At 57.8% G+C, this 111,866-nt stretch carries 102 protein-coding genes and 18 pseudogenes (1 of these 120 only partly in view); 59 read left to right on the forward strand and 61 right to left on the reverse strand.

Annotation, left to right across the window (positions count from 1 at the left end):
• Nucleotides 1-162: 162 nt before the first annotated feature.
• From OLZ32_RS20915 to OLZ32_RS20925, 3 genes and pseudogenes are all read right to left on the reverse strand, one after another.
• Nucleotides 163-477 (reverse strand): hypothetical protein, encoded by a 315-nt coding sequence (locus OLZ32_RS20915; protein ID WP_264396530.1) that lies wholly within the window; start codon nucleotides 475-477, stop codon nucleotides 163-165.
• A gap of 40 nt (nucleotides 478-517) precedes the next feature.
• Nucleotides 518-685: pseudogene (locus OLZ32_RS20920) on the reverse strand (transposase); the annotation flags it as partial.
• Nucleotides 684-860, reverse strand: a pseudogene (locus tag OLZ32_RS20925) (IS110 family transposase); the annotation flags it as partial. The pseudogenes OLZ32_RS20925 and OLZ32_RS20920, both read right to left, overlap by 2 nt.
• 105 nt (nucleotides 861-965) lie before the next feature.
• On the opposite strand from OLZ32_RS20925, the gene OLZ32_RS20930 reads away from it, so the two are divergent.
• From OLZ32_RS20930 to tnpB (OLZ32_RS20940), 3 genes and pseudogenes are all read left to right on the forward strand, one after another.
• Nucleotides 966-1,919 carry a LeuA family protein gene (locus tag OLZ32_RS20930; RefSeq protein WP_264396531.1) on the forward strand — a complete coding sequence of 318 codons (954 nt, stop codon included), beginning with the start codon at nucleotides 966-968 and terminating at the stop codon, nucleotides 1,917-1,919.
• 76 nt (nucleotides 1,920-1,995) lie between these two features.
• Entirely contained in the window at nucleotides 1,996-2,466 is a 471-nt protein-coding gene (gene tnpA / locus OLZ32_RS20935; protein ID WP_264396532.1) for an IS66-like element accessory protein TnpA, read from the forward strand.
• Nucleotides 2,463-2,581 (forward strand): annotated as a pseudogene (tnpB, locus tag OLZ32_RS20940) (IS66 family insertion sequence element accessory protein TnpB); the annotation flags it as partial. The gene tnpA (OLZ32_RS20935) and the pseudogene tnpB (OLZ32_RS20940), both read left to right, overlap by 4 nt.
• Before the next feature lie 368 nt (nucleotides 2,582-2,949).
• Here tnpB (OLZ32_RS20940) and OLZ32_RS20945 read toward each other — a convergent pair.
• The 7 genes and pseudogenes from OLZ32_RS20945 to OLZ32_RS20975 all read right to left on the reverse strand — a co-directional run bounded on the left by OLZ32_RS20945 (nucleotide 2,950) and on the right by OLZ32_RS20975 (nucleotide 7,649).
• On the reverse strand, nucleotides 2,950-3,186 hold the full coding sequence (locus OLZ32_RS20945) for a hypothetical protein (RefSeq protein WP_264396533.1): 237 nt from the start codon (nucleotides 3,184-3,186) through the stop codon (nucleotides 2,950-2,952).
• A 19-nt stretch (nucleotides 3,187-3,205) separates the two neighbouring features.
• Complete coding sequence (gene tnpC / locus OLZ32_RS20950) at nucleotides 3,206-4,861, reverse strand: IS66 family transposase (RefSeq protein ID WP_264396534.1); 1,656 nt, start codon at nucleotides 4,859-4,861, stop codon at nucleotides 3,206-3,208.
• A 49-nt stretch (nucleotides 4,862-4,910) separates the two neighbouring features.
• Nucleotides 4,911-5,261 carry an IS66 family insertion sequence element accessory protein TnpB gene (tnpB, locus tag OLZ32_RS20955; protein ID WP_264396535.1) on the reverse strand — a complete coding sequence of 117 codons (351 nt, stop codon included), beginning with the start codon at nucleotides 5,259-5,261 and terminating at the stop codon, nucleotides 4,911-4,913.
• A gap of 2 nt (nucleotides 5,262-5,263) precedes the next feature.
• Nucleotides 5,264-5,701 carry an IS66-like element accessory protein TnpA gene (gene tnpA, locus OLZ32_RS20960; RefSeq protein WP_264396536.1) on the reverse strand — a complete coding sequence of 146 codons (438 nt, stop codon included), beginning with the start codon at nucleotides 5,699-5,701 and terminating at the stop codon, nucleotides 5,264-5,266.
• Between the two features lie 147 nt (nucleotides 5,702-5,848).
• Nucleotides 5,849-6,436 (reverse strand): plasmid pRiA4b ORF-3 family protein, encoded by a 588-nt coding sequence (locus OLZ32_RS20965; protein WP_264396537.1) that lies wholly within the window; start codon nucleotides 6,434-6,436, stop codon nucleotides 5,849-5,851.
• Nucleotides 6,433-6,591 (reverse strand): annotated as a pseudogene (locus OLZ32_RS20970) (transposase domain-containing protein); the annotation flags it as partial. The pseudogene OLZ32_RS20970 and the gene OLZ32_RS20965, both read right to left, overlap by 4 nt.
• A gap of 114 nt (nucleotides 6,592-6,705) precedes the next feature.
• Nucleotides 6,706-7,649, reverse strand: a pseudogene (locus OLZ32_RS20975) (tyrosine-type recombinase/integrase).
• Nucleotides 7,650-8,305: 656 nt separating this feature from the next.
• Between OLZ32_RS20975 and OLZ32_RS20980 the strand changes: the two are divergent.
• Together OLZ32_RS20980 and OLZ32_RS20985 are read left to right on the forward strand one after the other, a co-directional pair.
• Nucleotides 8,306-8,449: pseudogene (locus OLZ32_RS20980) on the forward strand (transposase domain-containing protein); the annotation flags it as partial.
• 14 nt (nucleotides 8,450-8,463) lie between these two features.
• Entirely contained in the window at nucleotides 8,464-8,691 is a 228-nt protein-coding gene (locus tag OLZ32_RS20985) for a hypothetical protein (protein ID WP_264396538.1), read from the forward strand.
• Between the two features lie 50 nt (nucleotides 8,692-8,741).
• Here the strand turns inward: OLZ32_RS20985 and OLZ32_RS20990 are convergent, their stop codons facing one another.
• The 3 genes from OLZ32_RS20990 to OLZ32_RS21000 all read right to left on the reverse strand — a co-directional run bounded on the left by OLZ32_RS20990 (nucleotide 8,742) and on the right by OLZ32_RS21000 (nucleotide 10,279).
• The gene (locus tag OLZ32_RS20990) at nucleotides 8,742-9,380 is read right to left on the reverse strand and encodes a tyrosine-type recombinase/integrase (RefSeq protein ID WP_264396539.1); all 639 of its coding nucleotides are present in this window, start codon (nucleotides 9,378-9,380) and stop codon (nucleotides 8,742-8,744) included.
• Between the two features lie 228 nt (nucleotides 9,381-9,608).
• Nucleotides 9,609-9,935, reverse strand: a complete 327-nt coding sequence (locus OLZ32_RS20995; protein ID WP_264396540.1) for a helix-turn-helix domain-containing protein — start codon at nucleotides 9,933-9,935, stop codon at nucleotides 9,609-9,611.
• A complete protein-coding gene (locus OLZ32_RS21000) occupies nucleotides 9,932-10,279 on the reverse strand; it encodes a type II toxin-antitoxin system RelE/ParE family toxin (RefSeq protein WP_264396541.1) in 348 nt (115 codons plus the stop codon). Before OLZ32_RS21000 ends, OLZ32_RS20995 begins: the two co-directional genes overlap by 4 nt.
• 391 nt (nucleotides 10,280-10,670) lie before the next feature.
• Here OLZ32_RS21000 and OLZ32_RS21005 point away from each other — a divergent pair.
• Nucleotides 10,671-11,486, forward strand: a pseudogene (locus tag OLZ32_RS21005) (Tn3 family transposase); the annotation flags it as partial.
• 55 nt (nucleotides 11,487-11,541) lie between these two features.
• Here OLZ32_RS21005 and OLZ32_RS21010 read toward each other — a convergent pair.
• A pseudogene (locus OLZ32_RS21010) lies at nucleotides 11,542-11,862 on the reverse strand (exodeoxyribonuclease III); the annotation flags it as partial.
• A gap of 4 nt (nucleotides 11,863-11,866) precedes the next feature.
• Nucleotides 11,867-12,043 (reverse strand): hypothetical protein, encoded by a 177-nt coding sequence (locus OLZ32_RS21015; RefSeq protein WP_264396542.1) that lies wholly within the window; start codon nucleotides 12,041-12,043, stop codon nucleotides 11,867-11,869.
• Nucleotides 12,044-12,245: 202 nt separating this feature from the next.
• On the opposite strand from OLZ32_RS21015, the pseudogene ku reads away from it, so the two are divergent.
• Nucleotides 12,246-12,804: pseudogene (gene ku, locus OLZ32_RS21020) on the forward strand (non-homologous end joining protein Ku); the annotation flags it as partial.
• 59 nt (nucleotides 12,805-12,863) lie between these two features.
• Here the strand turns inward: ku and OLZ32_RS21025 are convergent.
• Nucleotides 12,864-13,364 carry a DUF4334 domain-containing protein gene (locus OLZ32_RS21025; protein WP_319641131.1) on the reverse strand — a complete coding sequence of 167 codons (501 nt, stop codon included), beginning with the start codon at nucleotides 13,362-13,364 and terminating at the stop codon, nucleotides 12,864-12,866.
• 52 nt (nucleotides 13,365-13,416) lie between these two features.
• A pseudogene (locus OLZ32_RS21030) lies at nucleotides 13,417-14,309 on the reverse strand (hypothetical protein).
• A gap of 57 nt (nucleotides 14,310-14,366) precedes the next feature.
• Between OLZ32_RS21030 and OLZ32_RS21035 the strand changes: the two are divergent.
• On the forward strand, nucleotides 14,367-14,852 hold the full coding sequence (locus OLZ32_RS21035) for a hypothetical protein (protein WP_264396544.1): 486 nt from the start codon (nucleotides 14,367-14,369) through the stop codon (nucleotides 14,850-14,852).
• Nucleotides 14,853-15,360: 508 nt separating this feature from the next.
• Here the strand turns inward: OLZ32_RS21035 and OLZ32_RS21040 are convergent.
• Nucleotides 15,361-16,929: a C25 family cysteine peptidase gene (locus tag OLZ32_RS21040; protein ID WP_264396545.1), complete on the reverse strand. Its 1,569-nt coding sequence runs from the start codon at nucleotides 16,927-16,929 to the stop codon at nucleotides 15,361-15,363.
• Nucleotides 16,930-17,410: 481 nt separating this feature from the next.
• Between OLZ32_RS21040 and OLZ32_RS21045 the strand changes: the two genes are divergently transcribed.
• From OLZ32_RS21045 to qhpG, 5 genes are read left to right on the forward strand one after another with little or no spacing between them, the layout of a single operon-like run.
• Nucleotides 17,411-18,841, forward strand: coding sequence for a ferritin-like domain-containing protein (locus tag OLZ32_RS21045; protein ID WP_264396546.1), 1,431 nt, complete (start codon nucleotides 17,411-17,413; stop codon nucleotides 18,839-18,841).
• Nucleotides 18,838-20,223 carry a hypothetical protein gene (locus OLZ32_RS21050; protein WP_264396547.1) on the forward strand — a complete coding sequence of 462 codons (1,386 nt, stop codon included), beginning with the start codon at nucleotides 18,838-18,840 and terminating at the stop codon, nucleotides 20,221-20,223. Before OLZ32_RS21045 ends, OLZ32_RS21050 begins: the two co-directional genes overlap by 4 nt.
• Nucleotides 20,220-21,104 (forward strand): hypothetical protein, encoded by an 885-nt coding sequence (locus OLZ32_RS21055; RefSeq protein ID WP_264396548.1) that lies wholly within the window; start codon nucleotides 20,220-20,222, stop codon nucleotides 21,102-21,104. The genes OLZ32_RS21050 and OLZ32_RS21055 overlap by 4 nt, the downstream gene beginning before the upstream one ends.
• A gap of 13 nt (nucleotides 21,105-21,117) precedes the next feature.
• Nucleotides 21,118-22,449: a radical SAM/SPASM domain-containing protein gene (locus OLZ32_RS21060; RefSeq protein ID WP_264396549.1), complete on the forward strand. Its 1,332-nt coding sequence runs from the start codon at nucleotides 21,118-21,120 to the stop codon at nucleotides 22,447-22,449.
• On the forward strand, nucleotides 22,446-23,840 hold the full coding sequence (gene qhpG / locus OLZ32_RS21065; protein ID WP_264396550.1) for a flavin-dependent monooxygenase QhpG: 1,395 nt from the start codon (nucleotides 22,446-22,448) through the stop codon (nucleotides 23,838-23,840). The genes OLZ32_RS21060 and qhpG overlap by 4 nt, the downstream gene beginning before the upstream one ends.
• Before the next feature lie 198 nt (nucleotides 23,841-24,038).
• Here the strand turns inward: qhpG and OLZ32_RS39420 are convergent, their stop codons facing one another.
• The 3 genes and pseudogenes from OLZ32_RS39420 to OLZ32_RS39430 form a co-directional block, all read right to left on the reverse strand.
• A complete protein-coding gene (locus OLZ32_RS39420; RefSeq protein WP_373694652.1) occupies nucleotides 24,039-24,851 on the reverse strand; it encodes a Tn3 family transposase in 813 nt (270 codons plus the stop codon).
• Nucleotides 24,852-24,922: 71 nt separating this feature from the next.
• A pseudogene (locus tag OLZ32_RS39425) lies at nucleotides 24,923-26,097 on the reverse strand (Tn3 family transposase); the annotation flags it as partial.
• A 108-nt stretch (nucleotides 26,098-26,205) separates the two neighbouring features.
• Nucleotides 26,206-26,811: a DUF4158 domain-containing protein gene (locus OLZ32_RS39430; RefSeq protein WP_373694653.1), complete on the reverse strand. Its 606-nt coding sequence runs from the start codon at nucleotides 26,809-26,811 to the stop codon at nucleotides 26,206-26,208.
• Between the two features lie 324 nt (nucleotides 26,812-27,135).
• On the opposite strand from OLZ32_RS39430, the pseudogene OLZ32_RS21075 reads away from it, so the two are divergent.
• Nucleotides 27,136-27,723 (forward strand): annotated as a pseudogene (locus OLZ32_RS21075) (recombinase family protein); the annotation flags it as partial.
• Here the strand turns inward: OLZ32_RS21075 and OLZ32_RS21080 are convergent.
• From OLZ32_RS21080 to OLZ32_RS21100, 5 genes and pseudogenes are all read right to left on the reverse strand, one after another.
• Nucleotides 27,686-28,387, reverse strand: a pseudogene (locus OLZ32_RS21080) (plasmid pRiA4b ORF-3 family protein). The pseudogenes OLZ32_RS21075 and OLZ32_RS21080 sit on opposite strands and share 38 nt — an antisense overlap.
• Nucleotides 28,388-28,459: 72 nt before the next feature.
• Nucleotides 28,460-28,729 (reverse strand): annotated as a pseudogene (locus OLZ32_RS21085) (IS6 family transposase); the annotation flags it as partial.
• A gap of 81 nt (nucleotides 28,730-28,810) precedes the next feature.
• Nucleotides 28,811-29,971, reverse strand: coding sequence for an MFS transporter (locus OLZ32_RS21090; RefSeq protein ID WP_264396551.1), 1,161 nt, complete (start codon nucleotides 29,969-29,971; stop codon nucleotides 28,811-28,813).
• Nucleotides 29,968-31,119, reverse strand: coding sequence for a glycosyltransferase family 4 protein (locus OLZ32_RS21095; RefSeq protein WP_264396552.1), 1,152 nt, complete (start codon nucleotides 31,117-31,119; stop codon nucleotides 29,968-29,970). The genes OLZ32_RS21090 and OLZ32_RS21095 overlap by 4 nt, the downstream gene beginning before the upstream one ends.
• Entirely contained in the window at nucleotides 31,100-33,187 is a 2,088-nt protein-coding gene (locus OLZ32_RS21100) for a chorismate-binding protein (RefSeq protein ID WP_264396553.1), read from the reverse strand. Before OLZ32_RS21100 ends, OLZ32_RS21095 begins: the two co-directional genes overlap by 20 nt.
• A gap of 340 nt (nucleotides 33,188-33,527) precedes the next feature.
• On the opposite strand from OLZ32_RS21100, the gene OLZ32_RS21105 reads away from it, so the two are divergent.
• Together OLZ32_RS21105 and OLZ32_RS21110 are read left to right on the forward strand one after the other, a co-directional pair.
• Nucleotides 33,528-34,013 (forward strand): ISAs1 family transposase, encoded by a 486-nt coding sequence (locus OLZ32_RS21105; protein WP_264396554.1) that lies wholly within the window; start codon nucleotides 33,528-33,530, stop codon nucleotides 34,011-34,013.
• Between the two features lie 450 nt (nucleotides 34,014-34,463).
• Nucleotides 34,464-34,586: pseudogene (locus OLZ32_RS21110) on the forward strand (IS701 family transposase); the annotation flags it as partial.
• A 17-nt stretch (nucleotides 34,587-34,603) separates the two neighbouring features.
• Here the strand turns inward: OLZ32_RS21110 and OLZ32_RS21115 are convergent.
• The 3 genes from OLZ32_RS21115 to OLZ32_RS21125 are packed head-to-tail and all read right to left on the reverse strand — an operon-like array spanning nucleotide 34,604 to nucleotide 37,520.
• Complete coding sequence (locus tag OLZ32_RS21115) at nucleotides 34,604-35,398, reverse strand: shikimate dehydrogenase family protein (protein ID WP_264396555.1); 795 nt, start codon at nucleotides 35,396-35,398, stop codon at nucleotides 34,604-34,606.
• Between the two features lie 26 nt (nucleotides 35,399-35,424).
• On the reverse strand, nucleotides 35,425-36,186 hold the full coding sequence (locus tag OLZ32_RS21120; protein WP_319641128.1) for an amino acid ABC transporter ATP-binding protein: 762 nt from the start codon (nucleotides 36,184-36,186) through the stop codon (nucleotides 35,425-35,427).
• Nucleotides 36,186-37,520 carry a chorismate-binding protein gene (locus OLZ32_RS21125; protein ID WP_264396556.1) on the reverse strand — a complete coding sequence of 445 codons (1,335 nt, stop codon included), beginning with the start codon at nucleotides 37,518-37,520 and terminating at the stop codon, nucleotides 36,186-36,188. The genes OLZ32_RS21120 and OLZ32_RS21125 overlap by 1 nt, the downstream gene beginning before the upstream one ends.
• A 46-nt stretch (nucleotides 37,521-37,566) precedes the next feature.
• Between OLZ32_RS21125 and OLZ32_RS21130 the strand changes: the two genes are divergently transcribed.
• Nucleotides 37,567-38,550, forward strand: a complete 984-nt coding sequence (locus tag OLZ32_RS21130; protein ID WP_264396557.1) for a LysR family transcriptional regulator — start codon at nucleotides 37,567-37,569, stop codon at nucleotides 38,548-38,550.
• Nucleotides 38,551-38,557: 7 nt separating this feature from the next.
• Here the strand turns inward: OLZ32_RS21130 and OLZ32_RS21135 are convergent, their stop codons facing one another.
• Nucleotides 38,558-39,859 (reverse strand): FAD-dependent oxidoreductase, encoded by a 1,302-nt coding sequence (locus OLZ32_RS21135; protein ID WP_264396558.1) that lies wholly within the window; start codon nucleotides 39,857-39,859, stop codon nucleotides 38,558-38,560.
• 372 nt (nucleotides 39,860-40,231) lie between these two features.
• Between OLZ32_RS21135 and OLZ32_RS21140 the strand changes: the two genes are divergently transcribed.
• From OLZ32_RS21140 to OLZ32_RS21150, 3 genes are read left to right on the forward strand one after another with little or no spacing between them, the layout of a single operon-like run.
• Nucleotides 40,232-41,260: an amino acid ABC transporter substrate-binding protein gene (locus OLZ32_RS21140; protein WP_264396559.1), complete on the forward strand. Its 1,029-nt coding sequence runs from the start codon at nucleotides 40,232-40,234 to the stop codon at nucleotides 41,258-41,260.
• 17 nt (nucleotides 41,261-41,277) lie between these two features.
• Nucleotides 41,278-42,453 carry an amino acid ABC transporter permease gene (locus OLZ32_RS21145; RefSeq protein WP_264396560.1) on the forward strand — a complete coding sequence of 392 codons (1,176 nt, stop codon included), beginning with the start codon at nucleotides 41,278-41,280 and terminating at the stop codon, nucleotides 42,451-42,453.
• Nucleotides 42,450-43,565: an amino acid ABC transporter permease gene (locus OLZ32_RS21150; protein ID WP_264396561.1), complete on the forward strand. Its 1,116-nt coding sequence runs from the start codon at nucleotides 42,450-42,452 to the stop codon at nucleotides 43,563-43,565. Before OLZ32_RS21145 ends, OLZ32_RS21150 begins: the two co-directional genes overlap by 4 nt.
• 139 nt (nucleotides 43,566-43,704) lie before the next feature.
• Here OLZ32_RS21150 and OLZ32_RS21155 read toward each other — a convergent pair whose 3' ends face one another.
• The 8 genes from OLZ32_RS21155 to OLZ32_RS21190 form a co-directional block, all read right to left on the reverse strand.
• Nucleotides 43,705-44,658 carry a LysR family transcriptional regulator gene (locus OLZ32_RS21155; RefSeq protein ID WP_264396562.1) on the reverse strand — a complete coding sequence of 318 codons (954 nt, stop codon included), beginning with the start codon at nucleotides 44,656-44,658 and terminating at the stop codon, nucleotides 43,705-43,707.
• A gap of 64 nt (nucleotides 44,659-44,722) precedes the next feature.
• Nucleotides 44,723-45,586, reverse strand: coding sequence for a sugar phosphate isomerase/epimerase family protein (locus OLZ32_RS21160; protein ID WP_264396563.1), 864 nt, complete (start codon nucleotides 45,584-45,586; stop codon nucleotides 44,723-44,725).
• The gene (locus tag OLZ32_RS21165; protein ID WP_264396564.1) at nucleotides 45,567-46,484 is read right to left on the reverse strand and encodes an NAD-dependent epimerase/dehydratase family protein; all 918 of its coding nucleotides are present in this window, start codon (nucleotides 46,482-46,484) and stop codon (nucleotides 45,567-45,569) included. Before OLZ32_RS21165 ends, OLZ32_RS21160 begins: the two co-directional genes overlap by 20 nt.
• A 42-nt stretch (nucleotides 46,485-46,526) precedes the next feature.
• Nucleotides 46,527-47,279, reverse strand: a complete 753-nt coding sequence (locus OLZ32_RS21170; protein ID WP_319641127.1) for an amino acid ABC transporter ATP-binding protein — start codon at nucleotides 47,277-47,279, stop codon at nucleotides 46,527-46,529.
• A 30-nt stretch (nucleotides 47,280-47,309) separates the two neighbouring features.
• Complete coding sequence (locus OLZ32_RS21175; RefSeq protein ID WP_264396565.1) at nucleotides 47,310-48,359, reverse strand: amino acid ABC transporter permease; 1,050 nt, start codon at nucleotides 48,357-48,359, stop codon at nucleotides 47,310-47,312.
• Nucleotide 48,360: 1 nt separating this feature from the next.
• Nucleotides 48,361-49,461 carry an ABC transporter permease subunit gene (locus OLZ32_RS21180; RefSeq protein WP_264396566.1) on the reverse strand — a complete coding sequence of 367 codons (1,101 nt, stop codon included), beginning with the start codon at nucleotides 49,459-49,461 and terminating at the stop codon, nucleotides 48,361-48,363.
• 20 nt (nucleotides 49,462-49,481) lie between these two features.
• Nucleotides 49,482-50,504: an amino acid ABC transporter substrate-binding protein gene (locus OLZ32_RS21185; RefSeq protein WP_264396567.1), complete on the reverse strand. Its 1,023-nt coding sequence runs from the start codon at nucleotides 50,502-50,504 to the stop codon at nucleotides 49,482-49,484.
• Nucleotides 50,505-51,307: 803 nt separating this feature from the next.
• On the reverse strand, nucleotides 51,308-52,243 hold the full coding sequence (locus OLZ32_RS21190; RefSeq protein ID WP_264396568.1) for a hypothetical protein: 936 nt from the start codon (nucleotides 52,241-52,243) through the stop codon (nucleotides 51,308-51,310).
• A gap of 339 nt (nucleotides 52,244-52,582) precedes the next feature.
• On the opposite strand from OLZ32_RS21190, the gene OLZ32_RS21195 reads away from it, so the two are divergent.
• The 10 genes from OLZ32_RS21195 (at nucleotide 52,583) to OLZ32_RS21240 (ending at nucleotide 65,360) form a co-directional block, all read left to right on the forward strand.
• The gene (locus OLZ32_RS21195; RefSeq protein ID WP_264396569.1) at nucleotides 52,583-53,731 is read left to right on the forward strand and encodes a cysteine desulfurase family protein; all 1,149 of its coding nucleotides are present in this window, start codon (nucleotides 52,583-52,585) and stop codon (nucleotides 53,729-53,731) included.
• Nucleotides 53,728-54,858, forward strand: a complete 1,131-nt coding sequence (dndC, locus tag OLZ32_RS21200) for a DNA phosphorothioation system sulfurtransferase DndC (protein WP_264396570.1) — start codon at nucleotides 53,728-53,730, stop codon at nucleotides 54,856-54,858. Before OLZ32_RS21195 ends, dndC begins: the two co-directional genes overlap by 4 nt.
• A 29-nt stretch (nucleotides 54,859-54,887) precedes the next feature.
• The gene (locus tag OLZ32_RS21205) at nucleotides 54,888-57,089 is read left to right on the forward strand and encodes an AAA family ATPase (protein WP_264396571.1); all 2,202 of its coding nucleotides are present in this window, start codon (nucleotides 54,888-54,890) and stop codon (nucleotides 57,087-57,089) included.
• A complete protein-coding gene (locus OLZ32_RS21210) occupies nucleotides 57,086-57,511 on the forward strand; it encodes a DndE family protein (RefSeq protein ID WP_264396572.1) in 426 nt (141 codons plus the stop codon). The genes OLZ32_RS21205 and OLZ32_RS21210 overlap by 4 nt, the downstream gene beginning before the upstream one ends.
• A 59-nt stretch (nucleotides 57,512-57,570) precedes the next feature.
• A complete protein-coding gene (locus OLZ32_RS21215) occupies nucleotides 57,571-57,774 on the forward strand; it encodes a hypothetical protein (protein WP_264396573.1) in 204 nt (67 codons plus the stop codon).
• Nucleotides 57,771-59,807, forward strand: coding sequence for an AAA family ATPase (locus OLZ32_RS21220; protein ID WP_264396574.1), 2,037 nt, complete (start codon nucleotides 57,771-57,773; stop codon nucleotides 59,805-59,807). Before OLZ32_RS21215 ends, OLZ32_RS21220 begins: the two co-directional genes overlap by 4 nt.
• The gene (locus OLZ32_RS21225) at nucleotides 59,807-61,294 is read left to right on the forward strand and encodes an FtsK/SpoIIIE domain-containing protein (protein WP_264396575.1); all 1,488 of its coding nucleotides are present in this window, start codon (nucleotides 59,807-59,809) and stop codon (nucleotides 61,292-61,294) included. Before OLZ32_RS21220 ends, OLZ32_RS21225 begins: the two co-directional genes overlap by 1 nt.
• A 2-nt stretch (nucleotides 61,295-61,296) precedes the next feature.
• Entirely contained in the window at nucleotides 61,297-62,463 is a 1,167-nt protein-coding gene (locus OLZ32_RS21230; protein ID WP_264396576.1) for an AAA family ATPase, read from the forward strand.
• Complete coding sequence (locus OLZ32_RS21235; protein ID WP_264396577.1) at nucleotides 62,463-63,347, forward strand: hypothetical protein; 885 nt, start codon at nucleotides 62,463-62,465, stop codon at nucleotides 63,345-63,347. Before OLZ32_RS21230 ends, OLZ32_RS21235 begins: the two co-directional genes overlap by 1 nt.
• A gap of 108 nt (nucleotides 63,348-63,455) precedes the next feature.
• Complete coding sequence (locus OLZ32_RS21240) at nucleotides 63,456-65,360, forward strand: DNA phosphorothioation-associated putative methyltransferase (protein WP_264396578.1); 1,905 nt, start codon at nucleotides 63,456-63,458, stop codon at nucleotides 65,358-65,360.
• A gap of 19 nt (nucleotides 65,361-65,379) precedes the next feature.
• Here the strand turns inward: OLZ32_RS21240 and OLZ32_RS21245 are convergent, their stop codons facing one another.
• Nucleotides 65,380-66,519, reverse strand: a complete 1,140-nt coding sequence (locus tag OLZ32_RS21245) for an RHE_PE00001 family protein (protein ID WP_373694593.1) — start codon at nucleotides 66,517-66,519, stop codon at nucleotides 65,380-65,382.
• A gap of 379 nt (nucleotides 66,520-66,898) precedes the next feature.
• Between OLZ32_RS21245 and OLZ32_RS21250 the strand changes: the two genes are divergently transcribed.
• Together OLZ32_RS21250 and OLZ32_RS21255 are read left to right on the forward strand one after the other, a co-directional pair.
• Nucleotides 66,899-67,345 (forward strand): helix-turn-helix domain-containing protein, encoded by a 447-nt coding sequence (locus OLZ32_RS21250; RefSeq protein ID WP_264396580.1) that lies wholly within the window; start codon nucleotides 66,899-66,901, stop codon nucleotides 67,343-67,345.
• Nucleotides 67,335-67,913 carry a PIN domain-containing protein gene (locus OLZ32_RS21255; protein ID WP_264396581.1) on the forward strand — a complete coding sequence of 193 codons (579 nt, stop codon included), beginning with the start codon at nucleotides 67,335-67,337 and terminating at the stop codon, nucleotides 67,911-67,913. Before OLZ32_RS21250 ends, OLZ32_RS21255 begins: the two co-directional genes overlap by 11 nt.
• Before the next feature lie 59 nt (nucleotides 67,914-67,972).
• Here OLZ32_RS21255 and scpB read toward each other — a convergent pair whose 3' ends face one another.
• Nucleotides 67,973-68,659, reverse strand: coding sequence for an SMC-Scp complex subunit ScpB (gene scpB, locus OLZ32_RS21260; RefSeq protein WP_264396582.1), 687 nt, complete (start codon nucleotides 68,657-68,659; stop codon nucleotides 67,973-67,975).
• 2 nt (nucleotides 68,660-68,661) lie between these two features.
• Nucleotides 68,662-69,615 carry a DUF1403 family protein gene (locus tag OLZ32_RS21265; protein WP_264396583.1) on the reverse strand — a complete coding sequence of 318 codons (954 nt, stop codon included), beginning with the start codon at nucleotides 69,613-69,615 and terminating at the stop codon, nucleotides 68,662-68,664.
• Nucleotides 69,616-69,782: 167 nt separating this feature from the next.
• On the opposite strand from OLZ32_RS21265, the gene OLZ32_RS21270 reads away from it, so the two are divergent.
• The 5 genes and pseudogenes from OLZ32_RS21270 to OLZ32_RS21290 all read left to right on the forward strand — a co-directional run.
• Nucleotides 69,783-70,040: a type II toxin-antitoxin system VapB family antitoxin gene (locus OLZ32_RS21270; RefSeq protein ID WP_264396584.1), complete on the forward strand. Its 258-nt coding sequence runs from the start codon at nucleotides 69,783-69,785 to the stop codon at nucleotides 70,038-70,040.
• Nucleotides 70,040-70,426 carry a type II toxin-antitoxin system VapC family toxin gene (locus OLZ32_RS21275; RefSeq protein ID WP_264396585.1) on the forward strand — a complete coding sequence of 129 codons (387 nt, stop codon included), beginning with the start codon at nucleotides 70,040-70,042 and terminating at the stop codon, nucleotides 70,424-70,426. Before OLZ32_RS21270 ends, OLZ32_RS21275 begins: the two co-directional genes overlap by 1 nt.
• 2 nt (nucleotides 70,427-70,428) lie before the next feature.
• A complete protein-coding gene (locus tag OLZ32_RS21280; RefSeq protein WP_373694589.1) occupies nucleotides 70,429-71,487 on the forward strand; it encodes a tyrosine-type recombinase/integrase in 1,059 nt (352 codons plus the stop codon).
• A gap of 164 nt (nucleotides 71,488-71,651) precedes the next feature.
• Nucleotides 71,652-72,091 (forward strand): annotated as a pseudogene (locus OLZ32_RS21285) (VOC family protein).
• Between the two features lie 216 nt (nucleotides 72,092-72,307).
• A pseudogene (locus tag OLZ32_RS21290) lies at nucleotides 72,308-72,730 on the forward strand (integrase); the annotation flags it as partial.
• Between the two features lie 272 nt (nucleotides 72,731-73,002).
• Here OLZ32_RS21290 and repC read toward each other — a convergent pair.
• The 3 genes from repC to repA all read right to left on the reverse strand — a co-directional run bounded on the left by repC (nucleotide 73,003) and on the right by repA (nucleotide 76,661).
• Nucleotides 73,003-74,241, reverse strand: a complete 1,239-nt coding sequence (repC, locus tag OLZ32_RS21295; RefSeq protein WP_264396586.1) for a plasmid replication protein RepC — start codon at nucleotides 74,239-74,241, stop codon at nucleotides 73,003-73,005.
• A 173-nt stretch (nucleotides 74,242-74,414) separates the two neighbouring features.
• Entirely contained in the window at nucleotides 74,415-75,395 is a 981-nt protein-coding gene (repB, locus tag OLZ32_RS21300; RefSeq protein WP_264396587.1) for a plasmid partitioning protein RepB, read from the reverse strand.
• A 75-nt stretch (nucleotides 75,396-75,470) separates the two neighbouring features.
• Complete coding sequence (repA, locus tag OLZ32_RS21305; RefSeq protein WP_264396588.1) at nucleotides 75,471-76,661, reverse strand: plasmid partitioning protein RepA; 1,191 nt, start codon at nucleotides 76,659-76,661, stop codon at nucleotides 75,471-75,473.
• A gap of 389 nt (nucleotides 76,662-77,050) precedes the next feature.
• Here repA and traI point away from each other — a divergent pair, with 389 nt between their 5' ends.
• The 13 genes from traI to OLZ32_RS21370 all read left to right on the forward strand — a co-directional run bounded on the left by traI (nucleotide 77,051) and on the right by OLZ32_RS21370 (nucleotide 88,531).
• A complete protein-coding gene (gene traI / locus OLZ32_RS21310) occupies nucleotides 77,051-77,677 on the forward strand; it encodes an acyl-homoserine-lactone synthase (protein WP_264396589.1) in 627 nt (208 codons plus the stop codon).
• A gap of 11 nt (nucleotides 77,678-77,688) precedes the next feature.
• Nucleotides 77,689-78,666 (forward strand): P-type conjugative transfer ATPase TrbB, encoded by a 978-nt coding sequence (trbB, locus tag OLZ32_RS21315; RefSeq protein ID WP_264396590.1) that lies wholly within the window; start codon nucleotides 77,689-77,691, stop codon nucleotides 78,664-78,666.
• Nucleotides 78,656-79,039 carry a TrbC/VirB2 family protein gene (locus OLZ32_RS21320; RefSeq protein ID WP_168279984.1) on the forward strand — a complete coding sequence of 128 codons (384 nt, stop codon included), beginning with the start codon at nucleotides 78,656-78,658 and terminating at the stop codon, nucleotides 79,037-79,039. Before trbB ends, OLZ32_RS21320 begins: the two co-directional genes overlap by 11 nt.
• On the forward strand, nucleotides 79,032-79,331 hold the full coding sequence (locus OLZ32_RS21325) for a conjugal transfer protein TrbD (RefSeq protein ID WP_264396591.1): 300 nt from the start codon (nucleotides 79,032-79,034) through the stop codon (nucleotides 79,329-79,331). Before OLZ32_RS21320 ends, OLZ32_RS21325 begins: the two co-directional genes overlap by 8 nt.
• Before the next feature lie 10 nt (nucleotides 79,332-79,341).
• Nucleotides 79,342-81,798 carry a conjugal transfer protein TrbE gene (locus tag OLZ32_RS21330; RefSeq protein WP_264396592.1) on the forward strand — a complete coding sequence of 819 codons (2,457 nt, stop codon included), beginning with the start codon at nucleotides 79,342-79,344 and terminating at the stop codon, nucleotides 81,796-81,798.
• Entirely contained in the window at nucleotides 81,770-82,573 is an 804-nt protein-coding gene (gene trbJ / locus OLZ32_RS21335) for a P-type conjugative transfer protein TrbJ (RefSeq protein WP_264396593.1), read from the forward strand. The genes OLZ32_RS21330 and trbJ overlap by 29 nt, the downstream gene beginning before the upstream one ends.
• A complete protein-coding gene (gene trbK / locus OLZ32_RS21340; RefSeq protein ID WP_373694654.1) occupies nucleotides 82,567-82,770 on the forward strand; it encodes an entry exclusion protein TrbK in 204 nt (67 codons plus the stop codon). The genes trbJ and trbK overlap by 7 nt, the downstream gene beginning before the upstream one ends.
• Nucleotides 82,764-83,939: a P-type conjugative transfer protein TrbL gene (gene trbL, locus OLZ32_RS21345; protein ID WP_264396595.1), complete on the forward strand. Its 1,176-nt coding sequence runs from the start codon at nucleotides 82,764-82,766 to the stop codon at nucleotides 83,937-83,939. The genes trbK and trbL overlap by 7 nt, the downstream gene beginning before the upstream one ends.
• A gap of 24 nt (nucleotides 83,940-83,963) precedes the next feature.
• Complete coding sequence (locus tag OLZ32_RS21350) at nucleotides 83,964-84,626, forward strand: conjugal transfer protein TrbF (RefSeq protein WP_264396596.1); 663 nt, start codon at nucleotides 83,964-83,966, stop codon at nucleotides 84,624-84,626.
• 17 nt (nucleotides 84,627-84,643) lie between these two features.
• A complete protein-coding gene (trbG, locus tag OLZ32_RS21355) occupies nucleotides 84,644-85,456 on the forward strand; it encodes a P-type conjugative transfer protein TrbG (RefSeq protein ID WP_264396597.1) in 813 nt (270 codons plus the stop codon).
• Between the two features lie 2 nt (nucleotides 85,457-85,458).
• On the forward strand, nucleotides 85,459-85,896 hold the full coding sequence (gene trbH, locus OLZ32_RS21360) for a conjugal transfer protein TrbH (RefSeq protein WP_264396598.1): 438 nt from the start codon (nucleotides 85,459-85,461) through the stop codon (nucleotides 85,894-85,896).
• An 11-nt stretch (nucleotides 85,897-85,907) separates the two neighbouring features.
• On the forward strand, nucleotides 85,908-87,248 hold the full coding sequence (gene trbI, locus OLZ32_RS21365) for an IncP-type conjugal transfer protein TrbI (protein ID WP_264396599.1): 1,341 nt from the start codon (nucleotides 85,908-85,910) through the stop codon (nucleotides 87,246-87,248).
• 125 nt (nucleotides 87,249-87,373) lie between these two features.
• Nucleotides 87,374-88,531, forward strand: a complete 1,158-nt coding sequence (locus OLZ32_RS21370) for a tyrosine-type recombinase/integrase (protein WP_264396600.1) — start codon at nucleotides 87,374-87,376, stop codon at nucleotides 88,529-88,531.
• Nucleotides 88,532-88,736: 205 nt separating this feature from the next.
• Here the strand turns inward: OLZ32_RS21370 and OLZ32_RS21375 are convergent, their stop codons facing one another.
• The 7 genes from OLZ32_RS21375 to OLZ32_RS21405 all read right to left on the reverse strand — a co-directional run bounded on the left by OLZ32_RS21375 (nucleotide 88,737) and on the right by OLZ32_RS21405 (nucleotide 94,019).
• Nucleotides 88,737-89,543 (reverse strand): DUF3800 domain-containing protein, encoded by an 807-nt coding sequence (locus tag OLZ32_RS21375; protein ID WP_264396601.1) that lies wholly within the window; start codon nucleotides 89,541-89,543, stop codon nucleotides 88,737-88,739.
• Between the two features lie 63 nt (nucleotides 89,544-89,606).
• A complete protein-coding gene (locus OLZ32_RS21380) occupies nucleotides 89,607-89,870 on the reverse strand; it encodes a hypothetical protein (protein WP_264396602.1) in 264 nt (87 codons plus the stop codon).
• A gap of 2 nt (nucleotides 89,871-89,872) precedes the next feature.
• The gene (locus tag OLZ32_RS21385; protein ID WP_264396603.1) at nucleotides 89,873-90,871 is read right to left on the reverse strand and encodes a caspase family protein; all 999 of its coding nucleotides are present in this window, start codon (nucleotides 90,869-90,871) and stop codon (nucleotides 89,873-89,875) included.
• 9 nt (nucleotides 90,872-90,880) lie between these two features.
• Entirely contained in the window at nucleotides 90,881-91,252 is a 372-nt protein-coding gene (locus tag OLZ32_RS21390; protein WP_264396604.1) for a hypothetical protein, read from the reverse strand.
• Nucleotides 91,253-91,695: 443 nt separating this feature from the next.
• Nucleotides 91,696-91,860 (reverse strand): hypothetical protein, encoded by a 165-nt coding sequence (locus OLZ32_RS21395; protein WP_264396605.1) that lies wholly within the window; start codon nucleotides 91,858-91,860, stop codon nucleotides 91,696-91,698.
• Nucleotides 91,861-91,878: 18 nt separating this feature from the next.
• Nucleotides 91,879-92,490: an integrase domain-containing protein gene (locus OLZ32_RS21400; protein WP_264396606.1), complete on the reverse strand. Its 612-nt coding sequence runs from the start codon at nucleotides 92,488-92,490 to the stop codon at nucleotides 91,879-91,881.
• A 197-nt stretch (nucleotides 92,491-92,687) separates the two neighbouring features.
• Nucleotides 92,688-94,019, reverse strand: coding sequence for an IS1182 family transposase (locus tag OLZ32_RS21405; RefSeq protein WP_264396607.1), 1,332 nt, complete (start codon nucleotides 94,017-94,019; stop codon nucleotides 92,688-92,690).
• Between the two features lie 879 nt (nucleotides 94,020-94,898).
• On the opposite strand from OLZ32_RS21405, the gene OLZ32_RS21410 reads away from it, so the two are divergent.
• On the forward strand, nucleotides 94,899-97,226 hold the full coding sequence (locus tag OLZ32_RS21410; protein ID WP_264396608.1) for an NACHT domain-containing protein: 2,328 nt from the start codon (nucleotides 94,899-94,901) through the stop codon (nucleotides 97,224-97,226).
• 104 nt (nucleotides 97,227-97,330) lie between these two features.
• Here OLZ32_RS21410 and OLZ32_RS21415 read toward each other — a convergent pair whose 3' ends face one another.
• Nucleotides 97,331-97,543 (reverse strand): hypothetical protein, encoded by a 213-nt coding sequence (locus OLZ32_RS21415; RefSeq protein ID WP_264396609.1) that lies wholly within the window; start codon nucleotides 97,541-97,543, stop codon nucleotides 97,331-97,333.
• A 43-nt stretch (nucleotides 97,544-97,586) separates the two neighbouring features.
• Nucleotides 97,587-98,541: pseudogene (locus OLZ32_RS21420) on the reverse strand (IS630 family transposase).
• Nucleotides 98,542-99,304: 763 nt separating this feature from the next.
• Between OLZ32_RS21420 and OLZ32_RS21430 the strand changes: the two are divergent.
• The gene (locus OLZ32_RS21430; RefSeq protein ID WP_264396610.1) at nucleotides 99,305-99,640 is read left to right on the forward strand and encodes a DUF3768 domain-containing protein; all 336 of its coding nucleotides are present in this window, start codon (nucleotides 99,305-99,307) and stop codon (nucleotides 99,638-99,640) included.
• On the opposite strand, the gene OLZ32_RS21435 is transcribed toward OLZ32_RS21430, so the two are convergent.
• Genes OLZ32_RS21435 through OLZ32_RS21450 form a run of 4 tightly spaced genes read right to left on the reverse strand, consistent with a single transcriptional unit; the run spans nucleotide 99,547 to nucleotide 101,785 of the window.
• On the reverse strand, nucleotides 99,547-100,062 hold the full coding sequence (locus tag OLZ32_RS21435; RefSeq protein WP_264396611.1) for a hypothetical protein: 516 nt from the start codon (nucleotides 100,060-100,062) through the stop codon (nucleotides 99,547-99,549). The two genes, OLZ32_RS21430 and OLZ32_RS21435, sit on opposite strands and share 94 nt — an antisense overlap.
• 4 nt (nucleotides 100,063-100,066) lie before the next feature.
• A complete protein-coding gene (locus OLZ32_RS21440) occupies nucleotides 100,067-100,615 on the reverse strand; it encodes a hypothetical protein (protein WP_264396612.1) in 549 nt (182 codons plus the stop codon).
• Nucleotides 100,616-100,669: 54 nt separating this feature from the next.
• Nucleotides 100,670-100,912, reverse strand: a complete 243-nt coding sequence (locus tag OLZ32_RS21445; protein ID WP_264396613.1) for a hypothetical protein — start codon at nucleotides 100,910-100,912, stop codon at nucleotides 100,670-100,672.
• Nucleotides 100,913-100,969: 57 nt separating this feature from the next.
• A complete protein-coding gene (locus tag OLZ32_RS21450; protein ID WP_264396614.1) occupies nucleotides 100,970-101,785 on the reverse strand; it encodes a hypothetical protein in 816 nt (271 codons plus the stop codon).
• Nucleotides 101,786-102,126: 341 nt separating this feature from the next.
• On the opposite strand from OLZ32_RS21450, the gene OLZ32_RS21455 reads away from it, so the two are divergent.
• The 3 genes from OLZ32_RS21455 to OLZ32_RS21465 all read left to right on the forward strand — a co-directional run bounded on the left by OLZ32_RS21455 (nucleotide 102,127) and on the right by OLZ32_RS21465 (nucleotide 103,817).
• On the forward strand, nucleotides 102,127-102,675 hold the full coding sequence (locus tag OLZ32_RS21455) for a recombinase family protein (protein ID WP_264396615.1): 549 nt from the start codon (nucleotides 102,127-102,129) through the stop codon (nucleotides 102,673-102,675).
• A gap of 142 nt (nucleotides 102,676-102,817) precedes the next feature.
• Entirely contained in the window at nucleotides 102,818-103,264 is a 447-nt protein-coding gene (locus tag OLZ32_RS21460; RefSeq protein ID WP_264396616.1) for a hypothetical protein, read from the forward strand.
• A 19-nt stretch (nucleotides 103,265-103,283) separates the two neighbouring features.
• Nucleotides 103,284-103,817, forward strand: a complete 534-nt coding sequence (locus OLZ32_RS21465) for a DUF6650 family protein (RefSeq protein WP_264396617.1) — start codon at nucleotides 103,284-103,286, stop codon at nucleotides 103,815-103,817.
• Between the two features lie 216 nt (nucleotides 103,818-104,033).
• On the opposite strand, the gene OLZ32_RS21470 is transcribed toward OLZ32_RS21465, so the two are convergent.
• Complete coding sequence (locus OLZ32_RS21470; protein ID WP_264396618.1) at nucleotides 104,034-104,309, reverse strand: hypothetical protein; 276 nt, start codon at nucleotides 104,307-104,309, stop codon at nucleotides 104,034-104,036.
• Between the two features lie 191 nt (nucleotides 104,310-104,500).
• Here OLZ32_RS21470 and OLZ32_RS21475 point away from each other — a divergent pair, with 191 nt between their 5' ends.
• Together OLZ32_RS21475 and OLZ32_RS21480 are read left to right on the forward strand one after the other, a co-directional pair.
• On the forward strand, nucleotides 104,501-105,145 hold the full coding sequence (locus tag OLZ32_RS21475; RefSeq protein ID WP_264422399.1) for a hypothetical protein: 645 nt from the start codon (nucleotides 104,501-104,503) through the stop codon (nucleotides 105,143-105,145).
• Nucleotides 105,146-105,487: 342 nt separating this feature from the next.
• Nucleotides 105,488-106,063, forward strand: coding sequence for a hypothetical protein (locus tag OLZ32_RS21480; protein WP_264396620.1), 576 nt, complete (start codon nucleotides 105,488-105,490; stop codon nucleotides 106,061-106,063).
• A 492-nt stretch (nucleotides 106,064-106,555) separates the two neighbouring features.
• Here the strand turns inward: OLZ32_RS21480 and OLZ32_RS21485 are convergent, their stop codons facing one another.
• Nucleotides 106,556-106,855, reverse strand: a complete 300-nt coding sequence (locus OLZ32_RS21485) for a hypothetical protein (protein WP_264396621.1) — start codon at nucleotides 106,853-106,855, stop codon at nucleotides 106,556-106,558.
• Nucleotides 106,856-107,504: 649 nt separating this feature from the next.
• Here OLZ32_RS21485 and OLZ32_RS21490 point away from each other — a divergent pair.
• The gene (locus OLZ32_RS21490; RefSeq protein ID WP_264396622.1) at nucleotides 107,505-109,466 is read left to right on the forward strand and encodes a ParB/RepB/Spo0J family partition protein; all 1,962 of its coding nucleotides are present in this window, start codon (nucleotides 107,505-107,507) and stop codon (nucleotides 109,464-109,466) included.
• 171 nt (nucleotides 109,467-109,637) lie between these two features.
• On the opposite strand, the gene OLZ32_RS21495 is transcribed toward OLZ32_RS21490, so the two are convergent.
• Entirely contained in the window at nucleotides 109,638-109,934 is a 297-nt protein-coding gene (locus OLZ32_RS21495) for a hypothetical protein (RefSeq protein WP_264396623.1), read from the reverse strand.
• 202 nt (nucleotides 109,935-110,136) lie between these two features.
• A complete protein-coding gene (locus tag OLZ32_RS21500) occupies nucleotides 110,137-110,619 on the reverse strand; it encodes a hypothetical protein (RefSeq protein WP_264396624.1) in 483 nt (160 codons plus the stop codon).
• A gap of 427 nt (nucleotides 110,620-111,046) precedes the next feature.
• Here OLZ32_RS21500 and OLZ32_RS21505 point away from each other — a divergent pair, with 427 nt between their 5' ends.
• Nucleotides 111,047-111,866, forward strand: the 5' portion of a protein-coding gene (locus OLZ32_RS21505; RefSeq protein WP_264422401.1) for a TIR domain-containing protein. It continues 26 nt past the right edge of the window; the window shows 820 of its 846 coding nt (coding positions 1-820); the start codon lies at nucleotides 111,047-111,049; the stop codon falls past the right edge of the window.

Genomic DNA, 111,866 nt, shown 5'->3' on the forward strand with positions numbered 1-111,866 from the left:
GCGGAGACAACCGGTCAGCAGCTAGCCGAGCTTGCCGCACGCGGCCGAGGCGATGTATCTACCGCGGTCGTCCTGCTTGAATGGTCCGCGCAGCCGACCCCGGACAAACCGTTGTCGATGTTTAATGTTGCCGAAGCGCTGCCTGGTCTTCGATCCTATATCTTAACCTATATGGCTTGCTGGTCCGAACCGTTTGAGACGCTTCTCGCAGGCGACCCGCTTCCCATGACAGGCACTCCCATGGAAGGCGAAGAGCCCGAAGATAGTTACGTCGACCACTCTGTTCGGCCAGACGCCGTTCAAGGTAATTGGAACGACGCGATCGCAGCAATGGCGCGCCTGCTTGTAGCGGCAAGAAACGTACCTCCCGACGCATCGCTGGTCGGCGCACTGGAAGACCAACTGAGCATCCTCGACGAAGCGGTAAAGCAGCATTCCCTCGACCACGGTCCGCGCACCACCGAGGAAATCAGCCATCGCGCGGCCCCCCTGCTAACTGAGAGCCCGATTCAAAAGTTTATTCGTAGATCCAATATCTTGCGATACGTCGGGATAGCATTCGGATTGACGCGATTTGCGCCCAGGCGGTGGCGCTTTCGAGCGATTTCTCCCAATCCTTGGCGAGACGGCGGCAGCGACCGAGCCATGCGAACGTCCTTTCAACGACCCATCGGCGTGGCAGCAAACCGCGCCAGCATGCCAGCGACATCGCCGGCCACCACCGCATGCTTCGACATCTTCGCGCCGCCGCCCGGCGACAGCGACGTGATCAGCCATTTCAAACGGCTGAGTTCCAATGAGACGAAGATTGCGCCAAGATCAATGCGGATACCCTCATCTTTCACGCGGCTTCTCAGCATGTTGTCAGTTCACCATCGAACCTCCTTCTGCTTGCTGCAGCACACTATGGACGGAAACTACACTAGGTTGTACGTCGATGCAATCCATCGGGGGAGGAAGTGAAAATGGCGCGTCTCATTGATTGCACCCTAAGAGAAGGCGCCCAAGCACCAAATGTTGTGTGGCGCATCGATCAATCTATTGCAATTGCGCGCGGCCTTTTGGAATTCGGTGTGGACTGTATTGAAGCCGGACATCCCAGCGCAAGCAATCTCGAGTTCGATCGGACGCGGGCCCTTTCTCAACTTCGCCGGGATATCCCTTTGTTAGCACACGCCCGCGCACAAATCGAGGACATCCGCTGTGTGAAAGCGGCAGGTGCGGAATGGGTTGGGATTTTTGCAGGTGTCAGTGAGGTATCCCGGAACGTCAAGTTTCGAAATCGAAGCTTAGACGAGATCATTGGGCTGATCGAAACATCAATCGCTTTTGCAAAGTCCATCGGTCTGCAGGTCCGCTTTACGCTGGAAGACACCTCACGGACGGACTGGAACCTGCAGGGCATCGCCTATCGGGCAGCTATCTCCAAGGGTGCAGATCGCATTTGTTTTTCCGACACTGTTGGCGTGCTGACCCCGACTGAGGCTAGATTGTCCTTGCAGCGCCTTAAATCAACATTCTCGCAAACACCGATCGAGGTACATTTCCACAATGATCGTGGCCTCGCCTTGGCGAATGCGGTCGAAGTTGCGCCCATGGTGAATTGGATATCGACCTCGGTGAACGGTATCGGGGAGCGCTGCGGTATCACTGATACGATCGCCATGCGCGCTAACTTGGATTTCGAACAGACGAGAACGCTGACGGCGGATCAGGTCGATCTGTCCCGCAAATTGAGCGATGTTGTCAGCGCACTGGGCCGAAACACTATTGAGGATCGGCTGCCGATTGTCGGGAGGTACGCATTCACTCATTGCGCTGATCTGCATATCAAAGCCTTTGAGAAAGACGTCAACGCCTATTGCTGGCTAAAAGACTTCGACGGTCAGAACACACATCGCAACGTCGCTGTATTGTGAGCGCGACGAACAGCCCACCTTTCCTTTTGTAATTGAGGCCGCGAGATAAGCTCCTTCATTGACAGGAGCGGAACGAATGGTTGGAGATCGCGCTGATGCCATGCTTGAAGTCATGGGTGAAGCCATGGATGAAGCTAGGCATGAGGGAAGATATCGTCGGATCGAGTTGATCACCGGTCGGCGCCAGCGGCGGAATTGGACTGACGAGGAGAAAGCGCGGATCCTTGCGGAAAGCGCGGAGCCCGACGTGAATATCTCGGCGATTGCCCGGCGCTGGGGCGTCAATCGCGGTCTGCTGAACGTCTGGCGCCGCGAAGCCGGACTGACCTCTCAACGATCCGCAAAAGCCTGCGCGCAGCAGGCGATGTTCGTGCCGGTAACGGTGGTTGGCGATAGAACGTCTTCCGAGAGAGCGCCGTCGGATGTCGCCCACCATGCTGCGGGTCGTATTGAGATCGAGATTGCCGGCGCGCGAATGACCGTGATCGGCTCGGTGGCGCCCGAGTTGGCGCAGGCGATGGTGGCGGCGTCGCGAGGACGCCGGTGATCGGACTTTCGCCGAATGGCGTGAAGATCATGGTGGCGACGCAGCCGGTCGACTTCCGGCGCGGCATGAATGGACTTGTGGCTTGGTGGCGTCCGCGCTTGCGGCCGATCCCTTCTTATGCATCGGGTGAGATTCTGTGGCGGAGCCGTCATGGCGCCAGCCGGGGACTGCTAAATCTGGCATCTTCCGCAACATAATGTTTTAGCTTAGATACTGTTCAGCAGTTGCAGAACGGCATCGGTGGACCGGAAGCGCGTTCCGTAATCACCCTCGATGCCCGCCTTTGCGAGTCCGTTACGCATCATCTCGACATCCGCGGCGGCATAGCGTTAGCGCTGTTTTGCTCCCACCTTCCGGATTGCCAGCTGACCGTTGATGTTATGCCCGAACAGGGCTTGTAAGCATCCGAGGAGGGCCGCGGGATAGGGTCTCGTGCGCGAACCGGAGCCGGGCTAACCTTGGTTGGGCTTTTAGCGACGGTTTTTATGTGCGGTCGGCGTCCCTGCGAGCCTCGACGATATATTTGAGGTTCTCGATGCCGTCTTGGGAGAAGAGGACAATGTGCTCGCTCAATTCGGACGCCGGAAAGTTGTCATAGGCACTGAGGCAGCCATCTTCGGAGAACATTTCGATGGAGCACTCGTGCAGGAAGTCCTCGTCTTCACCGAGCATTTTGGCCACGTATTTCAGCGTGTACAGAGTTGAGTTCCTGTATCCCATTCGTTGGACCCTTTCTCCGTCAGGCGGCCTGTAGAGAAGCCGGGCTATCAATCTGCCGGTTACTTTTCCACTCCCATGGAAGCAATTCGTGCAGGCGTGAGACGGGAAGATCGGCGATGCGGGCAAGGATGTCCGCGAGCCATGCCTTGGGATCGACGTCGTTCAGGCGGGCCGTCATGATGAGGGTGAGCATGACGGCGGCGCGGTCAGCACCGCGATCGGAACCGGCGAATAGCCAGGATTTTCTGCCGCAAGCGACACCGCGCAACGCTCTTTCCGCGGCATTGTTCGTCATGCAAATTCTGCCGTCGTCCACATAGCGGGCGAAGTCAGACCAACGCGAGAGCATGTAATTGATCGGCTCGATCAGGGGGGAGGATCGCGATAGGACAGCGCGTTCCTGTTGCAGCCATTCTTCCATCGCCTCCAGAATGGGCTTGCTCTTCTCCTGTCGTACGTCGCGCCGCTCGTCGGCAGTCATGCCGTTGATCTCGCGCTCGATGGCAAAGAGCGCATCGATGCGTTTGACGGCTTCCAGCGCCACAGGAGAGATTGGCCTGGCACCCTGGCCCCGGCGCGCACGACGAGAGACGTCGGCGAGTTCGAAGAACTTTCGGCGCGCATGGGCGAAGCAGAAGGCTGGTGTCACCGGCATTTGTTTCTTTGTCCGGTCGAACAGCGGGTTGAAGCCATTGTAACAGTCGGCCTGAAGTATCCCGCCGAACTCAGCCAGGTGTCTTTGTGGGTGCTCGCCGCGCCGGTTGCTGGTGGCATAAAACACCGCCGCGGGCGGCGCGGGACCGCAAAAAGGTTTGTCGTCCCGAACATATGTCCAGATCCGACCTGTCGTGCATTGCCCCTTGGCGAGGATTGGGATTGTCGTGTCGTCGCCATGTAGCCGTTCGGCCCGGAACACATGGGTTTCGATCAAATCGAATAACGGCAAGACGACAGCGGTGACATTGCCCACCTGGTCAGCCAGCGTCTGGGTCGAAAGCTCGATACCTTCGCATTTGAAGCGTGTACTCTGCCGATTGAGTGGAATGTGCTGCCCGAACTTGTCGAACACGATCGTCGCCAGCAGATTTGCGCCGAGGAAGCCGCGCGGCGTCACATGGAATGGAGCCGGCGCCTGGCTGATCGCTTCGCAATCCCGGCAGGTAAACTTCGGCCTTACCGTCTCAACCACCTTGAAGCGGCGCGGGATCTCCTCCAGCGTCTCGGTGATGTCCTCCGCCAGCTTTGACAGCCGGTCGCCACCGCAACGCCCGCAGCTTGTGGGGGCATCAATGACAATGCGCTCGCGTTCGATATCCTCCGGCCAGGGTTTGCGCACCGGCCTCTTGCGGGTAAAGGCTCGCACGGACGACTGGGCTTTGGCGACGGCAGCTTCGGCAGCCACTTCGTCCTCGGTCTCCGCCGTCACCAGTTCCTCGAGCTGCAGTTCCAACTGATCGATCAGCCGCGCTGTTCGTTCACGGCTCGGCCCATGCTTCTCGCGTTCCAGGTTTCCGATCAGCAATTGCAGTTGTGCTATCAGCGCCTCGGTGCTCGACAGTTTCGCCTTCGCGTTGGCCGCGTCGGCCTCGGCTTTTAGCCGCGCTTCGCGTTCAGCCAGCAGCGCTGGGTGAGCGCTGGCAAGGTCTGTCGGAAGAGAAAGCGGCGTCGATCCCATGACAGGGATTGAATCAGATTTTGAAGGAATTTCAACAGGAAAACGCCCTTCAAACGCGCGTCGGACGCCAGGTTTCTTGCGGATTGCGCCAGTCAATTCCGGACAGCAAATAGGAGAGCTGGGCTGTCGAGATCGTAACCGCCCCACCTTCCACGTTTGGCCAGATGAACCGCCCTCGCTCCAGCCTTCGAGTAAACAGGCAGGCTCCCAGTCCATCGTGCCAGATGATCTTGATCACGTCAGAACGCCGGACCCTGAAGCAGAAAAGGTGGCCGCTTAACGGGTCATGCTTCAATACCTCCTGGACCTGCAGGGCCAATGATGGAAAGCCGCGCCGCATATCCGCATAGCCCGTCGCCAGCCATACCTTCACACTTGTCCCCATCGGCAACGGGTTCATGGTCAAAGCGTCTCCAAGCCGCGGATGATCCGCAGCAACGCTTCCACATCGACGGTCTGATCAACGACCACGCGCCGACCGTTCGCGCTCACCACCTCCATACGGCCGCTATCCGACATCGGGTGTTGTGTCGGCGCTATTGGCGCAGAATATTCACCCGACGCATGGCGCTCCGGAACAACAAGGGTGGGAACGACCAGGGCCGAAACAAATCCTTCCGGTGAACCATTGCCAAGCCTTCCTTCCCGCGCAGCCTTGCGCCAGCTATTCAACTGAAAGCGCTTAATCCCGTGACGCTGAGCTGTAACCGTCACCTGCCGGGGACCGCAGAGGCTCTCTGCAACAATCGCAAGCTTGGCTTCATCACTGAACCGGCGGCGACGACCCCTATCCACAATCTCCAGGCGGCTTACCTGTTGATGGTCTCTGATAATGTCCATGGCTACAACACCGGCTATATTGACGTCGATATAGCCAGTGCTCTTCCATAATCCTCATCCGAACAAGGCGGCCCTGCTCGGATGCGTACCAGGGCTTCGACATATGACGATTAGTAACCGTCCGGCGAAGACCGCAGGCTACGTCCTTCAGGTTTTTGAGCGTAGGTTGCGGGTCCATTTCTTGGCGAGTGCCAGGAGGGCGAGCTCGATCGCGGGTTTGTCGATGACATCGGTGTCGAATTGGTTGCCGCCCCACCATTCGATGAGTTCTTCATGGCGTTCATGATCGGGGTCAGCAAGCGCTTCTATGAACTCCCGATAGCCCCCCGGTCCGCCGATATCTTCGGGTGGGCAAGCGCCTGTTGCGTCGATGAGGCTGAGAGAATCTAGACCTGGGATTGCGGGTGCGATGCGTTCGATCTTGATTGAATGTTCCCAGCCGTCTCCAAAGTCATAGAGGTATTTGAAGGATTTTGCTCCAGTGTCCTCGATCGCGGACAGAAGCGTTGCCTTGCGGGCATCCAGCGGGCCGTCACCCCAGCCGGGGTCCGGCATGCCGAAGCCGATGTTCTTGATGCGGAACTCGTAGAGGTGGCTGTTGGTCCAGCCAAAGGCTGCCTGAAGCACCAGGTGCAGCCGGTCGAGCCTGATGTCGAACGGCACTTCGATGCGGCGCATGACGGTCGGTTCGACATCATCGAGCATGATCTTGAGGCGGGCGATGGATGTGGTCATGCGGCAAATGCCTTCTCAACCGGCTGCCCAATTTCAGGATCGCTCTTCCATTCCCATGGCAGGAGTTCGGACAGTCTTGTGGACGGGTGCCCGGCGATCCTCGCCAGCACGTCTGCGAGCCATGCCTGCGGATCGACATCGTTGAGCTTGGCGGTTTATGCCGACCGGCGAACTATGCCGAATGCCTCTTCTGACAGGGACGGCAAACTGTGCGTTCCGAGCCAGTTTGGCGGGTCGCCGTTGTTTGGCGCTCGGCATAGTTCTCATCCTCAGAGGGTGTTCAGGAATTCCAGAAGCCGGTCGCTTGGTCGAAATCGCTCGGCCTTGGCGCGTTCGTACGGCTTCAGCTTTGCGAGTGCAGATTCCTTCAGTTCGAGATGCGCATGAAGATAGGTCAACGTCGTTTCCATTGCTTCGTGGCCCAACCACAGGGCAATGACCGAGCAGTCGACGCCCGCCTGCAGCAATTCCATGGCAGCGCTATGCAGCAAGACATGGGGCGACACCCGCTTTGAGCGAAGGGATGGGCAGTTCTCTCGCGCTTTGGCTACATATTTGTTCAACAGCGCCTGCACGCCGTCGGCGCTGAGCCTACCGCCGTGCATATTCGGAAAAAGAACCGTCGCGCCTCGCTTCCCTGGTTCTTTGAGCCAAAGCCGGAGGGCTTCCTGTGCAATCTTGGTGAGGGGCGTACTTCGCTCTTTGCGGCTCTTGCCGATGCATTGCACATGCGCACCGCGGCCGAGCATTACCGAGTCTCGGTCGAGGTCGGTGATCTCCGAGACGCGCAGCCCTGTTTGCGCGGCTAGCATAGCAGAGTGTAATCGCGGCGTCCCAGCCACGTGCTTCGATCCGTGCAATCCAGGATCGATTCAATCTCGGGCCTGGTTAGGAACTGAAGCTGCCGCTTGTCACATCGCTTGCTGGGGATCGCGAGCACACGCTGAATGTGGGCGCTATGTGTCGGTTCCTCGAACGCCGCATATCGGAAGAAAGATCGAATGGCCGTGAGGCGGAGATTGCGGGTCCTCACCGAGGCGGCTCTCTTTGTCTCAAGGTGCTCCAGAAATGCGCCGACGAAAGGCGCGTCCAAATCCCGCAGGGTCAACTGAGATGGGGACATCGCAAGGCGCGTCTGTGCGAACGCAAACAGGAGCCTGAAGGTGTCGCGATATGAGGCGATGGTGTTGGAACTTACACCTCGATGCTTCATGAGCCGATCCGTAAACCACCGCTCGATCAGCACCGCCAGGGGTGAGCGCTGCAAACCCGTCTGCGCCGAAAGGACAGACCTCCCGCAGAAATCGAAGCGACAGAAGCTTGTGGCTCCCCACTGTCGCGGCGGCGAGCCCTCTCTCAGTCGAGAGATATTGCCCGAATACATCGGCGATCTTCTCGTGCTCACTGCGCTGAATCGGAAGCGCGGCTGGTATTAAGCCTTTCTCTCGTAACGCCAAAAGCAAGCGGCGGAGTGCCGATCGATCGCCCGAGTCGGGCTTCCAGTGCTTGAAACGATGCTCAAGAAAGCGGTCGACGTGAACCTCGCTTAAATCCTGCGGAGCATGTCCATTGCCAACATGCCAGTCCATCAGATCCCGAAACAGGCTCAGCGAGCGCCACGTGCATTGCCGACCCAAACCTTCGTTCGACATTTTGGCGGCGTAAACGCCCGCAAACTCCCGATACGGACCGTAGACCAGCTTCCGGTATAGGGAGCTGCGATTCAAATAGTCAGCTGCGTTCATGTGTCCTCTCCTGCGCGTCAATTGCGACGGAGAGACCCTAATCTATGCCGATTAGCCGCCCGCTATGGTGCCGGAAACGTTGGCAAAAACTTGATTAATCGGCATAGTTCGACGGTCGGCATAAACCGCCAAGCTCAACAACGTCGAACCGCTGGCCTATCTCGCCGACGTGCTGACCAAGATCGTCAATGGCCACCCCAACAGTAAGATCGACGAGTTGTTGCCTTGGTCATACAGGTCCGATAAAATACCCACGACAAACGAATAGGCGGGGAGTGTGCCGTGACAGAGCAAAGCATCTCATGGGAGCAGGATGGCATCGACTCCGGCTGGTTCTTCGCCAGGAATGTCGGCTCAGTGAGGAGCAGTTCCAGTTATCGCCCTGGAGGCTGGTGGTTCCTTGCAAAGTGGCTACCTGACACGGAAGAAAACGATATTGGCCCCTTCAAAACCAAAACTGCGGCGTTGGCAGAGGCAGAGCGCCTAGCTGTTCGCCAGTTCAAAAAATAGCAGGAAGCATCAACTTCGGCTATACCGTGGCCCAATAACAGCGCTTACGGCTAGCGGTGGGTGGTGGCGACCTGCGCGTGCCCGAGCCAGGCTTGGATCGTCAAAAGATCCACGCCGGACTGGAGAAGCTTCATGGCGAGGGAGTGCCGGAAGATGTGTGGCGATATGGGCTTTTCGGCCAAGTCTGGCCTTATGGCCACTGCCTTGGCCGCCGCTCGTCGTACGATGTGGGTCGCCCCGAAGCGCGTCAGGCGCTCATTGTGGGCGCCGATAAAGATCGGTCTTGGTTGGTGGTTGGTGATTCCGCGTTCGCGCAACAAGGCCGCCAGCGCTCTCGCCAGATCCTGATGAACGGGGATGACGCGATCTTTGCGCCCCTTACCGTGCAACAGCACCTGCGAGTGCGGGCGTTCCAGCTGAAGGTCGTCAGCATTGACACCGATGGCTTCGGAGACCCGCGCGCCGGTCCGCGCCAGGAACAGCAGAAACGCGCGGTCGCGCCGACCACGGGGCGTCCTCTGATCGGGCGCCGCAATGACGGCGTCCACTTCTGCGTTGGTGAGATGGTGCGTCACCTCAATGTGCGCGAGTTTTGTGGGAATCGTCAGCACGCGTTGCGCGATACTAAAGGACGCCGGGTCGGCCGCTGCCACATGGTGGAAGAAAGATCGTATCGCAGTAATCGCCAATCACGCCGGAGCGCATGAACATAGGCGACCATCGCCACCCTGCTGCAAACGGCGAAGATGTATGCCATTGATCTGCAAGCATGGCTAACCCAAACCCTTCTGCCGCAGGTTGGAACGTTTGGTTTTGTGCTGGCCCGTCGTTGCGGGCGTGCCGCAAATCCAGCAACTCAGGACAGGAGCGGTCATATTTTCGGTTCCTGGAGCAGCCGTCTTCAGCGGCTGCAGATCCTATGCATGCGCGTGCGTAGCCCGTAGCGGTTTGGCTGTAGGATGTACTTTGACCTTCACGTCCACCGTCTGGCCGAGCAGATCAAGCATCTTCCAAAGGCGATCGACGGTGAAGCCATCCAGCTTGACGCGGCGGATGCGCGAGAATTCGGTATAGTTGATTCCGGTCAGCGTTCCGGCTTCTCGGACCGAGAGCTTCCGCATATCGAGCGTCTTGACAATCTGTGCCGCCAGCGTAGCCCGAAGATGCTCCAGTTCCGGGTTCGGCATATCGAAGTCGCGGAAGATGTTGCCACTGCCACGAACAAGTTCAAAATCGTCGCTCATCGTAAAGCCTCCTTCAGTCGTTTCAGGCGTTCGCGGATCAGGTCGATTTCGGCCTTCGGCATCGCGACGCCCGACTTCGATTTTTTCTGAAACGCATGAACAACCCATATGTCCGTATCGATCTGCAGCATGTAGACTATGCGGAAAGCATCGCCCCGATGTTTCAATGCCAGCTCGAGCACGCCCGACCCGAGGCCTGTCAACGGCTTTGCGATATCGGAATGACCGCCCGCGGCAGCCATGGTCAACGCCCGCGCCATTTCGGCCTGAGCGCCGGGCGGAAAATCTTCAAAATCTTTCCGGGCGGCCTTGATCCACGATAAGGTTCGGACATTGTCTGACACATGGGTCTATGTTGATATATTTATCAACGGTCGTCAATGAAAATCGCGTAGTCGCAGTCCCTTTCGGCGCCCGCGGCGGAACGACTTATCGATGAAGGGTAGTGTAGATTGAGCAGATATGGTGAGCGGATAGTTTTAGCCGTCCTCAGAGAGACGCCCCTGAAACGGCCGCGAAAAAAGCGAATACTGTGGATTGGAACTACTCTGAGTTGACAATCTTCGATTCTCGATGAGTGTATCGTACAGGGACGCGGACAACGAAAGGTCGTGGCTGAATGAGTGCGTTTCGTTTTCTTCATGCAGCCGACATTCATCTCGATAGCCCACTTCATGGCTTATCACGTTACGACGGCATACCGCTTGACGACGTTCGGGGCGCAACCCGAGCCGCATTTTGCCCATCAGTCCGACCGAAAGCGAGGCGGCCTATGTGCTCGATGGGCTATTCGATCAGGACACGGTCCTGGACATCCAGGAACACTTTACCGATACGGGCGGCGCAAGTGATCACGTCTTCGGACTGTTCGCCCTGATCGGAAAGCGCTTTGCACCGCGATTGCGTAACCTCAACGATCGGAAGTTTCACACGTTCGAGAAGGGAGACGCATATCCGACACTGTCGAACCACATCGGCGCGCCGATCAACACCACTCTGATTCTCGATCATTGGGACGATCTGCTCCATCTGGCGGCGTCGACCACGACACGGTCCGTGGTGCCGTCTACGATCCTGAAGAAGCTGTCCGCATCCCCGAAGCAAAGCCATGTCGCAAGGGCGCTACGGGAACTCGGCCGGATCGAGCGCTCGCTCTTCATGATCGAATGGTATTCAAGCCCTGCATTGCGGCGGCGCAGTCAGGCCGGTCTCAACAAGGGCGAGGCCGCGCATAAGCTGAAGCGCGCCGTCTTTTTCCACGAGCGAGGCGAAATCCGTGACCGGTCGTTCGAAAGCCAGGCATTCCGCGCCTCTGGCCTTAACCTCGTCGTCAGCGCCATCGTCCATTGGAATACGGTCTACATCGAACGGGCCGTCACCCACCTACGCAATGGTGGGCGCCAGATCCCTGATCATCTGCTCAGGCACATCTCCCCGCTGAGTTGGGAGCACATCAATCTGACCGGCATCTACACCTGGGACAGCGAGCAGCACCTGCCGGAAGGCTTCCGATCGCTTCGCCTTCCAACTGGGTTGCGGCGCGCCGCATAAGTTCTCACTCTGTTCGACCTAAGCGTGTCGCCGAGAACAGTTCTTGTTCCGACCCCAGATAGAGGCAACCGATGATCACGCCGTCGATGGCCGCTTCGATGTAACGGCTATGCGTGTCATCCGGATCGCCGGGCAAGCCGCGCCGCGTTTCGAGAGGATCCTGCTCGCGAGCAAGAATGGCCACTCCGTTCCAGGATTTTTGCCCGTGCCAGATCGCACCGTAGCCGGCGCGCTCAAGTTCGCGACGCGGAAACTTGTTGTCCGGGGCTTTCAGTTCCTGCAGGCACACGACATCCGGCTCCGCCTCGTCGAGCCACCGCAGCAGAACGTCGAGGCGGCCGTTGATGCCGTTGACATTGTAGGTGGCGAGTTTCACCTGATCAGCGCTTGCGATCGCCTTTATCACCCTGGCCGGGCTTGGCGTCGTTCTTCGCATCGTGACGCGCATCAGCCGACAGAGATCGAGAGACATCGACGCTTTGCTTGAACTTGCCGTCTTCGTCACGGCGGACATAGCGTTTATCGGTTCCGGTATCGATCAGTTCACGCTTGCTCATGGCAGGACTCCCTTGAAGTTGTTCCTCTTGGAAACGCAGGCGGCTGCAAAAAGTGTATGCGAATCAAGACGCTAATCGATGACCCGCAATGCGAGCGACCGTTGCCTGCTAAGTCATTGAAAATGATTCATTTTGACTCGGAACGATTCGTCCGCTGATTCGGTTTTGAATCGCATTAGTTGCGTCAGGGAGTATCAGCGTCATGGTTAGCCCGAGAGCGAATTGGAAAGGCTTCATCAAGTTCGGAGAGGTCTCCTGTCCGGTGGCGCTCTATACCGCCGCTTCCTCGTCGGAGCGGATCGCCTTCAACACGCTCAACCGCAAAACCGGCAACCGGGTCAAACGTGAGTTTGTCGACAGCGAGACCGGAGATCCCGTCGAGCGCGACGACCAGGTCAAAGGCTACGAGGTGGACAACGGCCAGTACATCGTCCTGGAACCGGACGAAGTCGCCGCAGCCGTGCCCGAGAGTGACAAGACGCTGAAGATTGAAGCCTATATCCCCTGCTCGCAGATCGACACGACCTATTTCGACAAGCCCTACTATCTGGCGCCGGACAAGATGGGTTCGGATGCCTTCGTGCTTCTGCGCGATGGCATGAAAAACGAAAAGGTCGCAGCCATCGCTCGCACCGTTCTCTTCCGCCGCATGCGCACCCTTCTCATTCGCCCCCACGGCAAGGGCCTGATCGCCAACACTCTCAACTTCGATTACGAGGTCCGCTCATCGGCAAAAGCCTTCGAAGACATGCCCGACTTCCAAAGTCAATCTCGGCGATCAGTGTCGGCTGGGCGAACACGAGGTTTTTGCAATCAGCGCTCACGGCTCATCGACCCGTTCGAGTTCGAAGAAGTAGATTCGATCGTCACCCTTGATCGTCATGGCTCCCATGACCCTGCGTTCGTCCATTCTGCGGAAATGGTCGATAATCGGCTGACCGTCATACACCATCGCCGCACTCGCCACGCCCTGGAATGACATGGTTTTCAGGGACGCCACGGGGCCTTTGGCCCGGAACCCGCGCTGAAGATATGAAAACAGACATTTCGCGGCACCCGTCCTCCCGAGCCTGTGGAACCGCAGAGCCAGGCGAAGCGGTATTCTTGCCGGGTCGATCGGGATCAGCCGTTGCTCGCCCAAGCGAAACAGCAGCGCATCGGTGCGCATGTTCGGCGTGAACCGCTTGCCGAACCAGCCGAGGTTTTCCAGCACACCGTCGAACGGATGGCCGGACGGAATGCCCCGACCGGTCCACAGTCCGATCATCTCGCGCGGCTCGACCGGCGGCAGGCTTTGAAACTCATAGAGTGCCTTCTGCATCTGCGGCCTGCTCAATCCGAACACTCCTCTCCTTGCGACGCGAGGCGCGATGCTACGCGATGTCGCCCTGCTCTTCCCTACGCTGTTTGATGCGCTGTTTTGATCTGGCCCTTTGCCGAGCGGTCCGCAACTCCTCTAGGGTCGGCAGCCACCAACCTCGAGCGAGCTCTTCTTCTCCAGGTGGTATTCGTGCCGGCCAGGTGGTGACCAGTTCCTCGAGCGAACCGGGTCGCCACGACGCCCAAACATGCTCCTCGCTCTGGCCCGCAGGAAAATAGAACGTGCTGACAGTCGCAGGATCTGCCAACTCGCCGTCCGTGCCGGTGAAGATCACAACACCCGCATGCGTGCCGATCGCGCGCGCGAACGGCGGGCCATCGTCGGCGGGCACAGGATAGCGTTTTCGCCGACGCTCCCTCAGTCTCGCCTTCAATGCCTCCTCTTCATCGGTGCCCTTCATCGCCTCGCGGCGCGCTTTTCTCACCTCGGATTCATTGCGTGCGGCGGCTGCCTCGATCGTCGGCCATCGTCGGCGGAGTTCACTGTATGATCGGTAGGGGACAGTCCACACCCGGCGATCATCGTCCCAGCGTGCAGACGGGATTTCGCGAATTTCGTTCACGACAGTGCGCGAGTAAGGCGTCCGGATATGAAAGACCGAAGGTGCGGCTTCGAGATAGCGGCTTTCGATCGGATCGAACGCGAACGCGTCCCTGCCCTTCTCGTCGGCAAACGCGTCGGCTTCCGCTTCCATCTCGGCGAAGCCAGCGACCGATGCGCCTCTCTGCGGTCCGGCCAGGCACGAACCAGGCATTCAAGCTGTCGCTCCAACGAGCGCGCGGGAAAGTTTTCCCGAAAGCGCTGCACGGTGATGCGATCGTGAGGCAGGTCAGTCCGTTGCGCCAACACGGCAGCCGGGGCGGTATCGTTCGGTTCCTTTTCCATGGTTACCTCCACGGCTTGCTTTGGAAAGGATTATATCATCACCCACGACTGAGGGCGATGCGATGGCTAGCCCGGCCGTGCGGGCTGTTCGCGCTTCGGCTAGCTGCGGAAAATTATTACCGGACAGGACGGTGGCAGAACGTTTTTCTCTGCCAGGTTCAAGCCCAAGATCTCGGCCGACAGCTAAATCTGAAGAAGGTGGGCGCTGCCCATTTCTTTAACCTCGCCAGCGATGGTTTCCAGCATCTCAACAACTATGTTGGGCAGGTCAGCGCTGACAGGAAGCACAACCCCAAAAGGTTTGCCAATGTATACCATGTAAAGGAGGTGATTGACGAGCTTGATTGGCTCGGCCTCTATCCAGAGATCTGGAAAATCGCGGAGCAAAATTACAGCGCGGCGTGGAAGGTCGATAAACCAGCGGCATCGGACCTTTTGACGCGGGCAAAAATCCAACTCAAGTCGTGTCAGGTTTCACAGAGTATGAAAGACGAAACGATGCGGACCATCGATCACCATATAGTCGATCTCCAAGTAATTTAGTTATTCCCAAAACCGAGTCGGCCTCATTGCCATGAAGACATTGAACCATCGACTCTGCAATTGCCGCCGGACAGCGATGATTTTTGAACATTAAGGCGCGTAGCCGCATACACGCGCGTTATCTTGCGGTGGCGGACTGCCTTCCTCGCAATAGCCAAGGCATTTTGGAAAGGCCGCCAGAACAGCGCGAGCTTACCAGTCAAACCGACCACATACCGTGGCGTTTGGCGATATCGATCAAGAGCGGCTTTGTGCGGAGTGCCCTACCGATCGAGATGCTCGCTCCAGTCCGTTATCGTGAGAGTGTAGCCATGAGTTTCGCCAGTGCACTTGATCGTCTTTCCGACAAGCGTCTCAAGTTCGGAATCGAATAACGGATTGCCGCCTTCCCTTCGGAGCACAAAAGAACCCTGGCCGGTGTCGAGGTGTACAGCCTCGCGCTCGCTTTTTGAACCTATAGCAAAAGGTTTTTTGGTTACCGTGCCTATGAATTCTTGCAAATCCTGTCTCAACGGCTCCTTATCTTAGTGATCGAGGCAAGCTCGCCATCGACCTCCTTGCCGACGAACACCAAGATGTCTACCACTCCGGTTTCAGCTCGGGACGAAGACGTATCATCTAATGACTTAGTAAACAGTAGGTGAAACGCGGTCGGGAGTGAAGGTGCTTGTGCAAGCGCATGCGGGAGTTTAGCGCGCCCTCGCTGCCGGATTGAGAACGACAACACACTTCCCGGCGTTCTTCCTTGAGCCTCCGCGCTTGCGTGCAACCGGTCGAGTATCGCCTTTTTTGGCTTCCTCTTGACCAGCGTGGGCACTGGCTCCTTGGCGGCGAGACCAATGCCTTCGCGAAAAAGAAGCCGGCGGCGGTCCTTCCGATCCGATCGTTCCGCGATTGTATAGTCGGTTGCAGCCGCCAACACAAATGCCTTAGGCGTTTGGACGGGCGTGAGTGAGGGATCGCCGTAGAGGTTGAATTGAGCGAGCGTTTTCAGGTCCGTAGGATCCATGGGCGAGGATTTCCGGACAAAGGTTTGGCGGGCTTCAAGTGCGGCTCGCCCGTTTGACGAACCACGAAGGATGTTTTGAAGAAAGAACTGGCATATCAGGTCAGCCTGGCCGTTTCCCTCTGCGGGGCCGTAAGCGATCGTCGTGCTGGCGAAAAACCCATAAGCTTTGTTTGCAAGATAAACGTTGCAGATGCCAATCTGCGTTTGGGTCGCGGAAACCGGATATAGTTCACCACCGTAACAGCATTCGGCAGCAACGATCGTCCCTTCCTGAAGCTTCCCATCAATATAGGCCGCGTCTAGGGCAGGAGGATATTGGCTCGCTCCCGTGCTCGGCTGTCCGTAGAATTGGGAACTCGCGGGCGCGCCATGACAGTTGAAAAAATGCATATGCCGTTGGAGTTGATCGGTACTCCACTTGTAGTCGCGCGGAGGGACATCCTCGACTTTCGCGGGGGCGCCGAACGTGTTGGTCACCGAGAGGTCGGTCGATTTTTTCCAGATCTGCGCCGTCACCGCGAAATAGGTTTTCGCGGAAGGAAGGGAAGCGGGTCTGTATTCCGCGGCCACCCGAAGCAATTCAGCGAGATAATTCGGGTCCGTTCCTCCTGTGACATCCGGTAATCTGCCGACAACCCTTGTCGGACCGATGAAGTCCTTCGCGTCTCGGCTGTAAGGCGCTTCGCATGCATAGGGAAGATCTCCATAAGCATACTCGTCTGGGTCTTCTCCGCTTGGATCCAGAAGAGGGTTTGCCATGTCCTGATGTGGTACGATATCGATTGCGCCCAATATCACCACGTAATCTGGTCCAAGTGCGCGGTAAACTGCGTCGATGGCTTCCTTGTTCTGAGCGGGATCTATGGGTCGCGTCACCGGCGGTGCGGACAGGGTCTTCATGACACCCTTGTCGTCAAGAGGAACAAAAACCGTCACCAGTCCTCGCTGTTTATCCGCGGAAATAAGCGCATCGACACTGTTCTTGATGGCATCATATCCGTTGGCGCCATACTTTCCCTTGAGCGCCGCAACGTTCGTGACAATGACCTTGTCCGGTTGTTGATCCATGATACTTCCCCTTTTTTGGTGAACCGCCTCACCAGTTCGGCGGTATCGAATTGTTTTCGCGAATGCGCCAACGTCCCTTGCTATCCATCGCACCAACATAATCGCCGCGCGAGGTTTCGTCGAATATAAACCAATACGACTGTGTTCATGTTGGATGGTATCAAGTTCAGTTAAACGAAATCGGATATCAATTGACGGCGTAGTCTTCTGGTTAGCAGTAAAACTCGCCTCTGTTCATAACACCGCAGGCCGTATGTCCATGGCGAGAGATGGCACAATTCGCGACAAAAGCGACTTCTGCTCTATAAAACTCTCAAGCACAGCGCAGGTGCAACTGCCACAGGAGAGATTTTACGAGCGCCGCCCATTTTCACTTTCCAAAGTGTTGTGGGCGTGCTTTACTTCAACCTGAGCGACAGTAGATAAATCGTGCTTGCGAAACAAGAGGGATTTGCGGATCCTGGGGAACTTGGGGCTGAGAATGCGAAGCCGCGTCACGGAACAACTGCATCAAATTCTCGATCAATCATTGAAGGCACGGGTCACCCGTGCCAAAAGCTTGGGTCCGGAAAGTGCGAGCTCCAGCACATTTGTCGTCCCGACAGGCTTTTCTCCGCACGATTATGCGGTCTTTCTGCTGCACGTAGCCGCGGAGATCGAACACGGGCTTCTCATCCAATATCTTTTTGCGGCCTACTCGCTCGGCGGACCTCAGGTGCCCGAAAAAGAGAGGCCGAAGGTCGTGCGGTGGCAAACCATCCTGCTCGGAATCGCCCGGGAGGAAATGGGTCACCTGATCACGGTTCAAAATCTGCTCAAGCTGATTGGTGGCCCATTAAATCTCGAACGCGACGACTTTCCTTGGGATTTGCCGTTCTATCCCTTTCCGTTCGCGCTTGAACCGCTCAGCGCCAAGCTCATCGCGCGCTATGTGTGCATCGAAAGTCCAGATGTTTGGCCCGATCACTGGGCAGCGCAGCAGAAGGAGATCACAAAACTCGCCTTTCCGGAGGGGAGCGATGGCTTTAACCGTGTCGGCCTGATTTACGGCAACCTTAAAACGCTACTCGGCGATAAGACGTTGATGCCTGATTCTTCTTTTCACGCCGACACGCTGAGTTATCAAGCCTCGTTCGACGAATGGGGCCGAGGATATGCTGGAGGTGCTCGCGGTGCTGCAACCCCTGGCGCGGCAACGCCCGACGTTCTCATTCATACGGCCTATTCCCGCAAAACCGCATTGGACGCACTAGATGCTATCGCTGAGCAGGGTGAAGCGGCGGATGCAATCAGCCAAGAGAACGACCTCTCCCATTTCGAACGATTTATGGAACTGTACCAGGAGTTCTCGGCAGAATCTGGTTCATCCAGACTCTGTCGGCCGGTCATCAGCAATCCGAGGGTGGTCGGCGATGCTGATGCTGTTCCCAATACGACCTATATCGCCCATCCCCCATCAAGGCACTGGGCGGAACTTTTGAACCTGCGGTACCGGATGCTGCTTACCTACCTGAGCCACACTTTCCGGATTTCTGGGAAAACCGGCAGGGCCGAAGGCATGGTACGGGGAGCGGTGCTGAACAGGGCCTTCGGAGAGATGTACAATCTGCGCGCAATCGCCAACATTCTGGTAACTTTGCCCGCCATCGATGCAGCCACAGTCGCTCGAGCCGCCCCGACTTTCGAGCTCCCGTATACACTGACGCTGCCCTATCTAGAGCGCGATGTTTGGGGGCTGCACCTCGACTTACTTAAGGCTTCCGGGGATTTGATAGCGGGAGTGCAGGGCACCGCCGGAACCGATGCCGACGCGTTTCTTGCCTCATTGATGGCAATCGACGCAAATGCGGCCAAAACCTTCCAGTCAGCTCTTAACGGTTGCTTCACTCCCGCTCCTGGAGGAATGTCATGACCATTCTCGAGCTGCGCATCCTCCCGCCTCTTGCTGTCGCCCGGCTGGGCGCATCCGATACACCTCTCGCGAGCTACCGACTGGACGTGGATCAAAATGCGCGGCTTGGATACCGCACGATCGTGCCCGATGAGACGCTTGAGGTCGACATCGAGACCGGAGAGATAGTCAAGGCGTTCACGCCGGCGCGTATCAAGTTTCGTGATGGCGACAAAATCAGACCAGTGGCGCCTTTTCTTGAGGTGTTCGCACGGACCTCGCCGGATGTCCTCGAACCGTTGACCCTCCAGCTCTTGGCCGCACATAAATTGACACCCGAGGATGTGAAATGGACGGTCCATCTGGGTTGCCGAAAGATCGAGCGCCGCACAATGGACAAAAACGATCGGATCGAAGCGCTTCTGAACTTTTCCGATTACACGCGCCATTCTGTTTTGGCGACGTGCGCCAACTTCCGGGACGGGAAGACACTTCCGATCGGATGGGTGCAGTACGTGCGTCCCAACAACGAATTCCCCGAAATACGTCTGCGCTACACGCCTCCCGCGGGTCACGTTTATGGATCGAGCCCGACCGGCGAACTTTATGACACTTCAAAACCAGAACCAAAGCACACTGATCCGAACGTGCCGGAAGAGCGAATCCTTTACGATCCGGCAAAAGGCGGCTGGCTTGGATATGATGAAAGTAAGGCTGACGTATCCCGAGTGACAAATCCGGGAAGCATCTTCACACAATACGGCCCTGATGGATTGAGCAGCGGCTATTTCGATGACGAATGCGATGGAATCGTCCTCGTAACGTTAGATGTCGAAGGCAAGTCGTTGAGCGCTTTTGCTCGCGTAGGCGCTGGCCCACCAACCTTTGCACCGGATGTGATCCCCATCCGGACAATCGCAGACGAGTTGGAACAGGTGGCCTTCGGGGTTGGACATGACGGCATGGCGACCCTTGCAGAGGCAGAAGAGATCCTGCGCCGTGCGGTGGAGACCGTTCGATTGTTCAATACGACCGCCCTAAACGGCAATACCGTTCAGGGTCGCACGAACCAAACCAGCACAATGGTGCGTCAGGACTCGAACGATTTCGGGCGCTTCTTCGAGCCGATCATGGCACCCGCAATCGTCGACAACCACGCTATCCTTGCATTGCATCAGAACGTTCTGACCGCGCTTCGTAGCGGCACGGGGGCTTGGTTTGCGGATGCTCTCCGAAAACCAGAAGAGATCGGCGATCTGAGCGATATCGGCCGCCGGAAGATGCCCGCGATGATGCGCGGGGCTGATGGGCGCCATCTGGTCCTGACGAGGCGGCAAATCGATGCGGTCGTGTCTGCTGCCATCGGCAAATTGTTCAGCGATGAGCCTGAGGTGAAGGCATGACCAAGATATCCCCTAGCAATCTCGCGGCACAACTCAACTATCGCGGTCGCGGCAATCCGTGGAACACGCAGCCTGTCACCGCCATATCCAATTGCTTTCCCGGGCTCGAATTTGACTTTCGCGTAATCTGGCGTCGGATGTTCGAGGGATTGTTGCTAATGGAATGCCACAATCTGGTGATCGGCGGCGAGGGCCCGCTTGCCGCACTCGAGGATCACCGGCTGCTTGGGATTGTGGACCCAGAACGCACTGACGACGAAGCGCCACTCCCACTTATGGTGCAAACGAGCGGCGCAACGATGCCAGGCAGGGCCGGTAACCTTGGGAACCTTGGCAACAAAAACGGCGTATCGTTCATGGAGTGGTCGAACAGCCTCGCTCGGATCTTCGATGCGCAGGGCCGGACCGTTGTCGGCTATTTCACTCCAGACAAGTCACTCGACGAGGTCCTACTGCCCACCGATAAGGAAGATCTTGCATCCCTCAAAAAGGTGGAACTCACCGTGCGGAAGATATTGGATGTCAGTGCGGTCGACGGCCAGCGCATGGCGACGATTTCGCGGTCTCTGATTGAACCGGGCGAACTTAGCCAGGGCCTTTGTTCCCCCTGGCAGAACGACTATCGTGAATGCGCTTGCTACTATTGGGCTGCAAGTCGACCGGACTATGTCAACGTCGTGGATGGGCCCGATGGTGTCAGCACCGGCGACGACTGGATGGCGGTCGAGCGCCCCGCCGCTGGAGGATATGTGCTCGATGACCGATCTGACTCGAGCGTGTGGAGCTACGATCAGCTCTTCCAGAATTGGCAAGGATACCTGAAATTCGTCGTTGGCGGATCAGAGGCGCAGGACGCTGAAGACCGTGCTGATCCCAGCTAACTCTCGGTGCTCTATGGCCAACCTGTTCGAACTGTCAAAACCTCGGTCACGCGACGCGCATATTCTGCGCGGTAGCGTTGGCGCGCAGCTCTTCGTTCCGGAGGGAAGCCAGCTCTTTGATATTGACGAAGCTCTCGCGGACACGCTCGCCCGCGCCTGGCAGGGCGAAGATGACGGCACTTCGGAGATACTTGTCTCGCTAGGACTGGATCCAAACGCTGGTGCTTGCCAAGAAAAGCCAGTGGATGTGCGTACCCGGGCTCTTTCGCTCGCTGTCGCCCAGAGCTGCAATTTGGGATGCGGCTATTGCTACGCACAAGGAGGGACTTTCGGAAGCTCCGCAAAGGGCATGGATATCCGGACGGCGCTGGCGGCGGTCGATCTGCTGCTGGCCGAGACGCATCCGGGCGAGCGCGCCAACCTTGCCTATCTAGGGGGCGAGCCCCTGGCGGGGCGTGACGTCATGCACGCATCGGCTAACTATGCGGCTGAAAAAGCCGCGGAACGCGGCATCAAGCTCGGCTTTTCGATCACGACGAATGGTACACTCATCTCGGAGCGCGATATCGACCTCTTCGATCGTCTCGGCTTTGCGGTCACGATCAGCCTCGACGGCATTGGGTCCGTGCACGATCGGCTCCGATCGTTCAAGGGAGGTTCGGGAAGCTATGATCGCATCCTAGCTCGCATAGCTCCGCTCCTTGAGCGTCAAGGCAGGTGCCAGGTGTCCGCGCGTGTAACTGTCACACCGGAGAACCTCGCACTCGAAGACACGCTCGATCATTTCGTCGCGATGGGGTTCCATACGGTGGGCTTCTCGCCGATGCTGAGCGCCCCGAACTCGATGCATGAGATGCAGCAGGATCATCTGGCTTCCATGTTGGAACAAATGGTCGCTTGCGGACGCGCGTTCGAGCGCAAGACACTTGCTGGTGAACGCTACCCCTTCGCAAACCTGCTCAACGCCCTAAGGGAGATCCACAAGGGCACACATCGCCCATATCCCTGCGGGGCTGGAGCCGGATATCTTGGTGTCTCCGCTGACGGCGAGCTCGGCGCGTGCCATCGCTTTGTCGGGGAGCCGGACGCTGTTCTCGGCACGGTAGCCGACGGGGTTGATCGAGTTCGGCAGGCAGACTGGCTGTCAGCGCGGCATGTCCATGCGCAGACAGGCTGCCCTGACTGCTGGGCACGATATCTTTGTGCGGGCGGCTGTCACCATGAGACCCTACATCGGGGCCGCCCGGCATGTGATTTCATACGCGGCTGGCTGCACTACGCAATTACGGCATATGGCCGCCTGTCTAAAGCCAATCCCAGCCTCTTTGCTGATTGTGTCCGATGACCGATGCCTGTGACGTGTTGGTCGTCGGTGGAGGCCCTGCCGGTTCGATCACAGCGTTGGAACTTGCTCGGCTGGGCTACGACGTAAAACTTGTTGAAGCCCTGCCAATGCCTCGCCACCATATCGGCGAATCCATTACAATCGGTGTTCACCATCAGCTTTCCCATCTCGGAATCGAATCCGTGCTCGAAAGCGGCGGTCGTCAGGTTTTTCACGCGCACGAAGAACGATGGACTGAATCCATCATGACGTTGAAACCCGCAGCGCCGGGCGCCGCCACTATAAACCGAGGTATGTTCGACGCTGCGTGCCTCGAGCGTTGCAGCATTGACGGCGTCAAAGTGATTGCGGGACGGCGAACCCGATCTGTGAAGCGTGTCAAGCCATGCGAATGGCATGTGACAGTCGAAGGCGGACTAGCGCTGCATGCGCGCTTCGTTGTGGACGCGGCCGGAAAACGCGGGGTTCTCCCCAGACTACGAGAAACGACTGGAGCGAGGACGATTGCTCTCTACGGCTATTGGAGTGGTGACGGCCTTCCAACCTTGCCTCGCGTCTTTGCCGGCAGCGCCGGGTGGGCTTGGGGGGCGCCGATCTTTGGGCTCGGATATAACGTCACGCTATTTGTGGACCGTACTGCGATTGGTAGGTGCGGTGGCGACGTGCACCGGGCTTATATGGAAGGCATCTCCGATGCAGCCATATTCGATACTGGGGCAGGCCCGGTCTTGCGCTCCGATATTGTTGCCTGTGACGCTACGGCTTGGTTTGAAAAGGCAAGTGTAGGGCGCGACTTCATCAAGATTGGCGAGGCGGCTCAAAGTCTCGACCCGCTTGCGTCGATGGGTGTTCAGAACGCTATCCAGACCGCCATGTGGGCCAGCATAGTAATCAATACTGTTTTTCGACGTCCAGAGGCGGAGGCGGCAGCGTTGGGCTTCTTCCAGGATAAGATTCTGTCCTCAGCGAAATCACATGCGGCGGCGGTCGCGGAAATCTATGCCTCAAACTCTGAAGGAGCGTCGCTGCCATTTTGGGCGCGGCGGGCGGCCCTCCGAACGCCCCCGATGGAGGACGCAGAGATACTCGAAGTAAAGACAGCGCCGGCGACTGCGACGACTATCATGCGAGGATCTGCGCCCCTGGTGGACCACGCTTGCTTATGTGGTTCATATGTTGAAACGCGCCGGGCAATCTTGGTTCGCGGCGGCGGCGAACCAGTCGCATTTTTGGGCGGATTTGCCGTGGCCGATGTCATCAATCGCATTGCGGAGGGCTGCGCCTTTGGTGAACTTCAGGAATGGCTTGCGACACAAGTGAGCACTCGCTTGGCTGAGCGGCTCCTGAATTGGCTATTCCGGAACGATGTGATTAGACCCATTGACGTTTAATCATGTACTATCGACGGTCTCCTCTTCTTCAGGCAAGTCGTACGTGTCCGAAGCACCCAAGTATTGGAGGTAACGGCTGAGGACGGCAACCCGGCTCCCTTTCCGAGGGGCAATGATCCCTCAAAGCGCTTGCTTCAAATAGGGGTCGGAACAAGAGCAGTTCAAAATCGTACGCTAAGGTCGAACGGACGGTGAACGTCAGGCCGCGCGCAGGAGGCGGCCAGGAAGGCGCAATTGCCTGAAGCCCTCCGGCATCTGTTGCTCAGCGTCCCAAGAGTAGATGCCGGTGAGATTTATGTGCTCCCAACTGAGCGGCGAGACGTGTTTGAGCAGTTCGTTGGGAATATTCCGACCCTGTTGCCGTAGGTGGGCCGCGGCGCGGCTGAGATAAACGGTGTTCCAATGGACGATGGCGCTGACCACCAGGTTGAGACCGGAAGCCCGGAAAGCCTGGCTGTCAAAGGATCGATCCCGTATTTCGCCGCGCTCATGGAAGAAGACAGCACGCTTGAGCTTGTGTGCGGCTTCGCCCTTGTTGAGGCCGGCCTGACAACGCCTGCGCAGCGCCGGGCTGGAATACCACTCGATCATGAACAGGGTGCGCTCGATGCGGCCGAGTTCGCGCAAGGCTTTGGCGAGATCGCTGGATTTTGATGAGGCAGAGAACCTTTTGAGGATCGTTGACGGCGCGACGGTGCGCGTCGTGATCGAAGCGGCCAGACGCAGCAGATCGTCCCAATGTTCGAGAATAAGAGCGGTGTTGATGGGGGCGCCGATGTGGTTTTCCAACGCCGAATAGGCATCGGTCTTCTCGAAGGCGTGGAACTTTCGATCCTTGATGTTGCGCAGCCGTGGCGCGAAGCGCTTGCCGATCAGCGCGAATAGAGCAAAGACATGATCGCTGGCGCCACCGGTATCGGTAAAGTGCTCCTCAATCTCCAGAATCGTGTCGTGATCGAACAGACCATCGAGGACATAGACAGCCTCGCTTTCGGTCGGGCTGATCGGCAATATGCCGAAGATCCATATTGGTCCGAGAGATGGCTGTAGAATTTGGATCCCGGTTCGCTGCCATAATGCAAATTGACGTCGCCGCGTTTGGCGGCTCGGTCGCTGGCCCGGAAGAATTGCCCATCGGATGAGGCGGTTGTTCCGTCTCCCCAGAGCAGCGAATGCGGATGGCGTGTGTGAGCATCTCGGATCGGGCATGGAAGGTGCGCATCCAACCGATCTGATGCGCACTGATCCCCTTGGAGGCTCCCGCCATGCGTTTCGGGCCAAGATTGGTGCCATCCGCCAACACGCCGGCGAGCATGGCGGAGATGTTCTGCGGCGTATCCCCTGTCCGGACATGCGTGAACTGATCTGCAAATCCAGTCCACTCATGCACCTCCCTGAGAAGGTCGGGCACTTCGACCAGAGGATACATTTCGCTGATTTCGACGTTCAACTCATCCGCTGCGGCGGGAATATCGCTCGCCCGCGGCGTTACGATCAGGGTTCCAGCCTCCAGCCTGACGCCATCGAGCTTTCCATTGCGCACGCGATAAGCAAGGCGCTTGAGATTGAAGTCCATCGTCTGCCGCACTTCGGCGAGCCACGCGGCGCCATCGCCCTGTACGCCGAGACCGAGCTTGCCTTCTTCCTTCATGGTGAGGAACGCGGGCTTGGGCATGAGGTGTTCGTCTATCGGCCGGAATGACCGGCTGCCGTCAACCCAGATATCCGCGGAGCGCAGCCGGTCACGCAAGTGAGCCAGAGTGGCAACCTCGTACAGCCGCCGATCCGGCTTTCCGCTTTCGAAGATCAGTTTTCGCTCGGTCGCTCCAAGATGCCCGACCGGCACGCGATCCGGCAGAACACGCCGTCCTTCCGCATAAAGCATTTTCAGGGTCGCGATCGCCGCAAGCAGCGGATCGTGTCGACGACGCGAGTGGAATGTGAACGCCTGAAGGAAGGCTCCTGCGAACTTGCGGACATTTCCATATTGCTCGGCTGCCATCACCAAAGGCGATACATCCCCGTCCTCCACCATCGCTTCAAGACCGGGTTTGATCTGCAGCAGCCGATGCCAGCCGACTTTCCGGTTTACCATCTCGATCGCGTCTTCATCGGCGTCATTGGCAGCCTGCAGAGCCAAAATCGTGTCGAGGAACAGTCGTAGCGCTTTCGATGTTTCTATGCGGGCGTTCATATGGCGCTGTTTTTTGCGGTTGTTGGCTTGGGAGAACAGCCGGCCGATCAGTTTGATGAACATTGTCACGGCATCGTCAGTGAGCTTCTGGCCGAGTTTGATGACTGCGCCACGATCGTCGCGCGCCGACGGCTGGCATTGAAGTCACCAGCAAGCCAGGCTGGGGTGGCGTCACCCTCGCGGATCATCTGGCCCCATCGCCCAGAGGGGGATGCGGGCCTGCAAGCGGGGTTCGATCTCGAGTGCGCGCAGGAATGCGATGCGTTCCGTCAACCCCGCCAAGTTCCACGCTCCTGGTGCATCTGGAGCAGAACGCAGCCAGTGGAAGCGCGTCTGGCCTATTGTCGGATCAACGTCCAACAGTGCATCGAGGGCTTCGAGTTTTTCCGGCGCCAGCTCGGAGATCAGAGCTGCCTCGGCACGACGCCGGGCAATGGCGCGGGCTGCCAACCCCATGCGTTCGATCATGGTTGCCACTGGCAGCAGGGCCCGGCGTTCTCGGTACGCGGCAATGATTGCTTTTGCGATCACCGCTCCCTGGTCTGTCGTTGAGGCTGCCTCGATGCCTGCCCGCAGTGCCGCGCGACGGTCCATGCCGGTTGGGCTTCTGATTTCCAGATAGCGCAGCAGGTGTGCGGTGTGATCGCGGCGAGTTTCCTCACGGCGAGCGTAAAAGGCAAATAGCCTCGGATCCGCATCGATCTGTTCGGCGACATAGTTGAGCATCGCGCTCGGAAGGATCTCGTTCGGCAGGAGTGCCCGGCCGGGATAGCGCATCAGGCAGAGCTGCACCGCAAAGCCGAGCTGATTGTGTTTGCGCCGGCGATGTCGATTTCCAGCCGATCAGCCGGCGATAGGGAATAATGGCGGATCAAGCTGTCTTCATCGGCTTGAATGTCGAAAAGCTCCTGTCGATCCTGAGCCTTGAGAAGGGTCCGCCGTGCCACCGTTTTACTCCTTACAACATGCGCTGGTGGCCAAACCTCTGTACGGAAACGGACGATTTCGTACAGGGGCAAAACGGCCTGTCCACAAATTATCTTGACAGGCTTTTGAACAGGCGGGATATTTCGGACAGCCTATTCGGACGAAATTCGACCTATGCCACGCACCTTTGCCTATGTCCGCGTCTCCACGACCGGGCAAACCACCGAAAACCAAATCCAAGAAATCGAAGCCGCCGGCTTCCAGGTCGAGCCGCGCCGGATTGTCACCGAGACGGTTTCCGGCAGCACCGCCATTGCGCAACGTCGCGGCTTTTCCCGGCTTATGGACAAGTTGGAGTCAGGTGACGTTCTGATCGTGACCAAGCTTGATCGGCTCGGCCGCGACGCGATCGACGTCAGCACCACGGTGAAGGCTCTGACCGAAATGGGCGTGCGGGTCTATTGCCTCGCGCTCGGCGGCGCCGATCTCACCAGTTCGGCCGGCACGATGACCATGAACGTGCTCAATGCCGTCGCGCAGTTCGAGCGCGATCTGCTGATTGAGCGAACGCAGTCAGGTCTCAAGCGCGCCAAGTTGGAAGGAAAGGCGCTCGGCCGCCCTTCGACGCTCAGCGACAAACAGAAGCAGGATGTGCGGGACGATCTCGCAACGGGGATGAGCGTTTCGGCGATTGCTAGGAAATTCGTGACAAGCCGCCAGACCATCATGCGGATTCGCGACGAGGGTTCACGATCCGTTCGACCTCAGCGTACGATTTTGAACTACTCTTGTTCCGACCCCAGCTTGCACGCTCCTTCAGTCTATCCAGTGCGGCGCGCAGTTCCTCCGCACGATCAGGATCGTCCAGCACGGCAAGGGATTTCGTTTCGGCAACGTCCTGCAGAAACTCCGTCGTGATCTCCAGGTCGTCCATCGTCTCGTAGCCGAAGGCGTTGTCCTGCCGCCACATCCAGGCTTCCGGCCCGCCGCAGTCTTCCTGCGGACAGTCGCCGTCTCCTCCCGTGCATGCTGGATAGTGAGCGCCCGGTTTGACTGACTGGCGCTCCTCCAGCCGGATCTCGTGCTCCCAGGGAATGTTGAGGTCGTATTCGTACAGGAACCGGCTCCCTTTGCGCAGCTTCAATTAGCCAAGCGTGATGGCCGGGGAACGGGCACCCGTCTCCCACGAGCCGTACCGCGCCGTGTGAATGATGAACTGGTAAAGGTGGATGCCTTCCCATCCCATCGCCACCTGAAGGACGCCATGAAACTCGCGCAGCGTCATCGTCGAGGCAACCTGAACCCGACGCCACACCATAGGGTTCACATCCTTTAGCCAGACGCGAAACTGCAGGATGAAAATCTCATCCTCCGAGGTTGCCGCCTCTCCGACTGTTTTCCTTGCTGCCCGTTTTGCACGCTTCACACCCGCCGACCCCGTCGAAGTTCAATGACGACGGCATACTCCGTTCCATCCCGCCCCACAAATCTTCATGCTCCCGCCAATGGAGATGACGACCTTATCGAGGTGCCATTTGTCGCCGAGCCGACCGGCGGATCGCCTGCGGATTTTGCCGGCAAAGTGCCGACCAAATTTCTCCGCCAGTCGAACGCTCTGGTGCGTGACGATGATACCACGAGCTGCCAACAGGTTCTCGACCATACGCAGGCTCAGCGGAAAGCGAAGGTACAGCCAAACGGCGTGTGCGATCACCTCAGCGGGAAATCGATGACGACGATAAAGAGGATCGCGGGCAGATTTTGTCATGCCGCCAGATCGCATAATTTCCTCGACAGCCCGTTAAGTTTACGATGCCCGATGGCGGCGAGATGAAGGCTTACGAAACCGTCAGTTTGTGAATTCCTTCTGCGAGCTAAAATACAGGGCACCGAAAGAAAGGAGCGCGATTGCCATAAGAGTGAGAAACCCCGCGTAGAGTACCGCTATCTTATAGTCGCCTCCGAAAACTCGGACGAGCATAATAGCCGATGGAGTACCAAGAAGCGCGCCGGCGCGAGACGTGTTCATGTAGAGCCCTGTTGCGAGGCCGACCCTCGTTGGCATCGAAGCCTGAAACCAGGCCATGCCTGCACCCATTACGGCTACGATGAAGGCAGCGTTCAGGAACTGAGCGGATAGAAGTATGGGGAATGAACTGAACACGTACAGCAAAGTACTGTAGGTAACACCACATGCCGATCCCACAATAACGACTGCTCTGGGAGATCTCTTTTGACTCATACGCCCTAGGAGTAGGAACAGAGGTATCTCAATCGCTGAAGTTGCAGAAAGCAAGATGCCCGCATAAGTCACAGGCAGTTTTAGTGTCTCAGTCACGATCAAGGGGGTCACCATCACAATCACCGCGTTGGTTGCCTGCAAAAGGACGAATGCGACCACCATGATCCCGATGTTCAAGGAGTTGAGCGGCCGGGCCTCTGAGGAAGAGGAAGGCGAAGGCGAGATGTCCGCCGGAAGAAACGGCGCCAACAAAAGAATCGGCAAGCTGCAAAGAGCTACAGCGATCAGCAGGCCGGGGAATCCTCTCCAGCTCATCAGGAAGGACGCTCCCGCTGGTCCGGCTACCCATGCTATGGAAAAGACAGCTCTCATCGTAACAACGTGACCGCGCCCTTGCTCGGTTGATCGAAGATACGAAAAAAAGAGCCCGATTGAGCTCGCCGAGGGGCCAAGCAGACCGATAGCAATAAGCAGTACTCCCCCAAATCCGTCTACAAACGCCAACAGCAACGCAGCGACCGCTGTCAGAATGATTGAGCCTACCACCGAGGCCTTGAGCCAGCCGAAAACGTCAGTGAAATGGGGTATCGCCAAGCTGCAAACGAGCGCGCTGATGTAGAAGGCCCCGAGGAAAGCGGCGGTCTGGCCCTCTGTCATGCCAATTCGTGTTCTCGCGAAGAGCGCGAGGTTGGGTGTGATGGCCGCACTCTGTAACCCGACCACAAGTGCGACCGCCCCCATCAGGACGAGCGGGATAGCGGACTTCAAATTCGGCCTGCTGCCGCTTGATGGAGGTAGGGGGTCATGACATCCACGACTTTATCCCACCTGAAATGTTTGTTCGCACGGTTGTAGCCTTGCTGCCCCATCCCAATGCGCATTTCTCTGGATGTAACGAGCTTTCGCAGTCGCTCAGTCAAGCCAACGGAGTCACCGGACTCGATCAGGAACCCGGTTTCTTCTTCGAGTATGACCTCATTGACGGCACCGACTTTCGTACCAATGCAAGGCAGAGAATGAGCCATTGCTTCAGCGTAAACGTGTCCGAAGGCTTCGGTCTTAGTCGGGAGCACGAAAATGTCGGCAGTTGCATATAGTTCCGAGATTTTCCCCTTGTCTGAAACGTGTCCCAGATGTCTGACGCGGGGTTCCTCCAGCGCGACGTAATTCGGCCCAGGATCCCCGAAGACGATAAGTTCCACCGAAGGAAGCTCAGCCCGGAGAACACGGAAGGCTTTCAGAAGCGTGCCGAGCCCCTTGCGGGCGTAATCGTTCCCGCCGAAAAGGATCGTGACCCGGTCGCGGTCCGGTCGGCGGATCGGATCGGGAAAATGGTTGATATTGACACCGGCAAAAGCCGTCACGACCTTCTCGGCTGGAATGCCATAATCGTAGATGACAGATCGGCGCACCTTCTCGGAAAAGGTAAAAACACAGGCCGCCCGGCGCATCAGCTCGCCCTGAAGCCTGTCAACGTGCTTTCGCACACGTGGCAACGCCCACTCGGGAAATTCGCGTGCACTCAATCTGGTGGTCCAATCATTGTATACAACGTATGGTACAGTGATCCGTTCGCTTGCGTACGGCGAGAAAAAGAACTCCCACTGGAATATCAAGGAAGGCTTGGACTGTAACGCATTGATATAGCTCTCGCACGCGCGGCTCTTTTCTTGGAATATCCATCGGTGGCGCTTGTATGTTCGTTGTGCGATTTCGCGATTGGGCACCCAAGTTGCTATTCTTGAGGCTAAGGCCGTTAGCCCAGACGGCTTCGGCTGGAAAACCTCCGTCAGTTCGTAGCGGCTTGCGAGTTCCTTGAAGAGAAAATGCCTCGCGCCTCCAACACCCGTGCTGTTGCTCGAATATTCTGGCTCTGACGAAGCGAGGCCAAGAATGCTAAAGGGATCGGGGTTCATGCCGGGGCACCTCGTACTGGACCGCGATGTCAATGAAGTTTTTTACTATTGTGTGTCCTATGTTCCCATCGGCGCTCATGATCGACTCTGGGTGATATTGGACGCCGTAAATCGGCAGAGACTGGTGCTCAACGGACATGATTATTTCGTCGTCCGTGGTCGCGGTCACATGTAGGTCCGAGGGTAAACTGCCAAGGGAAGTGCAGAGGGAATGATAGCGGCCTACACGAAGACAGCCTGAGACGCTGCGATAGAGAGCAGTCGGTGTCTTTAGACGGAGTTCCGCGTGCTTGCCGTGGACGGGTTCGCTTAGTCGATCAACAATGCCGCCGAAATGCTGAACGATACCCTGAAAACCAAGGCAAATTCCAAGCGTTGGTACCATTTCCACCTCGCAATGCTTCAGGATCTCGTCAAACGGGTATTCCGCGGGATGCCCCGGACCGGCCGATAGCACCAACGCGTCCCCAGAAAACCGGTTCAGTGCATCAATGGCGTCCCTGTAATTGACGACCTCGACATCATCTACGAGCTGTGAAAGCAAGCCCGCAGTGAGGTAGGTGAATGAATCATCGAAATCGATCAAGAGTACGGTAGCTTTCCGCTTTCCGAACCGGACTTGTGAAGGATTTGGCGCATCATTTGCGAAAAACGAGATCTTGTTGTTGGCTTCAGCGACTTCCTCCGATGGGACGGAGTCCCATGTGATACTTGATCCGGCCTGAATATGAGATGTCCCATGGATGATGTGCATCATCGCGATCGGGATGCCCGTATCAATCTCTCCGTTGAGCCGCACATAGCCGACAGCACCCCCGTACCAGTTCCGCGGCACAGGTTCGTATCTCTCAATCAGTTCCAGAGCCTTGGCCTTTGGAGCGCCCGTTAATGCTACTGACCACATGTGTGCAAAGAGGGCGTCAACGCTTGTACAGCCAGGCGCGAGTGTGCCCGTGATATAGTCGACGGTATGAATGACGTTTGAATAAAGCTCAATCTGACGATTTGCGCGCAGCGTAACAGACTCTGGCGTACACACTTTGGACAGGTCATTCCTGGCGACATCACAGCACATCATCAGTTCCGCCCTGATCTTATCGGAGTTGAGGAGGGTGCGGACTCTGGCTTCATCTTCGACCGCCGTCTTGCCTCGCGCGATGGACCCGGCTATTGGCCGCGCCTCCACCTCCTGTGCCCGGACTCTTACGAGCATTTCTGGCGATGTGGCGAGCAGGTATTCGGAGCTTCCGAGATTGAGGAAGAAGCTGTAAGGAGCTGGCCTCTTCCGGCAAATTCGTTCAAAAATTGCGCTGGGCAATTCAGTCATCGGTCTGCTGAACCGCTTGCTCATTACGATTTCAAAGACGTCTCCTTTGCCGATATGCTCCTTCACCCTCGCCACGGAATCCGTGTGGTCAGTGAGCGGACTGAAGGGCTCCGGGCTGCCTCGCCGCGAAGGTTTAGCCGAAGAACCGAATTTATGAATATGAATTTTTTCTTCATTAGTCTGCTGGGCATCGGCGAGCAAGAAGGACACACGCCGTGCGGATCGGGCTTCGGGATCGAACTCAAGAAACGTCGTGGGGAAATAGAGAATTGCATCCCGATGGCGGGCACCTCGCGGCTTCAGTTTCCCGATGCGATGCACGTCCAATGCTATATCGAATCCGAATGCGCCATACAGGCCCAGCAAATCACCGTCATTTAGTGAATCGGAAACGCCGCACCGAAGAAGACCATTAAGGAATGGCTGAAGAGGAACGTCGAAAGATGGATCATGGGCAGGTAAACTCTGCAGTATTGGCCCGACGAAGTCCTGATAGAGGGCAGTCCCAATGCTGCCCCGGGCGATAACTCTCATCCCTTCGGATGACGAATCTATTCGAATCGCCGGCTTGGAGAAAGCCAACGCCTTCCTTCGGTAGATGTCTGATGCATAATTGCAGTAAAAAATACCGCCTTCATCTCTGTCCAGATTTTTTACGAAATCGTGGTAGCTTGCGTCATAGTCGATGTCCTCGGCGACGGAAATCAAATTTGGAAAGTGAACGGGCTGGATGCCAGGCATAGCCACCTCATGACGATCAATTTAAAAAAACCCACGCCCAAATCATAAGGCGTTTGCGGATGGAAATGCATGTACTGTGCCAAAGCAGAAAAGCATTTATAAACAACGTGGCCCCCAATTCAGCAATGTCACATACCAGACATCGTCAGACACGTAACGTCGCAACAAGGAGTACGCTACAATGGAAGATCAGGCAGAGAGAACTGACGCTGGAGCGCACCGCCTTTGTTCGATTTCGCAAAGCCCTTGTCGCACAGGGCAATCGGGTGAATTGACCGGTGACAATGGTCTGAAATGGTGAATCTGTCGGTATCCTCTGATTCGTGGGAGGATGAAGTCGATGGACGAGGAGGCTTGCGATATCGAGGCGATCGCCGAGACAGTCGTTTTTTTGAGCTATTTCAAGAATCTGCCTGATGGCCGGCAAATCGCGAAGGTGAAATACCCGCTCCCGGAGGTGTTGCTGCTGTGTCTGCTGGCGGTGATCGCCGGAGCGGAAACCATCACCGATATCGCCCGCTTCGGCGAGAAGAAGCTGGCCCTGTTGCGCCGGTTCCGTCCGTTCCGCGAGGGCACGCCGGCTCATGATCATCTGGGCGATATCCTCGCCAGCCTGGATGCCGAGCAGTTTCAACGCTGTTTCGTGGCTTGGGTCGCCTCTCTGATTGGCGTTCCAGAGGGCGTGGTCGCCATCGATGGCAAGACCGTTCGCCGCTCCAAGGGGGTAGACAAGGACGCGCCGAGTCGGCCCGGGGAATCTCACCCCGAGCCGCTCACAGATCCGTACATGAACCTCTCGGTTCATACGGCTCGTGCCCCCCCCTGAAAGGCTGCCGCCTTCCGTTGGAACCGGTGGGCTCCTCCGGTCTCCCGTTGGCCCGTCGATCCAACGCGGGTGACCCCCTCCCTTCGCGCCATGGGCATTACCCCACTTCCTCACTACTACGGAGGAGTCCGTCCCAATGCTCCGCCTCGGTACTTTCGCCTCGCGGTTTTGGCCCCTTGTGCTTTTCCCTTCGCATCGGTGCGACTGGTTCCTGCAGTTCCACGCGAAAGCCTGCATCCGCTTCACGCCCCCTGTACGCCGGTCGCCGTCTGCCCAGTCATCAGGCCTCTGACAGACTTATCCAAGGAGATGAATGCGCTCCTGGTTTCGACGACACTTGTGACCTAACGACGCGTCATCGAGGGTTCACTTATGGCGCGGCGATCAGGATGAGACGCCGCCTCACCTTGATTGTCGCCGCGCATTCACTTGCGTTCGTCTCTCGGATATAAGACAGTTTGGATGCGGGCTGAGGCGGCCGGTGATCCCGGCCCATGGCGGCAACAAGCCATTCTGGGTCGGGGACGCTGGGACGCGGACGGACTTCGCGACATCGTGCGAGAGTATGTTGTAGGCAGCTCTTTTCCTGCTTAACGCTTAGCACCGCCTTGAAAAAACGTGAGCATTATGGACTCAAGTGCTCGGTACATATCGATACCGGTGGCTATCCCACACCCTCGGGACTTCGCAGCGGCAATCAATGGAGTTTCGGACTCCGTGACCACACAACCAACGAACATTGCACTATCGAGTTCAGAAACTTCCACGGGCAGATAGTCATGGCCCTCCATCCCGGCTGGCGTTGCGTTGACGATGAGTTCGTATCCCCGCGGACTGGATGAACCCGAATGGACATCGCCTCTGACCTTTCGGAGCTTGTCTATCAACGCGTCTCGTCGCGCCTCATCTAGGTCGTGAACAGCCAAAGAATCAACGCCGGCTTCCAAAAGAGCCAATGCTATTGCCGAGCCGGCTCCCCCTGCACCAACCAATAGCGCCTTTTTTCCTGCGAGCTGAGCGCACCTGTCGCTGGCCGCATGCACAAAGCCCAAGCCATCGACCATGTCGCCATGCCACTGACAGTTTTCGTTCCGTCTCATGATATTTACGGCGTTCAAGTGTCCGGCGCGATCCGAAACCGTGGGGCAATGCTCAAAGCAGGCGAATTTATGAGGTACGGTGACGACGATGCCGTCGCAGTTTTTGGTCTGGTTTGCTGCCTCGAGGAATGAAGCGACGTGATCCGCGGCGACGTGCGCCGGGAGCATTACGGCATTTATTCCTGACCGTTGGAATGCGGAAGACATTCCGGTTGGCGACTTAACCTGATCTATCGGGTCGCCAATGATGTAATAAAGGCGGGTTTTGCCGTCGATCGATACCACCGTGTTTACTCCTACCAATCGAATGGCTAGTGCCTCAATTGCCCGATGAAATCTTTCAGTCGCGAACTTTTCGGGTTGCTGAAAAACTCTTGCGGCGTTGCTTCCTCCGCGATGGTGCCGCCGTCCATGAAGACGATCCTGTCCGCCACCGAGCGTGCAAAGCCCATTTCATGCGTAACGCAGACCATTGTCCTGCCCTCACTCGCCAGCTCCTGCATCGTCTGCAGGACTTCGTTCACCATCTCCGGATCGAGGGCCGAGGTAGGCTCGTCGAACAAAAGAACCTGCGGCTCCATGCAAAGTGATCTCGCAATAGCGACACGCTGTTGCTGACCACCCGAAAGCTGGCTCGGATATTTGTGGGCCTGATCGGCGATCCTGACCCTTTCCAGGTATTGCAACGCCTTAGCTTCGGCTTCCCTGCGGGGAAGCTTCAAGGTCCAGATCGGCGAAAGCGTACAATTCTCAATAACCGTCAGATGGGGGAAGAGGTTGAACTGCTGAAAGACCATGCCCACCGCCCGCCTGATTTGATCTCTCGACTCTTCGGTCAACTCGCATCCGTTCACACTGATGCGCCCACCATGATGGTCTTCCAGACCGTTAATGCACCGAATCAGCGTCGACTTCCCGGAACCGGAAGGGCCGCAAATCACAACCTTCTCGCCGGAGCCAACATTCAAGCTGACGCCCTGGAGAACCTTGAAGGTGCCATAGAGTTTTTCGACCTTCTCCAGGCTGATCACCGATTTAGATGACCGGGAGGCGTTCGGGAAACCGGCTTTCATTACCGCTGCTCCTGCAAAGCCTCAGCTTCCTTGACACATTCGATCATTGAACGCGCCTTGTTCATACATTCGTTGTATTCGTCGGTCGCATTTGATGCGTGTGTGATGCCGCCCCCGCATCGCATCGTAATCTGATCGCCATCGATCCAGGCGGAGCGCAGGATAATGGCTGTGTCCACCGAGCCGTCGAAGCCAATCAACCCGACGACGCCGCCATAGGGCCCGCGCGCCTGGCGCTCGACGTCCTTGATGACTCTCATCGCCGCTTGCCTCGGGGCTCCCGTCACCGCCGACGGCGGGAAACAAGAGAGAACGGCTTGGATGGGGTTCAGGTCTTGCCGAATGCCCGCTTCCAGAACTGTGAAGAGGTGCATGACGCTGCCAAGCTTGCGGACTTCAAGCTCAACGGGCATGCGCACGCCACCGTTGTCGGCAATCGCTCTGAGGTCAACGATGGTCTCATCGACGATCATTTTTTGCTCTTCCAGATCTTTTTCAGAACCCAGGAGCTCTTGCATTATTGCTTGCGTTTCTTCTTCGGTTTCGCCGATGCGACGGGTGCCGGCATCCGTTTCGACGGTCAACAAGCTGCCGTTCTTGCGAAGGTGCATGGCCGGCGACGCTCCGATGAGTGTGATGGCTTCTCCCCGGACGAGAAAGATATGTGGGGAGGAATTGCGCCGCCGCATCACCTCAAAAACGGCCTCTGGCGTTGCAGAGGTCGATTTGGACAGTCCCACCGATAGAATTGCCTGCTGCAACTCGCCTCTAGCGATGCGGGACTGGATTTCGCCAATTCTGCCAACATAATCCTCCGTCGAAACGTCAACGACCCAATCGACGGCAGATCCAGCCGCGAGTTGGGACTGCGCTCCTGATGGCCGTGCTGCAAGGATCTCGTCAACAATGTTCTTGCAGGCTCCATAACTGTACGTCTTGTCCGCATCTTCGGTTTGAATGACAGTGACTGCAAACGCGCTTGCGTCGACGTGGTCAACGACCAACATTTTTGACACCAGCCAGAACTGTTGTCCAATCGTGTCGCCATCGTCGTAGGGAAGATAGGTAAACACGCCCCCTTTGAACGGAACCTTGTCGAATTCCGCGCAGTCCTGCTGCTGATGCGGCGATAACTGGGTCAGACGCTCAGCCTCGCTCTGCGACAAAGGAGAGGTCTCTAGCCCGAAATACGTGAACTGCGGAGGCAGCCCACCGCCGGCGGAACGCTGCAAGATGAACTTGCTAAACGGTGCGGCCTGCAAGCAGAGAACTTCCATCTGTTCGCGGGAAAGTTCGAGGCGGTCCACAATCCGCGTGAGCTGTGTGTCGTGCATAACATTGTCTCCCAAGTGAGTGCGGTGACCCTAGGATCATTGACGCTTGTTGACAACACAGCGTTCTTCACTACCGTATGTCATAAAGACAATGGACGAGCGAACGATTGTGTTTACCTTACGCCAGATCGAAGTGTTCAACGCCGTCATGGAAACCGGGTCCGTGGTTGGTGCGGCGGAGATGCTCAACGTTTCCCAACCGGTTGTCAGCCGCATTCTGCGCCATCTTGAAGACCAGACCAAGGTGCCCCTTTTCGAACGCTCAAAGGGAAGGTTGCAACCGACTGCCCATGCCGCGCTGATTTTCAGTGAGGTTGCCACCGTATTCCGAAACATACGCAGTCTACAGGACTCGATGCGTAGGATGGCGGTCGGGGAAGATATGATCATCCGCGTCGGGGCATCGCCAAGTCTGGCGGCAAATCTGGTTCCACGAGCAATGTTGCGGTTGCGCAAGCGTTACCCGAAGCTGATCATGCGGCTTGACGTCTTATCAATCTCCCAGGTCACCGACTACCTCGTCTTCGGAGAGGGAGAGATGGTTATCGGCGTATACCAGCAGGATCACCCGTCGATTTCGACGCAGCTTCTGGGTTCAGGGGAGATTGTCGCCGTCACGCACGGAAAGGCCGCGGACCAAGTAGGCTCGCTGGACGAGAAGGGTCTCGCTCACCTGTCTTCCACTGATCTCATCGGCTTTGAAAGCACAACGCCGCATGGTCGCTCCATAACAGGGTACCTTGCGAACAGAGGGCTGCGGTACGAGCCGACCACCATTGTGCGCTTTGCTGAAACTGCGTGTCAGATGGTTGATGTCGGTTTGGGTTCGGCGTTCGTCGACAGTTTCACCGCAGCGGGATTTGCCGACCGGAATATTTCGATCCACCGGTTGCCGCAGCCGCCACAAATGGGCGTCTATGTGCACACCCATATTGAACGCGGTTTGTCCTCATTCGGTCGTGTGCTGCGCAGTAGCCTCACCACTGAAGTGGAAGACAGCGGCAAGCGTTTCGAGGCGCTCCTTGCCTGAATTCTCTTCAGGCAACCCGGCCTGCGTTCAGAACCGGGAGCGCGCCCTGTTTTGAAAGCCGACCACGCAGTTCGCCGACGTCGACTTCCCCAGACCGTGAGAGCGAAATGGCGGCAGCGACACCAGCTGCCTGGCCGGTGGCGAAGGCAGTCCCCATGACGCGAACTGAGCCGTACGCCTCCCGGTCTGCACCGATCAAACGGCCAGCTACCAGCAAATTTGCTATGGGAGTCCTGATCGCGTCGAACGGGATGCCGAAATACCCTTGGCCACCCACGGGAATGTACTCTTGCACACCAGGTGCATGATGGATTTCCATTGGCCAGCCGCCAAAGGCCACCGTATCTGAGGGAATCTTCGCCTCGAGGATGTCGTGTGCGGTAACGCGGCCGATGGTTTTTGGTCGCCGGCTCTCCCGAATGCCGATCTGGGGGCCCGTCGAAGCGAGGTAACAGTCTTTCAAAATGGCATTGGTCTGCCTGAGACACTCAACCAGCCGCCAACCGCATTCTCGAGACGTCATTTCAGCGAGGCTGAATCTCTCTCCGTCGCAAGGATTTGCTTCAAGATCCAGTGCCATCCACCAGATCTCGGAAGAACCGGGAACCCTCAGTTGGACGCCGCCATTCTCGCGGGCGACAATTGGAGGTTTCGACATATTAAACCGCTCCGCCGCCGCTCTGAAAAGGCTGCGATCAAGACCCCATTCCGGCGGAATCCCGCCGATACGGAGAGGAAATGACGCGGGCTGAACATTCGCATTTTGGTGGCCAAGACTGCGGTCGGCAAGAAAGCAAACATTACCTTCCCCTGACGCGTCGACGACAGCTCCCGCTGCGATCCGGATGTTGCCAAAATGCCCCGACACCTCGATTGAGGCAACGCGGCCATCGACGACTTCGACGCCGGAAACAACTGCATGATAAAGAACAGTGACACCCGCTGCTGCGATAGTGCGATCCAGAGCCAGCTTCATGGCCTCCGGGTTCAACGGCACAATCCAATTTCCAGTCGTCTTGAGACGGATCGGCATTGCCGGAATGCCCAAGCTTTCGACATTATCAAGAATTTCCGCCGCCACGCCGCCGACTACCGCCATCGGAGCCTCACCACTTGTGTAAAGGCCGCAATAGGCTAGGACCGATGCAGCCGTTGCAGCGCCTCCGGCGAAGGCATAACGCTCGATGAGCAAGGTCTTCGCCCCTGCTTTTGATGCAGAACATGCGGCCGCAACACCCGCAGATCCGGCGCCGACAACGACGACATCGTAGTTCCGGTTCGAACGGCTTGTCTGTGACTCAGTGATCATGCTCGCGACCTCTCAGATTGCGGTGCCAGTTCCCGCATGCTGCGCCGCAAACTGGGTGGATCACTATTTCGAAAACCGGGCATACCCATGTCCTGAGGCTATATGACGGGTAGCTTATTTTATCTGTAATCACCACGTCGCTCCACGGCTACTGGATCTTGATGCCAATACTTCGGTTTTCCTGAACAATAATCTACGTATTTCCTGAAGGATTAAGACCATCTTCGCAGTGGCGTCGAACTGAGGGCTGCTTGCGCCATATGCCATTAGGACATAGAGTTCGTTGGTTTTTGTCAGTGACGTGACGACAGGGAAGTGGTTCTGTGAAGCAGCACCGAACGGCAGTTTCGGGACATTGAAAGGGTGAACGCTATGAAGATCAAAATGTATGCTGCGGCACTGGGGATCGCAGCCTTCTCTAGTGGAATTGCATTTGCCAACGGCACGCTCGACCAGGTCAAAGGACGGGCTGAGTTGTTGTGCGGGGTCGGCGAGAATTTTGCGGGCTTCTTCTCTCCGGACGCGACCGGGAAATATTCCGGCTTCGACGTCGATTTTTGCCATGCCGTGGCCGCGGCAACACTCGGCGATGCAGCGAAAGTGAAGTTCCTCCCCGCGACGCCATCGGCACGGTTTCCGCAGCTTCAGTCAGGCCAGGTCGACCTTCTTTCCCGATCTGTCACGGACACCTTTAGCCGAGACGGAAGCCTTGGCCTCGATTTCCCCGTCATCATGTTCTACGATGGCCACGCATTGATGGTCGCCAAATCTCTCGGAGTAGCGTCCGGCAAGGATCTTGACGGCGCCAACGTCTGTACGCAAACCGGACTTTCGACCGAGGTCATCATCGCGGACTACTTCAAGTCGAACAAGATGACGTACAAACCGGTTGTCTTTGACTCCCGTGATCAGGCCTTGGCAGCCTTTGAAAGCGGACGCTGTGACGTCTTCTCATCGGACCGCTCAACGTTGTTCGCTTACAGGGCGGCGCTCAAAAATCCGGACAACTACGTCGTCCTCGACGATACGATCTCCAAGTCATTGAATGGTCCAGTCGTCCGCCATGGTGACAACAACTGGGAAGATATCATTCGATGGACGGGCTATGCACTGATCGCAGCAGAGGAATTCGGCGTAACCTCCAAGAACGTTGATGAGGTCAAGGCGGATCCCGCCGCTCCGGCGGAAGTGCGTCGCTTGTTGGGTGTTGAAGGCGACTTTGGGGCGATGCTCGGCCTCCCCAACGAATGGGCGTATAATGTCATCAAGTCGGTGGGTAACTACGGCGAGATATACGAGCGCAACCTTGGTCCTCAGGGCAAGGTAAAGATCCCTCGCGAGAAAACCCTCAATGCATTGTGGAAAGACGGCGGCGCCATGATCGCCCCGTCGTTCCAGTAACCGGGCGATCGAGCGCCATGGACGCGCAACACTATCGAGCTACGCACCCCGGCGCGCGGTCTGAAACAAAGAAAAGCGACCTGGGCGGAATAGCTGCCCAGGTCACGCTGGCAATCTGTCTGGCCGCAGCCGGTTGGTACGTGACGTCGACAACGCTTCACAATCTAAGCACTCGCGGCATCACGACTGGCTTCAATTTCCTAGGCAGGCCTGCCGGCTTCGATGTAGCGTTTTCGCTTGTTCCATTTTCCTCGGCCAGCCCGATCTGGATGGCACTGGTTGTCGGAATAACCAACACCCTGTTTCTGGCGGTCATGGCGGCGGTTTTCGGAACCCTGCTTGGTCTGGGAGTGGTCGCTTTGCGACTGTCCCCTAGTCCCGCGGCTTCCAAGCTTGCCGCTGGTTACATTGGGCTCTTCAGAAACACACCAGTCTTGCTGCATTTGTCGTTTTGGTATTTCGCGGTCTTTTCAGCTTTGCCAGGCGTGCGAGAAGGCTTTTCCACGGGTAACGTCGCCTTTTTGAATAACCGAGGGCTATTTCTCCCTGCCCCGGTTGCCGACAACTGGGTTTGGGCATTGGCATGCCTGGCCGCGCTGCTACCCGTGGTAGTCGCACGTCAGGTGGGTGGACAGCATCCAACATCGACTTTCGCCCGACTTGACCTTTCGCTGATCGGCGGTGGGTTGCTTTTCTGCCTTGTCATCGCCCTTGGTGTGCAGTCGTGGGATTTGCCTGTGCCTGCAGGCCTTGGGATCAGGGGCGGTTTGCTCGTGATTCCAGAGTTGCTGGCGGTGCTTGTGGCGATGTCGATTTATTCCTCGGCATTTATCGCCGAACTGCTCAGGGGCGCAATCCGCAGCATCGACACAGGGCAAACGGAGGCAGCGCAAGCACTTGGTCTCACAAGGAACGTCGTAGCAAGACACGTCATCATTCCCCAGGCCATTCGCCTCGTGATCCCACCTCTTACGAACCAATACGTCAATATGATCAAGCAAACCGCAATCGTAGCATCGATCGCGTTTCCCGATTTAATGCTCATTTTCGGCAAGACTGTTCTGACACAGACGGGGCAGGCAATAGAATGCCTGACAATCGTGACAGCCGTCTATCTTAGCATAAGCCTCGCTTGCTCCGGGTTGATGCACGCCTATTCCAGAGCTCTCAATGCACAGGGAGTGCGGCGATGAAGGGACCGAGAGAAATGACTTTGTCTGTCCTGCATCCTGTGACCGGCCGGTCTCCGACCGCAGTTCGCGAGTTCACAAAAAAACTGTTTGGGGACCGCAGGAGCACCATTGCTACAATCCTTGCCTTCCTGGTCGTCATCGGTGTGATCCTGCCCGTCTTCAAGTGGGCGGTGATCGATGCGGATTTTGTCGGCTCTGGCCCCCAGGACTGCCACCGCGCAGGCGCGTGCTGGGTCTTCGTGATCGAGAAATTCGGGCAACTGGCCTACGGCTTCTACCCGGAGGCGGCGCGATGGCAGGTCAATGTGTCGCTGTCCGTTCTACTGGCCGGTTGCGTGGCTGCTTTCGCGTTGGCGCGACACTATCAGATCATCCTCGCGGTTCTTGTTTATCTCCTCACCGTTGTGACCAGCTTCAATCTTTTTGGAGGTGGCATTCCGGGAATGACGTTGGTACCCGTTGAAAAATGGGGCGGCCTTTCGATCACGCTGTTGCTCTTCACGATAGGCATGGGCATCTCATTCGTCTTTGGCGGAATATTGGCGCTTGGAAGACGCTCCGAGCGGCCCCTTATACGGGCTGTATCGTCCTTCTACGTCGAGTTCATGCGCGGTGTGCCTTTGATTGCCATCCTTTTTGTTGCGGTGGTCCTGCTTCCGCTCTTTCTACCGGGCGGGGCGGAAGCCAACATGTTCATGCGCGTTCTGGTCGGCATTTGCTTGTACACGTCATCGTACATGGCCGAGGCCATCAGAGCAGGGCTGGACGCGGTGCCCAAAGGGACCCGAGAGGCTATCTATGCGTTGGGCCTTTCACGGTGGAATGGCGAAAAGCTGGTGGTTTTTCCGCAAGCCCTCATTGTTGCTCTGCCTGGCCTGATCAATACATTGATCGCACTCGTTAAAGACACATCGCTCATACTCATCGTAGGGATGCACGATTTTCTGGGTTCGACGCAGTTGGCGATGGCAGATGTGGCGTGGGGAAATGTGCTCTGGGAGGGTTATGCGTTCGCAGGGGCGGTCTACTTCGCCCTTTGCTTTGGACTATCCGCTATCGGCAGCCATATCGAACAACGCGCAGACCGATATCGGCTGCCCAAAAAAGCCTGATCCGGCCTGCGAGCGATCTCGATCGAACAACGGTGCCCAAGGTTGCCTTCATCTGTGCCGAGCTAACCTTCCGGCCGATCCTCGACTGACATTCGGAATCGGAAGGACCAGATTGATCGAAGGTGCCCGCCAGTTTGGGTCAGCCGCCAATTTGCCTGGGCTCTCCGTTTTCGGAAAGTTCCAACTGCATCTCCGCAGCGACCTGCTGGAGAACAGCTTGGAACGCCGTGAGTGCAGGTCTGGCTGCGCTGGTCTCACGGATGGCGAGGCAAACGGTGCGGTCAATTGCAAAGTCAGCAGGGCGTCGGAAAACCACATTCGATGGCGCAAACGACGTTGCCAAACGCGGAACCATCGCAAGGCCACATCCACTCCCGACGAGCGCAAGGCCTACGCCGAAATTGTCTGTTCGATGGCGGACTTCAGGCCTGAAGCCACCGAAGGTGGAACAGACATAAGCATGGAGTTCCGAGAACTCACTGCTGGCGCTCGTGCTGATCCAAACTTCACCCGCCAGGTCACCTAATCTGAATTGCTGAGCTTCGTCAGCCAGTTTGTGTGATGCCGGCATTCCAATCACGATTGCGTCCGAGCAAAGCGGGAGCGCAACCATTTCAGGCGGACGTGATCGACGCATGTACCGATAGTCGTCGATCAGGATGACATCGAAACTGCCTCGAATAAGCGCCGGTATCGCCTCTTCCGGGTTCATCTCCTGAGTTTCGATCTTCAGATTGGGATATTTGCGTTCCATCATCGGGAGCGCCCTTGGAAGGATCGTGCCAAGCGTTGTCTCGAGCGACGCAATTCTTAGGATGCCGCTGATCGAACCAGAGAGCATTTCCAGTTCAGTCTCGGCCTGCTCCATTTTCGCAAGAATTGTTGTCGCGTGCTCCACCAGCCGCTGGCCCGCCTCGGTGAGGAGAAGTCGCCGCCCAACCCGTTCGGTGAGCGGCACGCCTGCCGACATTTCGAGTTGCGCCAGGCGTTGCGAGATCGCGGAAAGCGATAGCGCTAACGCCTCGGCGACGGCCGTGATCGTGCCGCGGGAATTTAACTCGACAAGTATTCTGAGGCCTTTAGGGTCTAACATTGGGGATCCCGTCCTCTCCGCTGCAGCCACCGCGATTCAATTCGGCGCCAGCGAGACTGAATCGTTACGCCAGAAGGCCTGTCGATCTCAACCATGTTTCAGTTGGACGCCAGTAATCTTCTCGGTTTTGGTCCCCGCAGAAAAGCTCGACGGTAACCGGATGCTCGAAACCATCCGCGATAAGACGCTCGACGATACCCTTTACATCGACCATTCCCATTCCGAGCGGCACTGAGACAAAAGCGCCTCGTTCGGGATCGACCATCACACGCTTTCTCTCCTGGTAGGACAAATCACAGGACCCCTGAGGTACCGTGTCCTTGAGATGCACGTACTTGATCCAGGGCTTGAGCGTTTCATACGGTCGCGGGTAGGTGCTTTCGCCGTTAACCGCGAAATTGGCGATGTCCCAGCAGAGGGCGTAGTTCTCCGATCCCACTCTTTCAAGCAGTTTGCGGGTGCCGTCGACACTCGCCGTCGGGTCCTTGGCATCATCGCGGTTGAAGACGTTTTCGACGAGCAACGTGACGCCGAGTTCCTCGGCCCGGCGGACGATTGGGGCAACGAGTTCGACGTAGCGGTCGATTGCGGCGTCAGTGTCCAGTTTCGCGGGGCCTGCCATGCTTTCGGAATAACCAGCGCCCAGCTCTGCCGCCTGCTCCAGCGCCTGGAAGACAATCTCGAGCTGCTCATTCGCGTCCAGCGTATGTGAGAGCGGCATGCCACGGGTGCTAACGGAATGGACCCGGACACCATAAGCCGACTGCAGCCGCTTGATCTGCGCGACGCTAAAGTCGAAGTAGTTCACCTTGTAATACAAATCGACATGCTCAAGACCCCAATCCGCTGTCGTTCGGAAGATGTCCTCCAGCGACAGGTCCTGCATATCCAGAGCAATTGCGCCGAGACTAAACCGCCGTGCGGACATTGTTGCCTCCTGCCAGTTGGGAAAGGCCCGGGACATCGCGGTATGAACGCATTGGTCTCCACCCGAAGAGCTCAAAACACTTCTGCGTACTTACAAGAGAGGGGTTCTCGCCAGCAACCTTTGCAAGAGATTGGACCTCGGCGAGACGTTCGGGGAAATGCCGGGAGACCAGATCCTCAATCGAGACGGTACCGACGGCGGAATCCGGGGCAGCAAGGAGAATACGCTCGTATCCGATCTTCGGTGCTCTGAGCCCGCGCTCGATGGCTTCCAATGCGTCTTCGCTGCGAAGGTAGGACCACATGCGGTTGACGAGCTCGCCATCCGGGTCGGCGAGCCAGTCTTGGTAGCGAGCGATTGACTGCGGCTTGTCCGGGAACAGAACGCCGGTGAAACGCAGGCAAAGAATCTCCAAACCGTATCGGACATGGAAGCCACGAGCGAGGATTTCACCCATAAGCTTTGTGGCACCGTAATTGTCGTCGGGCTGTCGAGGATGATCATCGTCCATCGGCAGATAGTCCGGCGTCCAGGGCTTGACCCATGAGATCGGGCCGATGGCGCAGATAGAGCTGGCGAATACAATTCGCTTGATGCCGGCGCGGCGGGCGGCCTCGAAAACATTGAACGTTCCGACGACGTTCACTTCAATGATTTCGGGATAGCGTTCCCACTCGATTGGGTCGGAAATGGCTCCGAGATGAACGACAGCGTCGAAGCCCTTCATGAGGCCTGAAAGTTTATCAAGGTTGCTGAGGTCACTTTGTATCCACACGCTATCCAGTCCTTCGGGAGCCGGGGCGAGATCAAGGCACGCAATTTCGTTGCCCTGCTTAAGCAGATTCAGGGCCAGCCGTTGGCCAATTTGTCCGGCCGCGCCGGTTATGATCACTTTCATTGTAGTCTCCGATTGATTGTGGTCGCGCCGCGGGGCCACTGTTCAGTGCAAAATCTGTCCGAGGAACGCCTTTGTGCGGCTATTCCTAGGGGTGTCGAAAAATTCACCAGGCGGCGCCGATTCCACGATCTCACCGCTATCCATAAAGATCACGCGGTCAGCGACGCGACGCGCGAACCCCATCTCGTGCGTCACGCAGATCATCGTCATCCCGTCGGCGGCGAGCGCGACCATTGTGTCGAGGACCTCCTTGACCATTTCGGGATCGAGTGCCGATGTAGGTTCGTCGAAGAGCATGATCTTCGGCCGCATGCAAAGCGCGCGCGCGATCGCCGCCCGCTGTTGCTGGCCGCCGCTGAGTTGGGTCGGGTATTTATCGGCTTGATTTTCAATCCGCACCTTCTCGAGGTGTTCCATCGCCACCGCCCGGGCATCGCGCCCGGACATCTTTCGCACATGGATCGGCGCAAGCATGCAGTTCTCGATGATGGTCAGGTGGGGAAAGAGAGCAAACGACTGGAAGACCATACCCACTTCCCGTCTGACGGAGTCGATCGCCTTCAGTTTGCTATCAACCTGGGTGCCGTCCACGAGGATTTTGCCCTCTTGGTAGGTCTCCAGTTGGTTGATGCATCTGATGAGCGTGCTCTTGCCCGATCCCGATGGTCCGCAGAGGACGACGCGGCCGCCCGTTGGAATGGTCAGCGATACGTTGCGCAGGACCCTAAAATTTCCATACCACTTGCTAACACCCGCGAATTCGATCGCGGCACCTTGTTGTTCTACTGAAGTCAAAGTCTGAACTCCTTGGACATTGCACGGTCATCAGCGTCGGCCGACGGACATCAGCATCTCGGCCATTTCCCCAAATTTGATGATCGAACAACACATTGCGAAGTAAATCACGCCGATGAAGACGAACCCTTCGGCCGAAAATCCGGTCCACTGCGGATCGGATATCGCCAGCCGCGCAGTGCCTACGAGATCAAACTGCGAGATGATGACGATGAGGGTCGTATCCTTGAGCAGGCTGGCAGCCAGACTGACGAGCGGCGGGACGACCAGCGAAAACGCTTGGGGCAGAATGACCAGGCGCACCCGCTGGAGCCTCGTGAATCCGAGGCTGTCTGCCGCCTCATACTGAAGGTGCGGGATCGCGTTGAGACCGCTCCGCACGATCTCGGAGAAGTAGGCGGCAGCGACCAACAGCAGCCCAACAAGAGCGCGGAAAAGCGTGCCGATTTCGAGCTGTACGGGAAGGAACAACGGTACAATGATCGTCGCGATGAACAGGACCGCAATGATTGGCAGCGCCCTCATCACTTCCACGAACCACAGGCACAACATGCGCACTGCTCCGTTCCTCGACTTGCGTCCCAGCGCAATCAAGGTCCCAAGCGGAAGTCCGAGCAAGATGGTGCTTACCGACAGAACGATCGTGATCGGAAGTCCACTCCAGAGTCGCTCAGGAACTGGGGCGAGGCCGAAGACGCCGCCGCTCAGGAGAACGAAGGAGGCGGCGAGTTGCGCCAGCCAGAGGAGTGGCAAGGCGCGAAGCAGGGTCTTGGTGCCGGTCGCGATTGCCATGAGCGACAGCACCAGGCAAGCCGCGAATAACGCGCAAAGCGCGACCACCCGCCCGATCTCTTCCAGAGGGTAGAAGCCAAACAGAATGAAAGACATTTTGTTCGTCAGGAATGTCCAGCACGCCCCACCGGGGTTCGCGCGGCATTGGGATGCGTCCCCTGTCCAGGTCGCGTCGACGATTGCCCATCGGAAAATCCACCAGAAGAACGCCAGCGCGAGCGCACCGAGGACAATCGTGGTGGCGGACTTCGCGGGTGTGCCGAAGTAGACTTCAAGCCGCTGCTTCATATCAACGCCTCCTGTCCAGAGAATTGACGAGGAGAGCGCACGCAGCATTGATAGCCATAAAGAGAGCCGCGAGGGTGACCACAGACTCGATAGCGCGGCCCGTATTCTGCATGATCTGGTACGTTACGGACATGATCTCGGGGTAGCCGACAGCCACGCCCAAAGGCGTCGATTTTATGATGTTGACATAGATGTTGATCGTCGGCGGGATCGCGAGCCGCAGAGCCTGCGGCGCGATGACGAGTCGAAACGCTTGTCCTCTGTGCAGTCCCAGCGCGGCGGCTGCCTCGGACTGGGGGCGGGGCACCGAGAGAATTGCCGCCCGGATAACCTCCCCCATCTCCGCGCCGAAGTAGAAGGCGATGCCGAACGCCAATGCCCCAAACTCGTTGCTGAATGTGAGGCCGCCGTTGATGCTGAACCCTGCCAACGCCGGTATCTGGTACCGGGCAGTTCCGAATACGACCGCGACCGCGCTGGTTGCTAGGATCGGGACCAGCCACCGCGGACGCGATTTCATGAAGCGGGCCGCAAGACCGACAACGGCGAGGAGCGTCCCGACGAAGAGCCATGGCACCGAGAATTCCGCTGACGGAACGACTATGCCCCTATTGGTGAAGTAGATCGCGCCGAACGTCGCCGACGCTGCGCGCGGCGGCGGCAGTTGAAGGAGCGCCAGATATAAAAAAACCAGGAAGATTATCAGCGGCACGTTTCGCACAACATTGACGTACGAACGCCCTATCCGCGCCGCGAGCGGGTTGTCCGAGAGTCTAGCGAGGGCCGCCACCAAGCCCAGCAGCGTCGATCCAACCACCGCGGTCAACGCGACGACCAAGGCGTTGGCGAGACCAACCCCGATCGCGGCCAGGTTCGTCGAACCTGGCGGCAACGGAATGACGCTCTGCGAGATGCTGAATCCAGCAGTCCCAAACAGGTAGTCGAAGCTGATGCCGAGTCCGATTTCCTGCAGTCTCTGCTTCCCGACCGTCAACCCGACGACGAGAAAGCCCAGAACTGCGCTGGCTGCTGCGACCGATGCGGCGTGGCTCCGCCAAGGCGCTTTGGTGGCGGAGCCGGGGGTCGTGGATGTCGCTTGCATGTCAGGGCGATCCGATCGCATCAGCGCCACGGCGGCGAATAGATGAGTCCGCCATTGGACCAGAGGTTGTTGACTCCGCGCGGTATCTTCAAGGCGGACTGTTCCCCGAGGTTGCGCTCGTAGATTTCGCCGTAATTGCCGACCGCCTTCATAACTTTGACCACCCAGTCGTTGGCGAGATTCATCTTCGTACCGATATCACCTTCGGCCCCGAGCAGACGGCGCACTTCGGGATCTTGGCTCGTCTTGGCGAGTTCCTCGACGTTTGCGGATGTGATCCCGAGCTCTTCAGCCGTAATCGTGGCGTTAATCGTCTGCCTGACGAGGTTCGTCCACTCTGGGTCTTTCTCTAGCACGACCGGCGAGAACGGCTCTTTTGAGATCGTGGTTTCAAGGATGATATTGTCATCCGGGTTGCCGAGCGACGTGCGGAAGGAGGCAAGCACAGGCGGCTCCTGGCTGATGGCATCGCAGCGGTCGGACTTGTAGGCGTTGAACGCGTCATCGATCTTATCGAAGTTGACTTGGGTGTATGTCATGCCATTCTTGCGGAAATAGTCGTCAACACTCGAGATGTTGGTGGAGCCGGTAATGTTGCAGATTGCTGCGCCGTTCAGATCCTTGGGGCTGATGACGTTTGCGCTCTTTTTGACCATGAACGCATTACCCGAATAAAAGTAGACCCTGGGAAAATCGTATCCCAGCACGGCGTCGCGTGAGACCGTGTATGTCGTCGACGTCGTAATAATGTCGACCTCGCCAGTCTGCAGGGCGGTGAACGTCTGCACGAATGACATCGGCTTGTAGACGAACTTGCTCGGATCGTTGAAAAGCGCGGTGGCGAGCGCACGGCAATAGTCAACGGCAAATCCTTTCCAATTGCCGCTAGGGTCCGGCGTGTGGAAACCCAACCCTTCAGGTTGACCTCCACAGTAAAGCTCACCGCGGGCCTTGATCTTATCGATCGCCGCGCCAGCATGAGCGTCAATAGTCATCGCAAACAATGCCAACGTCGCCGCTGTGGCAGTCACAACTTTTCTCATATTTCAGTTCCCCATTTTGTATAGATACGCACCCTGGTGGTGCCTTGTCCTCCCGTCGTCCACACCCCGCGCAGAACACGTGGGCAGCCAACAAGACGACGGTACGACAAGAAATATCTTAAAAAAATCGCAAATTAACCGAGATGACTATTCGGCTTTTGTGAAGTATCGGCCGCGTCGTCTCCTAGCGTGGGAATAGTGCGAGGCTGGAACGCCATTCGCAAAAGCGAGGCTCGTCCTGCACCAAATCAAACGGCCACATCAGTCAAAAGAGCATACTCGCTGCCGATCACACATCGACGGACATTTTTCGCCGTCGCCAAGGCGACCGGACCGAGGCAATCCCGGTTTGCACCGGCGCCTGTAAGTGTTTGAATTTATCGATCGCGCCCGATGGCCTCGAAACCCGGCGGCATTAACAAGCTGAAATCGCAGCGATTTGTCATGCAGGTTGGTTGCAAGGGCATGATTTAAGCCTGTTCATTGGTCTTGAAGGGATCTGAACCAACAACCTAGGCCTTCGCATTGGCTAAGCAACTGAAAAATAAGAGAATTGATTATGTTGAGAATTGGCTTTAAGCCGCTATTCTGAAACTTCAAAACATTCAGAGGTCGATTGTGCCGGTTTCCTTCGTTGACAACCGGGCAACGCGCGAGGCTGCAATCTACCGTAAAGTAGGCGAGTCGAAGGCTGGAGCGCAAATTCGGCTGATCGTCGGCGCTGAGTTCGGCCTATGCGCCCCGAAAGGCGCATAGGCTTTCTTTATTCAAGACGTTGTGGCCGAAGTTCTTGCCGCCTAAATTCAATCGCGAGGAATTCTAAACAATTCACTCGCCTTGTTCCGTCCCATGCCCAAAACGGCGTTGAATTCGGCCCGCGTCATTGCTGGCCCGCTGCCGATAACCTTGCCCATGCTGCAACACCCTCGGCTTAGGAACCAGGTCCGAAGCCTCGCGCATGTCTTGAAGCCTCCGTGTTCAAAAATCTTATCGAGCCGCTGCTTCGGGTCCGGATCTTCGTGAAGCAAATGATGGGTGAGCGCCAACGCGTACTCTTTTGCGGTCATTTGAAACAATAAACGCTCGTCGATATTGAATAGCGCACGCTGGGTCGATGCAAACAAGGTTACGAGATCCATCAGAGATGGAGCCTGCTCATTTTGATATCGATGAACGAGACCTACAACGTCGGCCCCTCCTCGCTCAGACTTGAACCAAGCATCAGACCCTTTGATTTCTTTTAGTTGGCTATTTCCCAGCCGATGACGCTTGTCGCCGTGCACAAATTCATTCCGCCAGGCGCCAAGCAAGTCCACGATGAGCAAGATTCGTCCGTCAACGGCGTTCGGAACGTAGGATGCTAAAACCCTCAAGCGTTCAGCGACCGTGCGGCGCCGCTCGATTTTTGGATCTCTTCGTCCATTCAAGTCATCATGCAACGCCTCCGGCACCAGCCCAGGTACCCGGCTCGTGACGCGCAGATATTGATCAAGCCCGTCCATCACCGTTACGATTGCACTCTTGACAGCAAAAGTGCGCATCTCGTCGAAGTCACTAAGATTGTCGGATTTGTGCCAAGACATTTGGAGGTCGGGCGGTTTCACCGGGTCGACGTGTTTGAGCGTCTCGAGTGCGACGATGATCCCGTTCAGGCATCGGGTGGCGTCGCCAACGGATTTTCGTGCGCTGGCGAGACCAGGAGTGACTCCGAACTTAATAATGCGATTGGAACTGCTCATATATTTTACGCCAATTGAAAACTCAGGATTGTATATCGTTCAAAATCCAAAATTGCATGAACGCGTGCAGTAAGCTGGCGAGCAGGATCGACCTAAGGATAGGTGAGCCCGAAGCCACTGTGATGAGTGACTCGTATCTTGGTCCACTCGCTATCCTATCGATTTTTCGGGTATGAATGCGTTCCGCCTGGACTGTAGGTCGGCTCGATGCGCTGTGCTGCTCGTCTGTTTTTTGGGGACAGTTGTAAGCTTTGTGAGTGATTTGCTGCGAACTCGTGTATCATCGTTGTCCAACGGGGGCTCGCTTCGCATGAGCGGACTTAAAGAATTGATGGGCTTATGCCGATTTATCTCGACTATCATTCCCACGCGCCGATGCATCCGGCCGCTAGGGCGGCAACCTTCGAAGCTTATGAACGCTTCGATTCAAACCCGCACTCCACCCACATTCACGGCACACTGGCCCACGATGCGGTGGAAAGCTCTCGTGGACAAGTTGCCCATCTAATCGGAGCTCGTCCTTCAGAGATCGTGTTTACCTCTGGTGCGACCGAAGCCAACAACCTTGTCTTTGCAGGCCTACGGGATCTGCTGACCGCTCAAAACAAGAAAAAGGTCGTAATTGGCGCGGTTGAACATCCTTCGGCACTCAAGGCGGCCGAAGCGCTTCGCCGTGATAACTTTGAGATCGTTTCCCTTCCCGTCCACACGGATGGTCTGATCGATCTTGATGCTGCGGCAGAAATGATTACCACCGATACGGGTATCGTGTCAGTAGCGGCGGCGAACCACGAAGTCGGAGTGTTGCAACCGCTAGCAGCACTTTCTGAGCTTGTCAGGACTCGCGGGAGCTTACTCCACTCCGATCTGGCCCAAGCCGCTGGCAAGATCGAACTCGATCTAAGCGTTCTCGATCTGGCGAGCATCTCGAGTCATAAGCTCGGTGGGCCAGGGGGTATCGGTGCTCTTTACGTGAGGCGGCTGATTAAGCCGAAGATGAAACCCCACCTCGCTGGTGGCGGACAGGAAGCGGGACTGCGATCCGGCACTCTGCCCACTCCCCTTTGTGTCGGGTTCGGCGTTGCCTGTCAGCTTGCCGCGGAGGAAATGGCAGAAACCGGCACGCGCGTGCGTCGTATGCGCGACTCGCTCCTGACGGAGCTTCTGGCGATTACCGGATCGAAGTTGAACGGATCGGCAACCGCCCGTCTTCCGGGTAACATTAACATTTCTTTCGACGATGTGGATGGCGAGGCGCTGGCGTATCACCTTCAGCAGTCAGTGTCGGTCTCGACGGGATCGACATGCAGCGCGAAATCGCTCGAGCCCTCGCCTGTATTGTTGGCGATGGGGCTTCCGAGACATGTCGCGGAGTCGGCAATTCGCATCGGCCTCGGGCCATTCACAACGGAACATGATATCGAGATCGCATCGCGGGCTATCACGGCCAGCGTAACCGAATTGCGATCCATTCGGAGACGAGCATGAACATCGTGGTCAATCCTGCGAATACCCAGGCCGCGGTTAAGTCGGGCCTCGCAGATAAACTCAAATCGGTGCTCGCTGATCTCCGCGATGAATACGTCCAGCCGCATTCCACCCCCTGGATCATCGGTTTCTCCGGCGGCAAGGACAGCACGTTGCTGGCCCAGCTCGTTTTCGAGATGCTGCTGGCTCTGCCGCCCAGGCTTCGCACCAGGCGCGTTCACGTTGTAGCGAACGATACGCTTGTCGAATCTCCGGTTATCGCGAGCCACCTTCAATCTGTACTCGATCGCATCGCAGGCTCGATCGACGCGTTGCGGCTCCCCGTCACCGTCGCGAAGACGGTGCCGGATATCGACCATACGTTTTGGGTGAACCTCATCGGGCGCGGTTATCCCTCGCCAAGCAGGATGTTTCGCTGGTGCACCGATCGGATGAAGATAATTCCGACTACCGAGTACATTCAGAACCAGGTCGACAAGTCAGGACAGGCCATCCTACTGCTCGGGGTAAGACGAGCCGAATCGTCCCAGAGAGCGCGCAGCGTCGAACGCTATGAAAATGGGGAGCGCCTGAACGCTCATAACAGCCTAAAGAATTGCTTCGTATATAAGCCGATTGTCGAGCTGACCACCGAAGAGGTATGGCAGACCCTGTTGCAGTCGAGCCCACCTTGGGGCGGTACCCATCGAGAACTGGTCACCATGTACCGGAACGCGGGCGCAGGCGAGTGTCCACTCGTCACCGACAAGAGCGAAGCGCCGTCGTGCGGGACGAGTTCTTCCCGGTTTGGCTGCTGGACATGTACCGTTGTCGAGAAGGACAAGAGCGCAGAATCGTTCATCGAATCCGGGTATGGTGATCTTGAGCCCCTTCTTGAATTCCGGGACTGGCTCAAGGAGATCCGCGAAGACGGCTCAATGAGAATGGCCACCCGGCGCAATGGAAAGCTGAATTTTGTCGGAGATGGCCGTCTGATCCCAGGCCCCTTTACACTGGACGCAAGACGACAAATCCTTGATAAGCTTGTTGCCATGCAGGTGGAGGTTTCCCTAGCACTTATCAGTGACGAGGAAATCGCCGCCATCAAGAGAATATGGGCAGAAGATCTCTCTAATCTTTCTGCCTAGAACGCCGCGAGATCGCATGGCTAGAGTATATGAGTAACAGTCTTGAACAATTACTGGAAGCCAAATCCATGCTTGGCTCCCATAAGAACCGTCGACGGCTTTTTCTTCGTTTTGACAGTATTTTCGCTTCTGCCACCATCGAGCCAGGGGAGCTCAGGAACCAGATAGCGGCAGTACACGACGGCCTGCGGCGCAGATGCCAGTTCAAACGGATCAGGATGTCCAACTGGAAGGCCTTCGATACCGCGGACCTCGAGTTCCCGACAACGGCGTCCGGTCGTCCGATTGTGCTGATTGGCGGCAATAACGGCAACGGCAAAACGAGTATTCTCGATGCTCTCATCGCGGGGCTGTACGGCGCGGCAAGCTTCATCGACGGTGGTCGCGGGTCCGCCCAGGCGTCTGAAGTGGTCCGGCGGGCGGAATATCGCAGCTTTATTGAGCGGGCTTTCCACAAGCCTGCGTACGATCGTGGCGAGCGGATGTCATCCGTCGTCGTGGAACTCTCGATACCCAACGGTCAGTTGGAGATCGAGCGACGCTGGTACTTCGATGATGACGGTCAGTTGTTCGAGGATGACGAAGAGGTCGTGATCCGCCTCGGCAAGGACCGCGATATCGTGGCAGTTCCTCAGGATGAAGACCCAATATCATTTTACGAGAGCCTCATCGCCTCGATCGTCGCCCCCGCCAGCATGATTCCGTTTTTTCTGTTCGATGGCGAGCGCGTTGTGGAGCTGGGCCGGAAAGACGTCAGGGAACAGGTTAGGATTGGGATCGAAAGCGCCTTGGGAATTTCGTCGCTCAAGCGTTTGGCTGCCGACCTTTCCGACTATGTGAAAGATCGCTCTCGCGACCTCGTCGACGAGGACGTCGATGCGGAGCTTCGACGGGATGTTACCGGACTTGAAGACAGGCAAGCTGAGTGCATACGCGACCGCGATGCAGTGGAAGCGGAGGCCGCTGTCCTCAAACAGCGACGCGACGCGATCGTTCACGACATGGGCGCGCTCACTAACCACAGCTTCAAGGACAGGCACGAAACGCTCGAAGCCAAACATATTGCAAACCAGCAGTTGGCCGCCCTACGCAACGAGATGGCGGCAACCGCATCACGGCTTCTCCCATACCTGCTTCTCGGTCGGCCGCTGATGAAGAGAACGGTCAGCGCGCTTGAGAAAGCAGCCAGCAGTCGTGTCTTGGACGGCAACCCATCGGAGCTCGCCCTCGAAAACCTTTTGAAAGCCCTGGATGAGATCGAGCCTAAGGTCGATCTTGCGACGGGCAGTATGATAAAGGAGAGAGTGCGGTCAGCGTGGACAGTCTCGCGCCCCGCGAATGTTGCTGATCAGAGCCGCCACAAGTACCTCGAGCGATACGATGTCGAACGAGTTATCCACGGCCTCGGGCAAGGCGTTCAGGACGCGAAGGTCCAACTGCCAGAATTCATCCGGCGGGCAAGAGAGCTCGGTCAGATTGTCAAAGAAAGCGACGAATCGCTCCAGTTTGAAGAGGGTATCGAAGCAGCGCGAAGCCGCTACTCAGCTGTGCTGCGTGAGATAAACGGCGAACTCGAAGCGGTCGAAAGAAAGCAACGCGAGAATGCGCAGCAACTTTGGCATATCGAGAACGAGCTCGCGGCGAAGCGGACAAATCTGGAAAGGAGGTTGATCCAGCGCCGCGGGACAGCTGCCGGACTTCCTGTCGTGGATGCAGCGACTACCTTGCGCATCGAAATTTTGAACGCCATAGACCATATCGTACCTGAATATTACGCCGCCTTGGCCGATAAGGTTTCGTCAAACTACCGCCAGCTTGCACACAAGACGGTTGTCCAGCGGATTGAGATCAACGAAGACGGCTCAGTCAGGATTTTTGATGCGGCCGGGACCGATATCAGCCAGGCGGAGGCCTCTGCGGGCGAGAACCAAATATTCGCGACGTCGCTGATTTCCGCCGTCGGAGGACTGGTTGGGTCGCAGCTTCCGCTGGTCATCGATACGCCGCTCGGCCGTCTCGACACTGGACATCGGGAGCGTGTGCTCGACTTCTTCAAAAATGGTGGAAGCCAGGTCATCATCCTCTCTCAGCCCGAGGAAGTCGGCGGACGATACTACGACCAGATAGCGGAGAGCATATCCGCCGAATACACCCTTTCATACAGGTCAGATGATGGCCTACTCGGCAGCACCGTACTTGAAGACGGCTATTTCAGGCAGAGGGCGGCATGAGCACGGTGCGTTATCCATTACAGCTTGGCGACATAGTGCGAGCCGATTTCCGTACATCTCTCCCAGCTGATCACGAGAACAGCCGTTTTCAGCGGGAGTGGGGCTTCGCGTTTCGCTATCAGCCAGCGCGGCTGGCGATATCAGCCTCGCTTTCTGATCCGACGCCCCCCTCTACGCATATCGAGGCCTATGGCAAGCCCATCAAGGGTGACACGTTGTTCGGCCAGGACGAAAGTGACCTCGCCGCATGGATCGCGTTGATCGTCGAACATTCCGGAGAGGACGAACTTTCGCGCCGCGAGTTTCAAGACTTGGTGGCCCAACACTGGGCGAGGGGGCTGGATATGCTCGAGCGAAAGCTGAACAAAGTCGAAGGTGGGATCGTGGGAGTGGTAGAAAATCTGCTCGCAACACATCCGTAACCCGATAAAGTTATACACTTTTTACATAAAGTTGATTATAGGTTGCATCACGGTGGACGATGCGAAATCAAGAACTCAGATCATCAATTGTTCGGGAAATCTGCGATAGCTCCGGTCTGGATGCGGAACTGATATTCCGCCTGCTGGATCTTGAGACAAAGCACCGCGATCTTCTTGCGTGGGGAGCGCGCCCGAACCTGCGCCGTGACATCACGGCGCTCTTCGAAGAAGAGTTCGAAAAGTGGCGGATCGAGGGTAAATGAAATTCACTCGGGTCCGTTTAAAGAATATTTTTGCCTACCATGGCCTGATAAATTTCGATTTTTCCATTACCAGCCAATCGCGCAACGTCGTGTTGATCTGGGGTCGCAACGGCATGGGAAAAACAAGCTTCTTGAACGCCGTGAAACTCCTCTTTACGGGCATTGCACAGAAGCAATTTCGGACGGTGGGCTTCCCCCCCTCCCTTCTGAATGAAAAACAGTATCTGCTCGGGGATGGCGCACGTTGGTCAGGTCTGGTCAACCGCAGTGCAAGGCGTAAAGCCGCTGTTCTCAACGAGACCGTCGAAACGTTCGTCGAAATTAGCTGGACCGACGAGGACGAAAGGGAGTTCACCGCACAGCGGTGGTGGCAAACCGAGGGGAACAACACGGCATCCGGGGTCTACATTGATTTCGACGGCAATAGAAAGGCCGGCGAAGCCGCGGAGGATTTCCTCGAGGAGACGCTGCCGAGCGATCTCGTGAAGTTTTTCTTTTTCGACGGCGAGGATATCAAGAGCATCGCGGAGTCATCCGGCACCCTGCAGAAGGACATCAATCGGCTTCTTCAGCTTACTTTCGTCGAAGAACTCGCGGAGGAGGTTCGAAAAGTCGCAGACGAACGACGTCTTCGAGGAATGCAGACCGAGCTCCGCCGTCAGGTCGATGCGGCTCTGGCGTCGCAGCGCAGTATCGAGACGTCCATTTTCGAGCTTGAAGAACAGCTTGTCGCCATCGACGACACCCTTACAACCGACGGCATTGATTTGCGCAAGCTCGAAATTCGACGGGCAAATCTCAGTTCAGGTGCGTCCGAACTCCAGCGCGACGCCCTTGAAAAGCAGTTGAAAAAACTAAACAAGCAACTCGAGGACTGCGTCGCGGAGATATCGACGCAGCTGCCATTGGATATTCCGGTCGTCGCTAACCTGCGGATACTCAAGCGCGTGCGAGATGAGGTCGAAGCGCGCATCGCCGCTGGTGGATCCGCTGAAGCAAATTTCGTGAGGCAGATAGACACACGGCTCCCCGGTTGGGTCGCCGAAGCCGCGCCCGATATGCCACATGAGGATGTCGCCGGGATTGCCCGGTATCTTTCCGGAAAGCTCAACGGTGCACTAAATCTTCCGGGCTCCGCCCTTGGGACATTCGCGGCCGCGGATGTGTTTCGGATAGAAAAAATGCGCCGTATGGTTGAACACTGGAGCGCAGCGGGCGGCGAACGGCAAGATAGACATGTCCGCCTCCTTGAGCAGGCCTCCCAAACGAAGGCGGAACTGGCTGAAGTCACCGAGGCTCTTCTCAAGCTCGAGGTGGGCGCTCAAGGCAATCTCGAAGAGTTCCGCGACGTGACGAACATGATCGAGGAGCTCCGGGTGAAGGAAGCCCGCCTGAACCAGCAGAAGGGCGTTTCAACGACCAAGTTGACGGACTTCAAGCAGCAGCGGATCGATATTGCGGAGACGATCATCCGTCTTCAGGCAAGCCAAAACCAAGCCACGACGGAAATGGCAGAGAGCAAGTTCGCGACGAGCGTATCTAAGGCGCTGAACGAAATCGCGTTGAGATTGAAAGACGCGACCCGCACGGAGCTTGAAGACTTACTTAATGATCGCTTCCGCCGAATTATCTCCCATCCCTTGATCAAGCGGATCGGGATCGATGACGCCTATGTGCTGACTTTTTATGAGGAGAACGGAAGACCGATCGGCCGTACGAGCCTCTCCAGTGGTATGAAGCAATTGGCTGCGACGGCGCTTCTATGGGCAATGAAAGACAGCGCCAACCGGGATATACCCGTGATAATTGACACCCCACTCGGTCGTATCGACCGCGAGAACCAGGATCATTTGCTGAAGTCCTATTATCCGGCGCTGGCGAGACAGGTCATCATCCTTCCCACAAACGCCGAAATCGATGCGCGCAAGCGGGGTCTTCTGGAGCCGCGCATCGCCGAGCATTATCTGATCGAAAACAACACCGGGGACGCCGCTGAGGTCAAACAGGGCCAAGCCCTCGTGGAGCTTGCCTGATGGTGTCACGTATCCACCTCACAAAAGATGAGCGTGCCATAATCGAACGCGTTTCGCAGGGATGGCGACAGAAGCTCGATCAGTGGACTATAGCGCGCCTGGCATTGGCCCGTTCACTTCAGATGACCGAGGCACCCTCGCCCGAGCTATATCCACCGCTTTCAGGACAGCGTGGCGGCGTCGAATTGCATCCAATGCAGCTTATCGGCGAAGGCAGGGCCAACGAGCTCGAGGACTTCACGGATCTGTATTGCGCGATGTTGTCGATCTACGAAGGCGCCGATCTGTTCGAGGATGAAGAACTCTACCATGCGGCACTTCAACGTCACGTCAGGCGCGGACTGGCGGTACTCAACGAAGAGTGGCGCGACCAGTCGGACTTGAACCGCTACATCCTCGACGAAATCCTTGTCGACCGGGCAAAGGAGGCCGACAGCGGAGAGACGAGTGACGGTCTCGGCGAACGAGTGACGCGCGCCCTCGGTCAGATCGGGGTGGATGCCAAACTGCAGTCAACATCCGTCGGGCCGCGCCTCACCCGCTTCAGCTACGAGCTTCCGCTCCTCGACGATCTGGACCGACTGCGCCGCGGTCAAGACAAGATCGGCTTTGCCCTTGGCCTCGGGGACAGGAAGATCGACATCGCCGTCGGCACCAGCGAGCGAACGGTTGTTCTAGACGTGCCCCGCCCTTCAACCACCTGGAAAACGGTAAACTGGCCGGACATCGTCTCCGCTCTGGACAGTCCCGCCGCATCTAAGATGTCGCTGCCGATTTGCCTCGGCACCAGCGTGCTCGGTGAGCCACTGCTGATTGATCTGGCTGAAGCTCCACATCTTTTCATCGGTGGCACGACAGGAAGCGGCAAAAGTATGTGCCTTCATTCCATCCTGCTCTCGCTGAACCACAACAAGGTATTGGCTCCGGAGCTGCTTCTCGTTGACCCAAAGGCAGTAGAATTCGCCGGCTACCGCGGCTTACCCAATTTGATGGGTAAAGAGCCTGTAGTGACGCCCGACGACGCCTACAGAGCGCTCAACGACCTAGTGGACGAAATGGAGCGTCGGCAAACTGTTTTCAAAGAACTTGGTGCCCGTGACATCTCCGAGGCGCTTGAGAAAGGCGCGCGCCTCAAGAGGATCGTCGCGGTGGTCGATGAACTCGGCGACCTGTTTTTGAACCGTCGCGAGATCGAGATCCCCCTTATCAAGCTGGCTCAGAAGTCCCGTTCATCGGGAATCCATCTCGTCTTAGCAACACAGAGGCCCGAGGCCGCCACTTTCCCTGGCCTGCTTCGATCGAACATACCGAGCCGTATCGCCCTTACGGTACAGAAAAATGCTGAATCGAGGATCATCCTCGATGAGGGCGGTGCCGAACAGCTCCTTGGCAAGGGTGACATGCTTGTTAAATTCACGGGGCAGCAAGTTGTGAGAGGTCACGGAAGCCGGGTTCTTCCGTCCGACATCAGCGAAATATTGAGATAGACATGCAGAATTTGACGATTTCGGACTGGAAGCTGATCCGCCTCACTGTTGAAGAGCTTGGGCCATTCCGCAACGGAAAGCGGGAGTTCGATTTTTTCGGGATCGAGCCGGGATCGTCGGACCCTTATTCGGCAGGTCCAGCGAACCTGTATATGTTACTGGCAAAGAATGCTTACGGTAAGACGACCGTACTCGAGGCGATTTTCGGCCTTTTCGGTCTACTAAATGAGAACCCGTGTGGCAGGTTTGCACAATTCACAGCCACCGGACAAGCTCAAGTCGATATCCGCGCGACCTGGACGATCGACGGCGTTTCGCAGGACGTGCTGCTGTCCGTGTGGACAGGCTCTCAAGGCCCTGTGCGGAGTTGGACGCCGGACGAGCTCGACACCGTGGCTCAAACCCGCAATTGGGCTGGGCTCGGTATATCGATGACGCCTCAGGGTCTGAGTGTGAGCTCCCAGACGAACGAACTCGGTGCGCTGTTTTATGACATAACGCGGCGTTCTCTCGGCCAGCCGCCAAGCGAGCTTTTTGGCTTGTCTCAAAACCTGCCCTCTATCCTCTATTTTCCGGCAGATCGACGTGTAGTCGCGCCTGTGGAGCATTTTGCCGTGACGCGACCGGATATCTGGGGCTACCAGCCAGCCCAGATATTCAGCTCCGACGGCCCCGAATGGGGTACGTCCATCGACAATGTACTTGTGTGGCTCGAATGGCTCGCCGACAGGCGCTCGGACGGCGCGGGCGATCGTCGGGTGGATGATCTTCTGTCATTCCTGAATGCCCTCATCTTCAAGGACGACCCGTCGAAGTCTATAACGCAGCCGCGGCGCGAGGAGCTGAGGACTTACGTCAAAACACGCTACGGTGTTCATTCGCTGGCTGCCCTCAGCCACGGCGAACGGGCAATGCTCCAGATTCTCGGTCGGACGTTGACCCACATGACATCGAATACGATCATTCTCATCGATGAAATCGAGATTCATCTCCATACAAGGTGGATGAACCGGATGTTCGAGGCGATGAAAGAGTTGCTTCGAAATTACACGGCCCTCACCCTGATATTCACAACACACAACCGTGAGCTGATGCAGGTTTTCCAGCACAACGTGCAGGAAGAAGGCCTGATCAAGGGTGGGCACTTGATAGAGAGCGACATCCAGTAATGGCGAACCTTTCTCAGATTTCGGACCCAGCCGAGCTGGACAATATCTACATCGGAAAAGTGGTCGTTTATGTGGAAGCTGAAAGTGACGCCAATCTCTTTGGCGTCCTGGTAGGGCCGGGGCATGCCGAGCGGATCGAATTCAAGATACCCCCGGAAGGCGGAACGGGCTGCGGACCCGCAATCGCGCGGGTGAAACGCGAGCGCGTCACCAACAGGAAGGTCTTTGGGCTAATCGATGGCGAAGCGGCCGCATCGTCCCATCTCGGCTTTGAAAAGATGCTCGAATGTGTCGAACCGACATTCGTGGTCGATGATCCCGAACTCGATGGCGTTCTGTTCCTGGCGGAACACGAGGCGGAAAACATTCTGTTGAGGCACACGGACGTCTGTCACTACGTCGTCAAAGACAGGACCCTTGCTGGCCTGCATACGAGGTCGGCGGACGATGTTCGCGAGTTGATCAACGGGGTCGTTGACCGCTACTTCTCGAGTGCTGTGTGCAAGTATACGAGTGCGCGTCTTCATTCAGCGCAGGCGATTTCCGGCATTCTAGACAGCGGAATGTTTTTCAACGATCTTTCTCGGACCGGGTTTCTCAAGCTGCTCAAAGCTAAGGTTGCCGCCGCTGGCTGCACTTGGGAGGTTTTTCGCACTGAGTTCAAAACACTGCTTCGGCTGATCAAAACCCGTTTCGACACTATGGAGGAAGCGCTGAAATCAGCGGAGCGGAGACGACTATCCGACGGAAAGAGCGCGCTTGCGAAGATCCAGAACGTATACGGCGTCAACAAATATTGGGAAGGTCACCTGGCCGACGAGCTGGCAAAGCTTCCCTACGCGACCGAATTTAGAGAGAATGTCTTCCTGAGGACCGGATTGTAAGTGCTGCGATTTAGCCGAAGCACCGGATGCAATAGCAGACCCTACGGGGCAGGGTGATTTCCGGCCGTAATTTCTACGGCGCGCCTGCTGAGAGAGAATGCTTGGACGATGGCTGCTGGGAAGAAGATCGGCCGAACACTTTACCTCCATCGGGATGCGATCGACGCCCTGCCCGACGATACTTTGCGAATTGTCGCCTCGGCCATGTCTTCGGGCCCGCCCTTCGAATGGAACGCCGTCAAGCTCGAAACAAGCAAGCTTTCGCTGTTGCAATACCAGGATTTCGATGCTCACGCCTTCCCGGTTTTATTGCGGGCGAGGACTTTCAAGCTCCCCGACTTCACCTTCACGGACACTGACTACTCGGGCCGCAAAAACCCTCCGATCCTGCACCGGAAGGAACTCCTTCTTGCTGAGGGAGATGCCCGCCGACCTGCATTCAGTGCGATCACTGCTCTTGCGGAACGTCATGACCTCTTTGCTGACGCCAAACGGATCGGTACCCGTGAGGCTTGGGGTAGACTTGTATCGGACGTGGGACTGCTTATAGACGGCCCTCGACTTCGTCACGCTTCGTTCGCCACCGTCGAGCGTCACAAGACCGCAATAACGCGCTACGACCTATCCGCTCCTGTGGCCTTGATGTTGAAGCAAGGCATGCTTCGGCCTGAATATAGCATGTTCGATTACGGCTGCGGTCTCGGCAGCGACGTCGCGATTCTGACTAAGAGCGGCTACGATGCGTTCGGCTGGGATCCTGCGCACAAGCCCGATGGGATAAAAAGAGAAGCCGACATCGTGAACCTCGGTTTTGTGGTCAACGTCATCGAAGATCCACGCGAGAGGGCCGATACGTTGAGGTCTGCCTGGTCATACTGTCGGAGAGGCCTCTGCATCTCGGCAATGCTCGCCAACCAAGCAAACGTCGCGGGACATACAAGCCATGGCGACGGATATCTGACATCGATAGCGACGTTCCAGAAATACTACGCCCAGGCCGACCTTATTTCATGGGTATCGGAGGTCCTTGGCGAGCAGGCTGTCACTCTGGGCAATGGATCAGTTGCATGCTTTAAAGACAAGGAACTTGAGCAGGAGATCAGGTTCGCCAGGTATTCGCGAATTTCTTCAGCCTCCATAGGATCGATGCGCCTTGCTCGCACTCTTCGTCCATTAAAAGCCGCGCGGGAGGTGCCCTCGGCTATCACATCCGCTCTATGGGACCTAGCGCTCAGCCTTGGAAGAGTTCCCACCCCCTTCGAAGTCGACCCCGAAACCTCATCCATCATCGCTCTCGCATCGCTTTCTCCAGCAGCGGCCATTCGTTCGTGTGTTGCAGGTTTTGATAGAGCCGAGCTTGAGGATGCAGCCCTAAAGAGGCGCGAGGACATGGTTGTCATGGCTGCCCTGTCGCTTTTCCCAGGATCGCCGAGATATACGACACTGCCACCCTCGATTCGACGAAGTGTTCGATATTTCTTCGGGAGCCATGAGCACCTTCTCGACGAGGCACGCGAGCAGCTCCGCGCACTTCAAGCGGCCGACTTTTTAGCAGAAAGCTTTCGCTCGGCCGTTGCAAATGGTGTAGCGACGATCAATGAATCCGCTTTGTCTTTTGGCATGGTCAGCGAAGAGCGTCTTCCGATAGGGATCAGATTGATGCTTGGCTGCTCGGAGCTTGTCTCTCCCGGTTTCAGCGCATGCGATATCGTTGAAATCGGGCCCGCGCGCGGAAAGCTGAAGGGCTATGTTTGCAGCAACATGGAGTCGCCTTTACCGAAGATTTCCTCCCGGGTTGTGGTCGATCTCGCGCGGTTCTCAAGTCACAGCAAGGATTTTTCAGACCGCGTGCTCTATACCAAGTCTCGATATATGGAACGCGATACGCCCAACCTTGAGCGGCAGCTTTCCATAGAGACTAGGCTCGTCGCTCACGGGGTCGTGGACCGATACGGGAATGGCCCGGAAGGCCGCGCGCTAAGTGCGATGTTGAAAAGCGCATTGAAAAGATAATTCAAACATCATCGCTCCGCTATAGGACGCCCCATGCCCGAAACCTCCCCCTGCCCGTCATCTCCCTCAAGCCCAGCTCCAAAACAATCCGCCGCGCCGCCTGCGGCGTCATCTCGAGCGTCTCCGCCACCATTTTCCCTGACACCAGCGGCTTTGCCATCACCAGTTCAACCAGTTCCGGCAGCTTTGAAGATGTCCGGCGCCCCTCCAATTTCCGCTCCATCAATGTTCGCGCCAGCGCCAGCCGGTCATGTTCTTTGAGCCCGATCTCGGCGGCCGCCAAAAAGCCGTGGGCGATGGCGAGCAGCCGGGTTTCGCGGTCCCGATGCCGACGCCGATCGACGGGAATGGTTTTCAGTCCGAGATTGACGGCGGCAAGATGCGCGCCTGACGTGACGCCGGCATGGCGCAGGATCGACGCCGCCAACAATCTGCCGAGCCAGGGCGCGTGCTGGAGGACCGAAAGCTCGTTCCAAGCATCAAGGGCGACGATGGCCTGCAGCACCGCCGGCAAGTTTTCGGCCTGGCGCAGCACAGCCCGCCATTCGTCCAGCCGCGCGTCCTCATCCCAGTCGAGATCGTAGACCATCAGATCTTTATCTTGGCCGCCGCCGCGGCCGGGCCGTGTTGCGTTCTCGATCGCCGCGTCTGATCGGGCGAGCACCGCATCAATGGCGGCGTCGTCGATACCGGGGAGGTTTTCGACGTCGTCGGCGTCTTCGCCCTCCCCTTCTGGATCGCTCGCGACCGCGGGCCGGATGGCACCGGGTGTCTCCACGTCGCCAGCGTCGGCCGACGTGATCTCCGCCGTCTTTCGCAGCGTCCGAACCCCGTCGGCAGTCAACGCCCAGCCGGGCGGTTGGGCGGCGATGCGCCGGCGGGTGCACAACACGTCGCGGGCGATTGTCAGTTCATGGGTGGGTGTGCGAATATCGCGGATATCGTCGTAGAGGACGAGGTCTTCGAGATGGACCAGTTCGCCGTCGATCCACAGGGAGGCGCAGGCGTCGGTGAACTGGGATCGCTCGAGCCATCCCTGGCCGACCGGTGAGCGGGCGATGCGCTCGTCAAGACGTGTCAGGGCGATACCGGCGCGAAACGCCGGTTCCAAAAAGCTCGAAATTGCCAATCTGTCGAAATTGTAAGCCATTGATTTTATGGTAAATTATACGAACTCTATAAAAAAGTTTGGGTTCCTCACATGGTATGGTGCCGAGTTGGGGTTATAACCATCGATAAGTATCGCTTATTGGAGTTGATGGTGACAAGATCACCTTTTCTTTTATATTGTACAAATCAATTGAACCTTCTCCATCAATGACGGCGCCACTTAGCATTTAGTGCAGGAGCAATACAGACGTTGCTTCAGGATAAGGCCGCTCTCCCGGCGCATCCTTAAACAGTTTGGGAAGCCGCCTGGCTTCGATGCGGCGTTGGCGATCTGGCAGCCTGCATCGCCACCGCGTCCGGGCTGCACGCTTTCAGTTATTGCAGTTACCGGCCATCCGCACTATATTTGCGATCAAGGAGACATCGCCATGGCCAGCCAAATCGTTCATTTCGCCGGATTGTCGGATCGCGACCGCAAAACCGCGTCGCCCTTGCCGAAGTTGGCTGCAGGCGACAGGCTGGAACTTCATGTTCGCCATGAAGGCGGGCGGGAACAGACGCTCTCGATACCGCCCTCGGCCGCCGCGGCGGTTGAAGCTCTTCTGGCGCACATGCTGCGCGGCGAGCGTGTTGCCGTCCTGGCCGAAGACCAGGAACTGAGCCCGACCGAGGTGTCTGCCATTCTCGGCATCTCTCGTCCTCTCGTCGTCCTGCGCATGGACCGGGGCGATCTGCCGTTTCGTTATGTGGGAAAACATCGCCGCGCCTTGATGAAGGACGTGCTTGCGCTGAAATCCAGGCTCGACGCCCGGCAGACCGCGATGGACGCGCTTGCCGAAGATACCGAGGACTTGTTCCAGACCCATGGCCTCTAACCCGCCCTTCGCGGTCTATGATGCCTGCGTCCTCTATCCCTTTCATCTGCGCAACGTCCTGATCCAGTGCGCCTTCGACGGTCTCGTCGAGGCGCGCTGGACCGATGACATCCACGACGAGTGGATGCGCAATCTCGCCGCCAACACGCCTGCCTTACCAATAGAGCGTCTGATTGCAACGCGTGACCGGATGAAGGCCGTCCTGCCGGAGGCGGACGTGGCGAACTATCGCTCGTTGATCGCGGACCTCGAACTACCTGACCCCGACGATCGGCACGTACTCGCAGCCGCCATCGCTGGAAAAGCCTCCGTCATCGTCACCTGGAATCTCAAGGATTTCCCAACGCGAGACCTCCGCCCCTACGGCGTGACCAGCCAGTCGCCGGATGATTTTTTGGCTGATCTCCATTCGGCGTTTCCCAACGCGCTGATCTCCAGTGTTAGACGTGCGCGCCATAATCTGCGCAAGACAACGCCATCTGTCGAAGCGTTCGTAGACACGCTCGAGCAAAGCGGGCTGAAGAATTTTTCGGGCGTACTTCGCCGCAAGATCGCCGGACTGAGGTGACGGACGAAGTCCAACAGAATACCGCGACGGAGACATCGTGCACACGGCCGACAGCAAACTTATTCTTCGTCGCTCTCCGTCTCGGCCGAAAGCTGCTCATTTTGAACGACCTGCCGGCTGAGCAGGCCCGCATCCTCGAGCGCCTCAATGTTGGGCAGGTCACGTAGCGTCTCCATGCCGAAGGCGGAAAGGAAATGCTTGGTCGTCACATAGGTATAGGGCGCACCAGGTGTCGGGCTTCGCGGCCCTGAGCCGAGGAAACCGGCGCCGCGCAGACTGGCAATCGTGTCGCGGCTCACTTCCTTGCCGAATATTTTTGACAATTCACCACGGGTGACCGGCTGAAAATATCCCACCGCCACCAGTACCATCGCCTCGAACTCCGACAATGCCGGGGCGCCTCCCCGTGTCGGCGTCGTTGAGGCGCGGATTGTTTCGGCAAAACGAACACGGGTGCGGTGTTGCCAGCCGCCGGCGACCGAGACCAGCTCATAGGGCCGGCCTCGTAATTCCTCAATAAGATCGGCGATCAGCAGATCGATGCTGCAGTCCTTGCCGACGACCCTCGCCAGCGTTTCGCGGCTGACCGGCTCGGCCGAGGCAAAGATCACCGCCTCGACCCGCAGTATCCATTCCCGCCAGCGCAGCTCCGGCGGCAAGTCCTCGAGCTCACGATCGTACAGAACCTCTTGCTTTCGCTCCTTCACCTGGCGCCGGTTGGTCTTGGCTGCGCTCGCTCCCGCCATCGTCACAACCCAAAGATCCGGAAGGAGGAGCGACCGGATAGCTCGCGCACGGCCTCGAAACGTTCGAGACGCTCGAACAATCGAGTGGCGGCCCAGCGCGACAGGGCACTGCCCGGCGCGGACGCCGGTACCGCGTCTTCTGTCAGCAATCTGCAGATCACCGGTTCGGCGCCCTTGGTCCGAAGCTTCGGCAAAATGGACAGCAGCCGCTGAGCCCTCCGATCGATCTCTGTGGCGGACCGCAGCGCCGCGTCGACGCCGTCGACCAGCGCCAGAGATATCGCTTTTGGATACCCCGGTTCGCCCGCGCGGACACGCCCCCTGCCCCCAATCGTCCGAAACGCAGCGCCAAAACGTTCAGGCAGCAGCAGCGGCACGGGTTTTTGCCAGTTCAGTTTTCGGGCGAGCACGGCGTCGGCCACGCCGAGCGCCAACACTTCGGCGTCCGGGCGAACGGCAGAGATCGCCGTTATCAGGTCCGCCACCGCGAAGGGTGCTGCTCGTCCGGACTGATTTGTAGAATCGACCATGTCGGGGATCGAGGCAAGGCAGTCGTCCCATTTGATCCCCAGCTGTTCGGCAAGCTCTTTAAGAAACGGTGTCGTGAGTGTCCCGGATCGGCGCGCCAGCATTCGTGTCGCCAAAAACAGCTTCCCGACCGGGCCGGGATCGTCGCCCACAGCCGTCAGCAAAACCGCGTCGCGGATCGCGCTTTCTTCCTCCGTACGGCCGAGCATCCTGGCGGCGACGACGGCGGATTTCAGGGCAAGGCGATCACGCCAGCAGCCCAACCATGGCGGGTCGGCGCGGACAAGATCGTCCAGCGATTTCAGGGCGATACCAGCGGCGAAGGCGGCGTCGGACTCGCTCTGCCCACTCGCGCGCAAAAACGCCCAGCTTGGCAGGCGGGACGACCAGATCGAGGGAGGCTCTGTAGCGAGCGGGCGCGAATCCATGCCGTGGAGCATAGATCACACGCGCAGTTTACGCCAGTTATATCGCCACAAACCGCACGGCCTGTCGTGACCTAATATTGCCTGATAAGATTGCCTTATCGCTCGTTTTGACAAAGACAGAAAATTATGGTAGAAAGCCGAGAAAAGGTAGAATAACGGAGCCTCTCGTGTCTCTCAACATCAAAAACCCGGCCACCGTTGCGCTGGTCGAAGAGCTCGCGCGGCGCCGGGGAATTAGCAAAACGGCCGCTATCCACGAGGCTTTGACCGAGCGTCTGCACCGTCTGGGTCACGGAGGTGCCGCTCAGGACCGACTTCTGGCGGAAATGCGTGCCATCCGCGAACGGGTGGCAAGTTTGCCGGAACTCGACAGCCGTAGCGATGATGAGATCATCGGCTACGACGAGCATGGCATTCCCAACTGATGGTGATCGACACGTCTGCCATCGTGGCAATCCTCCGCAACGAGCCTGAGGCGGTCAGGCTTGAAAAGGCGCTGGTTGCCGACCCGATCCGCCTCATCCCGGCGACCTGCGTGCTCGAAGCACGCATGGTGCTGGTCAGCCGGCGCGGCGAACACGCGCTGGCCGAGATCGATCTCTGGCTCCGTAAGATCGCCGCGGACACAATTCCGGTCGACGCTGACCTCGTCGATCTCGCGACGCACGCCTGGCTCACCTACGGCAAGGGCCGCCATCCGGCGGCCTTGAATTTTGCCGATTGCTTTTCCTACGCCCTGGCAAAACGTGCGGACGAACCGCTGCTGTTTATCGGTAATGATTTTGCCCAGACCGACATCGAGGCGGCGTAACGATGACCGATGACCCTGGTGCCGACGACGATCTCCCGAATATGCTCCCCGCCCCTCCGCCGGCGCCCGGTCTGCCGGCCCATCTGCAGGAGCTGACCGATCGCGCCTGCACTTACGTCGAGGCGGCGAGCTCCGCGAATACCCGCAAGGCCTACGGATCCGATTGGAAGCATTTTGCCGCTTGGTGCCGACGCCAGAACCTGTCCCCCCTCGCCCCAGCCCCGCACATCGTCGGTCTCTACATCACCGCCTGCGCGTCAGGAGCCGCTGAGCGTGGCATGAAGCCCAACAGCGTCTCGACCATCGAACGGCGTCTGGCGGCAATCGGCTGGAACTGCACACAACGCGGCACGCCACTCGATCGCAAGGATCGCGCCATCGCCACAGTGATGGCCGGAATTCGCAACAAACACGCCGCCCCGCCCCGCCAAAAGGAAGCGATCCTGCCGGAAGACCTGATTGCCATGCTGGAGACGCTCGACCGCGGGACCCTGCGCGGCATCCGCGACCGGGCGATGCTGCTCATCGGCTTTGCCGGCGGCCTTCGTCGCTCGGAAATCACCGGCCTCGACCTCGGCCGGGACCAGACCGAGGACGGCCGCGGCTGGATCGAGATCCTCGATAACGGGCTGCTCGTGACACTGCGCGGCAAGACAGGCTGGCGCGAGGTCGAAGTCGGCCGCGGTTCCTCCGATGCCACTTGCCCGGTGGCTGCAGCGGAAACCTGGATCAAGTTTGCCAGGATCGCCAAAGGTCCCCTCTTCCGTCGTGTTCGCGGCCAGGGCAAGGATGTCGGGCCCGACCGTCTCAACGACCAGGAGGTGGCGCGGCTGGTCAAGAAGACGGTGCTTGCCGCCCGCATTCGCGGCGATCTTCCAGAGATGGAGCGGGGCCTGAAGTTTTCTGGCCATTCGCTGCGCGCCGGTCTTGCTTCGTCGGCCGAAGTCGACGAGCGCCATGTGCAGAAGCAGCTCGGCCACGCGTCGGCCGAGATGACCCGCCGTTACCAGCGCCGCCGCGACCGGTTCCGCGTCAACTTGACGAAAGCGGCCGGACTATAGGTTCCCCCTGCCCTGCCATGGCCCTTTTACAGATCGTTTGAACACGGCGTCGCGGTTTGAGGCGGTCCATACTTCTGATGTGGACAGCAGCGAATCGCGCCCGGAAGGCTGTCGGTCTTGGGGCGCCTCAAACGTCCTTTGTTAGACGAGCGACGCCTCGTAGATTGCAACGACACTTTTGGAGATTGGACAATGTAGGCATCGTCGTCGACAACCTCGCAGCGGCGATTGATTTCTTTGGCGAACTCGGCCTCGAGCTCGAAGGACGAGCCATGATCGAAGGAGAATGGGCCGGACGTATCACTGGACTGGGCGATCAGCGTGTTGATTGCCATGATGCGCGCACCTGATGGCCACAGCCGGCTTGAGCTCTCCCGCTTCCTCACCTGAGGTCGTCGCAGATCACCGCAACGCTCCAGTCAACGCGCGCGGCTATCTCCGCGTCATGTTCACCGTGGATGACATCGACGAGACGCTTGAGAGGCTCCGCGCGCGCGGCGCGCAGCTCGTCGGCGAAGTCGTTCAGTATGGAGACACATATCGGCTCTGCTACATCCGCAGGCCCGAAGGGCTTCTCCTCGGACTCGCCCAGGAACTCAGCTGAGCATAATACGACGACAAATGGCGAAGAGTGACTCGCGGAACGGTCCGATAAAAAGTGCTGAAGCACCTTGCCCGCAACGGCCCCGATCAGAAAGGACTCTTATATCTTTGAACCGTGTCGGGACCGCTCTGCGATACTCGAAAGATCGACTTTCTTGCCCGGACATCTGCGACGATCGTCAACGTGCCACCCAGAGATTCGACATACTCGCGACTCGAGACTGATCTCGAGCACGGCATGCCGGCCGAAGTCGACCAGGCCTTGAGAGCCGATGGCTTTCTCAGATCAACCGGGCCGCACGCGCCGGACACGGTGCGCCGGCGACCGGCGACATGGTCAACGCTGACGAAGTGGCGCGGCCTCGAGGGGGCCTTCGCCTCCCCTCCCCTCAAATCAGCGATCCGGCTGGCCGTCTGCGCCGTGCCACGGCAACGCCGCCGCAGGAGCGCCAAGGCGGTCACCGGTGACGTGCTGGCCAAACTGCTGGCGACCTGTGGCGGCCACAGCCTGCGCGACGTTCGCGACCGGGCCGTCCTGATGGTCGCGTTTGCCTCCGGCGGCCGCCGGCGCAGCTTGGCGCGTTCCATCAGATTGCCGCGGCTGCGCGCAGACGAAGTCCCCCGAGGCCCCTGCTTGCCTGTTGCCTTCGAGGGGCGTCACCTTGTACTGGCACCCGGTGCGGCTCCTTGCCTCTCTTCAGGAGGACTATGCGCAACGCAGCACGTGGCCCGCTTTTCGGGCAACTTCTCCTCAATATCCATGCTCAAACCACCCAACTATCTGTTTTGCAACAACAAACAGGCAAAAAAAACGGCTGACAAGTGGCTGGGTGCGGTCCGCGCAATTCTGGGAGAACTTACCAGAGACCGAATCCCCTGCAATGACAAAAATGCCTACTCTCGCCATCGTCTTCAGACCACTCGAAGCGCTCCCTCGCCGTTTGCCTTCAAAAGCGCAATCAGCATCGGGCCGAGCGAAAACTCGCCGCGCTCCGATCGTCTCGTCAAATCCCGCAGGTATCCGCCAGGAGAGTTGATGAAATTCGATCTTTCGAGGATACATGCCATTGCAACGGCTGCATTCTCAGGTCCCATGGCTTCGCAGGCCTCCTGATAGGCCGATGGACTGACCCCGAGCATCGAGCGAACGACCACGGCGGCTGCCATCAGCTCGCGCCAGTGCGAAACGCCGCCGCTTGGCCCGTAGTCAATGATCTGGGGGCAGGCTCGAAGCACCATGCCCAGTGGGAAGGACTTGATCGGTTCGGCCTTAACCTTCGGCGGCGGCGAGCGCATCATCTGCGGCTCTGACTCCGGCTTTTCGCCCTGCTCTTTTTCGGAGCTAGGTTCAAGATCATAGATGGATTCGGGTTTTGAATTCTGTATGTGGCATCCATTTTGAATACCATTGCCACCCGTTTTTTCAGTTTTTACCTGAATTTCCAGAAGGTTGAGGATTTCTTCGCGCAGCAGCTCCATTTCATCGAGCGTCGCTTCGACCTGTGCGCGAGAAGGATAACGCGGTAGACGCCCAAGAATGCTTACATACATGACTTCCGCGGCAGGCCAGTCACCCGAGGCTCCCTCCTCCATAGCTGCTGTAATCAGCTTGCGAACGTCTCGCCGGCAAATGGTCAGCGCTTCCTTCGCGCGGCGAAAGTGCGTGCGTTCGGCTGCGACGTCCTGCGCAAGAGCTGCGATCTCTGCGACGCGCGCCACCAGCGGCGCAAGGTCGAAGCCGTAAGCCTGTTCGATCTCACCGTCCCGATCGCGATGGACGTAACGCTTTCCGTTCGGGCTGTCGCGCCGGTGGATGAGGCCCGCCTCTACGAGCGCCGCCAGGTGTCGCCGCAGTGTGGTTCCGGTGATCCCATGCGCGCGCACAGATAGTTGCGCATTTGAAGGAAAAACGACCAGCCCCTGCTCCGCGTCGAGCTCGGTCGAAGGATAGAAGGTCAACAGCGCATCAAGAATCGTAAGCGCTCTGTCCTGGAGTCCTAACCGTTCGCGCGCCTCACAGACGTCCCGAAACACCTTCCACTTTTCCACGCGTGCTGTGGGTTTTGATTGCGCGACCTCCATCTGGCCTTTCACCAAAGCAAGCGTCATCGGTCGCCGCCCAAAAGGCGTCGATACATAGGCTGTGTGCATTTCCCTCTCACCTTTCTTCAGGCAAAAGACATCCGCCCACCAAATCGGTGCCAAAGACTCTTGACTGTGATTCCGGGAAATGCGATTCTCGATCTTGCTAAGGATAACGAGAGAGGCTTCCACGGTTTACCGTTTGGGGGCCTTTTTCTTTTGCGGGCTGATCTCCGTTGCGTTTAGGTTTTGGACTTTCTGTATTCCTCGTACAGACGATCCATCCGGCTCGAAAGCCAATCGCTGAAGGGCTTTGCTTCCATATTCGAAAGCTCGATCGCCACCTTCTTTGACTTTGCGTTCATTGTGAAACTCAGCGAACTATCGCTCGACGTCCACTCCTTCGCGGACGTAGAGCTCTTCGGCTTCTTGGCCGCTGATTTGTTCTTGTACCGCGTGAGATATCCGTGGAGGTCGTCAAACCTCGACTCTTCCTCGAGCCCGAGAAACTCGGCAGTTTCCGCGTATTCCGTGGCGACCTTGCGCAGGGCAGGGGCAAGCAAAAGCTGGCGTAAGCTCAACCACTTGTCGCGCCCGATCTTCTTGGATGCGCCGAGCGCCTTGATCACAGGGGGAGGGACGATCTCGATCACTCCAAGCATCTTGGAGAGCATAGCCTCATCAATCGCCAGCGACGATCTGACGACATCCTTCGTCATTCCGGACGCCAGAAGGTTCTGAGCAAAATAGGCCCGCTCGATGAACGAGAGATTCGAGCGAGCGGAGTTTTCCTGTCCTTGCGCTATCGCAGAGGTAATGTCGTCCAGTTTCTTGACGACCGCCTTGATCGGAATTCCGAGTTCCTGGGCTACCTTCAAACGGCGATGACCAAAGACAACCATGTAGCGCTGGCTGTCGTTTGTGCTGGGCCGCACGAGAATTGGCGTCAACTGTCCTGATTCTCTGATCGCCTGCTTGAGCTCCTGGTATTCCTCATCATCATCGGAAAGACGGTCGGCGAGGAACGAAACATCGAGCGACCGCGGATCCAATTCCACAATCACTTCGCCGTCCATCAGCTTCTTTGTGTTCTCCGCTAGGTCCTCGATCGACCGAACGACGGTCTTTGCAGCACCAGTCATTCCGTAGCCGGGTTTTGTAGGCGCCTTATCTGCCGATATCGAAGCCAGGTCCAGCTTTGCGAATGGATTTTCACGCGACATCGCCAACCTCCCTCAAATGCGACAAGGGTCTGTAATTACGATTTAAACTGAGGAAAAAAACGGCTGACAAACTAGTCATTTCCGTCCCCAGGCATTGTGGATCAGTTCCAAGATTTCGCCATTGGCGGCATTTAGACTTTCCATCGCACGGTCATAGGTTGATCGGACAAAACTGCCACGCTCGACTTCGTAGAGCGTTTGCTTCTTGATCGAAGCGTCTGAAATGGCCGTCGACTTGAGCACATGGTTTTTAAGCATCTGCTGAGCAAACATAGACTGCATGAAACCGACCATCTGCGCCTGCGGGATGTCCGTCGGCTCGAAGCGAGTAACGAGATAGCGGAACCATTGAACACGCATCTCGGCGCCGGCCTCTGCAACCGGGCCCATGATGCCGCCCAACATCATCAGGAATTGGCTCATCGACATGATGTCCAGCATCTGGGGATGGATAGTGATCAGAATGCCTGTCGAGGCCATCAGTGCCGTGATGGTCAGGTAGCCCAGTTGTGGCGGGCAATCGATGACGACCACGTCGTACCTGTCGTCTACCTGCTTCAGTGCGTTGACAATGCGCATGTAAAACAACCGGCCGTCCTCTCCCTTTTTGGAGGAGATTGCCAGGGGCACATCATACTCATATTCCTGAAGAACCAGATTTGCAGGGACCACGTCCAGGCCAGGAATATTGGTTGGCTGAATAACTTCCGCGATCGACTTCCGCTCGTTATCAAAACGAAGCGCCTCGTACAGGGAGGCCGTATCATCGAGTTCAGGCTGGATTCCGAACAGGGACGTAAGCGATGCCTGGGGGTCTAGGTCGACCGCCAGTACGCGATGGCCGGTGAGGGCGAGATATTGTGCGAGGTGCGCGGCCGTCGTTGTCTTTCCGCTTCCCCCCTTGAAGTTCACGACGGATAGGACCTGCATCGGCTCGCCTTCCCGACGCCTGGGAACGTAGTATCTCTTTTCAGATTTTTTGTTGGCCTCAAGGTAGTCTCGAAGCTCCAACATCTGGTCGGCCGTATAGTAGCGCCGTCCACTGACCGACTCGATCTCGGGCCCCTTGCCCTCCGAATGAATTTGTCGAAGATGGCTCTGAGTGACGCCGATGAAGTCTGCGACTTCTCCTAGCTGGAACTTGCGCAATCCCTTGCGGGCATCGGGAGGATACTGTTGACTGCGAAGCATATGCAAAGCGCTTGAAATCTTCGCTCCTTGCTGTGCAATCTCGACATCAAAGCGGTTGGGCTGCGGATGGCTCATTTTGCAAATTATTTCCGAGGTAAGAACAATTTCGAAAAAATGGCCCCATAGCCACGATTTCCGCAACTATCTCCCGATTCTAACGACGCCGCAAGGGATTTAAAGTTAATAAAGGGTTAACGCGGAGACGGTCAATAATGCGACTTCATTCACCTCTTCCTTTGTTTCCAACAAGTTACAATGAGCACAAGGATCCGAGTTCAGGCTTTGTTTTACTGTGAATCCTACAAGGGGCAGGACAGGCTGAACGCCAGAATCGCATGCAAAATGGTTCACCGGAAACCCAGGCGGACCGCGACTCACTCTTCAGGCCTTGTAAGATCCTACAACTACCGCTCGATTCCGATCTGTGCTGATTTCCCCGCCGACCAAAGACGACGGAGAGATTCATGCAGGTTCTCGCGATCACCAAACCGCGAAATATCCACGAAGCCCGACTTCTCGATCAGCATTTTCAGCTACGTGCGCGCATTTTTGCCAATCGCCTGGGCTGGGACGTCAACGTCGTGGACGGCCGAGAGTCGGACCCCTTTGACGCTCTCGATCCGACCTGCATCGTCGCGCTATCCAATAGTGGCGACGTGACCGGTTGCGCGAGGCTGCTGCCGGCGCTTGGCCCGACAATGCTGACGGGCGTCTTTCCATCCCTCCTTCCGGATGGTCGGCTGAATGCGCACCTCGCCATGATCGAGAGCTCCCGCTTCTGCGTCGATACGCGATTGGAGGAGGGCAGGGGAGCGGGCTCGGTGCACGAGGCGACGCTTTCCATGTTTGCGGGAATCATTGAGTGGTGCCTGGTCAACGGCATCACCGAGATCGTCACGGCCACAGACCTCCGTTTCGAACGTATTCTGGGTCGTGTTGGCTGGCCGCTGCAGCGGCTCGCCGAACCCAAGAAGATTGGCGTGACCATGGCCGTGGCGGGCACCCTGGCGGCCAACCCGAGGATTTTCCAGAAGCTCCATCCCGCCAGCTACCGTTCTCAATTTGCCGGCCGTCTGGGCCAGGCAGCCTAAAGGAGAAAGCCGTGAACCAGCTTCGCTCTCACCCTCGACTTGTCCGCAAACTCCAGGAGGCGCTCGGCGATCAGTTGTGTGTCGCGCTGGACGACTCGACTGTGGTTGAGATCATGCTCAATCCGGATGGAAAATTGTTCATCGAACGGCTCGGCCACGGTTTGGTGGCGGCCGGTGAGATGTCGGCGGCCAGCGCGGAAGTGGTCATCGGCACCGTGGCGCATGCGCTCCAATGCGAGGTCGATACCGAGCAGCCGATCATTTCCGGCGAACTGCCGATCGGTGGTCACCGCTTCGAGGGTCTGTTGCCGCCCGTCGTTTCCCGGCCGGCGTTCACCATTCGCCGTCGTGCCTCTCGCCTGATCCCCCTCGAGGACTATGTGCGCTCCGGGGTCATGACTGAACAGCAGGCTTCGACCATCCGCAGCGCGATTTCGGCTCGGCTCAACATCATCATTTCCGGAGGAACCGGTTCCGGCAAGACGACGCTCGCCAATGCGGTCATCAACGAAATCGTCAAGTCGGCGCCGGACGACCGCCTCGTCATCCTTGAAGACACCGCCGAAATTCAATGCGCAGCCGAGAATGCCGTTCTTCTCCATACGAGCGATACAATCGATATGACGCGACTGCTGAAGAGCACGATGCGCCTGCGCCCCGACAGGATTGTGGTCGGCGAAGTCCGCGACGGTGCGGCACTGACGCTACTCAAGGCATGGAACACCGGCCATCCGGGCGGGGTGGGCACGATCCACTCCAATACGGCGATGTCGGCGCTTCGTCGTCTCGAGCAACTGACTGCCGAAGCAAGCCAGCAGCCGATGCACGAGGTGATCGGAGAGGCCGTCGACCTGGTCATCTCGATCGAGCGGACGCCGCGCGGCCGGCTTGTTCGCGACATCATCCAAGTCGAGCGGTTCATCAACGGACAGTACGAGATCGAATCCGATCAGCTCACCGAAGAACAGGAGGCACGCCATGTCGCGTAAGCATGCCCTCATCGCCGCCGCGCTCTGGGCGGCACCCATCATTCTTGCCTCGGTCGCGCCGGCGCTGGCCAGCTCCGGCGGTAGTCTTCCATGGGAAGGGCCGCTGCAGCAGATCCAGGAGTCGATCACCGGCCCGGTCGCGGGTGCGATCGCGCTTGCAGCCGTGGCCATTGCCGGCGGCATGCTCATCTTCGGCGGCGAGCTCAACGATTTCGCGCGGCGACTTGTGTACGTCGTTCTTGTCGCCGGCATCCTGCTCGGCGCCACCAACATCGTCGGCCTTTTCGGTGCGACCGGCGCTTCGATCGGGCTGACCGACGAGCAGATCACGTCAATTGGCTCGAACGGAGGAGGGGAGGGAGATCATGGCTGAGTCCCTGTCCGGCCTGCGGCGTAACCGCATCCATCGCGCGCTCTCCCGCCCGAACCTACTCATGGGCGCCGACCGGGAGCTGGTCCTGATCACCGGTCTTGCAGCCGTGATCCTGATCTTCGTCGTCCTCACGATCTATTCGGCGCTTTTCGGTGTCGCCGTGTGGATCGTAATCGTCGGGCTTCTCCGGATGATGGCGAAGTCCGACCCGCATATACGGCAGGTCTACATCAGGCACATATCCTACAAGCCCTACTACAAGGCGACCACTTCGCCGTGGCGTCGGTATTGAGGAGGCGGTCATGGTAGCTCTCAAACGCTTCCGAGCCGCAGGCCCATCTTTCGCTGATCTCGTTCCCTACGCCGGCCTCGTCGACAATGGTGTCCTCCTGTTGAAAGACGGAAGCCTGATGGCCGGCTGGTACTTCGCTGGCCCGGACTCCGAAAGCGCGACCGACCTCGAGCGCAACGAGCTGTCGAGGCAGATTAATGCCGTTCTGTCGCGGCTCGGAAGCGGGTGGATGATCCAGGTCGAAGCCATCCGCATTCCGACAGTCGACTATCCATCGGAGGATCGTTGCCATTTCCCCGACCCGGTGACCCGCGCGATCGACGCCGAGCGGCGGGCGCATTTCGCGCGCGAGCAGGGGCATTTCGAGAGCAAGCATGCGCTGATCCTGACGTACCGGCCCCTCGAGTCCAAAAAGACCGCTCTCAGCAAATACATCTATTCGGATGAGGAAAGCCGGAAGAAGTCTTACGCGGACACGGTGCTCTTCGTGTTCAAGAACGCAGTGCGCGAGCTTGAGCAGTATTTTGCCAACACACTTTCGATCCGGCGAATGGAAACCCGCGAAACGGTCGAAAGGGGAGGGGAGCGAATTTCCCGATACGACGAGTTGCTGCAGTTCGCTCGGTTCTGCACGACCGGGGAAAGCCATCCAATCCGGCTCCCCGACGTTCCCATGTATCTCGACTGGATCGCCACCGCGGAGCTTGAGCACGGACTGACGCCAAAGGTCGAAAGCCGTTTCCTCGGCGTCGTCGCGATCGACGGTCTGCCGGCCGAGAGCTGGCCCGGTATTCTCAACAGCCTAGACCTGATGCCGCTGACCTATCGATGGTCATCGCGCTTCATTTTCCTTGATGCCGAGGAGGCCCGGCAAAAGCTCGAACGCACGCGCAAGAAATGGCAGCAGAAGGTCCGGCCGTTCTTCGACCAGATATTCCAGACACAAAGTCGATCCGTCGACCAGGACGCGATGACCATGGTGGTCGAGACCGAGGATGCCATCGCGCAGGCCTCGTCGCAGCTGGTTGCCTATGGCTATTACACACCGGTCGTCGTGCTGTTCGACAGCGATCGCGAAGCACTGCAGGAAAAGGCCGAAGCGATCCGGCGGCTGATCCAGGCGGAAGGTTTCGGCGCGCGCATCGAAACGCTGAACGCCACCGATGCCTATCTCGGCAGCTTGCCGGGTAATTGGTATTGCAACATCCGTGAGCCGCTGATCAACACCAGCAATCTCGCCGACCTCATCCCCCTGAATTCGGTTTGGTCAGGCAACCCAGCGGCGCCATGCCCTTTCTACCCGCCGAATTCACCGCCCTTGATGCAGGTTGCGAGCGGATCGACGGCGTTCCGTCTGAACCTGCACGTGGATGATGTCGGCCACACACTGATCTTCGGTCCGACCGGTTCGGGCAAGTCGACGCTTCTCGCTCTTATCGCCGCGCAGTTTCGCCGGTACGAAAATGCGCAGATCTTCGCCTTTGACAAAGGCAGTTCACTTCTGCCCCTGACGCTTGCAGCCGGTGGCGATCACTATGAGATCGGCGGCGACCATGCGGAAGAGGGGCGGGCTCTGGCCTTCTGCCCGCTCTCCGATCTCAAAAGTGACGCCGACCGGGCTTGGGCGACAGAGTGGATCGAGATGTTGGTCGGTCTGCAGGGCGTGACGATCACCCCCGACCATCGCAACGCTGTCTCTCGCCAGGTCGGACTGATGGCGAGCGCCTCTGGTCGGTCGCTCTCGGATTTCGTCAGCGGCGTGCAACTGCGCGAGATCAAGGACGCACTGCATCACTACACCGTCGATGGCCCGATGGGCCAACTCCTCGATGCGGAGGAGGACGGCCTCACACTCGGCGCCTTCCAGACTTTCGAGATCGAGCAGCTGATGAATATGGGCGAGCGCAATCTCGTGCCAGTGCTGACCTACCTGTTCCGCCGGATCGAAAAGCGTTTGGATGGGTCGCCGAGCTTGATCGTCCTCGACGAGGCGTGGCTGATGCTCGGCCACCCTGTATTCCGCGACAAGATCCGCGAATGGCTCAAGGTGCTGCGCAAGGCGAATTGCGCCGTCGTTCTTGCGACCCAATCGATCTCGGATGCCGAGCGGTCGGGGATTGTCGACGTGCTGAAGGAATCCTGCCCCACCAAGATTTGCCTTCCGAATGGCGCCGCTCGAGAGCCGGGAACGCGGGAATTTTATGAGCGGCTGGGGTTCAACGAACGGCAGATCGAGATCGTCTCAAGCTCTATTCCAAAGCGCGAATATTATGTCGCCACGCCGGAAGGCCGGCGGCTCTTCGACATGTCGCTTGGGCCAGTCGCACTGAGCTTTGTCGGCGCATCCGGCAAGGAGGACCTCAAGCGCATCCGCGCATTGAAATCCGAATATGGCGACGACTGGCCGATCCACTGGCTTGAAACGAGAGGAGTTCACGATGCCACATCGCTACTCAAGTACGAATAGATGGTTTGCTTGCCTTGCGTCCGCGACGCTCACGATCGGAGCCGCGGGCTCAGTGCATGCCGGTACAGCCACCGGCGCCGCGACGGAATGGACGCAGCTCGCCAACAATGCGCAGCTCGTGGATCTCATGAAAAGCTCCGGCATCCAGGTCGACAATCAGTTGACCCAGATCAGCCAGCTTGCAGAGCAGATCCAGAACCAGCTGAAGATCTACGAGAACATGCTGCAAAACACGGCGCAGCTTCCTGATCATATCTGGGGGCAGGTCGAAAGCGACCTCAACCAGCTGCGCAGTGTCGTCGACCAGGGACAGGGCATCGCCTTTTCGATGGGGAACGCCGACGATGTTCTTCAGCAGCGGTTTCAGAGTTATGCCGATCTCAAGACGAATTTGCCGGACAACGCGACGTTCTCGTCGACCTATCAGTCCTGGTCGAACACTAACCGCGACACCATCGCCAGTTCGCTGAAAGCGGCGAGCCTCACCGCCGACCAGTTCGACAGCGAGGAAGATACGATGTCCTCGCTGCGGTCGATGTCCGAAACAACTGACGGGCAGATGAAGGCTCTGCAGGTCGGACACGAGATCGCAGCGCAACAGGTCGCACAAATGCAGAAGCTTCGCGGTCTGGTCTCCCAACAGATGACGATGATGGGAACCTGGCTTCAGACGGAACAGACCGACAAGGACCTGGCGCAGGCGCGGCGGGAAAAGTTCTTCAACGCCGAGATCAAGAGCGTTCCGGAAGGCCAGAAAATGGAACCGCGATGGTGAGCCGCCCTGTCCTGATTGCCTTGCTGTTGGCTGTCGCCGCTGCATCGTCTGCAACGACAGTGCTGATCGTCAATTCCAGCGACGGCGGAAAACCTGCGCTCACCGATGAGCAGCGCGCCGTCCGGGAAAAATTCTTCGGCTCCGACAAGGAGCTACCGCCGATCAAGGAAGGTCGGGAGATGCGCCCGAGATGGTGAAGGTGACTGTTGCGCGTTCTTTGCTGATTACAGGTCTCTTTTTCCTCGCCTATGCTGTTCCGGCATTCGCGCAGGAGGGACAGGTCCTCACAGAACTGGAAAACCAGGTCTCGTCCGCTGCGAAGGGGTGGGAGACCACCATCATGGAGGCGGCGAAATCCCTATTCTGGATTCTCGCAACGATCGAGATCGGCATTGCAGCCGTCTGGCTGGCGATCCAGTCAGCCTCGCTGGACAGCTGGTTCGCCGAACTGGTTCGGCGGATCATGTTCATCGGGTTCTTCGCATTCGTTCTGACCCAAGGTCCGACCTTTGCGCGAGCCGTGGTCGACAGCCTTTTCCAGATTGGCGCCGGCGGTGGTTCAGCTTCTCCCGCAGAAGTGTTCGATGCCGGCATCCGCGTCGCCTCACAAATGTCGCAGCAGGCGCAGTTCGGGGTGTTCGAAGACAATGCGCTCGCGATTGCCGCCGTTCTTGCCATGGGCATCGTTGTCATTTGCTTCTCGCTTGTCGCGGCGATTTTCGTGTCGGTCATGGTCGAAATGTATGTCGGCTTGCTCGCCGGCATGATCATGCTCGGGCTGGGTGGTTCGTCCTTCACGAAAGACTTTGCCATTCGATACCTAGTTTATGCCTTCGGCGTCGGCATGAAGCTCATGGCCTTGGTGATGATCGCCAAGATTGGATCGCAGGTCCTCTTGGGTCTGGCCAATGCGCCGACCGCATCCTCCGACCAGTTTGTCACCACCTTGGCCATCGCCGGTATTTCCGTCGTGGTCTTCATCATTGCCATGTACGTGCCGAACATCATCCAGGGCGTTGTCCAGGGCGCATCGGTTTCTGGAGGAATGGAAGCGATCCGCCACGGCGGGCAAGCGGCGTCTTTTGCCGCCGGGGCTGGCTTCCTCGCCGCCGGCGCCGCGCGAGCGGGTTTTACGGCCGGTCAGTCCGCACGAGCAGCCGGCTCGTCACTCGCTGGTGCCGCCCTTCGAGGCTTTGGCGCGGGGATCGGATCCGCCGGGAGTGCTGCGGGCTCTGCCGCGAAGGACAAGGCGATCGGCTCTCCCGGCGCCTATGCCGGATCGATCCTCGGGCTCGCCAATGCCAAGCTCGACGAGGCCCACAGCGGTCATAGCGGGCCAAAGCCACCTCCCGAACATAAAGCCTAGCAACAACCAGAAAGTAATGGATCGATGGCAGCGAATGGCGCCCCCGAAAACCCCTATCTTGCCGCACGCCAGGAATGGACGGAACGATATGGATCCTATGTGCAGGCGGCCGCGGCCTGGCGCATTGTCGGCATACTGGGCCTGACCATGGCCGTGATCGGCTTCGGCTATGCGATGTATCTCAGCACCCAGGTCAAGCTCGTGCCCTACATCGTCGAAGTCGACAAGCTTGGAACCGCCGTGACATCCGGCTTCCCTCAACAGATCGAATATGCCGATGTGCGCGTGGTGCGCGCAACGCTCGGCAATTTCGTCACCAGCTTCCGCTCGATCACGCCCGACGCGGTGGTGCAGAAACAATATATCGATCGAACCTATGCGCTTCTTCGGACGTCCGATCCGTCGACGGAAAAGATCAACACCTGGTTTCGGACCAATTCACCTTTCGAGAAGGCGAAGTCTTCGACGGTCGCCATCGAGGTCAACAACATCGTGGCACTCTCGAACCAGACCTATCAAATCGATTGGACGGAATACGAGCGGGACCGGAAGGGCAAGGAAACCGGTACGCGCCGGTTCCGCGGCATCGCGACGGTCGCGCTGACCGCGCCACAGGATGAGGCGATCATCCGCCTTAACCCGATCGGTCTTTATGTCCGGGATTTTGACTGGACAGCACAGCTTTAGGGGCAGGGGATTTCTCAATGCAAAAAACAGGATTGATCGCGGCCGTCGGCTGCATGGCGGGACTCGCCTTCATGTCCAGCGCGCAAGCGCAAAGCTTGACGCCGAATGAGGTGAAGGGCACGAATATCTCCAGGATGTGGCGAGGCACGCCTGGACTGGTCACCACCGGACCGGACGGAAAGGTGATCTTTCTGTTCGGCGAGACCCAACCGTCTGTGGTCTGCTCGCCGCTGCAAGTCTGCGACATCGAACTCCAAGGTGGCGAGATTGTTCGCGACGTCCTTGTCGGCGACACCGTGCGCTGGAAGGTCGAGCCCGCGACCTCGGGCGCCACAGGCGGACAGGCCATCCATCTGATCGTCAAACCGTCGGAGCCCGGCCTCGTCACCTCGATGGTGGTCACCACCTCACGGCGAACCTATCACATTCAGCTCCGGTCTCATCCCAGCCAGTATATGGCGCGCGTCGGTTTCGAATATCCCGAGGATACGTCGACCAAGCTCGCCGATATCAACGCACGGCTCGAGACCGGCGGCGTTCCCGGCATGGCCCCGGACAAGCTTAACTTCTCCTACTCAATCAGCGGCGGCGCTTCATGGAAGCCGAAACGGGTCTATTCGGATGGAGTGAAGACTTACATCCAGTTCCCGAAGTCGATCTCCGGCCAGGACGCGCCGGTCCTGTTCGTCGTGTCCGGTGGTCAGAATCGCATCGTCAACTACCGCATGAGGAACGACATGATGACCGTCGACTATGCGATCGACAAGGCGATCCTTGTGTCCGGCGTCGGCTGGCGGCAGCAGAAGATCACCATCCGGCGGGGAGGCTGACCATGCGCGGGCTACTCGTCTGTATCATCATCGCTTCGCTCCTATCCGGCTGCCAAACGCCCGAGGATGGATTGTCCACCAGTTCCTCCCCCGTCGCCATCACCGGTGCCGTCGCAAGTGCCATTGCCGGCGACATGGCAAGCCGCCTCGCCGAACAGATCGGTCCGGTGGCCACGACGACCATCAAGATGGACAAAGACTCGTCGGACTTTGCGACCGCGCTCGAGGCAGCGTTGAAGGGCTGGGGCTATGCGGTCATCACCGACGGCAAAGTCGGCAAGGATGTGAAGCCGGTCGAGCTCGCTTATTCGATCGATGGCGTCGATGGTCAGGTGCTTGCACGGCTTTCGACGCCTTCCATAGCCCTTGGCCGGGCCTATACCTCAACGGCAGCGGGTGCTGTGCCGGTAAGCCCGCTCTCCATCATGCAGCGCAACTGAAGGAGACTGATATGGTGCAATCTCTTCAGCTTGGCGCCTCCAATCAGGGCGGCGATCAGACAGGCATGCGTCGTCTCAATCGGCTGCCGATCATCGTCGCCGCCGTCATCATCGCGCTGTTCGTCGGCGTCGTCGTGATTGGTCTGTCGTGGCGAGGGCTCCCATTTAACCGCAACAACGATATCGACAATGCGTCGAATACGACGGCGACGAACTACGGGGACCAGCTCAAGCGCGGCGTCACGGATGGCATAATCGGCGAGCCCGTCGAACGTCAGACGTTTCAGCCGACGCCCACGGTTGAACAGAAGATCGAGAAAGAGACGACTGTTGCCGACCGCCGGCCGACGGAGCGGGACGAGCGGCGCCAGCGGTTGGAACCAGAGGAGGAATGGAAGGCCCGGCTGAAGCGTGAGCAGGACGAGCAATATATCCGCGAGGCCCAGCGGCAACGCATGGCCCGGCTGCAGGCTAGGGCAACGGCCTACGAGTCACCGTTGAAGGTCGATATCTCCGACGTCGAGAAAGACGCGAAGAACTCCATCAATGCGGGTCAAAATACCACGGCAACGGCAACCAATGCCTCAGATCTATACGCCGCCGCCATGAAATCCGGTCTGACGGGGCAGAACGTCGACCAAAACGGCCAGACCTCGAAGGAGGATTTCTTCAATCAGGATATCAAGGACCTTGGCTATCTTCCAAACCGGGTCGTGCCACAGATGTCGGCCTACGAGCTGAAGCGTGGCTCGGTCATTCCGGCCACCTTGATCACCGGCCTCAACTCCGACCTGCCGGGGCGGATCACCGCGCAAGTCAGCCAGAATGTCTATGACAGCGCCACGGGGTATCGCCTCCTAATCCCACAGGGGGCTAAACTCTTCGGTCGTTACGATTCCAAGGTCTCGTTTGGCCAAGAGCGCGTGCTAGTCGTCTGGACCGACCTCATTTTCCCGAACGGATCGACCCTGCAGATCGGCGGCATGGCCGGCACGGACGCGGAAGGATACGGCGGCTTCAAGGAGAAGGTCGATCGCCATCTCTGGCGCACATGGAGTTCGGCAGCCCTCGTCGCGCTGATCGGAACCGGCATTGATATGTCGATGCCGCAAAGCTCGACGCTGGCGACACAGGAAACTGCATCAGATGCGGCCCGCCGCAACTTCGCGGAATCATTCGGCCGCGTCGCTGAGCAGACCATCGCGAAGAACCTGAATGTACAACCGACGATCGAAATCCGGCCGGGCTACAAGTTCAATGTGCTCGTCGACCAGGACATCATTTTTTCCGTCGACCTATCGCGAAAAATAGGCGCAGGATTCATTAGTCCAAGCGGACGCTCGGCCTTTTAATCAGTAGGTCTCGGGTTCGAACCCCGACGCTCTCACCAACAATTTCAATGGCTTGCGGCCTTGAAGTTGGCGGAAGATCAGCTAAAATGCCCTCACACACTTCTCGCACAGTTTTGAGGGCTGAAATGGACTCCCACAAAGTGCTCGGTGACAAGGTCCGCGTCTATCGCCGACCCAACAGCTCCGTCTGGCAGTGCGCCACCTATATCGATGGGAAGGAGTGGCGGGTCAGCACCAAGACTGACAGCCTCTCCCAGGCGAAAGAGGTTGCGGAAGACTGGTATTTCGAGCTCAAGGGGAAAAGCCGGGCGGGCCAGCTTAAGCAGGAAAGAACCTTTGCTGATGCGGCCAAGCAGTTCGTTCGCGAATATGAGCCACTCACCAATGGCGAGCGTAATCCGCGCTACGTGAAGGACCATGAGGCGCGCCTGGACAACCATTTGCTGCCCTACTTCGGCAACATCGGCCTTAGCGCGCTGACGGCGGGCAAGGTGCAGGAATACCGGGTCATGCGGCTCCAGCCGCATCCGACGACCGGCAAGGTGCCGACACGCAGCACCCTGCATCATGAAACAGTGACACTCCGGCAGGTCACGAAAACCGCCCTGCGGCACGGCTGGATCAGCCATCTGCCCGACTTTTCCGCCCCGTATCGCGCCTCCAGCAAAATCAGCCACCGCGCATGGTTCTCGCCCGAAGAGTACAAGCGGCTCTATACCTATACCCGTGGACGGGTGGCCTCGGTTATCGGCGAAAGCTACGAACATGCCGTGGCACAGCTACACGACTACGTCCTCTTCATGGCCAATACAGGCCTACGGCCGGACGAGGCCAACCGGTTAGAATATCGGGACGTGACCTTCGAAGAGGATGCGGAGGGTGGCGAACGGATCCTTTTGATCGAGGTGCGAGGCAAACGTGGCGTCGGCTACTGCAAAAGCACCACGGGCGCGGTGCATCCCTTTGAGCGGCTGGTGAAGCGCAACAATCCCAAGCCGACCGATCTCGTCTTCCCCCAGGATCACAAGAAGCAGTTCAACCGGGCGCTGGCGGCCTGTGATCTGAAATTCGACCGTGAGGGCAACAGGCGCTCGGCCTATAGCCTCCGGCACACCTACATCTGCCTGCGGCTGTTGGAAGGCGCTGATATCTATCAGATCGCCAAGAACTGCCGCACCAGCGTCGAGATGATCGAGAAGCACTATGCCGTGCATCTGAAGAACACCCTCGATGCCAAGGCGATTAATGTGCGGCGGCGGACGAGGGCTGCTATAGCTGATTAGGGCGTAGGGACCTGCAGCGTGAATGTCAGCCAGCATTCTCGTCATGAGCAATCCCAGTTGCGCTAGAGAGTGGAGGCGCAAAGCGGTGGTTTTGCAAAAGAACTTGTAAAACAGTTCTACGTGTACTAGATTTTAATTAGAGCAACGCTCCGGGGTCAGCGCTAGGCGCTGGCCGAAACGAATTAAGGTCCGAAAGGACCTTTTTTCATTTGAAGCAGCTGTATTTGATGCCTAGGTTCGGCCGGTCCTCCAAGGGGAGGTGCGCATCGATAAGCTTACCTGCCTTCATCAAATCGACATAGGGCTTGTAGCTCGGGTCATAGCCGCCCTTTGCCATAGGGTACAGCATTAGGTCTGCGACCTGCAGCATTGACGCCTCCTTGGTCCGGCGCTTGGGCTCCCCCATGACAATCCGCCGAAATTCCTCCGGGGGGAGAGACCCGTAAGCGGCAGCACCCTCGCCGGCGAACGGCATGCCTCCGGCCTTCAGCGCTCTGGCGTAGGCAATCAGATCGCGATCTTCGTGTTTGCCACTCTCCTCGAAAAAGACGCGTAGGGTGCGGCCCTGGCTGTCGGCGAACTTCGCCGCGCGCTCGATGAGGATCGAGTACGCCGTCTTGCACATAAGCCAAAGCCGTTCATTGTACTTCTCGCGATAGCGCAGGACATATCCCGGCCGGTCGATGACGGCCGCAATCCCGACCACCGGCAATGACAGAATGAAGGCATCCAGCTCTGGGAAAAAGATGCGCGCCTTTTCGGGGTTCTTCAGCCATCCGAAGTCCCCGCGCCCACCCCGGATCTTGTGCGAGTGAAGCGGGTAGGTGATGCCGTGCTCCGCGCAGAACGCGACGTGCCGCGCCTTCAGCTCGTGAAGGTCTTCCTGCTTGATCAGGAAGCCGCCTAGGCCGAAGCAGTCCATGCTGTCCTTGCGTTGCTCGGGAAGTTCATGATCGGGATCCCGGCTGCCGGTATCGTCGAGGAAGAGGTGGTATTCGGGATGTGAGGTCATTGCGGGCAGTCTAGCCGGCATCTCGTTGTTTGTCATTGATTTGCAGGGCGCCGAGCAAGCACGTCACTCGCGAAGGGCGGCTTTCAATAAGGGCAGGTATTTCTGAACCTGTTTACGGTCACTGTCTTTTTCTTTATCGGAGAGGAGGGCGAACGGGGTTTCGATCTGCTTTTCCCACCGAGCAACAAGCTCTGCTGGGATAAGCAGGGACCCGTCGGACTGCTTTTGACTTTTGTCATGGACATATCGCTGCCAATGAGCCCAGCGGTCATGTTCGATCGCTGCCAGCTCATCAAGCAAGCCGTCCAAGATCTCGTCGGCGGCCACGGCTAAATCATCCCCGCTTCAACGAGCTTCCGGTAGTGCTCACCGAGCACAGTCAGCTCACAGCTTTTGCTTTGCATAGCGGCGTGCCACATGTGAGGAGCATTGACGGGCCGAACCAGATTTACCTTTACGAATTTCTGCAGAGTGGCGAAGACAGCAGTCTTCGCCGGATCTGGTGGCGGGATCGTCGGATCGTCCTTCTGCTCGGCACTCCGCTCGGGCTCATACGCGGGATCGAGCGGAAACTCGTAATCCTGTGTCGGAAAGAGCGACGCTAACTGCTGCAGGTCGGTCAATGGTATTGGAGCGTCGGCCCTCTTCAATGAGACGAACGTTTGTACGTTGGTCTTGAATAGGGGTCTCTGCCCGGCCCAAGGACCAAGTGATTGGTCGATATGCGCGTAGACACTGCCAGGTGTCACGTCGCCAACAAGGTTCGCTGCAGCGCCACTTAAGGCGTCGACCAGCAGACTTGTGAAGACGCCGCCTGGATTTGGGCCGCCAGTCTCCAGAGCGTACTGCTCTGCGGTCGACGCTGTTAGGATAGTCATCCCAGTGGGGATTTCCGAAAAGCCCTTCATTACCGGGCGCTCGCCAACAATGCCACTATGGCAGCTGTCGAGAATAATGACCTTATTGATTGCGGGTGACGCCGCGGCAATAGTCATCACTTCATTGAGCGAAAGCCCGTCATCGCCGGTTTTGCAGTCTCCCGCACAGAGAAACCCACCAGTGTCCTCAATGTACCCGTGGCCGGCGAAATAGAAGAGCGCAATCTCAGCTTGATCGGTAAACAGCGCACGAACCGCTTCTTTAAGTTCGGCGCGTTCGACGATATCGGCGGGACCGGTACCTGTAATTAGCTTCGGCGTCTTGAAGTTTGTTGTGCCGTCCGCGTTCCGCTCCAAAGCCGCGCGAACCGAGTGCGCGTCATTTACGCAGCCGTTTAGCGGCGAGATATGTTCGTAGTGATCGATGCCAACAATGAGTGCCTTGCGCATTGGAAAACCTTAGAGGCCGTTAATCCAGTTGGAGATGTTATCCCACGTCCAGACCATAGCGTTGACGCCGGCGACGTTGGCACGGTCTTCCTTGTATGCCCAGATACCGCGAACAGGCACACCGAGTTCTTTGGCGCACGCGATCTCCCACTTCTGGCCTGTCGAAGACAGAGAGTTCTTGCTGATGATGGCGAGTACACCGTGCGAACGCTGAATACGGGCTTTAACTTTTGTCTTCCAATCTGAATCGTATGCTTCTTTGACGGACATATCGATATATTCAAAGGGAGAGTTGGTGTAGAGTGACTGTCCTTTGATCATGTCGCGGATTCGCTCGTCTTCGATAGCAAAAGCTACGAAGACAACTTTTTTATCTGCCATTTCGACCTTCTCCCAATACCTGAACAGTAATTTCACTGATTTGTTTGCATTTTCATACACCATATCTCGTCTCTGGGTTGATCAATCTTAGCTGTTTCACAGGAGTTGCTGCTTTGACGGGCATTTATCCACAGGCTAATCGCTAAGAATCTCGCTCCACCGCATCGTGAACCGCAATGAGCGATGATGCGCGGCACCGAAACCTTCTGCGTCCCGCCCGCCGTAAAGCTCATCGAGGTCCGCCCGAACTGCTGACTGAGCGCTGCGAGGCCCGCCATCAGCAGGGGCGGTCGTTTTTCATTTACCGTTGTTGTTGATCTTGAAGAAAATCAACGCATCCTTGTATGATGCGTACAGCGCACTTACGCATCGCCCAATGTGTACGCATTGAGCAGAATAGGCGATGCGTTGCACGGTTTTCTGGCCAGCCGCAGGGCGTCGTCTCATTGGAAGGCCCTCCCCAAATAGGTATCGGTGATCTTGAGGCGCGTTCCGAAGGCAATTTCCTGATGGCCACCAGTGTCAGGACCAAGTACGCCGACAAGATCTTCAACCCGGCAGCCGTTGCCGCCGCCATCGACGAGGTGGCCTTCCAGGGCCACCGCCAATACCGCGTCGTGCAGGAGCTACCATTCGACCTGTCGGAAACCGATGCCGCCCACGCGCTGGAGGACTGGCTGGACCAGGAACAGTTCCATTATATCTGGCGCCCCACGTTCCTCCGCGTCGCGTTCCTTGGCGGTCATCTCCTTCCAGGCTTTGCCGCCGGCCAGCGGGCAGGGGAGCCCGGTGAGGGTCTGGTAGCGGCGCTGGGCATAGGCGTGGCGGAACCCGTGGGTGTTTCGGAGGCCTGCCTTGTAGGTCTCGTACTCATAGCGTTTGAGCTGCTCGATATAGGTGAGCTCGGCAGGGATCAGCGAGCCCTGCCCCTTGACGAGGGTGGTGACGTGCTGCAGCGCGTGGCGTTGCTCCAGCGTGGTGATGGGCACTGTTCGCGGGCGGCCACCTTTGGTCCAGCTGCCTTGGAGTGTGATCTGGTCAGCGCGCATGGCGACCTGCGGCCGGAACTTGATCGCTTCCTCACGGCGCAGGCCGAAGGTGACCTGCAGCAGGAGCGAGGCCTGGATGTGCGGGCTTTCGATGGTCTGGAATTTTGTCGGGTCGAGGGTTTGGGCGCGGTTGCGCGTGACCTCGCCGCGCTCGGCCACGCCATAGGCGGCGTTGTCGCGGCTGACCACGTTCGGCTTGCCGATTTTCTCGGCCCACCAGCGCAGCCAGCTCAGAGCTTGTGAAGCTTTTGGATCTTGGCGTTTCCGGCCTGTCTTGGTTGACCGGTGCCGTCGAGCGTCGGACGGTTGACCGGTGCCATCGAGCGTCGGACGATTGGGCGGTGCGGTCGGACGGTCGCTGCTGGCGCCTGGGTGATTATGCTCGTTTAGCCGTTGGCGAGCCGATGGCCCTGCAAGATATTGTTGGTGAGTGCGTAGCAGAGCACGACGGCACGGACCTTTTCGATGCCGCGCACCGTCAATTGTCGTAGGTTCCAGTTACGCCAGCGGGCATGGATGCATTCGCAGATCGAGCGGGATTTGTACTGCGCCTTGCCCGTCTCGCTTGCCATGCGGGCTCGCCAGGCTGACACCCCCGGACCGTCGCCGTGCCGCGGCAAGCAGGGATCGGTTCCGTGCTTGGACTGCGTGGGCGGACAAAAGACCTCAATCCCTTCGCCGTGCGCCCACTCGATGTCTTCGGCGCTGCAAAAGCCGCCATCGGCGAGATAGCGCCGCGGCAGATGGCCGCTCAGCGCGCGCAACCGCTCCAGCATCGGCCGCATGAGGCCGCGATCGGAGCCGACATTGGTCACCTCGAGCCCGACCACGAGCTGCTCAGCGGCCACGCTCGCCACCTGCACATTATACCCCGGACGGAAGCCGCCGTCGGCCATCTTCATCACCCGCGCCTGTGCGTCCGTGCTGGAGGCGCGCGGCTCCTTCGGCTTTTTGCCATTGCCGCGCTTTTCCTCGCGGGCCTGGCGCTGGCGCTGGATCTCGTCAAGAGCCGCCTGGGCTGCTCTGATCCGCGCGCCGCGCTCGCGCGCCGCTCGTTGCCTGGCCGCCTTGATGCGCTGATTGCTGGCATCCGAACGCGCATCAACCTCGTGCTTGAGCTGATCCACAACGGCCTCGGCAATTGAAAGATGCCGATCGAGCGTCGCCTTGCGGCCGAACGAGGCGGCCCCCGCGCTCGCTCGTATCCGCACGCCATCCTGCGCCAGACGGTCGAGAGCGACGAGGCCGGCATCGGCAAGCGCCGCCAGATGTTCGGCCAGCAGCCGGTCGAGCAGATCGGCGCAGCCGATCCGGAAATCCGCCAGCGTATGATAGTTCACCGAAACGCCGCCGCACAGCCAGCGATAGACGTCGTGGCTCCTGCACAGCCGGTCCAGCGCCCGCGCGCTGCCGACGCCGTCACTGCTGGCATACAGCCACAGCGCCAGCAAAAGCCGTGGCGAAATCGGCGGATGGCCCGGCCTGTGCGCCCGCGCCTTGATCCGATCTTCAAGCGCGCTCAGATCCAGTCCCTCGACATAGCTCCAAATGACGCGCACCGCGTGGTCCTGTCCGATCAAGCTGTCGATATCCACAGCACGCAACTCGATCTGATCGCGCACCGGCTCGCGCATGCGCGCCGCCCCGCCCGCCACCCGAGCACTTCGCCGCACCCCATGCACCGGTAGTCCTTCGAACAGGTCGTCGCCCACGATCATCCCCCAAAGCAAATCAACGAACCAACAGAATCACAAGCTAACCGCCTCCGCCACCAAACATTCACACCCTCTCAGGGTGAGATGGATCGCGCAGTTCGCTTGATCTGTCGGGATAGTGAACGCAGCCGCTCGGCAATTTCCAGCGGCGTGCCTAAAAAATGATGCCGCTTCGTTCCGGTTGGAACGGGCATCATTCGTCGGTCACGTGGGATCGTTTGCGGGAAATCGGACATTTCATGTCCGACCTCTCCCGCCTGTGCTTTGCGCCCGCATGCTCCGCTTACTGGCGATGGGTATCGGCAGGAAGTGGCACCCTGACCCGCCTCCAGCCTTCCGCAAGTCGTGTGCCGCCGCAGGGGGCGGTCTCCCGAGCACAGACTGGCACAAGGCTGGTTGTTGGCGGATCGGATCGGGCCACCTGCCGATGGTCGCCCATCTGGTTCGCGGGCAGGGCGGGTTTGCGCGCCGCTTGGCGGGAGTACGGGCGCAGACTGTGGTTGGTGGTGTGATTTGTTGAAGTGGATGAGTGTGGGGAAGGCCTTCCCCTGGCTGCAACCCGTCGGGACAGTTTTATGCCACCCCTTCTGCGGGTGAGCCCGCAACGCCCCCGGGGAGAGAGCGATACCCAATATCGTCGTCGCGCCAGTCGCTTAATGTCGACTAAATGGCTGTATTGGAAATCTATCTCGCACTTTACAGTTGCTTTTCTAAGGCGGCTGGCCCCATCAATCCATAACGATCAGCATTGGTGCACAGACTGGAGAAGGCACCATCTTCGGTCTTGCCCGTCGCCTTCTGACCAAGCTTGTATGGAAGTGGGCGATCACGGAATAAATGTGTCAGACGCGACGAGAAACATTCCGGAGTGGGGAACGAGCAATGGCAAACAACGGCATGACTATCCAACCGCAAGTCAGGCGCTCGACAACCGCCATCGGGGACGAATTGCGTGACCAAGTGATTGACCTGCTGGAGGCCGAAGGCCACAGGGTCGCCCGCGAGGTCCGTGTAGGTACCAAGAAAGTCGATGTCCTCTTCGAAATCGAGGACGAGTTTCGTCCGCAGAAGATCGCGATCGAATGCAAAAACCTCGACAAAAACCTGTCGCAGGCCGAATTGAACTTGATCTGGTCTGACTATTCCCTGCTCATTGAAGAGAACGAAATCACGAGCATATTCGTGATCACACGGCTCGATTTTTCGCCCGAAGCTAAGCAATACGCTAACAAACGACGTGGCCTAGAAGGTTTTTCATTGAAGGAGTTCGAGGAAAGCCTCCTCGGATATCGCCGGTATTGCCGCGACGTTGGAGACCTCTTCAGCGAGGGAGGTCTCGAAAATTATTATGTGCAGCCTTCAGTCGAAAACGGCGGCAAGCTCCACGACCGGATCGTCGAATGGGTTCGCAGCGAGGACACCGCCCCCGTTGCGATCCTCGGTGGATATGGGATGGGAAAGACGTCTTACTGTAAATTCCTGACCCGGACCCTCGCGGATCAGTACCTGGATGACCCGTCGGCTCGGGTGCCGATCTACGTGCGGCTCTCGGATATCGCCACGCAAACCGATATCGACGGCCTAATCGCGAAAACCTTGGCAGACAGACACAATACGAAGAATTATTCCTTCGCCAAGTTCAAGAAGCTGAACCGGTCCGGAAAGTTCGTTGTAATCTTCGACGGGTTCGACGAGATGAAGCACGCACTTTCGTGGACCGATTTCAAATACAATTTCTCGCAAATTCATTCACTCCTGGACGGTAAGGCCAAGATCATGGTTGCCGGCAGGCCGAACGCGTTCCTGTCCGATAGCGAGCATGCCTGGATTTTAAGAGGAGCGCGCCTGGTCGGGGAGCAGTTGATGAAGGTCCCTGACGCTCCCGAATACCTTGAGCTTTCCTTGTCTCAGTTTTCGGACGACGAGGTCACGAGTTTCCTCGACCGATATCTTCGGCAGAAACTCCCGACAGGCATCTCCGATCCTCAAGAGATAGAGCGCTGGATTTCAGAGCGTGTCGGGGATTTCGAAAAAATCCGGGCGAACGGCGATATCTATCGTCCGGTACACCTCAAAATCTATGCCGACATCGCCGCCGATCCGAACGCAAAACTCGAAAGCTTTTCAACATACGGCCTCTACTCGATCGCCACATCCAGGATCAGCGAGCGGGAGGGCGAGAAGCTTGTCCGAAAGCAGATCGATTCCGAAAAGCGACAGCACATTATCGAACGCATAGCCTGGTGGCTCTGGGATACGTTCGACGGACGCAGGCTATATTTCATCGCGGAAGCCGTCCCCGAATATATTATCGGTCGTGATCTCCTCGACGATCAGGTCTTTGAGCGCGACGCGATCTATCGCGAGATTTTCACTGGGTCTTTTCTGGAGCGAAAGTTCGGCGAGAACTATTACTTCTCGCATCGATCGTTTCTCGAATTCTTTGTGGCTGGTCGGCTGGAGAAAGCTGAAAGCCACCAGATCACCGTCCAGTCGGTCTTCAAGAACATCAATCCGGAAATCCTGGTGTTCCTTAAGCAAAGCCCCGGGTATCAGAACTTCCTGGCATACGTTTACAAAGGCATGCAGCGCTTCAGCGGACATATCCCGCTGCTTTTTCTCGAAGAGATTTACACTTACCGTTCTGAGACTGGAGCAGCCGATGCCCAAACCGGAATCCAGCTCCTGCTCAAATATTTTGGTTTCTTGAGATCGGAAGACTTCGATACAGCAGCGTACGTCCGTGCCGTGAGGACGGATTTAGCTTCCACTAACCAGGAGCATCGCGAGACGGCATTGTATTTCGCCCTCTACGTCATGCGTCTGCGCTATGATCGCGATGCATTGCTCGCTCTGCTCCAAGTTCTGGCGGCATCAGTCAGTTGGCCTGCGAGAGCGGGTACGGTTGCGGGGATGAGTATGACCAAGTACACGTTCTCGCGCAGCAACATTGGTGAGTACGTTTTCGTCCGCTTCGCTCGCATTACCGCAGAGCGCTCGCGTGACGGCAAACCCGTCGTCACCTTTGACATCGCCAGGGCTTACGATGAAGTCAAAGACAAGAGGCCTCCCAAAATCGACATCGAAGGGAATCTGCAAGGCCTTCCTGATCTGGTTCAGCCTCGCATCGAATTCGCTGATATTTTTGGTGGGCTTGGCCTAAAAGAGCAAAAAGCTGCCATGGATGTTCTCAGCGTTGGTGTGGCATGATTTGCTATGATCAGGTCGCAATATGATCTGGAGATGCGGGCTAGATATCAGCAATCCGCTTGCGACGTCCTCAAGGAGGGCCGCGTAATCGCTACTGTTGTCGCCTATGCTCTGCGGCCTCGGTAGGTTGTCGGCGGAGGAAGTGCCTCGTGGGCTTGAGCCAGTGTCTCGAGCCACGTTGCCCGACCATCGGAAATTTCTTCGTTGCCGGCTTCCATGGCTTCAATCCATGACAGCTCGCATTGCAGCGCCGAGGCAATGTTGACCGGCGTCCAGCGGATATGCAGCAGGCACTCGGAGAAACGTTCTGAGGTCATCATGGACTCGTCAAGGTGTCACGGCCGCTAGAGCACCGGGCGATTAAATTGCAACGTATCCGGCAGCCTTGAGATAGTTCCAACATTCTTCGGGCTCGAACAGATCGCAGATATTGCTGACTGCCCGGCAGAGATCGTCGAGGTTCGCGCGGCGGCTTTGCGCAAGAGAGTTTTAAGCTTGGCGAACGCCATCTCGATCGGGTTCAAGTCTGGAATATTTCGGCAGGAACAGGAACCAGGCGCCTTGCTCAGCAACGGCCTGTGCGGCTCTTGGGCTCTTGTGGACGTTGAGGTTATCGAGGACCACAACGTCGCCAGGTTCCAAAGACGGTGCCATTTGCGTTCGCACGTAGATGTCGAAAGCCGCGCCGTCCATGGCGCCTTCGATGATCCATGGGGCAACGAGTTCATGGCATCTCAAGCCCGCCACGAACGTTTGGGTTCGCCACTTGCCGAACGGTGCGTCAGCCCGCAAACGCTCACCGCGCAGGCTTCTGCCGCGCAGCGGAGTCATGTTGGTCTTGACACTCGTTTCATCGACGAAGACCAATCGGGCCGGTTGACGGCGCATGAAGGGCTGGCGGCGGTCACACCACTCACGCCGCGCTGCTTTGACGTCACAGCGTCCTTGTTCCGACGCCAGCAGCGCTTTTTTTATATGTGAAGCCTTCCTTGCGCAGGAACTTGGACAGGTTCGACGGATCGATCGTCACGCCATGGTGAGCTTCGAGCCAAGCAGCAAGATCCGGCATCGTGATGTCGGGCTTGGCCAGAACTTTGTCGATGATGGAGCGCCGATGCGCTCCCAGCTTGCCGGATCCCGCGGGCCGACCCTGCCTGGCCGGCGCGACGGATCCGGTGGCCCGATAACGACTATGAACCCGCACCGCCGTCGAGGGCGCTACCTCAAACCGCGCCGCCATCGCTCGACGCGAATGACCTGCCGCGACCCCGCCCACGATCCGTTTCCGCAAATCTGACGAAATAGCCTTTCCCATGAAGCACCTCCGGCTTCCATGGAATCAGACCAGGCTTCAAATGGGAACCCTTTGATTCAAACTTTTCGCCATATGCTCTAGTTTGCCACAGAAGAAGCTCGGACCAAACTCCCCCACCGAATTGACGCGTGAATTACTGCTCACGCTCAAGCCGAACTATTGAGACAAGAGCGCTGCTCGCCGCTTAAACCCTTTGGTTGTCTGTGGTTTGCGTTGCTGTATCGAGCCGGGTGCGGCAGTCCCTGAGGTATGGGAATCCAAAGCCGCACTTGACCTGTGGGCATTGATCCGATCCCGAATCTGCCCACCCTCAATCTGTCAGTAATTGGCGATTGCATCTCGGGTCTGGGTCCTTCCCTGGTGACCGTCTCTCCCTTGTGGCCAGTGAGGTCGGGGTTTTGCGGCGTGGCCCGTCCCCGTCAATCTGGCTGCCCGCTCCTTCGCTGCGCTCCCGTGTTGCCGTTGACTGGTAGCGGGCGCGTGCCGCGCCTCGGGCTTCACGCCGCTTTGAGATCCCGACCGGCCGCAATGGGCGAGCCGGGTAACCAACGGGAGAATCCCCAATGACTACCGAAAGCAAACGACCCTCTCACGAGGTCTTCCACATCGAGGGTGAGGGCAAGAAAGCCTTCTGGACCAAGATCGGCGGCGCTTAGCACGACGACGGCGACGGCTTCACCATCAGCCTCAACTGCCTGCCGCTCAATGGACGGCTGGTCGTCCGCAAACCGAAGAAGGATGACACGTCGAAGGGAGACGCGCGATGAGCGCGTCCACCCTTCGCATCCGCCTGCTGAACGATCAACTGGGTGCGTTCACGTTCCCGCCCCGCGGCGAGATGGTTCTCACCCGCAGCGTCGCCGACCTTCCGGGCGACGATCTCCGTGAGGTCCTGCGTCAGGTCCGGACGTTTGACGACTTCAGCACCGACAAGGATCCGCACGGCGAACATGTCTTCGGTAGCTTCGCGCACAACGGCGCCCGCTATTTCTGGAAGATCGACTATTACGATCGCGACAAGAAGTACGGTTCGCCGGATCCGGCCGATCCTGCCGTCACCTGCAGGGTTCTGACCGTGATGCGCGCCGACGAATACTGACGTTCCGAGCAACGAGGCGGTGTGGTGCGGCCGCAGAGGGTGACCACGGCGGAACTCCCGAACGCCGCCCGCGGGATGAACGTAATGAGGTAGTCCTTCGACTGAGGAAGTGGCCCGAACCAGAACCCCGATGCCTCGGTCCGGCATTCCGGGGCGTCCATGGCAGGGACACGTTCCTCCTTGTCCGGAGGGGAGGGTAGCCCGTTGGCGTCGAGGGTGTTCATGGTGATTCCGAGGTAGCTCCCCGCCTTGAAGCGGCCGACGAACTCCACGGCATCCCCGCTATAGCGATAACACCCGTCGGCCGGATTGAGCTTGAAGGTCTGCGGGTGGATCGGCGACGGCGCCTCTTCCTGCGCCTGCGTGGCGGCGGGCCAGCCGACCAGCAACCCGACCATCAGAAACGTGCGATGCATGTTCATCCCGTCAGCTCGGCTGGCCCTTGCAGAAGTTGGTTTGGAAGCACTTCACCATTCCCGGCAGGCGGCCGGGGTCGTTGTCTTCCAATCGGAACGGCCAGGACGAGGTTTTTTGGAACATCTCGCAAAAGCCTTGTTCCTCAACGTTGCAGGTCATGCGGGCCCCCGTGAGGGTCGTGCCGTGTTTGGGCGCCCCCATACCCAAATCCTGCTCGATGATGGCGACGGATGTCAGCTTGCCGAAATCAAGGGAAAATTTGAAATTATCCCTTGCTGCAAAGTTGATGGCGTAGTTGCAATCATCCTGCCGGGTAATCGTGATGGTCACCTTAGCCGGGTCCTTTTCCGCCACGTACGTCAACGGCTCGGCGGACGTTTGGTGAAACGCCGGGGGATCTCCCTCCAGACCAACAGGCACGACGGTCCCTTCTTCGAGACCGAAGACCATATAGGCAACCGCCTGTTCGGCGGTTGGTCCGTCTGCCGCCTTTGAGGACTGATCGGAACATCCTGCAAAAATCAGCAGCCCGAGTATAAGGGGAAGTCGATATGTCATAAGGCCTCTCGAAGAATACGATGGAAGACGGACTGCGTCAGGTAGGTTGACCGGTCAATTCCCGGCCACGGGCTGCCAACCGCTCTCGGTCTTGATCAGGCGGCGCGTGATCGACCAGTTATTGCCATCGGTCAGGAACGTACACATGTAGCCGGGCTTGCCTTCGGCCGCCACGCACTGGTTGTCGTGGATTTGAATGCCCAATGCTGTTTCAACGTCCGTCTCCGAAGGGCCGGAAAACGAGCAAGACGATAGCAAGGCTACTGAGCCGATGATGGCGGCACGGACTTTGGGCATAGATAGGCTCCAGATTGCTTGAGCGATTGGTGAGTGCGGAAGGGCGGGGACGCGCCGTTAGCGGGGATCAGGCTCGCCGTGAAGCGCGATGAATTTCTGATAGACCAGCTTGCTCAGTTGCGAACCGAAAGCATTGCTTACCCGGTGATCGACGTAAGAGATGGTCAGTTCACAGATCAATCCAGCGTACATGGGCGAACCCGACTCCGTCAGGCTGGTAGCGGTCTTGGGGTCGACGCATTTCTGGCCGCTGATTTCGACCAAAATGGTATTGTTGCCGCCGCAGTCTCCCGACATCACCTGCTTGCCGCTCTCGTCGAAGCAATAGGTGAGGTTCAGGCCGTTGGAAGGAGTGACGAGGGGTTGACCGTAGTCGTCATTGATGTGTTGGGCCACGGCGCTCATAGGAACGCCCAGATGGTGCCGGTCGCTCCAAGTCGCCCTGAATTCGACGCGTTCGAGAAAGTTCGTATCCCAGACCGTCGCCGAAATCTCCTGTGTGTCCGTATCGGCGGATACGCCTTCGCCGGAATGGGAATTGCGGGAGGTGTCTTTGACCGTGAGGACATCCTTCTGCACCGGTACCGAGACGGTATAGGGAACGCCTTTCACCTGACCGGTAAAGCCCCCGGTCTTTTCGCTGCTGATGGCGACCTTGGAACCGCCCTTGGCCAGAACCTTCTCAATATCGCCGGTGGTCATTCCCTTATGCACGACATGCGCCCCTAGATTTTGAGGGGCCGTCTTCGGTGGCCTGAAGCCAAGGTCTGAAGGATAGAAGGTCTGCGGTTCTGCGTCTTGCGCTCTGGCTGGCTCGTCGCTGTAGCTGGCGATTGCGCATAGCATCAGGAGCGTGACATTGGTCATTTTCATCGCAAATCTGCCCGTCAATGCATGAGGAAAGGCAGACGCTATGCGGCGGCGGTATCCCGCGCCTCATGGGTTATTACGTCTCGCCCCGGCGAATTCTGGATATCAAAAATCACGACTTTTGACGGCCATACGACCATGCGCGAGGCCTCGTCCTTGTAAGAATAAAATCAACTACGTTAGGTATTGCTGAAATATAAATCCCGTAACAGAATGTGAATCCACCGCACTTGCAAAAGTCGTGATTTATGACGGCCCGCAATTTCAAATAACATGAACTAATTCAAGTATGCTAATATGTTCCTTTATCTCAACCTGGTGAGTTCGCTTGACAGGGTACAGCGATGATATACGGCTATGCCCGTGTTTCCACGAAAAAGCAGGATCCTGGTTATCAGCTCGACAGGCTCCGCAAAGCAGGATGCGACCACATCGTCCGTGAAAAGAAGAGCGGCAAAGACACGAAAAGCAGGCCGGAATTCCTGCGGCTATTAGCAAGCCTCCAACCGGGTGATACGCTTCTGGCGACAGTGTCGGATCGCGTCGCCCGTGATCCCCTCGACCTCGTGCTTATCCTCCGTGAAGTCGAAAGTGCTGGTGCCCAGCTTCGGCTGCTTGATGAGCCGTACATCGATACGACATTCGATTTTGCCGACGTGATCGCCTACTTCCGCGGCTGGGTGGCTCGCGTGCAGCGTCTGAGGATCCTGGAAAACACCTCCAATGGTCGGGCGATGGCGAAGGCGCGAGGGGTCAAGTTTGGACGTAAGCCCAAGCTGAGTCCCCGTCAAAGGGCTCAGGTGATGGAACGGAAGGCCAAGGGCGAACCGTATGCGCGGATCGCGCGGTCCTACGGCGTGAGCGAAAGTACGATTCTGCGGGTGCGGCCTTAGGCTAGAGGTGTCGGGACTTGACCTCTCGATCTACGATGCTCCAGCCATTGAAATAAAGCCGTGTATATTTGCCGCGGTAGATGGTCATCTATTGGAAATTCTATCACAGGTGGTGTCGTGCCTATTCAAATAGGAGAGATGTATGGCTGATATTTGGAAAGAGTTGGTCCCAATCGGACTCGGTGCCGTTGGTACGGTGCTCGGGGTGATGAACACTTGGAACACTATGAGTCAGCGCCAGATGCGCATGCGGGTCACCCCGGCGTTCCTACTTGAGCAGGACGGAACGCCATTCGGGTTTTCCATTGAAGCTGTCAATCTCAGCGCGTTTCCGTTGACCCTCTGCGAAATTGGATTTCGAACGGCCAAGAAGCGGCGAACGGTCATTACGGGATATCGAACCAGCGATGGGCGATCCTTGCCCTGCCGTTTAGAGCCGCGTGAGGCAATCTCGTTCATGTTCGGAGCGGGTGACGTTCGGCCTCCTTCGGGGCATCGTATCGGCGCCGCCTATATTCGGACCGCCTGCGGTCGAACCATTTTGGGGGATAGCCCAGCGCGAAAGCAATTTAGCAACATGATGGCTTGAAGGAAGGGGAGGTTCACTGATGATGTTGATCCGAGTTCAAGAAATGCTAAAGCGGATTACCGGTTTTTCGACACCCGCCTTTGGTATTCAATGGACTCCCCCGGCTTCCGACCGTGACGCGATCCGCAAATTTCTCGCTTTGTTGGAAGACCGCCGTGCATTGTTCAATCCTCTTCCGGCCGAGGTTGAGGACCACGTGGTTTCGTCCATTCACATGATCCGCGCCGAGTGCACAACGGCGGTGGGTATCCTCAGCAAGAAGGCGCCCGGTGTGGCGCACGTTCGGGCCATCGGCGCTGCTTGCCGGCGCTTTCTCGACGAACCATACCCCACATTCGACGACATCATGGATCGGCGACGTGATCCGCATTTTGATCGGGATGAGCACTATGGTGGGCTGAGACGCGGGACTCATCCAGCAGCGTTTTTCACTGCTCTTGGCGAATTGCGCGCTTTTGTTGGAACTCAGATCGCTCTCTTATCAGCAATATACCAAATCGAGATACATGGCGATCTGGTGCGCATCCTGCCGCCGGAACTAGAAGATGCGTGACGTCCGCAAGGATGTTCGCGCTCTTATGAGATGCGTTCAGGACACCAGTTCTAACGCGGACGTCCGCGTCGAAATGGCTAAGGTCGCTCGAATCGAGCGAATTGGAGCGGAAGCTAACTTGTGATAACGCCGAGCCTTTGGGCAGCGCACGGCTTCCCCGCAAGGCAAGGCAAGGAACGCTGAACGCAATTGGAATGGCACTCGGAGAATAACGCTTCAAGCCGGCAGATTGCGCGTGCGACCTTGTGAGACTAGTTTCACGCGCTGATGAGCTATCTGCTCCATGGCCGTTATGTCGACATAGTGCGGAAAGCGGCAGAAAACGCAAACGTCCAGATCGCTATATTCATGAAGTTGGGCCCCAGGAAAATCGGTTTGCAGCAGTTCACAGATCCGTCTCATCTGCGGATACTGGAAACCGTGGATCCAGTACCTGTCATTTCCGCTGTTAAAGGCGTTCGCGATCTCCCGCTCGTAGTCAACGTCGGCCAATTCTATTCTCCACAAGTTTACTTCAGACGGCTCCTCTTAGCGCGTGGGCAATGAACAATTGCTTTATGCCTTGCTGAAGGACGACTTTTCCAAAGTAAAGTTAAGGTTGCTGGCAAGTGTTGCGTGATTGCAATGGTAAATGCATGCAACCCATGCTAATCGACTGTTAATATGTATTTAAGGATTGAGATATGGGTCGGTATTGTATCAGTCTCATTTGTGGTTTCGCCTTCACGCTTTCGAGCTGCGGTACGACCGTGCCGAAAATGGTTCTTTCGAACGAGCCGCATGCGACGGCCTTTTTCATCAATAAGCTTGTAAATCACGTGAAATGCGAGGTACGGGAAGCCTTCTTCCGCGCGCGTGAATTTGATTTGAAGAATGCGAAGCAACAGGGAGACGGCGTCCGGAGATTGGCTTGGCTGGATACCTGGGCTGCCGAACTATCTCTCACCCTCACCGTTAAGGAAACGGGGATAATCCTCGTCAATGGTGATCTTGGCTTTGACGACATGATTGATGATTTAGCGTTTCCGCATTTCATACCGGGCAACGTCGCCGTTAAGCCGCCAAAAACGTTCTCAAATGAAGTGCAGTTTGTGGTCACCGTGTCGGGCGACCTCACTCCGTCTTTTGATTTGAGACGCATTGACACCAATCCTCCAGGCACGCTGTCGCTGTTTTCCGCTTCGCGGGCACGGACGAATGATATCGTGGTTTCGCTTGGACCAACGGCGCCAGGCAAGCCCGACACACCCTCTCAGCAGCTCGAAGCAGCCCATCAAAATGCTTTGCTGCGATCTGCATTCCAGAATGCTTTAACGACTGCGCCATAGGTCGGCGCATCAGTCTATAAGGAGAGAGCGATCATGGCGAAGGGACCGCAGTCAGTTATTCCGCGTACCGTCCACGAGGCAAATCAGCAGGGGTATATGAAAGTCGAAGGCTTTCGGATCTCTGATTTGAGCCGCCGGGAAAAACAACGTTGGACTCAAGTTTCTCCCAAATTCGCTCGGCCGGGGGATGTTGCCTGGGTTGGCCCCTGTGAGGACAGCGGTACGCGCATCGTGTGCTATTACGATGATAACTTAGATCCGTCTGACTGCCGAAATGAGCGTTGTTGACAAGGGGCAGGGCAAATGTTTGTGGCGCCTCCTTAATCTCATACAGGGGAAGAAATGTCGCAGCCGGTAACACCTGACGTCGAAACCAAAAATAGGCGTTTGTCCGTTCGGTTTTTTGATGAGCTAAAGGGAGGTGTGGCGAAATACTTGGCCGCAGGTGTAATTGGACTTATTGGTATAGGCGCCAGTTGGCTCTGGGGCTGGTATGCTGCAGGCGGCCCATCCAATCTGATAGGAGCAGTACCGCGCGGCGCAGTGGTTGCCTTCGATAGAGCTGACGGCTGCCCAACAGGCTGGGATGATTATAAAGAAGGTTGGGGTCGGTTTGTCATTGGTGCGGTCGAAAGCAATAAGATCGGTCAAATACCGGGCGAGTTCGTGCGAGACGCTAGCGGTGTGGACCTAGGCCCGAGAGAATTTCGAAAACCGGGCGGACAGGCTTTAACCGCTATTACCGTGAGAAATCTTCCTGCATTTAATATTGTAGGCCATGATGAGTATGTGCGCTCGCAAAAGGGATATGCCGGCTTGGAGAGCGTGACGCCGGTCGATGGGCCAAACCTTCAAAATCCTCTTAGCAACCTGCCGCCTTACATCGCCTTAGTATATTGTAAAAAATCCTCGCCATGACGCACCTGATAAAGATCGGGGCTTCTGATCTGGTGAAAATTGACCGCAGAGAGTTCCGCTGCGCTTTCCTGAATTCTTCACCGCACAGATCCGCAACGTGAACACACGACGTTTCCTCGCGAGGTGTCCATTAAATTCCTGCGCTGGTGCGAAGACCGAGGCGCCGGATCGCTTAACGCAATCACGTTGATCCACGTCTCCGATGGATTGGGAAAATGAGAGATCGGAACGCACGTGCGGGGGCAGTCGGTCCCGCCTCCCTGTCGGCCGCTATGCTGAGGCTCCTGCGGCTGCCCTTGGTCCGCCCTTAGCGTGACGAGATTCCCGAAATCCCGCCTCACGGCCGCCGCTATGCTGATTTCTCCGATACTCTTCATTGTTTGGTTTGGAACCCGCCCTGCAGGCGGATTCCATTCTCGCTTCTTTTCCGCCAACATCCTTGATCACAAAAAGCGATGGTAGAAGCGCTTGGTCGGACCTTTCTCCGGCACCTTATTTTTTGGATTTCCGTCTTACCAAGCGGCGCGTCGTCACGTGGCTACCAAATTCCTTCTCGACACGACGTTGGAAGATCTTTGCTTGGGAACGGGTTGCCCAACGAAAGCGCGCAACACCGGTTGCACGCACGCGGTTGTTGGTCTGCCCCTTTTTTGATTCGATGCCCGGTCTACCATAATGATCCGCAATCCGTCGAATGCGGTCCAAGGTAGAAAAATCGTTTCCAGTTTCAGGTCTTACCTCTACCGTACATTTCATATCGCTGGTTTTCCTTTGAAAAAAAGCCGTGAGCATCTGCTCACCGCCCTCATTTACGCAGGGCTCGAAGCGAGCCGATTATCTGGCCATTTTCGCATTTAACTGTCCCTGGAGCGGGTTAGCCTGAGACGTCAACGACAGGTCACGGTTCGTCTCATGAACGGCATAGAGATATTGAAAGAACTCATCGGAATGGGAGGATGGCCGGGCGCTATAGCGGCGGTCACGTTCATCGCCGGCCGATGTTACAAGGATTGGCTAGCCGCGCAGCGTGCCCGGGTTCGCCTCGGCGATTCCGAGTTCGAGGCGTGCAACACCCGCGACGTGTTGCGTCTTGTCCGGGAGGCAGGGCACGCCGCAGCCGCGCCAGGACGTACGATCGAATCTTTGCCGCCGGAATCCGTCCAGCGGCGGCGGAAACCCTATTCACCGTAAAATCAACAAAGGAGTCGCGGTTCGCGCCGCTTTGTTTGTTTTACGGGGACCGAGGGGCGTTGCCCCTTCTCCTCCCCAAACAGGTCTTCCGCCCAGCTTCCTTCACTGCGCTTGCGCTGCGTTCCGTGCAGCCGGTTCCCCGCGAAGACTGTTGTCCCCTTCCAACCCCACCGCTCGCGCGGCCCCGGGAAGCAGAACGCGGTTCTGCCCTGTGTTCGACGAAGACAATCAAAAGGAAGGAAGAAGACCTATGAACACCATGACAACGGCCACGGAAACCGCCGTGGCCCCAACCATCATCAGCATCCAGCACGAAGATGAGAGCATTGCGCTCAACCGGCTGGTGCCGAGCGCTGGCAACGTACGCCGCGTGAATACAGCAGCGGGTCTGTCGGAACTGGCCGACAGCATCGAGGCGCATGGCCTTATCCACAAGCTCACCATTCGCAAGGCCAAGAAGGGCAAATACGAGGTGATGGCGGGCTCCCGCCGCCTCGGTGCGCTGCGTTTGCTGGCCAAGGAGGGGCGGCTGGCGGAGGATGCGCCCATTCCCTGCACCCTGCGTCAGGCGGACGATGCCACGGAACTCTCGTTGGCGGAGAACGTTCAGCGCGAGGCCATGCACGTCGTTGACGAAATCCTCGCCTACCGCGAGCTTGCCGGGAACGGCATGGCGCCGGAGAACATCGCCGCGCGGTTCGGCCAGTCGGTCATCACCGTGCGCCAGCGGTTGAAGCTGGCAGGGCTTGCCCCGAAGGTGCTGGACGTGCTGCGCGAGGATGCCATGAGCATCGAGCAGGCCCGTGCCCTCGCCATCAGCGACAGCCACGAGGAACAGGAGCGGGTGTGGTTCGAGGCTCCTTCTTACAACCGCGACCCGCGCAGCCTGCGTGCCATGCTGACCCGCGAGCACGTGCGCAGCACCGACCGGCTGGTCCGGTTCGTCGGATTGGAAGCCTATGAGGCCGCAGGCGGCGGGATTGTCCGCGACCTGTTCAACGAGGACAGCGGCACCTTCCTGACCGACCAGCCGTTGCTGACGCGGCTTGTTATAGAAGCTTTGGAACAGGCAGCGGAACCCCTCAAAATCGAGGGGTGGGCGTGGCTGGAAACCTCTCTTGACGCATCGGTGGGCTACGGCGGCGGTTACGGACGGATTTACCCGCAGACCCGCGAACTGGCGGAGGACGAGCAGGCCGAGTTGTCCGCGTTAGGGGAGAGCTTTAACGAGGAGCAGGCGCACTTGGAAGCCTACGACGACGGTGATCCCGCCATCGAGGCCGACGAGGCGCGGCTGGTCGAGATCGAGCGGCACATCAACGCTATCCGCAACGGCTCCAAAACCTATGACCCGCAGGAGCAGGCGCTGGCCGGGTGCATCGTCTATCTCGACCAGTTCGGCGCGGCGCAGGCGGGCAGGGGCTATGTGAAGACCGAGGACCGCGAGGCGCTGGAACACCTGCGGCGGGCGGATGCCAGGGAACAGGAGGACGAAAGCGGAGGTGAGGCTCCTGCGTCGTCCGCGCCGGAGCCGGAGGCAGGGTATTCCGCCGCGCTGGTGGAGGAACTGACCGCTATCCGCACCGCTGCGCTGCGGGTGGAGCTTGCCAACCGTCCTACGGTGGCCCTTGCCGCGTTGCTCTATCCGCTGGTGGGCCGCATCTTCCAGAGCGGCTACACGACCTTCGATGCGGCGGTGGAAGTGAGCCGCCAGCGCCGTGAGCTTGCCCCTTCCATCAAGGAGCCGGGCGAGGCTCGCCCTCTTGCGGCATGGCAGGCGATGAAGGAAGCGTGGGGCGACACTCTTCCCGGCCAACCCGCCGACCTGTGGACATGGTTGCTTGAGCAGCCCACGGATAAGCTCCTCGAACTGCTGGCGTACGTCACCGCCGCCAACCTCAACGGCGTCAAGATCAAGAATGACCAGAGCCGCAGTCGGCTGGACAATGCCGAGCAGGTCGCCGTGGCTGTCAGCCTCGACATGCGGCAGCACTGGACGGCGGATGCGACGTTCCTCAACCGCCTGAGCAAGGCGGGTATTGCCGAGGTGCTGGACGAGGCGGGATGTTCAGCGCAGGTGGTGCGCGCCATCGAGAAGGTCGCGAAGGCCGAGGCGGTGGCCGAAGCGGAGACGCAGCTTGCGGGCAAGGGATGGCTTCCACTTCCGATGCGTACCAAGGGGCAGGAAGCTCTGCCCGAAGCCTCGGCATAGCCCGTTGACCGATACGACCAGAAGGCCCGGACTCGTCTCCGGGCTTTTCCTTTGGCCGGTATGGCGCGGGATGCCTTGCCCCGGCCAAGGTCGATCCGACCACGCCAGGGCGAGGGGAGCCCCGTGGCCGCTTCCCCTCGCGCTCCCCTCCCACCCGCTCAGGGTGGAATCTCACTTAATGACGTCGATAATCTCGTAGCGCTTCACGAACGCGCCTACGCCTTCGTTCAGCAAGGCGAAGATGCTCTCTTTCGAGATGGGGAGGGTTTCGATCTTCTCCAACTGCATCGGCACCCAAAGATCGTTGGGATCGCTCTCTACGTCTCTGCGCAATTGACGAAGCGCCTCGCGCGCGGCGCCCTCGCTATCAAAGAACTCGTCTGGAATCCCGGTATAGGCCCAGCGATCGTCACGAGCGTCATCGACGCGTGCGTAGGTGTAAAAGGTGAAGGACTCGCCGTGGGACATGTCTTGCCTCCAAATGTTTCCGAGAGTGCGCGTGGCTGCTGCGCCGGAGATGACCAGCATTCCGGCCAGATCGCTACTCGCAAAAGTGTTAGCTCCCGGTCAATTGTAGGATTCGACAATGCCTGCGGCATCGATGGCTGCCATCGCGCCGGAACCAGGTCGGAATGTTCGGCTCCTCAACTTAACAAAGTTGAGTTTTGGCTCATGGGGTCTGCTTTTTGCAAATCCGCGTCCAGAGTTCACGGCCCAACATTTCCAACTGGTCCTGCAGATTGTCCTCCGTCCATGGATTAGGGATGGTCCATCGTTCATCCCAGGGCATACGCCATATATTCGGGAAATCCGCGCGATTGTCGCCGCCGTCCCAACTGAAGATAACTGATGCCGCTACAACATCGAATCCCGCCGAATGGGCCAGATCAATCATATCCAGAATGTCAGGGTGATCCACCGAAGCGACGTGGCTCGGCATGATAATCAGCTCGCGCGTTCTCCAGTCAGGATCATTAGCATCGAGCGCAGCTTCAACCGACCCACGTTGGCCTCTTTCCCGCTCCTGATAAGACCTCCCAAAAACATAGGCATCAATCATCCGATTGGCCCATGGGCTATACATCTCACGCGCACCCTTGCGGTGGAGTTTCATTTCCGTACTGATTCCAAGCGCAACGAGCGCCCTGATCATGGTCGATTTTCCATGGTTATTGTTTGCCAAAGGTACGATGAATAGCCGTCGCGTGATTCTCATCTCTTCCCCTTACAAGAACTGCCGTGCGGCGCTGATATGACCGCTCGTCACGATGGACTGCAAGCGATGATTGAAGACAACATACGGGCCTTGGCGCGAGTCTGGAATGTTCTGTTGATTTCTCTCCCCCGACCGAGCGTCGGCTACAGGTGCAGGCGGGACACGTCGCCCAATAGCCTGCATATGAGGTGGTATGTCGGCAGATATGCACAGCAGAGTCATTGCAGGTCGGGCAATATGGTTGTCATCATCCGTGGGTTGAATTAGATTCTGACTTAGGGGGATCAGAAATTTCATGAGAGAACGGTTCGAGGGCGATGCCGGTCGCCGTCTGCGCCTCGAGGCGCTTGCCGCGCAGAAGATGATGCTGGGCAACGGGCCACTTGTCGAGGAAGTGGCCGATCACTGCACTATCGAGGAATATGCTGCAGGTGCCGAGCTGATGCAGCAGGAGAGCGATACCAACGATATCTACTTTATCCTGGCCGGCACGGTGCAGATCGTTGTCAACGGGCATCGCGTCGCCGTGCGCGGTCCGGGCGAAAGTGTCGGGGAAATGGCGGCCATCCAGCCGACACAGAAACGCTCCGCCACGGTTGTCGCCCAGACTTCAATTGTGGTTGCGAAGCTCACCGAACCGCAGTTCGCTGATATCGCAAGTCGCCATCCGCAGCTTTATCGGGCAATTGCCCAAGAGCTATCCCGGCGCCTTCTGGAACGCAACAAACTGGTGGGCGTCCATCGAGACAAGATCCGCGTCTTCATCATTTCCTCAGTCGAAGGACTTCCGATTGCGCGGACCGTTCAGGATGCGTTTGAACACGACCCGTTCACCTGCACAGTCTGGACCGACGGGGTGTTTCGCGTCGCCAATTATACGATGGAAGCTTTGGAGGCAGCCGTCGATGATTCCGATTTTGCCATTGCGATCGCGCACGCCGATGACGTCACCGCCTACAGGGGGCAGGACTGGCCGTCGCCGCGCGACAATGTGATCCTGGAGCTTGGGCTGTTTATGGGCCGTCTTGGCCGCCGTCGCGCCATTCTGATGGAGCCACGTGATGAAAAGGTGAAATTGCCTAGTGACATGGCCGGGATCACCACCGTTCCCTATCGGTTTGAACCTGGGAAAGACATGGCCGCTCTTCTGGCGCCTGCCTGCAACCGGCTGCGCGACCATTTCA

Origin of the sequence: Rhizobium acaciae, from assembly GCF_025941625.1 — a bacterium.
Taxonomy (GTDB): domain Bacteria; phylum Pseudomonadota; class Alphaproteobacteria; order Rhizobiales; family Rhizobiaceae; genus Rhizobium; species Rhizobium acaciae.

Bases quoted from the DNA above. Each gene is read 5' to 3' on its own strand.
- OLZ32_RS20915 (WP_264396530.1), bottom strand. From the start codon at position 477: ATGGCTGATTTCCTCGGTGGTGCGCGGACCGTGGTCGAGGGAATGCTG.
- OLZ32_RS20930 (WP_264396531.1), top strand. From the start codon at position 966: ATGGCGCGTCTCATTGATTGCACCCTAAGAGAAGGCGCCCAAGCACCA.
- tnpA (WP_264396532.1), top strand. From the start codon at position 1,996: ATGGTTGGAGATCGCGCTGATGCCATGCTTGAAGTCATGGGTGAAGCC.
- OLZ32_RS20945 (WP_264396533.1), bottom strand. From the start codon at position 3,186: ATGGGATACAGGAACTCAACTCTGTACACGCTGAAATACGTGGCCAAA.
- tnpC (WP_264396534.1), bottom strand. From the start codon at position 4,861: ATGGGATCGACGCCGCTTTCTCTTCCGACAGACCTTGCCAGCGCTCAC.
- tnpB (WP_264396535.1), bottom strand. From the start codon at position 5,261: ATGAACCCGTTGCCGATGGGGACAAGTGTGAAGGTATGGCTGGCGACG.
- tnpA (WP_264396536.1), bottom strand. From the start codon at position 5,701: ATGGACATTATCAGAGACCATCAACAGGTAAGCCGCCTGGAGATTGTG.
- OLZ32_RS20965 (WP_264396537.1), bottom strand. From the start codon at position 6,436: ATGACCACATCCATCGCCCGCCTCAAGATCATGCTCGATGATGTCGAA.
- OLZ32_RS20995 (WP_264396540.1), bottom strand. From the start codon at position 9,935: ATGAGCGACGATTTTGAACTTGTTCGTGGCAGTGGCAACATCTTCCGC.
- OLZ32_RS21015 (WP_264396542.1), bottom strand. From the start codon at position 12,043: ATGAGCAAGCGTGAACTGATCGATACCGGAACCGATAAACGCTATGTC.
- OLZ32_RS21025 (WP_319641131.1), bottom strand. From the start codon at position 13,364: ATGCAGAAGGCACTCTATGAGTTTCAAAGCCTGCCGCCGGTCGAGCCG.
- OLZ32_RS21035 (WP_264396544.1), top strand. From the start codon at position 14,367: ATGCGATGGCTAGCCCGGCCGTGCGGGCTGTTCGCGCTTCGGCTAGCT.
- OLZ32_RS21040 (WP_264396545.1), bottom strand. From the start codon at position 16,929: ATGGATCAACAACCGGACAAGGTCATTGTCACGAACGTTGCGGCGCTC.
- OLZ32_RS21045 (WP_264396546.1), top strand. From the start codon at position 17,411: ATGCGAAGCCGCGTCACGGAACAACTGCATCAAATTCTCGATCAATCA.
- OLZ32_RS21050 (WP_264396547.1), top strand. From the start codon at position 18,838: ATGACCATTCTCGAGCTGCGCATCCTCCCGCCTCTTGCTGTCGCCCGG.
- OLZ32_RS21055 (WP_264396548.1), top strand. From the start codon at position 20,220: ATGACCAAGATATCCCCTAGCAATCTCGCGGCACAACTCAACTATCGC.
- OLZ32_RS21060 (WP_264396549.1), top strand. From the start codon at position 21,118: ATGGCCAACCTGTTCGAACTGTCAAAACCTCGGTCACGCGACGCGCAT.
- qhpG (WP_264396550.1), top strand. From the start codon at position 22,446: ATGACCGATGCCTGTGACGTGTTGGTCGTCGGTGGAGGCCCTGCCGGT.
- OLZ32_RS39430 (WP_373694653.1), bottom strand. From the start codon at position 26,811: ATGCGCTATCCCGGCCGGGCACTCCTGCCGAACGAGATCCTTCCGAGC.
- OLZ32_RS21095 (WP_264396552.1), bottom strand. From the start codon at position 31,119: ATGAACCCCGATCCCTTTAGCATTCTTGGCCTCGCTTCGTCAGAGCCA.
- OLZ32_RS21100 (WP_264396553.1), bottom strand. From the start codon at position 33,187: ATGCCTGGCATCCAGCCCGTTCACTTTCCAAATTTGATTTCCGTCGCC.
- OLZ32_RS21105 (WP_264396554.1), top strand. From the start codon at position 33,528: ATGGACGAGGAGGCTTGCGATATCGAGGCGATCGCCGAGACAGTCGTT.
- OLZ32_RS21120 (WP_319641128.1), bottom strand. From the start codon at position 36,186: ATGAAAGCCGGTTTCCCGAACGCCTCCCGGTCATCTAAATCGGTGATC.
- OLZ32_RS21125 (WP_264396556.1), bottom strand. From the start codon at position 37,520: ATGCACGACACACAGCTCACGCGGATTGTGGACCGCCTCGAACTTTCC.
- OLZ32_RS21135 (WP_264396558.1), bottom strand. From the start codon at position 39,859: ATGATCACTGAGTCACAGACAAGCCGTTCGAACCGGAACTACGATGTC.
- OLZ32_RS21140 (WP_264396559.1), top strand. From the start codon at position 40,232: ATGAAGATCAAAATGTATGCTGCGGCACTGGGGATCGCAGCCTTCTCT.
- OLZ32_RS21145 (WP_264396560.1), top strand. From the start codon at position 41,278: ATGGACGCGCAACACTATCGAGCTACGCACCCCGGCGCGCGGTCTGAA.
- OLZ32_RS21150 (WP_264396561.1), top strand. From the start codon at position 42,450: ATGAAGGGACCGAGAGAAATGACTTTGTCTGTCCTGCATCCTGTGACC.
- OLZ32_RS21155 (WP_264396562.1), bottom strand. From the start codon at position 44,658: ATGTTAGACCCTAAAGGCCTCAGAATACTTGTCGAGTTAAATTCCCGC.
- OLZ32_RS21160 (WP_264396563.1), bottom strand. From the start codon at position 45,586: ATGTCCGCACGGCGGTTTAGTCTCGGCGCAATTGCTCTGGATATGCAG.
- OLZ32_RS21165 (WP_264396564.1), bottom strand. From the start codon at position 46,484: ATGAAAGTGATCATAACCGGCGCGGCCGGACAAATTGGCCAACGGCTG.
- OLZ32_RS21175 (WP_264396565.1), bottom strand. From the start codon at position 48,359: ATGAAGCAGCGGCTTGAAGTCTACTTCGGCACACCCGCGAAGTCCGCC.
- OLZ32_RS21180 (WP_264396566.1), bottom strand. From the start codon at position 49,461: ATGCAAGCGACATCCACGACCCCCGGCTCCGCCACCAAAGCGCCTTGG.
- OLZ32_RS21185 (WP_264396567.1), bottom strand. From the start codon at position 50,504: ATGAGAAAAGTTGTGACTGCCACAGCGGCGACGTTGGCATTGTTTGCG.
- OLZ32_RS21190 (WP_264396568.1), bottom strand. From the start codon at position 52,243: ATGAGCAGTTCCAATCGCATTATTAAGTTCGGAGTCACTCCTGGTCTC.
- OLZ32_RS21195 (WP_264396569.1), top strand. From the start codon at position 52,583: ATGCCGATTTATCTCGACTATCATTCCCACGCGCCGATGCATCCGGCC.
- dndC (WP_264396570.1), top strand. From the start codon at position 53,728: ATGAACATCGTGGTCAATCCTGCGAATACCCAGGCCGCGGTTAAGTCG.
- OLZ32_RS21205 (WP_264396571.1), top strand. From the start codon at position 54,888: ATGAGTAACAGTCTTGAACAATTACTGGAAGCCAAATCCATGCTTGGC.
- OLZ32_RS21210 (WP_264396572.1), top strand. From the start codon at position 57,086: ATGAGCACGGTGCGTTATCCATTACAGCTTGGCGACATAGTGCGAGCC.
- OLZ32_RS21215 (WP_264396573.1), top strand. From the start codon at position 57,571: ATGCGAAATCAAGAACTCAGATCATCAATTGTTCGGGAAATCTGCGAT.
- OLZ32_RS21220 (WP_264396574.1), top strand. From the start codon at position 57,771: ATGAAATTCACTCGGGTCCGTTTAAAGAATATTTTTGCCTACCATGGC.
- OLZ32_RS21225 (WP_264396575.1), top strand. From the start codon at position 59,807: ATGGTGTCACGTATCCACCTCACAAAAGATGAGCGTGCCATAATCGAA.
- OLZ32_RS21230 (WP_264396576.1), top strand. From the start codon at position 61,297: ATGCAGAATTTGACGATTTCGGACTGGAAGCTGATCCGCCTCACTGTT.
- OLZ32_RS21235 (WP_264396577.1), top strand. From the start codon at position 62,463: ATGGCGAACCTTTCTCAGATTTCGGACCCAGCCGAGCTGGACAATATC.
- OLZ32_RS21240 (WP_264396578.1), top strand. From the start codon at position 63,456: ATGGCTGCTGGGAAGAAGATCGGCCGAACACTTTACCTCCATCGGGAT.
- OLZ32_RS21250 (WP_264396580.1), top strand. From the start codon at position 66,899: ATGGCCAGCCAAATCGTTCATTTCGCCGGATTGTCGGATCGCGACCGC.
- OLZ32_RS21255 (WP_264396581.1), top strand. From the start codon at position 67,335: ATGGCCTCTAACCCGCCCTTCGCGGTCTATGATGCCTGCGTCCTCTAT.
- scpB (WP_264396582.1), bottom strand. From the start codon at position 68,659: ATGGCGGGAGCGAGCGCAGCCAAGACCAACCGGCGCCAGGTGAAGGAG.
- OLZ32_RS21265 (WP_264396583.1), bottom strand. From the start codon at position 69,615: ATGGATTCGCGCCCGCTCGCTACAGAGCCTCCCTCGATCTGGTCGTCC.
- OLZ32_RS21275 (WP_264396585.1), top strand. From the start codon at position 70,040: ATGGTGATCGACACGTCTGCCATCGTGGCAATCCTCCGCAACGAGCCT.
- OLZ32_RS21280 (WP_373694589.1), top strand. From the start codon at position 70,429: ATGACCGATGACCCTGGTGCCGACGACGATCTCCCGAATATGCTCCCC.
- repC (WP_264396586.1), bottom strand. From the start codon at position 74,241: ATGCACACAGCCTATGTATCGACGCCTTTTGGGCGGCGACCGATGACG.
- repB (WP_264396587.1), bottom strand. From the start codon at position 75,395: ATGTCGCGTGAAAATCCATTCGCAAAGCTGGACCTGGCTTCGATATCG.
- repA (WP_264396588.1), bottom strand. From the start codon at position 76,661: ATGAGCCATCCGCAGCCCAACCGCTTTGATGTCGAGATTGCACAGCAA.
- traI (WP_264396589.1), top strand. From the start codon at position 77,051: ATGCAGGTTCTCGCGATCACCAAACCGCGAAATATCCACGAAGCCCGA.
- OLZ32_RS21320 (WP_168279984.1), top strand. From the start codon at position 78,656: ATGTCGCGTAAGCATGCCCTCATCGCCGCCGCGCTCTGGGCGGCACCC.
- OLZ32_RS21325 (WP_264396591.1), top strand. From the start codon at position 79,032: ATGGCTGAGTCCCTGTCCGGCCTGCGGCGTAACCGCATCCATCGCGCG.
- OLZ32_RS21330 (WP_264396592.1), top strand. From the start codon at position 79,342: ATGGTAGCTCTCAAACGCTTCCGAGCCGCAGGCCCATCTTTCGCTGAT.
- trbJ (WP_264396593.1), top strand. From the start codon at position 81,770: ATGCCACATCGCTACTCAAGTACGAATAGATGGTTTGCTTGCCTTGCG.
- trbK (WP_373694654.1), top strand. From the start codon at position 82,567: ATGGTGAGCCGCCCTGTCCTGATTGCCTTGCTGTTGGCTGTCGCCGCT.
- trbL (WP_264396595.1), top strand. From the start codon at position 82,764: ATGGTGAAGGTGACTGTTGCGCGTTCTTTGCTGATTACAGGTCTCTTT.
- OLZ32_RS21350 (WP_264396596.1), top strand. From the start codon at position 83,964: ATGGCAGCGAATGGCGCCCCCGAAAACCCCTATCTTGCCGCACGCCAG.
- trbG (WP_264396597.1), top strand. From the start codon at position 84,644: ATGCAAAAAACAGGATTGATCGCGGCCGTCGGCTGCATGGCGGGACTC.
- trbH (WP_264396598.1), top strand. From the start codon at position 85,459: ATGCGCGGGCTACTCGTCTGTATCATCATCGCTTCGCTCCTATCCGGC.
- trbI (WP_264396599.1), top strand. From the start codon at position 85,908: ATGGTGCAATCTCTTCAGCTTGGCGCCTCCAATCAGGGCGGCGATCAG.
- OLZ32_RS21370 (WP_264396600.1), top strand. From the start codon at position 87,374: ATGGACTCCCACAAAGTGCTCGGTGACAAGGTCCGCGTCTATCGCCGA.
- OLZ32_RS21375 (WP_264396601.1), bottom strand. From the start codon at position 89,543: ATGACCTCACATCCCGAATACCACCTCTTCCTCGACGATACCGGCAGC.
- OLZ32_RS21385 (WP_264396603.1), bottom strand. From the start codon at position 90,871: ATGCGCAAGGCACTCATTGTTGGCATCGATCACTACGAACATATCTCG.
- OLZ32_RS21390 (WP_264396604.1), bottom strand. From the start codon at position 91,252: ATGGCAGATAAAAAAGTTGTCTTCGTAGCTTTTGCTATCGAAGACGAG.
- OLZ32_RS21405 (WP_264396607.1), bottom strand. From the start codon at position 94,019: ATGATCGTGGGCGACGACCTGTTCGAAGGACTACCGGTGCATGGGGTG.
- OLZ32_RS21410 (WP_264396608.1), top strand. From the start codon at position 94,899: ATGGCAAACAACGGCATGACTATCCAACCGCAAGTCAGGCGCTCGACA.
- OLZ32_RS21415 (WP_264396609.1), bottom strand. From the start codon at position 97,543: ATGACCTCAGAACGTTTCTCCGAGTGCCTGCTGCATATCCGCTGGACG.
- OLZ32_RS21430 (WP_264396610.1), top strand. From the start codon at position 99,305: ATGAGCGCGTCCACCCTTCGCATCCGCCTGCTGAACGATCAACTGGGT.
- OLZ32_RS21435 (WP_264396611.1), bottom strand. From the start codon at position 100,062: ATGAACATGCATCGCACGTTTCTGATGGTCGGGTTGCTGGTCGGCTGG.
- OLZ32_RS21440 (WP_264396612.1), bottom strand. From the start codon at position 100,615: ATGACATATCGACTTCCCCTTATACTCGGGCTGCTGATTTTTGCAGGA.
- OLZ32_RS21445 (WP_264396613.1), bottom strand. From the start codon at position 100,912: ATGCCCAAAGTCCGTGCCGCCATCATCGGCTCAGTAGCCTTGCTATCG.
- OLZ32_RS21450 (WP_264396614.1), bottom strand. From the start codon at position 101,785: ATGAAAATGACCAATGTCACGCTCCTGATGCTATGCGCAATCGCCAGC.
- OLZ32_RS21455 (WP_264396615.1), top strand. From the start codon at position 102,127: ATGATATACGGCTATGCCCGTGTTTCCACGAAAAAGCAGGATCCTGGT.
- OLZ32_RS21460 (WP_264396616.1), top strand. From the start codon at position 102,818: ATGGCTGATATTTGGAAAGAGTTGGTCCCAATCGGACTCGGTGCCGTT.
- OLZ32_RS21465 (WP_264396617.1), top strand. From the start codon at position 103,284: ATGATGTTGATCCGAGTTCAAGAAATGCTAAAGCGGATTACCGGTTTT.
- OLZ32_RS21475 (WP_264422399.1), top strand. From the start codon at position 104,501: ATGGGTCGGTATTGTATCAGTCTCATTTGTGGTTTCGCCTTCACGCTT.
- OLZ32_RS21480 (WP_264396620.1), top strand. From the start codon at position 105,488: ATGTCGCAGCCGGTAACACCTGACGTCGAAACCAAAAATAGGCGTTTG.
- OLZ32_RS21485 (WP_264396621.1), bottom strand. From the start codon at position 106,855: ATGCTCACGGCTTTTTTTCAAAGGAAAACCAGCGATATGAAATGTACG.
- OLZ32_RS21490 (WP_264396622.1), top strand. From the start codon at position 107,505: ATGAACACCATGACAACGGCCACGGAAACCGCCGTGGCCCCAACCATC.
- OLZ32_RS21495 (WP_264396623.1), bottom strand. From the start codon at position 109,934: ATGTCCCACGGCGAGTCCTTCACCTTTTACACCTACGCACGCGTCGAT.
- OLZ32_RS21500 (WP_264396624.1), bottom strand. From the start codon at position 110,619: ATGATCAGGGCGCTCGTTGCGCTTGGAATCAGTACGGAAATGAAACTC.